This is a genomic window from Acidovorax sp. FG27, from assembly GCF_040365715.1.
Lineage (GTDB): Bacteria > Pseudomonadota > Gammaproteobacteria > Burkholderiales > Burkholderiaceae_C > Paracidovorax.
Map to the genome: position 1 here is coordinate 1 of NZ_BAABVY010000006.1, position 91,417 is coordinate 91,417.

The following is a 91,417-nucleotide window of genomic DNA, read 5'->3' on the forward strand; positions in this document are numbered from 1 at the left end:
GCGCGAAGCCGGGCGACTTGGCGGGGATGGCGATGTAGTCGGTCAGCTGCGGCAGGATTCCTTCGTCCCAGCGCTGGCTGAGTTGCGACAGGGCCTGGTCGGGCTGGAAGGCGGAAGACGGGATGCGGGCGTTCATGGGCGGCTCTTCTTTCGTGCGGTGGGCGGGCGGCGCCGGCGGCCCCGGCAACCGGGTGCGAACAACCGCCGCGCCAGACGGACGATTGTGCTACCGACTCTGCCCCGCGTGCTGGCGCAGGGTGTGCGAAGGCGCTTCGCCGAAGAGGGATTTGTAGTCCTGCGAGAAATGGCCCATGTGGAAGAAGCCCCAGCGCGCGGCCGTGTCCTGCACCGTGTCGCCCGGCGCCGCCATGCCCCTGGAACAGCGCGTGGACACCGGCATGGCCGCCCCCCGACGCCCGGTGGTGGGCGTCCGCCTGATGGCCGAGCGCGCCATGCGCCGACGCCTTGGCAGCCGCGGCGGCGGGCGACGCGAGCGGCCCGTGCACGACCTGGTGCATGCGCCCGAGCGCCGGCCCCAGCACCAGGCACAGAGCCAGCCACCAGAGCGCGGCGCGGGCGCTCATCGGCCGGCACGGAGTGCGTTCTAGACTGCGGGGGCGGGTGGCGGCCATGCCGTGGGGGCGATAGTGATCGGTTCAGTGCGAGAAGGTGGGCGGGTGCGGCGTGGCCGTCACTCCACCTGGCGCGCTTCCACCAAGCGGTAGAAGAGGCCGTACTGATCGTCCTGCAGCGTCTGAAAGCGCCCTTCCACGACCACCGGCTCCAGCGAGTAGCGCACCGGCGTGCGGGCCTTCACTTCGATCATGCTTTCCGGGCCGCCCGGGATGCAGAAGGCGCAGGTGAGCGGCACGGAAGTGAGCAAAAAGTGCTTCTGCCCCGGCTTGGTGTCCATCGGCACCATGAAGCCCTGCACGCGCCGGATCGTCATGTGCATGGCCTTCTGCTCGCTGGTGAACACGGGTTCGATCCGGTCACGCAGGGTTTTCTTCGTGAGGTTCGACAGGCTGGACCACGGCACGACGTCGCTGCGCGGCTGCAGCGGCTTGATCGGGCTCTGCGGGCTGTGGTAGCCGGCGCCCTGCCCGGCCGGCAGGCCGCCCGGCCCCATGGGCGACGAAAGCCCGCCGCCGCCGTCGGCCGGCGCTGGCGGTGGCGCTGCGGCGGGCGCGGCTGCCATGGCTGCCGTGCTGAAGACGGCAGCCAGCGCGGCGCAAGCCAGGGCGTGAAAGCGTGGGGGCAGTGAAGACATTGGCGGAAGGTTCTGGAAGCTGGGATGAGGGAAGCGGTCGAGCGGCCCCGCCCGGGGCCGATTGTCTTGCCTTTCAGTGCGCGTGCTTCATGCCGCAGTATTTGCCGATGGCCAGCGTCTTGCAGGCGGCCTGCAGCTCCTTCATGCACAGGTCATGGCCCTTGCCCGATTCGAGGCACTTGGCGGCGGCTTCGTGCGCGGCGGCCATGGCGCGGTGGCGCTGGATGTCGGCCTGGGTTTCCTTGTCGGAATGGCCCTGGGCGTGGGCCAGCGCGGCCATGGCCATCAGCGGCGCGAGAGCGAGGGTGGTCAAGAGTCGTTGCATCGAAAAGGTCCTTCAGGAGGGGGTTGGGAAACCGGGAATGAAAGCAAGCGGGCCGATCAGGCCGGCCGCGCCAGCAGGTCGGCCACGTCGGTACGGTAGGCGCGCACTACGGGCAGCAGCGCCGCCAGGCCGGCGATGCCCAGGGCCAGGGCCGGCACGGCCCATTCCTGCGGCAGCCAGAGGGCGCCGGTGAGCGGCATGGAGCCTTCGGCGCCCAGCCAATGCCCCGCCAGCCCCGCCAGGGCGTGGCCCAGGGCGAGGCCCAGCAAGGTGGCCAGCAGCGCGAGCCACAGGGCCTCGGCCGCGATCACGCCCGCCACCCGCGTGCGCGGCGCCCCCAGCAGGCGCAGCAGCGCCAGATCGGCCTGTCGCTCGCGCACCGCGTTCCAGCAGGCGATGAACACGCTGAGCCCGGCCACGCCGAGCAGCACGCCGCCCAACGCACGCAGCATGTCGGCCCCCACGCCCAGCAGGCGCACCAGCCGAGTGATCTCGACGGCGGGCACGGCGGCCTGCATCGGGGTGCCGGCGTTGATGGCGCGCGGCAGGGTCACGGCGGCGAGCGGGCTGCGCCAGCGCACCAGGGCCAGCGTGATCTCGCGCTCCTCGCGCAGCACGGCCAGGTCGTCGGGGTCGTCGGCCTGCGCGGACTCGTGCACCTGCCAGACCGATTCGGTCGAGGTCAGCATCAGCCGGTCGAGCACGCAGCCGCACGGCGCCAGCACGCCCGAGACGGTGTAGGGATGGTCGCCATGCGCATGGCCGCCACCGCCCAGGCCGTGGCTGCCGACGAAGCGGCGCCCCAGCAGAGAGCCGCCCTCCGCAGCACCGGCTGCCATCGACCGGGCCACGTCAGCGCCCAGCACCGCCTGCAGGGGCGCCTGCCACAGCGCGCCCTGCTCCAGCGCGGCGCCGTAGTGCGCCGGGTATTGCGGCGTGGTGCCGACGATGCGGAAGCCGCCGAAACTGTCGCCCAGGCTGAGCGGGATCGCCTGCGCCACCAGGGGGTTGCGCTGCAGGGCCTGAAAGTCTGCCAGCGCGATGTTGCCCGGCGGCACGTCGATGTGGAACACGCCCGCCAGGATGAGCTGCAGCGGGCTGCCCTTGGCGCCCACCACCATGTCGATGCCCTGCACGTCGCGCTCGAAGCCCCGGTCGACCTGCGTGCCGACCAGCAACACCAGCGTGACCAGGGCCAGGCCCAGCGCCAGCAGCAGCAGGTTCAAGGCCGCCTGCAGCGGGCGCGACCACAGGTAGCGCCACGACAGGAGAGCGATGGATGCTACTGCTTTCATAGCGCGATGCGCCCGTCCTGCAAGCGCTGCGGGCCTGTTTGGCTCAAGGTGGGAAGGGTGCCGGCAGGTCCGGGCTCGGCAGTCAGCCACAGCGCCTGCGCGCCCTCCAGTGCCGACACCCAGGCGGCCGCCCGTGCGTCGTGGGTGGCCACCACCAGGGTGGCGCCGCAGGCGTCGGCGGTCTCGTGCAGCAGCGCCAGCGCGGCGGCGGCGGAGGCGTCGTCCAGGCTGGCCGTGGGCTCGTCGGCCAGCAGCACGCGGGGTGACAGCAGCACCGCGCGCGCCAGGGCCACCCGCTGGGCCTGGCCGCCGGAGAGCGCGTGCGGCCGACGCCCGGCCAGGCCTTCCAGGCCCAGGCGCTGCAATACCGCGTGGATCACCCGATCGTCCCGTGCCAGGCCGGCAGCCAGGTAGGGCAGCGCCAGGTTGCCCGCCACCGTCAGCGCGTCGCTCAGATGCAGCCGCTGCGGCAAAAAGCCGACGGTGCGGGCGCGCCAGGTGTCGAGGCGCGCACCCGCCAGGCCGTCGAGCGTCGTGCCGGCGACCTGCACCGTTCCGGCGGACGGCCGGCGCAGCCCACCCACCAGCGCCAGCCAGGTCGACTTGCCCGAGCCGGACGGGCCTTGCAGCAGCAGGCGCCCGCCCTGCGGCACCTGCACGTCGGGAAATCGCAACGGGGCCGCGCCCGCATGGGCAAATCCGAGCGACCGGGTGACGATCACGCGCCCTCTCCCAGGTCTGGATGGGCGCAGCCGGCGCACCGGCCATGCACAGCGATGTCCACCGCCATGCCTTCATGGCCGGCCGACGCCAGCGCCTGCAGCATCTGCCGCGTGGCGCGCTGCAGGCTCTCGGCACCCTGGGACAGCGGGAAATGCCGGTGGCAGTCATCGCATTCGAAGCGGGGCATGGGCCCCTCGGTGCCGGCGGGCGGGGCCAGCGCATAGCGTGCGACGCGCTGCGCATCCACCTGCCGGCGCAGCACGCCGGCCGTGGCCAGCCGGTCGAGCAGCCGGTACACCGTGACGCGGTTGGCGGGCACGCCGGCCTGGGCCAGGGCTGATTCCACCTGCGTTTCGGAGAGCGCCTCGCCCGCCCGCTCCGCCACCAGCTGCAGCACGGCGCGGGTGGCCCGCGTGGAACGCAGGCCGGGCGGCAAGGCAGGGGCGGCAACGAGGGGCATCGGGTCTGTCATAACGCAAACGGGTTGCATTATGCGGCACGGGCGACCCTGGCTCCTGCCACGGCCACGCCGCCCGTGGCGGGTTCATTCACACCGGGTCAGGCCGCTTCGGCTTTCAGGTGCTGGGTAAACGTCTTGCGGAACTTCTCCACCTTCGGCCCCACCACGAAGGCGCAGTAGCCCTGGCCGGGGTGGTTGAGGAAATAGTCCTGGTGGTAATCCTCCGCAGGCCAATAGCTTTCGAGCGGCTGCACTTCGGTGACCACCGGCGCGCCGAAGGCCCGGCTCTGGTCGAGCTGCGCCACCATCTCGGTCGCCACGCGCTGGTGCTCGGGGTCGGTGGTGTAGATGCCGCTGCGGTACTGCGTGCCCACGTCGTTGCCCTGGCGGTTGAGCGTCGTCGGGTCGTGCGTGGCGAAGAAGATCTCCAGGATCTGCTGCACGCCGATCACCGCCGGGTCGAAGGTGAGCTTGACCACTTCGGCATGGCCGGTGCGGCCGGTGCAGATCTGCTCATAGGTGGGCGACGGCACTTGGCCGTTGGCATAGCCGCTCTCCACGTCGGTCACGCCGCGCACGCGGTCGAACACGGCTTCCGTGCACCAGAAGCAGCCGCCGCCGAGTGTGATGGTTTGCAGGGTGGTCATCGCTTGGGTTCTCCAGTCGGGGATTGGGAAGGTCCCAGGAATTATGGAAGCCCGCCCGCGTTGACGGTGCGGTAGGGGCTTGCTACATTACTAACCAGTCAGTCAGTAATAAATGAGCCCCTCCGCCCCTCCCTCCCCTCAAGCGACCGAAGATGCGCCGCGCCGTGGCCGCCGCAAGGAGGCGCGCCCGGGCGAGCTGCTCGATGCGGCGCTCGACCTGTTCGTGGAGAAGGGCTTCGCCGCCACCAAGGTGGACGAGGTCGCGGCCCGCGCGGGCGTGTCCAAGGGCACGCTGTTTTTGTACTTCCCCAGCAAGGAAGATCTCTTCAAGGCGGTGGTGCGCGAGAACATCGCCGGCCGCTTCGCCGAATGGGACGTCGAGGTCGAGAGCTTTGCCGGCACCACCAGCGAGCTGGTGCGCTGCTGCCTGCACGACTGGTGGGCCCGCATCGGGTCGACCAAGGCTTCGGGCATCACCAAGCTGATGCTGGGCGAGGCGCAGAACTTCCCGGAAATCGCGCTTTTCTACCGCGAGGAAGTGGTCGAGCCCGGCAACCGGCTGATCCGCCGCATCCTGCAGCGGGGCGTGGAGCGCGGCGAATTCCGCGCCGTTGATCTGGACTACGCGGTGTATCTGGTGCTGGCGCCGCTCGTCTTTCTGACGATGTGGAAGCACTCGCTGGGCGCCTGCGTGCCCGACTCGCCCGACCTCTCGCCCGAGCGCTACATCGACACGCAAGCCGATACCTTGCTGCGAGGCCTTTGCGTGCACGCGGATGAAGCCCCCGCCCCGCCTAGAATCGTGGGTTTGTCCTGATCCACGAGCTTCGGAGTAACCCCATGAACATGCCCCTGAACACGTCCGCCAACATCAGCGACCCGATCGCTCAGGCGCGCTACAACATGATCGAGCAGCAGATCCGCCCCTGGAACGTGCTGGACGTGGACGTGCTGGACCTGCTGGCCGTGGTGCGCCGGGAAGAGTTCGTGCCCGTCGCCCACCACGGCATGGCCTTCATGGACACCGAGATTCCGCTCAACAGCTCGGTGGACGAGGCCCGCCGCCTGGGCCAGTTCATGCTGCCTCCCCGGGTCGAGGCGCGCATGCTGCAGGACCTGCAGGTCAAGCCCACCGACCGCGTGCTCGAGATCGGCACCGGCTCGGGCTATATGGCCGCCCTGCTGGCCGCCCGCGCCCAGCACGTCGTCACGCTGGAGATCGCGCCCGCGCTGGTCGAATTTGCCCAGGAGAACCTGCGCAGCGCCGGCGTGGCCAATGTGGAAGTGCGCCAGGCCGACGGTGCCAACGGCCCGCTGCCCGACGGCCCCTTCGACGTGATCGTGCTGAGCGGGTCGGTCGCCGAGGTGCCGGCCAGCCTGCTGGGCCTGCTGCGCGAGGGCGGCCGCCTGGGTGCCATCGTCGGCAAGGCGCCCATGATGCGCGCCACCATCGTGCGCCGCGCCGGCGACCGTTTCGACACCACCACGCCGTGGGACACGGTCGCGCCCCGCCTGCAACACTTTCCCGAGCCGTCGACCTTCACGTTCTGAGGCACCGAGCCGCCGGGCCCCCTTGCGGTCCCGGCCTTCTTCCCCCTTCCTTTTTCACGCCCTTCCATGATCGACCACGTCCGCCCCGCCCAGTTGACCGACTGGTTCGCCGCCGCGCCCGCCAGCGGCCGCCCCCTGGTGCTGGACGTGCGCGAGCCCTGGGAGCTGCAGACGGCGAGCGTCGTGCCCGACGGCTTCGAGCTGGTGGCCATCCCCATGGGCGCGCTGCCCGACCGCCTGGCCGAGCTGGATGCCACGCGGCCCGTGGCGTGCCTCTGCCACCACGGCATGCGCAGCCTGCGGGTGGCGGCATTTCTGGAACACCAGGGCTTCGAGCGCGTCGCCAACATCAGCGGCGGCATCGACGCCTGGACGCAAGAACGCGACGCGAGCGTGCCGCGCTACTGAAAGCGCTCGCTCGCCCCCTGCTGGCGTGTGCCGCGCCCGGTCGCATCGTGCCGGTGCCGGCGTCTGGTTCCCCCGTCCCGGGGTGTGCTGAAAGAGGAAGGCTGACATGTCGAAGTCGTTGTCGCGGATCATCCCCGTCGCATTGGTCGTGGGCGCTGGCTGGGTCGCCGGCCCTGCTGCGCAGGCGCAGAGCCTGTCCGAGCTGGCCGCCGTGGCGCGCAGCTATGACGCGCCCTGGCTGGCGGCCCGCGCCCAGCTCGACGCCGCGGGCAGCGGCGCCGAGCAGGCCCGCGCCGGCCTGCTGCCCAGCGCCGGGCTGTCGGCCGGCGCCAGTTATGCGCGCACCGAGGTAAGCCGCCCGTCGGTGGACCTGAACGCGCCCACCCAGCAGGCCGGGGTCAGCGCGTCGCAGCCGCTCTATCGCCCGGCCAACCGCATCACCTTCGAGCAGGGCCAGCGCGGCATCGAGATCGCCCGCGCCCAGCTCGACGCCGCCAGCCAGGACCTGCTGGTGCGGGTGAGCCAGGCCTACTTCGACGTGCTGGCGGCGCAGGATACGCTCACCTTCGTGCAGGCGCAAAAGGCCGCCGTCACCGAGCAGCGGGCCTTCGCCCAGCGCAACTTCGAGATCGGCACCGCCACGGTTACCGACTCCCGCGAGGCGCAGGCCCGGTTCGACCTCGTCACCGCGCAGGAAATCGCCGCGCAGAACGATCTGCTCGTCAAACGCCTGGCGCTCGACCAGCTGGTCGGCCGGCCCGGCACGGCGCCCCTGCCGCTCGCCCAGCCCGTGCGGCTGCCGGCCCTGGCGCCCGCCGACGTGAACGAGTGGGTGCGCTCGGCCGAAACGCAGCAGCCGCAGGTGCGGCAGGCGGCCATCGCCCTGGACGTGGCACGGCTGGAAACGCGCAAGGCCGAGACCGGCCACCTGCCCACCATCGACCTGCAGGCAGGCTATGCCGTGGCGCGCAACCCCCGCGGCACCATCACGGCACCGCACCTCAACTCGCGCAGCACCAACGCCACCGTCGGCGTGGCCCTGAACCTGCCGCTCTTCGCCGGCTTCGCGGTGCAGAACCGCGTGCGGGAAACGCTGTCGCTGGAGGAGAAAGCCGCCGCCGACCTGGACAACGCCCGCCGCACGGTCGCGCAGAGCGCCCGCGCCGCCTTCTACGGCGTGCAGTCGGGCCAGGGCCAGGTCGCCGCACTGCAGGCCGCCGAAGCGTCGAGCCAGAGCGCGCTGGAGGCCAACCAGCTCGGCTACCAGGTGGGCGTGCGCATCAACATCGACGTGCTGAACGCCCAGAGCCAGCTCTTCCAGACCCGGCGCGACCTGGCGCAGGCGCGCTACGGCGTGCTGATGGGCGGGCTGCGGCTGCGGCAGGCGGCCGGCCTGCTGACCGAGGCTGACTTGGCTCAAATTGATTTACTGAACAAAAAATAGTTTAACGCAGCAGGTTCAATAAACCGGAATTCTGCTTCATGGCCCATGGCTAGATATCCCACACTACCCCATGTTTCGCATCGATCAAACAACCAATCGAATTATCAAACTGAGCGAGGTGAGTTTCTCTGAGCTTCGTTTTACCGAACGGCACCATCTTCAGGAATGGATTGCGAATCAACCGGACGTGCTGGGAGAGGACCTTCTCATCATACAGAAGGAGTTCGACGGTTTTGACGACACGAAAGAGCGGCTGGATTTGCTGGCGTTGGACAAGGCAGGCCGTCTGGTGATTATCGAGAATAAACTGGACGACTCCGGAAAAGATGTCGTATGGCAGGCGCTGAAATACGCTTCCTATTGCTCCACGCTTTCCAAATCCGGTATCTTGAAAATATTCCAGCTGTATTTGGAAAAAAATGCACCAGAGGCTAGCGCAGAAAAGCTGATCTGTGAATTTCTGGGGAAGGAAACTATCGACGACGTAGTGCTCAACATAGGAAATGAGCAGCGGCTCGTCATGGTGGCTGCCAAATTTCGGAAAGAGGTAACGTCTACCGTGCTTTGGCTCATGAAACATCGAATTTCAGTGACATGTTTCCAAGCCACTCCTTTTCGGGAAGGGGACAACGTTTTCCTGACAGTGAAGCAAGTCATTCCGCTGCCTGAAGCGGAAGAGCTCATGATCGGAATTTCTGAAAAAGAAGACGAGGAACAGTCGGCGGAACTGCGCCAGGCCGCCCGCCACCAGATGCGCACTGAATTTTGGCATGCGGCGTTGGCTGCGCTCAAGGAAGCCAATGTGACGCTGTTCGATAAGGTCAGTCCTGGTCGAGACCACTGGCTCAGCGCGGGTTCCGGAGTTTCAGGCATCGGATATTCGTTGATCTTCAATAGGAACGAGATCCGGGTTGAATTTACTATCGATGTGGGAAGCAAAGAGAGCAACAAGCTGCTCTTCGATGAACTCTTTGCCCGAAAGGCGGAAGTCGAGTTGTCCTTCGGCTCCCAATTGAACTGGCGCCGCATGGACGATAAGAAGGTGTCCATCATTCAGACGGACTCCCCCTGCGATGGCCATGACAGGTCGAACTGGCCCGCGATGGCCCAATGGTTGGCGTGCAATATCGCCAAGTTGGAAAAGGCATTCAGCAAGGAAATACCGTCGCTCAGGAATTCCATCAAGCTGCTTCAAGCCCAGCAAAGCGCTGCAGACCCAAGCACTGCCAATTGACTTGACTCCCTTCCGTCTCGATGAGACTGGCCGAGATCAAAGCTGGTGCACCACCAGCTTGAAATCGCGGTCTTCCTCGAATGCCTTCACCTCGAAGCCCAGGCGGCGCATCAGCTTGAGCATGCTGGGGTTGTTCGCCAGCACCAGGCCGTTGATTTCCGCCAGGCCCCGGTCGCGGGCCACGTCCATGATGCTCAGCATGAGCCGCGAGCCGAGACCGCGCCCGTTGAAGTCGTCGGCCACCACCAGCGCGAATTCGCAGCTGGACTGGTCCGGGTTGGTGACGTAGCGCGACACGCCCACCACGCGCTCCGTCTCGGTCACGTCGCCGGCCGCGTCCACGCTGCGTTCGCGCACCACGGCCACCAGCGCCATCTCGCGGTCGTAGTCGATGAGGGTGAAGCGCGCCAGCATGCTGGCGGGCAGTTCGGCCAGTTGCGAGATGAAGCGGAAGTAGCGGCTCTCGGGCGACATCTCGCGCACCAGTTTCTGCAGCATCTGCGCGTCGTCCGGCCGGATCGGGCGCACCAGGAATTCACCCCCGCCGCGCATGGGCCAGAGCTGCTCGTAGCGCGCCGGGTACGGCAGGATCGCCAGGTGGTGGTAGCTGCTGCCGCCGCCGCTGTCAGCCCGGGCGCTCGCCGACTGCGCGGCGGTGGCCAGCACGATGCGCGCGTCCACCGCGACGGCGCCCTCCTCGTCCGCGATGAGCGGGTTGATGTCCATTTCGCGCAGCTGCGGCAGGGCGCACACCATTTCCGACACGCGCAGCAGGACCTGCTCGAGCGCCTCGCGGTGCACCGCGCTCGCGCCGCGCCATTCGCCCAGCGTTTCCGCCACGCGCGAGCGGTCGATGAGCCGGCGCGCCAGGAACTGGTTGAGCGGGGGCAGTTCCATGGCGCGGTCGTCGATCAGCTCGATCATGGTGCCGCCCGCGCCGAAGGTGATGATCGGGCCGAACGGCTCGTCGGTCACCACGCCGATGCAGATCTCGCGCCCGCGCCGGGCGCGCGCCATGTTCTGCACGGTGACGCCGTTGATGCGGGCATTCGGCTGCAGCCGCGCCACGCGCTGCACCATGTCGGTGTAGGCATCGCGGGCGGCGGTGCCGCTGTGGATGCCCAGCGCCACGCCGCCCACGTCCGACTTGTGGGTCACGTCCGGCGAGTCGATCTTGAGCGCCACCGGAAAGCCCAGCTGCGTGGCGATCATCATCGCCTCGTGGCTGCTGCGCGCGAGGATGGTCTTGGTGACAGGGATGTGGAAGGCCGCCAGCAGCGTCTTCGATTCCATCTCGGTCAGCACGTGGCGGCGCTCGGCCAGCACGCTTTCGATGACTAGGCGCGCACCCTCGATGTCGGGCTTGGCCAGCGTGGTGAGCGGCGTCGGGGTCTGCTGCAGCAGTTGCTGGTTCTGGTAGAACGAGGCGATGTTGCCGAAGGCGCCCACCGCCGCCTCGGGCGTGCGGAAGTTAGGAATCTCGGCCTCGCGCAGCACCTCGCGGGCCGGCACAACGGATTCGTCGCCCATCCAGCAGGCCAGCAGCGGCTTGCCCATGCGGGGGCGGGCCTCCGCCAGCACGGTGGCCACGGCGGCGGCATCGGCCCCCACCTTGGGCGAGAAGATCGCCAGCACGCCATCGACCTGGCGGTCGCGCGTGGCGGCTTCGAGCGCGGCGCGGTAGTGCTCGGGGCCGGCCTCTTCCGACAGATCGATCAGGTCGGCGAGCGATGCCAGCGCGGGCAGCTGCGGCGCCAGGGCCGCTACCGTCTCCGGCGCCAGCCGCGCCAGATCCAGCCGGATCTCGTTCACCCAGTCGGCCGCCAACACGCCCGGCCCGCCGCCGTTGGTGATGATGGCCAGGCGCTTGCCCACCGGCCGGTAGCGCGAGGCCAGGCACTTGGCGGCGGAAAAGAGCTCCACGAACGAGCGCACGCGCACGGCACCGGCGCGGCGCAGGGCCGCGTCGAACACGTCGTCGCTGCCCACGATGGTGCCGCTGTGCGTCTGCGCGGCTTCGTTGCCCGCCGGCTTGCGGCCGGCCTTCAGCACCACCACCGGCTTGGCATTGGCCGCCGAGCGCAGCGCGCTCATGAACCGGCGCGCGCTGGAGATGCCCTCCATGTAGACGACGATGCTCTGCGTGCGCGCATCGTTGGCCAGGAAGTCCAGCACCTGGGCGATGTCCACGTCCGTGTTCGGCCCCAGGGACACCACGGTGGAAAAGCCCACGCCGTTCTTGCGGGCCCAGTCGAGGATGGACGCGGTGAGCGAGCCCGACTGGCAGACCAGCGCCAGCGACCCCTCCCGCGCCAGCGGCCCCGCCGCGCTGGCGTTGAGCTGCAGGTGCGGCCGCTGCAGTCCCAGCGAATTGGGGCCGAGCAGGTGCATGCCCTCGCGCCGGGCGATCTGCTTCATGCGGGCGGCCTGGTCGGCGTCCAGCCCGCTCGAGAGTACCAGCGCGGCGCGGCAGCCGATGCGCCCGGCCACCTCCAGCGCGGCCACGGCATCGGCGGGCGGCAGCGCGATCACCGCCAGGTCGGCGCGGGTCTGCGCCAGGTCGGCCAGCGTGCCGCTGGTGTGGATGTCGAGGAACTGCAGCGTGCCGGCGAAGCGTTGCGCCCGCAGGGCCTGGTGCACGGCGCGGCCGCACGGCGTGAGTGTGTCCGCCGCGTCCACCTGCCCGGCCAGCACGGCGATGGAGGTAGGGGCGAACAGCGGTGTCAGGTAGTGTTTTTCGATCATGGACGGTGCGGCCTGCGGCGGCATGGGGAAGCCGGCTGCCGGCCTCCAGCCCGCATTTTGCGGGAACGGGCGGCTGCGCGGTGGCTGCCGGCTGCCGGCAGCCGGTCAGAGGCTGGCCGGACCCTGCAGGCGTAGCCGCTGCACCACCGCCATGGCGGTGGAGAGCGCCGCGCCCCGGTGCGCCCGGGTGAAGGCCAGGGCCTTGTCCTGCGCGGCCTGCAGGCGCTGCGGGTCATGGACCAGGCGGGTGGCGGTGTCGATGCTTTCCGCCATGTCGGCCACGCGCAGGGCCGCGCCTGCGTCGCAGGCCAGGCGCGCCGCCTCGGCGAAATTGAAGGTGTGCGGGCCGGTGACCACCGGGCAGCCGCAGGCCGCCGCCTCGATGAGGTTCTGCCCGCCCAGCGGCGCGAAGCTGCCCCCCAACAGGGCCGCATGGGCCAGGCCGTAGTAGAGCGCCATCTCGCCCAGCGAGTCGCCTAGCCACACGTCGGCCGTGCCGGGCGATGCCGCCCAGTCGCTGCGGCAGGACACGGTGAGCCCGGCGCTTTCGATCAGTTGCCGCACGTCGGCGAACCGCTGCGGGTGGCGCGGCACCACCAGCCACTGCACGGCGCCATGGTCGAATGCTATACTTTCAGTAGCATCATGCGCAGGTGAATCAAGCGCTGGCGGGCGATTGGCCTTCAAGGCGTCGATCCACATCGCCTCCTCGCCCTCGCGGCTGCTGGCCAGCAGCAGCACCGGCCGCCCGGCCGCGTCGCGCCAGGCGCGGCCCTGTGCCAGCTGGTCCGCGTCGGGCACGGTGTCGAACTTCACGTTGCCGAAGACGCCGTCGACCCGGGCGCCGGCGGCGCGCAGGCGTTCGGCGTCGGCCTCGGTCTGCGCCCAGACCGCCGCCAGTCCCGCATAGGCCGGGCGCGCCAGCCAGGCCCAGCGGCGCGCGCCGGCCAGGGACTTGTCATTGAGCCGGCCGTTGGCGAGCACCAGCGGAATGCCGCGCTGCTGGCAGCCGGCCACCAGGTTGGGCCAGATCTCGGTTTCCATTAGCACGCCGATGGAGGGGCGGAAGGTGTCCAGGAACCGGCCGACGGCACCGGGCGTGTCCCAGGGCTGCCAGACCTGCATGTCGCCCGGGCGCAGCAGCCTGGCGCCCTCGGCCCGGCCGGTCGCGGTGCCGTGCGTGAGCAGCAGGCGCAGATGCGGCAGCAGCGTGCGCAGCTCGGCCAGCAGGATGGCCGCGGCCCGCGTCTCGCCCAGCGAGACGGCGTGCATCCAGATGAGCGGCGCCTCGTCGTCCCGAACGGCGTCGTCCGGCCCGGCGATGCTGTCGATGGCGGGTGGATAGCGGCCGAAGCGCTCCGCCACCGCCTCCAGATAGCCCGGCTCGGTCTCGCCCCGGCGCCGCAGCTTGGAGCGCAGCAAGGGCTGGGCGCACACCATCAGCGCCGAATACAGCGATCGCACCACACGGCTCATCGATGGCGGCTCACGGGCAGCGGGTTCCGGGAAAAGGGGTTTTTAGGGCCGGACGCGGGCCGCTCAGTGCGCCGCGCCGCCCACCTGGGCGCCGGGCTTCACCCGCTCCAGCAGCGCCAGCATCTCGCCCTCGATGCGGTGCATGGCGTCTTCCGTGTGGCCTTCGAAGCGCAGCACCAGCACGGGCGTGGTGTTGCTGGCGCGGATGAGGCCGAAGCCGTCCGGCCAGTCCACGCGCAGGCCGTCGATGGTGTTGGTCTGCGCGGGCGCGGCAAAAGTGGCGGCGGCCAGCGACTGCAGCTCGGCCGTGAGGCGGTGCGGCTCGCCTTCCTCGCAGCTCACGTTCAGCTCGGGCGTCGAATGGCTGGTGGGCAGGCCGTTGAGCACCGCGCCTGGGTCGCTCTCGCGGCTCAGGATCTCCAGCAGGCGGCAGCCGGCATAGGTGCCGTCGTCGAAGCCGAACCAGCGCTCCTTGAAGAAGATGTGCCCGCTCATCTCGCCGCCCAGGGGCGAGTCGAGCTCCTTCATGCGGGCCTTGATGAGCGAGTGGCCGGTCTTGTACATGACGGGCTCGCCGCCCGCTTCGGCGATGGCCGGCGCCAGGCGCTGCGTGCACTTCACGTCGAAGAGGATGTGGCCGCCCGGCACGCGCGAGAGCACGTCGCGGGCGAACAGCATCATCTGGCGGTCGGGGAAGATGTTCTGCCCGTCCTTGGTGACGATGCCCAGCCGGTCGCCGTCGCCGTCGAAGGCGAGGCCCAGTTCGGCGTCGGTGGACTGCAGCCTGGCGATCAGGTCGCGCAGGTTCTCGGGCTTGCTGGGATCGGGGTGGTGGTTGGGGAAGTCGCCATCCACCTCGGAGAAGAGCTCGATCACCTCGCAGCCCAGCGCGCGGAAGATGCCGGGCGCAGAGGCGCCGGCGATGCCGTTGCCGCTGTCGACCACGATCTTCATCGGGCGGGCCAGCTTCACGTCGGAGGTGATGCGCTCGGCATAGTCGGCCAGCACGTCGGCCTGGCGCACGCTGCCGCCGTCCTTCAGCTGCCAGCTTTCCTCTTCCATGGTGCGGCGCAGCGCCTGGATCTCGTCGCCGTAGATGGCGCGGCCGGCCAGCACCATCTTGAAGCCGTTGTAGTCCTTGGGGTTGTGGCTGCCCGTGACCTGGATGCCGCTGCGGCACAGCGTGTGCGCCGCGAAGTACAGCATGGGCGTGGTGACCGCGCCCACGTCGATGACCTCGATGCCCACGTCCACCAGGCCGGCGATCAGCGCGGCCGACAGCGCCGGGCCCGACAGGCGGCCGTCGCGGCCGACGGCGACCACGCTCTGCCCCTCAGCCAGCGCGGCCGTGCCGAACGCACGGCCCAGGCCGCGCGCCACGTCTTCGTTCAGGGTGGTGGGCACGATGCCGCGGATGTCGTAGGCCTTGAAGATGGCGGGCGTCAGTTGCACGGGTGGTTCCTTACGGGTTCTGGTCGGGATCGGATGGCGCGGTGCGGTCGCGCACCGGCGAGCGCAGGGCGCGCGCAGCCAGGTAGGCAGGCGCCCGGGGCGCAGTTGGCGCGGATTGTAGGCGCGGCGCCGTGCCACGCCGGCGCGTCGCCGCGTAGGCCGGCACCGCGAGTTGCGGGCCGGGCCGGGCGCCGGGGCACAGGTCCGGAAACGGCCAGCATGCGCCAGCCCGCCGCCTATGATTTGCCCCATGCCCCGCACCCTGCCCCGTTCCGCCGCCGAGCCGCTCTGCCCGCAGGACGATGCACGGTACCTGGCGCTCGCCGCCCGGGATGCGCGCTTCGACGGCCGCTTCTTCACCGGCGTGACCAGCACCGGCATCTACTGCCGCCCGGTGTGCGGCGTGCGCACGCCCCGGCGCGAGAACTGCCGCTTCTACGACCTGGCCGCCCAGGCCGAGGCAGCGGGCTTTCGCCCCTGCCTGCGCTGCCGGCCCGAGCTGGCGCCGCGCCAGCTCGCCTGGTCCACGCAGGACGCCCCGGCCATCTTGGTGCGCGAGGCGCTGCGGCTGCTGGACGCCGGCAGCCTGTCCGAACCTGCCGAGGGCGGCGGCCTGCGGGCGCTGGCCGCGCGGCTGGGCGTGAGCGACCGCCACCTGCGCCGCGTATTCGAGGCCGCGCTCGGGGTGTCGCCCCTGCAGTACGTGCAGACCTGCCGCCTGCTGGCCGCCAAGCAGTTGCTGACCGATACCGACCTGCCGGTGACCCAGGTGGCGCTGGCGAGCGGCTTCGGCAGCGTACGCCGCTTCAACGCGGCCTTCCAGGGCCACTACGGGCTGAACCCGACCCAGTTGCGCCAGCGCGGCGCGGCCCCGCCGGCCGGCCGTGGGCTGCGGCTGGCCTACCGGCCGCCGCTGGACGTGCCCGCGCTGCTGGGCTTTTTCGCGCAGCGCCGCATTCCCGGGGTGGAGGACGTGTGCCTGGGCGACGCGCCGCAGGCCCTGCGCCGCACCGTGCGCTGGCCCGCCGCCGGCGGCACGGCGCTCACCGGCTGGATCGACGTGAGCTTCGACCCTGCCCGCCCGCAGGCCTCGCTGCAGGTCAGCGAAAGCCTGTACCCGGTGTTGCCGCTGGTGATGGCCCGGGTGCGCGGCATGCTCGATCTGGACGCCGACCCCGAGGCCATCGACGCGGTGCTGGGCGCGGACTTTCCCGGCGCCGCCGGCCTGCGCGTGCCCGGGGCGTTCGACGGCTTCGAGCTGGCCGTTCGGGCCGTGCTCGGCCAGCAGATCACCGTGGCGGCGGCCCGCACGCTGGCCGAGCGGCTGGCAGAGCGCTTCGGCGAGCCGCTCTCCACGCCGTGGGCCGCGCTGTCGCGCCTCTTCCCCGCGCCGGCCACGCTGGCGGCGGCCGAGGGCGACGCGCTGGGCGCGCTGGGCATCGTGCGCCAGCGGCAGGCGGCCATCGTGGCGCTGGCCCGGGCGGTGGAGTCGGGGCAGCTGGCGCTGCACCCAGGCGCCGACGTGGCCGCCACCACGGCCGCCCTCTGCGCCCTGCCCGGCATCGGCGACTGGACGGCGCAGTACATCTCCATGCGCGCGCTGCGCTGGCCCGACGCCTTTCCGGCCGGCGACGTGGCCGTACAGGCCGCGCTGGGCTTGCGCGGCACGCCGCGCCCCGCCCAGGCCGCCGCGGCGGCGGCGGAGCGCTGGCGGCCCTGGCGCGCCTATGCGGCCGTGCGCGCCTGGCACGCGGGGGCCCGGCCGGCGCTGGGCGAATAGCTATCGAAACCATAGCTGCATACGTATATCCATCAAGCGCTGCGGCCCAATTTCATTGAAAGATCGACATGCCATACCCTGCTGACACCGTACAAAGCCGCATCACCACGGCGCTGGGCGACGTGCGCCTGGCCGCTTCGGCCCGGGGCCTCGTCGGCCTGTGGTTCGACGGCCAGCGCCACCAGCCGCTGGCGGCGCTGGACGGGCCCGCCGCCTGGCCGCAGGCGCCCGGCCACCCGGTGCTGGTGGAGGCGGCGCGGCAGTTCTCCGACTACCTCGCGGGGCGGCGCGTGCGCTTCGACCTGCCGCTGGACCTGGGGTCGGGCACGCCGTTCCAGCAGGCCGTGTGGGAGGCGCTCTGCGGCATCGCGCCGGGCGCGACGGTCAGCTACGCGGCGCTCAGCCGCCAGGTCGGCCGGCCGCTGGCAGTGCGGGCGGTGGGCGCGGCGGTGGGCCGCAACCCGGTGAGCGTGATCGTGCCCTGCCACCGGGTGATCGGCTCGGGCGGGGCGCTGACGGGCTACGCCGGCGGGCTGGAGCGCAAGGCCGCGCTGCTGCGGCTGGAAGGCGCGCTGGCCTCGCGCACGGACGCGCTGCCCCTCTTCGCCCCGGCGGCGGCGAAGGCGCTGGCGTGAGCCCGGCCGCCACCGCCGCCCCGCCCCGCTGGGTGGGCGAATTCGTGCTGCTCGCCGCGCTCTGGGGCGCGTCGTTCCTCTTCATGCGGCTGGGCGCGGCGGAGTTCGGGCCGCTGCCCACCGCCGGCCTGCGGGTCGGGCTGGCCACGCTGTTCCTCTGGCCGCTGCTGGTGCGGCGCGGCCAGTGGCCGGCGCTGCGCCGCCACTGGCGGCCGGTGCTGCTGGGCGGCGTCATCAACTCGGCGATCCCGTTCGCGCTCTACGCTTGGGCGGTGATGCACATCACCACGGGGCTCACGTCCATTCTGAATGCGACGGTGCCGCTCTTCGGCGCGCTGGTGGCCTGGGTGTGGCTGGGCGACCGCATCACCCGGCTGCGCTGGCTCGGCCTGGGCCTGGGCTTCGTCGGCGTGGCGCTGCTGGCCTGGCGGGCTCCGGCCGGCGCGGGCTTCAAGACCGCGCACGCCGGCTGGGCGATGGCCGCCTGCCTGCTGGCGTCGCTCTGCTACGCGGTGGCGGCCAGCTTCGCCCGCCGCCACCTGCAGGGCGTGCCGCCGCTGGTCACCGCCACCGGCAGCCAGCTGGGGGCGACGCTCGGGCTCGCGCTGCCCGCGATCTGGTGCTGGCCGGCGCAGATGCCCGGCCCCCGCGCCTGGGCCGCGGTGGTGGCCATCGCCGTGCTGTGCACCGGCATCGCCTACATCCTCTACTTCCGGCTGATCGCCCGGGCGGGGCCCAGCCGGGCGCTGGCGGTGACCTTTCTCGCGCCGGTGTTCGCGCTGCTCTACGGCGCGCTCTTCCTGCACGAAAGCGTCACCCCCTGGATGGTGGGCTGCGGCGTGGTGATCGTCTGCGGCACGGTGCTGTCGACCGGCTTGGTCGGCTCGCGGGCGGGCGGCCAGGCCGCCGGGCGCTGACCCCGCAGCGCGCCAGCCACCCCGGGGAAGCCGCGAGGGCGAGGGCGGCGCGCTGCGCCTACACTCGCGCCCATGCCCGCTGCCCTGCCACTTGCCCTTGCGCCCGCACCCTGGCGCGGCCCACGCCCATCCGGTGGCCGGCGTGGCGGTTGAGTCCCTTTTCATCGGCCTGTTCCATCTGGCGTGGCTCGGCTTCCTGGCCCGGCTGCCGCAGGGCATGCTGCTCGCCCCGCCCCTGCGCGCCCGGCTGGCGATCGGTGCGGCGGGCGGCGCCGTCACCCTGCTGGTGGCGCCCTGGGTGGCCGTGCCCGGGGGCGCGCCGTGGCTGGCCATCTTCCCGACCATGTCCGCCGTGTGCGCGTTTTGCTTCGGCGCGCTGTCGGGCGGCGTGGCGGGCGTGCTGTCGCTGCTGCTGCAGGCCGCCGTGCATGGCGCGGCCGAACTGCCCTGGGCAACCGCCGCCGCGCAGACGGCCGCGGTGCTGGCCCTGGCCTGCGCCTGCCGCTTCGCCCGCGGCAAGCAGGAGTGGCAGGGGCCACAGGGACGGAAGGAGGCGCAGGAGCGCCGGATGTGGCGCGCCCTCGCCCTGCTGTCGCTCGCGCTGCCGCTCGGATTGCTGGGCCTGCACCAGGCGTTCGCGGGCGCGGCCGGGGCGGCGGCGCTGCCTCTGGCCGACTGGCTGGAGGCAGCACCCTGGCGCTACACCCTGGCCGTGCTGGTGCTGGGCGGCGGCGCCGAGCTGCTGCGGCGCCAGGTCCGCACGATGGCGCTGCTGGCCCAGCGCGAAGAGGAGCTGCGCCTGGTGCTGGACGCCTCGGGCGGCGGCCGCTGGCACTGGCAGGTGGATGCGCAGCGCTTCACCTACGACGGCCGGTTCTACCGCCGCTTCGGGCTGCCCGCCCCGGGCACCCCGGGGGTGGATGCCGACCGGGTCTGGCAGGAATGGAACGCCCGCCGCCACCCGGAGGACATGGCCCGCATCGGCCCGCACCTGCACGACGCCATGCTGGGCCGCGAGCAGTGCTACCAGGCCGAATACCGCATGCGCGACGCCGACGGGCGCTGGCGCTGGCTGATCTCGCGCGGCCAGGTGCTGCAGCGCGACGCCGAGGGCCGGGTCGCGAGCCTGGTCGGCATGGACGTGGACGTGACCGAGCAGCGCGAGGTGCAGAACGCGCTGGTCGAATCCGAGGCGCGCTACACCATCGTCTACCAGACCCTGCCCGACCCCGCCGGCATCACCCGGCTGGCGGATGGCTGCTTCATGGACGTGAACGACGCCTTCTGCCGCCTGGCGAACCGGCCGCGCGAGGAGATCCTGGGCAAGACCTCGCTGCAGCTGAACGTCTGGCCGTCGCCCGCCGACCGCGAGGCGCTGCTGCATGCCCTGCAGCTGCAAGGCGAGGTGGTCGGCCAGCCGGTGACGCTGAACGTGCTGGGCCGCTCCGTGCGCGGGCAGATCTCGGCCAGCGCCACGCGGGTGAACGGCGAGCCGAGCATGGTCTTCGTGTTCCACGACATGACCGAGCAGCTGCGCACCCGCGACAAGCTGGTCGCCGCCTATGGCGTGCTGCAGCAGGCCGGGCGCATGGCGCGGCTGGGCGTGTGGGTCAACGCGTATCCCGACCCGGGCGGGCCGCTCTACTGGTCCGAGGTGTGCCATGCCATCCATGGCCTGCCGCCCGGCTCGCCGCTGCCCTCGGCCGGCGACTACCTGCGGCAGTACGTGGCGCCGGCCTGGCGCGAGGTGGTGCGCGAGCAGTTCGAGCGCACCTTCGCCGAGCCCGAGCCCTGGCGGCTGGAGATCGAGATCATGCGGGCCGACGGCCGGCACGCCTGGGTGCGCGTGAGCGCCGAGCCCGAGCTGGAGAGTGGCCGGCTGGTGCGCCTGCGCGGCGTGATCCAGGACATCGACGAAAGCAAGCGCGCGGAGCAGCGGCTGCGCCAGTCGGAGGCGCGCTTCGCGCAGATGTTCCAGGCCATGCCCTACCCCATGGGCCTGACTCGCCGCAGCGACGGCCGCTACGTGGACGTGAACCCGGCCTGGGAACGCGCCGTGGGCTTCAGCCGGGCCGAGGCGCTGGTGAACACCGCCGCGTCGCTGGGCATCTATCCGCCGGCGGTGCGCGAGTCGCTGGTGCGCGCCGCGCTGCCCAGCGGCGAGCTGCTGGGCCACGAGGCGGAGATGACTACCCGCAGCGGCGAGCGGCGCACCGTGCTGCAATCGATGAGCGCGGTGGAATCCGGCGGCGAGGCGTGCTGGCTCTTCGTGCTGGACGACATCACCGAGCGCAAGCAGGCCGAGCAGCAGGTGCGCGAGCGCGAGGCGCTGCTCTCGCTCACCATCTCGGCCGCCGCCCTGAGCCTCTGGGACTGGGACCTGCAGTCGGGCCGGGTGACGGGCGATGCGCGCTGGCGCTCGATGCAGGGCCTGAACGGCGCGGACGGCGCGGACGGCGCGCCGGGCGAGCCGCCGGTGGGCGTGCACTGGACGGCCGGCGTCGCACCCACGCACCTGGACGCCATCGCCGCCGAGCTGCAGCGGCACGCGGCCGAGCCTTCGACCCCGTTCGACGCCACCTGGCAGGTGATGCGCCCGGACGGGCGGGGCCAGTGGGTGCGCAACCTGGGCAACATCGTGCACCGGGACGCGCAGGGCAAGCCGCTGCGCATGGTGGGCGTGGGCATCGACGTGAGCCACCAGCGGGCGCAGCAGGAAACCCTGCAGCGGCTCGCGCACCACGACGCGCTCACCGGCCTGCCCAACCGGGTGCTGCTGGCCGAGCGGCTGCAGGCGGCCATGGCGCGCGCGCGGCAAGGCGGGCAACTGCTGGGCGTGGCCTATCTCGATCTGGACGGATTCAAGCCGGTGAACGACCGGCTGGGCCATGGCGCGGGCGACCGGCTGCTGGTGGTGATGTCGGGGCGCCTCACCCGGTCGCTGCGGCCGGTGGACTGCGTGGCGCGGCTGGGGGGCGACGAATTCGTGATCCTGCTGCCCGGGTTGGGCTCGCGGGCCGAGTGCGAGCAGCTGCTGCAGGCGCTGATGGCCAGCGTCTCCGCCCCTTACACCCTGGACGGCGAGCGGGTGGTGGTGACCGCGAGCATCGGCTACACGCTCTATCCCGACGACGAGGCCGACGCCGACGCCCTGCTGCGCCACGCCGACCAGGCCATGTACCTGGCCAAGCAGGCCGGCCGCAACCGCTTCCACGCCTTCGACACGGCGCACGAGCGGGCGCTGCAGGTGCGGCGCACGCAGACCGCCGAGCTGTCCGAGGCGCTGGCACAGGGGCAGTTCGCGCTGTACCTGCAGCCCAAGGTGGACATGCGCCGGGGCGTGGTGGTGGGCGCCGAGGCGCTCGCCCGGTGGCAGCACCCCGAGCGCGGGCTGCTGGCGCCCGGCGCCTTCCTGCACCTGATCGAGAACACCGAGCTGGAGGCCTGGTTCGGCGAATGGGTGGTGGACAGCGCGCTGCAGCTTATCGCGCAGCTGGGGCGCCAGGGCCTGGCGCTGCCCGTGAGCATCAACGTCTCGGCCCAGCACCTGCAGCACGAAGGCTTTGCCGACTGGATGGAGCACCGCATGGCGCTGCGCCCGGAGGTGCCCGCGCACCGGCTGGAGCTGGAGATCACCGAGAGCGCGGCGCTCTACGACATCGACCACGTGGCCGCCGAGCTCGAGCGCCTGCGCGGGCGGGGCCTGACGGTGTCGCTGGACGACTTCGGCACCGGCTATTCATCGCTGGCCTACCTGCGGCGGCTGCCGCTGGACCACATCAAGCTGGACCGCAGCTTCGTGCACAACATGACCACCGACCCGGGCGACCGCGCCATTGTGCAGGGCGTCATCGGGCTGGGCGCCTCGTTCGGGCACCGCATCATCGCGGAAGGGGTGGAGACGGTGGAGCAAGGCGCGCTGCTGCTCGACCTGGGCTGCGCCTGGGCGCAGGGCTACTGCATCGCCCGGCCCATGCCGCCCGATGCGTTCGCGGCATGGGCGGCGCAGTGGCGGGCGCCCGCGGAGTGGCTGGGCCGCCCGCTGGCCTGAAGCGGCGCGGCGCCCCGCCAAACTTTGGCCCTGAAATGCCTTCGACGCCGATCGAATAAGCGGGTATAGCTATCAAGTTGATAGCAAACGTCCGCGAGCGCCCCGGCATTCAGCCGATGAGATCCTTCACCTGCTGCAGCGCGGCCGGGTCTTCCATGGTGGTCAAGTCGCCCGGATCGCGCCGCTCGGCCACCGCCTGCAGGGCGCGGCGCAGCAGCTTGCCGCTGCGGGTCTTGGGCAGCAGGCCCACGAACAGCACCCGCGCCGGGCGCGCCACGGCGCCGAGCTGCCCGTCCACCTGCTGCATGACCTCGCCCTCCAGCCGGCGGGCGGCGGCGGCATCGCCCAGCAGCGCCGCGTCACGCGGCACGGCGAAGGCCATGGCGACCTGGCCCTTCACCGCGTCGGCCACGCCCACCACCGCCACCTCGGCCACGCCGGGGTGGGCGGCGATGCTTTCCTCGATCTCGCGGGTGCCGAGGCGGTGCCCGGCCACGTTGATGACGTCGTCGGTGCGGCCCAGGATGAAGTAGTAGCCGTCCTCGTCGCGAATGCCCCAGTCGAAGGTGCTGTAGCGCATGGGGCCGGGCAGGCTCTTCCAGTAGGTGTTCACGAAGCGTTCGTCGTCGCGCCAGACGGTCTGCATGCAGCCGGGCGGCAGCGGCCCGTCGATCGCCACCACGCCCTTCTGGTGGGCGCCGGTCAACTCTTCGCCGGTGTGTTCGTCGATCAGCTTCACGTCGTAGCCGTACACCGCCCGGCCCGGGCTGCCCAGGCGCGGGGCCTGGGGCGCCACGCCGGTGGGCAGGGTGAGGATGGGCCAGCCGGTCTCGGTCTGCCAGTAGTTGTCGATGATGGGCACGCCCAGGGCGCCGGCGATCCACTGCGAGGTGGGCGCGTCGAGCGGCTCGCCCGCCAGCCAAAGGCCCTTGAGCGACGACACGTCGTGCCGCGCCAGCAGCGCCGCGTCGTGTTTCTTGAGCACCCGCACGGCCGTGGGGGCCGAGAACATGTGCGTGACCCGGTACTTCTCGACGATGCTCCACCACACGCCCGCGTCGGGCCGCGTGGGCAGGCCCTCGTAGAAGATGGTGGTCATGCCGCCCAGCAGCGGGCCGTAGACGATGTAGCTGTGCCCCACCACCCAGCCGATGTCGCTGGTGGCGAAGAACACCTCGCCCGCCCGCGCGTCGAACAGGTGCCGCATGCTGGCGGCAAGCGCCACGGCATAGCCGCCGGTGTCGCGCTGCACGCCCTTGGGCCGGCCGGTGGTGCCGCTGGTGTAGAGGGTGTAGCTGGGGTGCGTGGCGTCGACCCATTCGCAGGGCACGGAGGCCGCCGCGTGACGCGCCCGCAACTCGGCCCAGGCATGGTCGCGCCCGGGCTCCAGCGCCATGGGCGCCAGGCCCCGGTCGACCAGCAGCACCGCCTGCGGCTTGTGGCGCGCCAGCCGCAGGGCCTCGTCCAGCAGCGGCTTGTACGGGATGACCTTGCCGCCGCGCGAGCCGGCGTCGGCGCTGATGACCGCCACTGGCTCCGCGTCGTCGATGCGCGAGGCGAGGGAGCCGGCCGCGAAGCCGCCGAACACCACGCAATGCAGCGCGCCGATGCGCACGCAGGCCAGCATCGCGAAGGCGGCCTCCGCGATCATCGGCATGTAGATCAGCACCCGGTCGCCGCGCCCCACGCCCAGCGACTGCAGGGCGGCGGCCACGCGCTGCACTTCCTGGTGCAGCTCGGCGTAGCTGTAGCTGCGCTCGGTGCTGGTTTCGGTGGAGATGGCGACCAGCGCCGCCTGCCCGCCCCGGGTGGCCAGGTGCCGGTCGACCGCGTTGTGGCAGAGGTTGGTGGTGCCGCCTGCGAACCAGCGCGCGAACGGCGGGCGGCTGTGGTCGCAGATCTGCGAGGGCGGGTGGTGCCAGTCGATCAGCCGGGCCTGCTCGGCCCAGAAGGCGTCGCGCTCGTCGATGGAGCGGCGGTGGAAGTCGTCGGCGGCTCGGGCGTGGTCCATGGCGGATGTCTCCTGAAGGTCGTTATGGCCTCCATCATTCACCATGCGCTTGCGGCAGGCTGACAAAGCACTGCCGTGGGGGGCGGCGCGGCGCCTTACTTGATGAGCGCCAGCACGTCCTTGAAGGCCTCGTGCTCGCAGCCGCGCAGCCACTCGAAGGCCACCATCTCGGTGGTCACCAGCTCGGCGCCGGCGCCGGCCAGGCGGTCGAACGCGGCGTCGCGGTTGCGCTCGGTGCGCGAGCCGCAGGCGTCGGTCACCACCCAGACCTCGAACTCGTCGTCCAGCAAATCGAGCGCCGTCTGCAGCAGGCAGACGTGCGCTTCGCACCCGGCGATGACGATGCTGCCGCGCGCGTCCGCGCCGCCCTGCGGCTGGGCGGGCTTTTGCAGATGGCGCGGCAGGCTGCGGGCGTTGCCGCCCTGCTGCGGCCGCGCGGGCGGACGCAGCCATTCGCCCAGGCCTTCTTCGGCGGCGCTGAACTGCATCTTGGCCAGGGTGCGGCGGCAGGCTGCGCGCAACGCGGCGTCGTTGGGCCCCAGGCGGGAGGGGTTCTGCTCGGTCCCCCACACGGGCACGTCGAGCGCCTGGGCCACCCGGGCCAGCAGGCGGGCGTTGGCCAGCACCTGCGGGCCTTCGAAAATGGCGGGCATCAGCCGTTCCTGGTAGTCCACCAGGACGAGTTGGGATTCGAGGGCGTCGAGGAGCATGGCGTGTGGGGGTGCGGCGGTTGCAGACAAAATCGGCTGCCGGCGCCGGATGCGCCTGCGCAGGCAGCTATCAATGATATAGCAGCGGCCCCGGTGGGGGGCACGCTTCTCAGAAGGTGTGAATGAATCCGGCGCGCCAGAGCGGGCCGCACAAACGCGTCCCGTCAAGGCGCAAAGCGCAGCCATGGCTCGGGCTATGGCGAGCATTTGCAACGCCGAGGGGGCGTGTTTTTGCGGTGCGAGCGGGCATGGCGGGTTCTTTCACACCTTCTCAGCGCTTCAGGCGCAGCAGCTTGCCCTGCGGGCTGTCGGTGAGCAGGTAGAGCCAGCCGTCGGGCCCCTGGCGCACGTCGCGGATGCGGTCGCCGGCCCGATCCAGCAGGTATTCGTCGCGCGTCACCCGCCCGTCCCCGGCCACCTGCAGGCGGTGCAGCCGGGCGAAGCGCAGCGATCCCACGAAGAGGCTGCCCTTCCACTCGGGGCCGTACCGGTCGCTGGCCAGGAAGGCCATGCCGGACGGCGCGATCGACGGCACCCAGTAGTGCAGCGGCTGCTCCATGCCGGCCTTGGCCGTGCCTTCGCCGATCTTGCCGCCGCCATAGTTCTCGCCGTAGGTGATGACCGGCCAGCCGTAGTTGCGCCCGGCCTGGGCGATGTTGATCTCGTCGCCGCCCTGCGGGCCGTGCTCGTTCACCCAGAGACGGCCGCCCGGGCCCAGGGCCGCGCCCTGCACGTTGCGGTGGCCCCAGCTCCAGATCTCGGGCAGCGCCCCCCGCCCCTGGGCCGGCGGGTTGCCGGGCGCCGCGCCGCCCTCGGGCCGCACATGGACGATCTTGCCGTGGTGGTTGTCCAGCGCCTGCGCGTCGTCCTTGCGCTGGAAGCGGTCGCCCAGGGTGAGGAACAGGTTGCCCTGCCCGTCCTGCACGATGCGGCAACCGAAGTGGGCGGTGCTGCGTACCTTGGGCTGCTGGCTGAAGATGACCTTCACGTCGCCCAGCGCGGTCGCGTCCTCGGCCAGGGTGGCGCTGGCCAGCGCCGTGCTGTTGGCGCCGCCGCCGTCCGCCGCGGGCTCGGAAAAGCAGAAGAACACCCGGCGGTTGCGCTCGAAGTCGGCGTCGGTCACCACGTCCAGCAGGCCGCCCTGCCCGCCCGCCGCGATCGGCGGCAGCCCGCGCAGCGGCGGGCCGATGCGGCCGTCGGCCTCGACCACCCGCAACCGGCCCGGCCGCTCGGTGACCAGGAACCGGCCGCCCGGCAGGAAGGCGACGCCCCAGGGGTTTTCGAGGCCCGTCGCCACCGTCTCGGTGCCGACCGCCGTGCGGGCGGCCTGCGGCGCGCTCGGGGCCGCGGCCTGCGCCGGGGCAGCGAACACGGCACCCGCTGCTATGGCAAAGATAGCAGCGGCGGCCCGGCCGGTGCGCGTGGGGCATGCATTTGGTTGCAAACTCATGGGGTGGCTCCTGACGCGGCATACGAACCGCGATGATCGATGGAGATGCGGGCAAGCCCACCACTTTTCGGCAGCGTTGCAGCCCAAAGCCTTTCACTATCGGCCCGCGACTGCCTATGAAATAAGCAGCGAATGCGCCCGGCGGGCGTAGGACAATCGCCCGCACCGTGGTACTCTCGCAACCCATGTCCCGTTGGCTTTGCTTTTTGTTACTCGTTTGTGCCCAGGCCCATGCCGCCCCCAGCAGCACCCGCTCAGACGAAATCGACCGCATCCTCCAGGAACGCGGGCTCCTCACCCAGCTGCAAGAGGTCCGTCACGACGTGGCCGACCGCACGACCACACTGGTGTCCACCGCCATGGGCTTCCTGGGCGTGCCTTACCGGCGCGGCGGCAGCAATGCCGACACCGGCTTCGACTGCAGCGGCTTCGTGCGCACCATCTTCGAGCAGGCCAAGGGCCTGGCGCTGCCCCGCCGCGCCAACGAACAGGCCGCGGCCACCGAGGTCATCGACAAGAAAGACCTGCAGCCGGGCGACCTGGTGTTTTTCAACACCATGCGTCGGGCGTTCAGCCATGTGGGCATCTACGTGGGTGACGGCAAGTTCATCCACGCGCCCCGCAGCGGCGCCACCGTGCGCGTGGAAGACATGAGCGGCTCTTACTGGCAGCGCCGCTTCAACGGCGCCCGCCGCGTGGCCGCCGAAGACGATCCCATCGAAGCCATCGCCAACGCGCCGGCACCTCGCTGACGCGTCCCACTGCTGCTGCCATCGGCGCAGGCCGGGCCCCTCCCTCATCGGTTCATCGCCCCGGCCCGTCTCACGGACGCGCCGGGGCGATGGCGTTTGCGCGCTTGCCCAACGGGGCGCGAACGCTGACCGCCGGGCGTGCTGGATTGTTGACGTTCTGCCGTGCGGCGCTTTACGCCCGGGCTTCTAGACTGGCCCGGCTGCGGCGGCGCCCGCCCAGGGCCCCGGTCCTCCCAGACAGTCACGCAGGCGCGGTGTCGTCCTGCACGGCGGGGGCCCCGGCCCGCCAACAATCCGGGGGCGACGGGCAGGCCGCCTTCCGGGCCTGCCGCAACCCTTGTTCAACCTCTTCCAGACGCGAAAGCGATTCCCATCATGATGTCTCTCCTCGGCACCCTTTTCATCGGCCTCATCGTCGGCCTGCTGGCCCGCGCCATCAAGCCTGGCGACGACAAGCTCGGCTGGATCATGACCATGCTGCTGGGCGTGGCCGGCGCCTTCCTCGCCACCTACGTGGGCGTGGCGATGGGCTGGTATGCGCAGGGTGAAGCCGCGGGCTGGATCGCCTCCATCGTGGGCGCGATCGTGCTGCTCGTGCTCTACGGCATGATCCGCCGCAAGGCCTGACGTACGAACGGGCGGCGTGCCATGGCTTTGCGCAAGAAGGTTCCGACGGCGCACGAGCTGGCAGGGGGCGACATCCACCTGCAGGCCGCGATCGAGCGCAGCCGCAGCCTGCTGCACCGCCGCGCCCTGCTGGCGGCGGCCGCCGGCACGGTGCCCCTGCCAGGACTGGACTGGGCGGTGGACGCCGCCCTGCTCTCGCGCCTCATTCCGCAGATCAACGAGCAATTCGGGCTGACGCCCGCGCAGATCGACCGCCTGACGCCGCACAAGCGCGAGCAGGTGCAAAAGGCCGTCTCGATGGTCGGCTCGGTGCTGATCGGCAAGCTGGTGACGCGCGAGCTGGTCATGCGGGCCACCCGCCTGATCGGCGTGCGGCTGACCGCCCGGCAGGCGGCCAAGTTCGTTCCGCTGGCCGGCCAGGCCGTGTCGGCGGCGCTGGGCTACGCCACGCTGCGCTTTCTGGGCGAGCAGCACGTGCGCGACTGCATCGAGGTCGTGCGGCAGGCCGGGCTGCCGCTGCCCGCACCCGGCGCCACCCGGGTGCCGGATTGACGCCTTTTGGCGCCACCCAGGCGCCGGATTGACGCCTTTCAGCCTCTGGCGCCCGGCGCGCCTGGGGCCGCACATCAAAAACCATAGCAATCCCGTGCCCCGGGCGCCTGTGCACGGGCGCTTGGGCACAATGGGCGGCCCATGACCGACGATGCCGACGACACTCCCGCGCTGACCGGCATCTTCCGCCCCCGCATGACGCTGATGACCCTGGGCCGGGGCGACGGCCTGCTGGGCCTGCAGCCGCACGGGCGCATGGGGCCCCGCGGCGGCAGCGTGACACTGGCCCGCATCGAATGGACCTACCAAACCGCCCAGGGCCACGCATGGCGCACGCTGGCGCCCACCAGCGTGCTGGGCGGCCGGGCGCCCGCAGAGGTGGAGCTGTTCGACACCGGCGGCCCGGTGGTGCGGCTGCGGCGCGACCCCGGCGCCGAGGCCGACGCGATGGACCGGGTGTGGGACAGCGGCCTCGTGCCGGTGGACCCCGCCAGGCTGCAGTGGCGCCACCGGGCGCTGGGCGATCACCTGGGCCCCGTGTGGACGCTGCCGCAGGAAGCGCACTTCGGCGACTTCTGGGCCGACCAGGTGCCCGCCTTGCGCGCCGACGGCTGGAGCGTGGTGACGCAGCCCGGCTTCGCCCACGAAAGCGTGCCTGTCGAAAAGTGGAAGCTGCTGATCGCGCCGGACACCGGCGAGCTGCTGGGCCGCGAGGTCGATGGCCCGATGGCCGCACGCGAGCGGCCGGTGCAGCGCCTGCATCTGCCCGCCCGCGAAGGCGCGTGGCTGCTGACGCTGGGAGTGGAGATCGACGGCCAGACCCTGGACCTGGCGCCGCTGCTGGCCGACCTGATCCAGCGCGACCCCCGGTGGCTCAAGGCGTCGGAGCTGGCCCTGATCTCGGACGACGCCACCATCCGCCTGCGCGCACCCGGCGGCCGCCGCATCGATGCGCCTGCCGGGCCGCTCAAGGCCATCGTTTCCGCCCTGATCGACCTGCTGACCGACCCCCGCCGCCGTGAACGCCAGGAGGGCGAGCCGCTGCGCCTGGGCGCGTGGGAGGCCCGGCGGCTGGACGCCCTGCGGGCGGCCCTGCAGGGCGGCGCCCAGGGCTGGCAGCTGCAGGGCGATGCCGGGCTGGCCTTGCTGGCCGACCGGCTGAAGGCGGCCGGCACGCCGCAGCCGGTGCCGGCGCCCCAGGGCCTGGCCATCAGCCTGCGGCCCTATCAGCTGGCGGGGCTGGCCTGGCTGCAGTACCTGCGGGCGCAGCATCTGGCGGGCATCCTGGCGGACGACATGGGCCTGGGCAAGACGGCGCAGGCCCTGGCCCACGTGCTGGCCGAAAAGGAGGCCGGCCGGCTGATCGCCCCCGCCCTGGTCGTCATGCCCACCTCGCTGCTCTTCAACTGGCAGGCCGAGGCGGCCCGCATGGCGCCCGGGCTGCGCGTGCTGGTGCTGCACGGGCCCGGCCGGGCGCACGGCCATGCCGCCATGGCGGGGCACGACCTGGTGCTGACCACCTACCCGCTGCTGTGGCGCGATGCCGAACGGCTGGCCGCGCAGCACTTTCATCTGCTGATCCTGGACGAGGCACAGATGGTGAAGAACGCCGCCAGCCGCGGCGCCCGCGCACTGCGCACCCTGCACGCCAGCCACCGCCTGTGCCTGACCGGCACGCCGCTGGAAAACCACCTGGGTGAGCTGTGGGCGCAATTTGATTTTTTGATGCCGGGCTTTCTGGGCGATGCGCGGCAGTTCGCCCAGCGCTGGCGCAAGCCCATCGAGGAGAACGGTGAGACGCTGCGGGCCCAGCTGCTGGCACAGCGGGTGCGCCCTTTCATCCTGCGCCGCCGCAAGCCGGACGTGGCGGCCGAGCTGCCGCCCCGCACCGACATCCTGCAGCGCGTGCGGCTCCAGGGCCACCAGCGCGACCTGTATGAAGCCGTGCGCACGGCGGCCGACCAGCAGGTGCGCCGCGCCCTCGACCGCCAGGGCTGGGCGGGCGCGCAGGTCGCCGTGCTGGACGCGCTGCTCAAGCTGCGCCAGGTGTGCTGCGACCCGCGCCTGGTGCGGGGAGCGAAGCTGCCGCCTGGCATGGAGCACGCCAAGCTGGAGTGGCTGGCGGACACCCTGCCCGCCCTGGTGGCCGAGGGCCGTCGCGTGCTGGTCTTCTCGCAGTTCACCGCCATGCTGGAGCTGGTGGCGGGGTACCTGTCCGACCTGGCGCTGCCGTTCCTGGCGCTCACCGGCCAGACGCCGCCGGGCCAGCGTGCCCAGGTGGTGCACCGGTTCCAGTCGGAGGGCGAAGGCAGCGCGCCGGTGCTGCTGGTCAGCCTGAAGGCCGGCGGCACGGGGCTCAACCTGACGGCCGCCGACACGGTGATCCACATCGACCCCTGGTGGAACCCGGCCGTGGAGGCGCAGGCCACGGCCCGCGCGCACCGCATCGGCCAGGACCAGCCGGTGTTCGTCTACCGCATCGTCGTGGAAGGCAGCATCGAGGAACGTCTGCTGGAGTTGCAGGCCCGCAAGCAGGCACTGGCCGACGCGGTGCTGGGCAGCGACCCGGCCGATGCCGTCAAGTTCAGCGAAGCCGATCTGCAGGCACTGCTGGCTCCGCTGTCGGAGCCTGCCCACGATCCGCTGGCCCTGCCCGAGCCGGGTACAAGGCGCTGGGGTGGCACGGGCCGCCGAACCGGGCACTAGCGCAGCCTCTGCGATAAGCAGCCTTTGGGGTCGGCCCCACGCCGAGGGTGGATCACTGTCTCTGGCGGTGGGGTACCCCGGCGGGCTGGCGACAAAACATTGAGTTACGTGCAGGCAGCAATCCGTTAACGATCCGGCAGCGTAAGACGGTCAGGTTGAGGGCTCTTCCCGCACGGCCGGCAGTGAGGGGTTGCGTTGTCAATCGTTCCCGTCCCGCAAGGGCCATGTCGGCATTTTGGCGCCCCGCGTGCGATGAATGCGCACGTCAGCGCCACACGAAGGAATCAACCATGCTCGGAAACTTTTTGACCCGTCCCCAGGCAGCAGAGGTAATGGCGCGACGCGCAGAACGGCGCAACTTCATGCGCAGGACCAGCGGTTTTGCCGCCGGCGTCGCCGGCGGTGCGCTGGTGGCGGCCTGCGGCGGTGGAGACAACGCCACGGCGCAGGCTGGCGGCCCGTCGGACGAAGACATCCTCAACTTCGCGCTGAATCTCGAGTATCTGGAAGCGCAGTTCTATCTCTATGCGGCCACGGGCGCAGGGCTGGCCGCCAATCAGCAGACAGGCACAGGCCAGCAAGGAGCGGTGACCGGTGGCCGTGCCGTGAATTTCACCGATCCGGTGGTCCGCCAATATGCGAAGGAGATCGCGGGGGACGAACTGGCGCACGTCGCCTTCCTGCGCAAGGCGCTGGGCACCGCTGCCGTGGCCCACCCGGCCATCGACATCAGCGCCTCGCCCACGGGTGCATTTTCGACGGCAGCCCGGGCGGCCGGGCTGATCGGCCCCGGCCAGTCGTTCGACCCGTACGCGAGCGACGAGAACTTCCTGCTGGCTGCCTACCTGTTCGAGGACGTGGGCGTGACGGCCTACAAGGGCGCCTCCCCCTTGGTTCAGAACAAGACCTACCTGGAGGCCGCAGCCGGCATTCTGGCGGCCGAGGCATACCACGCGGGCCTGGTTCGCACGGTGCTTTATTCCAAGGGCGTGCAGGCGCCGGCCCTGCGCACAGCGGCCGATGCGATCTCGAACGCCCGCGACAGCCTGGACAACCTCCAGGACGTGGACCAGGGCATCAGCCCGACCAACGGTGTGTCCAACATCGTGCCGCTGGACGAGAACGGCATTGCCTACAGCCGCTCGCCCGGTGACGTGCTGAACATCGTGTACCTGAACAGCGGCGCGGTCCGCAGCGGCGGCTTCTACCCTGCCGGTGTCAACGGCAGTCTGGTGCTGAGCAGCGCGCTGGCCTGACCGGCGATCCGGCAGCGCGGCCGGCCGGCTGTGTGCGCACCCCTGCGCAGGCAGCCGGCCGCCATGGGTGGTTGTTCTCCCCCTAACAGAAGGTCAATCATGCATCCAGGCAACTTGGGTTCGCTCCCCGGCAGGCCGGCGCGCAGCTTTGCGGTGAGAGGCCGGCGCTGGCTGGGTGGGGCCATCGCGGTGTTCGGTGCCGGGCTGCTGCTGAGCGAGCTGGCGGGAGCGCTTGCAGTGGGTGACCCGCGAATCCGGGGCGCGTTGATGGGCGGCGGCATGGCGGCCTTGGCGACTGCGCTGGGGACGTTGCCGGTGCTGCTGTCGCAACGTTTCTCACAGCGCGCCCACGATGCGATGCTCGGATTCGGAGCGGGCGTCATGCTGGCCGCCTGCGCGTTCTCGCTCATCATCCCCGGCCTGGCCGCCGCCAAAGCCAGCGGGGCCGGCGGTTGGGGCGCAGGGGGCATCGTCGGAATAGGCATTCTGCTGGGAGCCCTGCTGCTGATGATGATCGACCGGATCGTGCCCCACGAGCATTTCGTGAAAGGCCTGGAAGGCCCGGACGCACGTGCCGTCAAGCGTGCCTGGCTGTTCGTGTTCGCCATCGCGCTGCACAACCTGCCCGAGGGTCTGGCGATCGGCGTGGCCTACGGCGGCACGGACGCGGTGTCCGCCCTGGCGCTCACCACGGGCATCTCCATCCAGGATGTGCCTGAAGGCATGGTGGTGGCGCTGGCTTTGCGCAGCGTGGGCTATGGCCGTGGAACTTCTGCGGGCTTGGGCGTGCTGTCGGGCCTGATCGAGCCTGTCGCGGCGGTGGCTGGCGCGGTCCTGGTGGGCGTGTCGGCCGGAGCCCTGCCGTGGGGCCTGGCGGCGGCAGCGGGTGCGATGCTGTATGTCATCAGCCACGAGATCATCCCCGAGTCGCATCGCAAGGGGCATGAAGCCTTCGCCACGGGCGGGCTGATGCTGGGATTCGTGCTGATGATGTTGCTGGATACGGCGCTGGCGTGAGACTGGCTCACCCCCACCGCCCCCTGAAACGTTCCGCGCTTGATTGGCCGTCCACCCAGGGCCGCTGCCCTGCGCAGGCCGGCCCAGCCACAATGCGGGCATGAGTGCACCCGCTCCCTTTGCCGCCCCCTTCACCGCCACCGCCCACGCCGACGGTGCCCGCCGGTTCTGGCTCATGAAAACCGAACCCGCGGAATGTTCCATCGACGACGCCCTGGCGGCGCCGGACCGCACCGTCGCCTGGACGGGCGTGCGCAACTACCAGGCCCGCAACTTCATGCGCGACGGCATGCGGGTGGGCGACGGCGTGCTGTTCTACCACTCCAGCTGCCCGGAGCCCGGCATTGCCGGCCTGGCGCGGGTCGCCTCCGGCGTGCGGCCCGATCCGACCCAGTTCGATGTGGCCTCGCCCTACTACGACCCGAAGTCCCGCCCCGATCAACCGCGCTGGCTGCTGCTGGAAGTGCAGGCCGTGCGCAAGACAAGGCTGGTCAGCTTGGCCGAGCTGAAGGCCTGCCCGGAACTGCGCGACATGCGGATGCTGCAGCGGGGCAACCGGCTGTCGATCACGCCGGTCGAGCCGCTGGAGTGGGACACCATCGTGCAGCGGCTGATGGAGGGCGGCTGAACCGCGCTGGCGCCCTCCCCGTCAAAAATCAGAAGCGGAAGTCGAGGCTCTTGGCGCCCATGCCCACCGTCACCGACTGGCGCTTGGTCTGGCCGGCGGCGCTGGCTTCGACCGCGTACTTGCCGGCGGGCAGGTTCACCAGGCAGATCGGGCCGTTGGCGGTGAAGCGCATGGGCTGGCCGGCGTTGGCGCCTTCGGGCTGTATCGCCACTTGCACGTCCGCCTCGTAGGCGCCGCCGGACGCCGCGAACAGCAGAGACAGGGGGTGGTCCTTCATCGCCGCGCGCATGGCGGTGGATTCGTCGATGCCGATGCCGCCGCAGCTGTACTCCAGCGCCCCATGGCGCTTGGCGGCCGGCATGGCGGAGGACTCGGACGATTTCTGGGCAAAGGCCGGTGCTGCCAGCACGCTGCCGGCGACTGCCAGCAAGGCGGCGGCACGGCGCAGGCGCGGCGAGGTGGACGAAACCAGGGACATGGCGGATTCCTTCGTGGCTATGGAAAGCACGCATGGTGCCTCGCGCCGGCCGCCGCGTCTGTCAGCGTCTGTCAGCCCGGGGCGCCAGTCTCAAGCCCGGGTGCGCGGTAGACCAGCACCTTCAGCGCCCGCTCCGGGTCCACGTCGGCGAACACGGCGGGGTTGTCCACCCGGCCGACGAAGGCCAGCTCGGGTGCCAGTGCCTGCATCTGCTCGCGCAGGAAGGCGGTGGTCAGCTCCGGTGCGTTCAGGCACACCAGGGCGTGGCCACCCGGGGCCAGCAGGTCGGGCAGGCGGCGCATGAGCCGGGCGTAATCCTTGGTGGCGACGAAGCTGCCCTTCTGGTAGCTCGGCGGGTCCACGATCACCAGGCCGTACGGCCCGCCCCGCGTGACCTTGCCCCAGGACGAGAACAGATCGTGCGCCAGGAAGCTGGCGCCCGCCGCCAGGCCGTTGAGCTGGTGGTTCTGCTGGCCGGTGGCGATGGCGCCGTGGCTCATGTCCAGGTTGACCACATGCCGCGCGCCTGCCTGCAGCGCCACCACCGAGAAGGCGCAGGTGTAGGCGAACAGGTTGAGCACCTTCAGCCCAGGGCGCTCGCCGCTGCGGGCGGCGACGTGCTCGCGCACCCACTGCCGCCCTTCGGCCATGTCGAGGAAGAGGCCGTGGTTCTGGCCGCGCAGCACATGCACGCGGTAGCGCGCCCCGCGCTCGGTCACCACGTGCGGCTCGGGGATCTCCCCGGCCATGAGCCGGGTTTCCGCATGGCCCGGGTGCCGGCACTGGAACACCCAGCACAGCGGCTCGCCGGGGGCCAGTTGCTTCCAGCGCGCCTCCAGGGCCGCGCCCACCTCCGCCAAGGCTTGCGGGTCCATCGGCTGGAAGCTGGTCAGCACCACGGCGGGGGGATAGACGTCCAGCGACCAGTGCTCGCAGCCGGGGTGCAGCCCGCCTCGACCATGGAAGATGCGCTGGGCGTCCGCCAGCCGGGGCATGCCGGCGATGGCATCGAGCAAGGGCTGCATGCTTTCAGGCCTTCTCAATCCACCGACGCCCCGGACTGCTTCACGGCCTTGCCCCACTCGATGATCTCGCTGGCGACGAACTGGTCCATGGCTTCTGGCGTGGTGGGCGCGGGCTCGGATCCCCGGTCGCGGATGAATTTCTGCATGTCCGCTCCGTTGAGGATTTCCACCACCTCGTGGTTCAGGCGCTCCACCACCGCCCGGGGCGTGCCTTTGGGCGCCATCAGGCCGAGCCAGCCCACGGCCTCGAAGCCCTTGAACTCCGGCAGGCCGCTTTCCGCGATCGTCGGCACCTGCGGCAACTGGCTGGAGCGCGTGGCCGAGGTCACGGCGAGCGCGACGGCCTTGCCGGCCTGGATATTGGCCAGGCCGGCCGTGACCGAGTCCACCATCAGCGGAACCTGCCCGCCGATGAAATCGGCCTGGGCCGGGCCGCTGCCCTTGTAGGGAATGTGTTCGATCTGGATGCGGGCGCGCGCCTTGACCAGCTCGCCGCCCAGGTGCTGCGTGCCTCCGATGCCGGCGCTCGCGTAGCTCAGCTTGCCGGGCTCGGCCCGCGCCTGCGCCACGAGGTCCGACATGCTGCGGATGCCCGAGCCCGGGTTGGCCAGGAAGACCAGCGGCACCTTGGCGACGAGGCTGATGCCCTGCAGGTCCTTGCGCGGATCGAAGTTCACCTTGCGGTAGAGCGTCTGGTTCACCGCCATGGCGCTGCCGGCCATGACCAGCGTGTAGCCGTCCGGCTTGGAGCGCACCACCTGCTCGGTGCCGATGTTGCTGCCGGCGCCCGCCTTGTTGTCCACCACCAGCGGCTGGCCCAGGCGCGCACCGAGCTTTTCGGCCAGCGCCCGCGCGAAGATGTCCGTGGCCTGCCCCGGCGGGAACGGCACGACGAGAGTGATGGGCTTGTCGGGCCAGGCGGCCGAGGCGGTGCCGGCCAGGGTCAGCAGCACCGCTGCCGCGCAGAATTTCAATCGCATGCGTCATGTCTCCTTGGGGGTTCCGGCCCGACAGCGGCTCCGCCGTGTGGACCTGTGCAGGGCGAGGGGGCGTCGATGATATGACGCGGTGGCAGCGCGGCAGGCCACGGCGGGCGGCAGGCTAACGGCCGCGCACCACGCCCAACTGCAGGCCCACCACGCCGAGGATGCGGTTGAGCGTCTGCACGGTGCCCGGGCTGCGGCCTTGTTCAATGTCCAGCAGCGTCTTCTGCGAGACGCCCGCCACCCGCGCCAGCTCGGCGCTGGTCAGGCGCAGGCCGGCCTTCAGGTGGCGCACGGCTTCGGCCAGCGTCCATTCGGGGTGGGCCAGCACCTCTTCGATGGCCTGGCGCCGAAGAGCGAGCTGCTCGGGCGGGGAAAGGGGCTTGTAGCGCTTGTCCATGGGGAAGGTCTCGCTTGGGCTCGTTCACTCACCCAGCACGGCCATGCGCTCGGCCATGGCGAACAGGCCGCGCTGCAGGTAGGCATGCACGTCAGGTTCCAGGCCCAGGTGCGCGCCCTCTTCTGCCACGTGCGCCAGCGCCGGGGCCATGGCCTGCAGGCCGCGCCGCAGCCCTGCCCTGTCCAGCGCCGGCCCCGCCTGCTCGCACAGCGTGTCCAGCACGCGGCGCCAGTCGGGCTGGCCGTTGTCGTTGCCCTGCCAGCGGATGCGGCGCGCAATGCCGTCGGGGTGCAGATACATGGGGGCGAAATCGAACAGCGGGGTCAGGGCGACACGGCCGTTCCAGTCGCGTTGCACCGCCGTATTGCGGGCATGGTTGTCCTTGTTGCCCAAGGCAATGTTGGCGACGTCACGGCGCAGGTACTCCAGCACCTCGGCCTGCGGGTCGCTGCAGTGCGCGATGAGCTGGCGGCACACCTCGTCGTGCGATGGCAGGCCCTCGAAGCCGCTGTAGCCGGTCAGCGAGGCGATGCTTTCCTGCGCGAGGCGGGTGACGCCGCCGCCTGCCTGCACGCGGCGATCGAAACGCGGAATGAACAACACGCCGCCCGTGCCGCGCGGCTGCCACTGCAAGGGTGCGTGCACGCGCAGGCCGAGCTGCCGGGCGAGCTCCATGTACACCGGTTCGTGGCGCAGGATCTGCGCCAGCCGCTCGTCACTGCCCCGGCTAAACTTCACGATGTAGTGGGCCTGGGCCAGCGCGTCGGGCAGCGTGTGGTCCAGGTACAGCAGCCCGTCCTGCCCACGCGTAAGCAGCAGCTTGGGCCATTCGCCCTGCACGCCGGAGGAGCCCGCCACGAAGAGGCCGTGCGAGGCCAGGTGCTCGCTGAATGCGTCGACCCGCTCCGACACGTCGGCGTCGGAAAAGCCCATCAAGGGCGCGGGCGCGCCGCCGGCAGCGGCCTCCAGTGCGAGGGCCGCCTCCTTCACGCGCAGGTGGCCGATGGGATTGCCGGCGCCGGCCAGCAGCAGCGGCCAGTCGGCCGCATGCTCGGCGGTGGCCGGCAGGCCGAGGTGCCGGAGCAGTTCCAGGCGGCCGAAGCCCTGGGGCAGCATGTCGATCAGGAACACCGGCCAGTGGTCCAGCTCCAGCGGATCGAGCCCCACAGGCCACCGGCAACTGAGCGCATGGGCGTCCTGCTGGCCGAAATGGGTGACCGACCAGTCGGCTTCGTAGCCCGAATAGGTTTTGCTGCGCCAGCCAGCGGACGCATCTCCCCAGAGCGACACGGTGGCGGCGTCGTGCCAGGCGCCTTGCCGGTGGATCTGAACGATGCAGTGGGGTTTCATTACGGTGGATTTTTATACAAACCGTGGCGCTATGCCCAATTAGTTTGTATAGAAAAGTGCCTTTACGCAAGTTGCGGCCCGCTGAGAGCAGACCGCATGGGCAGCCCAGCCGCATGAAAAAGGCCGCGCAGTCCCTGAGGGCTCTGCGCGGCCTGGCTGGCCTGGCTGCGTTGCACGCAGCGCCGGGCTCAACTCACTTCTTCTGCGGCGGGACGTCCGTGCAGGAGCCGTGGGCGATTTCCGCCGCCATGCCGATGCTTTCGCCCAGCGTGGGGTGCGGGTGGATGGTCTTGCCGATGTCCACCGCGTCGGCGCCCATCTCGATCGCCAGGGCGATCTCGCCGATCATGTCGCCGGCGTGGGTGCCCACGATGCCGCCACCCAGGATCTTGCCGTGGCCATGGGCCTCGGGCGAATCGTCGAACAGCAGCTTGGTCACGCCCTCGTCGCGGCCGTTGGCGATGGCACGGCCGGAGGCCGTCCAAGGGAAGAGGCCCTTCTTGACCTTGATGCCCTGGGCCTTGGCCTGGTCTTCGGTCAGGCCCACCCATGCCACTTCGGGGTCGGTATAGGCCACCGATGGGATCACGCGGGCGTTGAAGGCGGCCGAGGCCAGTTCCTTGTTGCCCTGCAACTCGCCCGCGATGACCTCGGCCGCCACGTGCGCTTCATGCACCGCCTTGTGCGCCAGCATGGGCTGGCCCACGATGTCGCCGATGGCGAAGATGTGCGGCACGTTGGTGCGCATCTGCACGTCCACGTCGATGAAGCCACGATCCGTGACGGCGACGCCGGCCTTGTCGGCGGCGATCTTCTTGCCGTTGGGCGTGCGGCCGACGGCCTGCAGCACCAGGTCGTAGACCTGGGGCGCCGGGGCGGTGCCGCCCTCTTCCGCTGCGGCGAACGTCACCTCGATGCCCTCGGGCGTGGCCTTGGCTCCCACCGTCTTGGTCTTGAGCATGATGTTGTCGAAGCGCTTGGCGTTCATCTTCTGCCAGACCTTGACCAGGTCGCGGTCGGCGCCCTGCATCAGGCCGTCCATCATCTCGACCACGTCCAGGCGCGCGCCCAGGGTGGAATACACCGTGCCCATCTCCAGGCCGATGATGCCGCCGCCCAGGATCAGCATGCGCTTGGGCACTTCCTTGAGCGCCAGTGCGCCGGTGGAGTCGACTACGCGGGGATCGTCGGGCATGAAGGGCAGGCGCACGGCCTGGGAGCCGGCGGCGATGATGGCGTTCTTGAAGGCGATGACCTTCTTGGTGCCCGTCTTCTCCTGGCCGGAGCCGGTGGTTTCTTCCACTTCCAGGTGGTGGGCGCCCACGAACGCGCCGTAGCCGCGCACGGTGGTCACCTTGCGCATCTTGGCCATGGCGGCCAGGCCGCCGGTCAGCTTGCCGATGACCTTTTCCTTGTGGCCGCGCAGCGTGTCGATGTCGACCTTCGGCGTGCCGAAGTCGATGCCGGCCGCCTTGAGATGGCTGGCTTCGTCGATCACGGCCGCGACGTGCAGCAGTGCCTTGGATGGGATGCAGCCCACGTTCAGGCACACGCCGCCCAGCGTCGAGTAGCGCTCGACGATGACGACCTTCAGCCCCAGGTCGGCCGCGCGGAAGGCGGCGCTGTAGCCGCCGGGGCCGCCGCCCAGCACCAGCACGTCGCACTCGATGTCGGCGCTGCCGCCGAAACTGGCTGCTTCTATTTTAGGAGCAGCAGGCGCTTGCACGGCGGGCGCTGCGGCCGGTTTTGCCTCGGATGCAGCCGGCGCTGGCGCCTGCGCGGGAGCCGCCGCGGCGCCGGCGTCGGCCGCCTCCAGCGTCAGCACGACGGAGCCTTCGGCGACCTTGTCGCCCACCTTGACCTTCACCTCCTGGACCACGCCGGCATGGCTCGATGGGATTTCCATCGATGCCTTGTCGGATTCGACGGTGATGAGGCTTTGTTCCACCTTGATGGTGTCGCCGGCTTTCACCAGCACTTCGATCACGCCCACTTCGGCGAAGTCGCCGATGTCGGGCACCTTGATGTCGATCACTGCCATGACGGGTTCTCCTTTACAGCACGATGCGGCGGTAGTCCGCCAGCACCTGGCCCAGGAACGCGTTGAAGCGCGCGGCTGCGGCGCCGTCGATCACGCGGTGGTCGTACGACAGCGAGAGCGGCAGCATCAGGCGCGGCACGAACTGCTTGCCGTCCCACACCGGCTTCATCTGGCCCTTGGAGAGGCCCAGGATGGCCACTTCGGGCGCATTGACGATGGGGGTGAAGTGGGTGCCGCCGATGCCGCCCAGGGACGAGATCGAGATGCAGCCGCCCTGCATGTCGGCCGCGCCGAGCTTGCCATCGCGGGCCTTCTTGGCGAGTTCGCCCATCTCCTGGCTGATCTGCATGATGCCCTTCTTATCGGCATCCTTGAGCACCGGAACCACCAGGCCGTTGGGCGTGTCCGCCGCGAAGCCGATGTTGAAGTACTGCTTGTAGACCAGGGTGTCGCCGTCCAGGCTGGTGTTGAACTCGGGGAATTTCTTCAGCGCCGCGACCAGGGCCTTGATGACGAAGGCCAGCATGGTCACCTTCACGCCGGACTTCTCGTTCTCCTTGTTGGTGGAGACGCGGAAGGCTTCCAGCTCGGTGATGTCGGCCTCGTCGTTGTTGGTGACGTGGGGAATCATCACCCAGTTGCGGTGCAGGTTCGCGCCGCTGATCTTCTTGATGCGCGACAGGTCCTTGCGCTCGATGGCGCCGAACTTGGCGAAGTCCACCTTCGGCCAGGGCAGCAGGTCCGTGCCCACGCCCGAGCCACCCCCGCCGCCAGCGGGTGCCTTGGCGGCCTGGGCCTTGGTTTGCACGCTGCCGGCCATCACCTGCTTGGTGAACGCCTGCACGTCGTCCTGCGTGATGCGCCCCTTGGGGCCGGTGCCCTTGAGTTCCTCCAGCGGCACGCCCAATTCGCGGGCGAACTTGCGCACCGAGGGCGAGGCGTGTGGCAGGCCGACCGGCGCAGCGCCAGGGGCGTGCGGCGCGGGTGCTGCGGCGGAGGCCTGCGCTGGCGCGGCAGCGGGTGCCGGTGCAGGAGCCTGCGATTCCGTCTGGGCCTGCGGCGCGGGAGCGGCCGCAGGCTGGGGAGCCGGTGCCGCGGCAGCGGGCGCCGTGCCTTCGAGCACGGCCACGAAGTCGCCCACGTTGACCGTGTCGCCGACCTTGATCCTGAGTTCCTTGACCACGCCGGCGGCGGGCGACGGAATCTCCATCGATGCCTTGTCGGATTCGACGGTGAAGAGCGACTGCTCTTCCTTCACCGTGTCGCCCACCTTGACCAGCATCTCGATGACGGCCACGTCCTTGAAGTCGCCGATGTCGGGCACGCGCACTTCCAGCGGGCCTGCGGCCGCTGCCGGGGCCGGCGCAGCGGCGGGTGCTTCGGATTTGCTAGCAGCCGGCGCTTGCGCGGCGGGCGCTGCGGCGGGTTTCGGCTCTGAAGCCGCGCCGGCGTCGGCCGACTCCAGCACCACGATGACCGAACCCTGCTTGACCTTGTCGCCGATGGCGACCTTGATCTCCTTGACGGTGCCGGCGTGGCTGGACGGAATCTCCATCGATGCCTTGTCCGACTCCACCGTGATCAGCGATTGCTCGGCCTTGACCGTGTCGCCGGGCTTGACCAGCAGCTCGATCACGCCCACTTCGTCGAAATCCCCGATGTCCGGGACCTTGATATCTACCAGTGCCATGTGTTGTCTCCGGTGCGGCTTAGGCGTAGAGGGGATTGATCTTGTCGGCGTTGATGCCGTACTTCTGGATGGCCTCGGCCACCTTGGTCGCGGGCAGCACGCCGTCTTCGGCCAGGCCCTTGAGCGCGGCCACGACGATGTAGTGGCGGTTGATCTCGAAGTGCTCGCGCAGCTTGCTGCGGAAGTCGCTGCGGCCGAAGCCGTCGGTGCCCAGCACCTTGTACGTGCGGCCTTTAGGGACGAACGGACGGATCTGCTCGGCGTAGGCCTTCATGTAGTCGGTGGAGGCGACCACGGGGCCGCTGGTCTTGGCCAGCTGCTCCTCGACGTACGACACGCGGGGTGCGTCGGTCGGGTGCAGCAGGTTCCAGCGCTCGGCTTCCTGGCCGTCGCGGGTCAGCTCGTTGAAGCTCGGGCAGCTCCACACGGAAGCCGCCACGCCCCAGTCCTTCTCGAGCAGCTCCTGGGCGAAGAACGATTCGCGCAGGATGGTGCCGCTGCCCAGCAGCTGCACGGCAGGCGCGTCCTTGGCCAACGCGGGCGCCTGCTTGCACAGGTACATGCCCTTGATGATCTGCTCTTCGGTGCCGGGCTGCAGGCCGGGCATGGCGTAGTTCTCGTTGAGCAGCGTCAGGTAGTAGAAGACGTTTTCCTGGCGCTCGACCATGCGCTTCATGCCGTCGTGCATGATCACCGCCACTTCGTGCGCGAAGGTCGGGTCGTAGCTGATGCAGTTCGGAATGGTGTTGGCCAGGATGTGGCTGTGGCCGTCTTCGTGCTGCAGGCCTTCGCCGTTGAGCGTGGTGCGCCCCGAGGTGCCGCCCAGCAGGAAGCCGCGGGCCTGCATGTCGCCCGCCGCCCAGGCCAGGTCGCCGATGCGCTGGAAGCCGAACATCGAGTAGTACACGTAGAACGGCACCATGATGCGGTTGTTCGTCGAGTACGACGTGGCGGCCGCGATCCAGCTGCTCATGCCGCCGGCTTCGTTGATGCCTTCCTGCAGGATCTGGCCGGCCTTGTCTTCCTTGTAGTACATGACCTGGTCCTTGTCGACCGGGGTGTACTGCTGACCGTGCGGGTTGTAGATGCCGATCTGGCGGAAGAGGCCTTCCATGCCGAAGGTGCGGGCTTCGTCGACCAGGATGGGCACCACGCGCGGCCCCAGGGCCTGGTCGCGCAGCAGTTGCGTCAGGAAGCGCACGTAGGCCTGGGTGGTCGAGATCTCGCGGCCCTCGGGCGTGGGCTCGAGGATGGCCTTGAAGGTCTCGAGTGCCGGCACGGTGAAGCTCTCGTCGGCCTTGGTGCGGCGGTGCGGCAGGTAGCCGCCCAGGGCCTTGCGGCGCTCGTGCAGGTACTTCATCTCCGGCGTGTCGTCGGCCGGCTTGTAGAACGGCAGGTCGGCGATCTGGCTGTCGGGGATCGGGATGTTGAAGCGGTCGCGGAAGGCCTTGATGTCCTCGTCGCCGAGCTTCTTGGTCTGGTGCACGGTGTTCTTGCCTTCACCGATCTTGCCCATGCCGAAGCCCTTGACGGTCTTGACCAGCAGCACGGTGGGCTGGCCCTTGTGCTCGTTGGCGGCGGAGAAGGCCGCATAGACCTTCTGCGCGTCGTGGCCGCCGCGGCGCAGGTTCCAGATCTCGTCATCGCTCATGTGCTCGACCATCTTCAGCGTGCGCGGGTCGCGGCCGAAGAAGTGCTTGCGCACGTAGGCGCCGTCGTTGGCCTTGAACGACTGGTAGTCCCCGTCGTTGCACTCCATCATGATCTTGCGCAGCGCGCCGTCCTTGTCGCGCGCCAGCAGGTCGTCCCAGCCCTTGCCCCACAGCAGCTTGATGACGTTCCAGCCGGAGCCGCGGAATTCGCTCTCCAGCTCCTGGATGATCTTGCCGTTGCCGCGCACCGGGCCGTCCAGGCGCTGCAGGTTGCAATTGATGACGAAGATCAGGTTGTCGAGGTTCTCGCGGGCGGCCAGGCCGATGGCGCCCAGCGATTCGACCTCGTCCATTTCGCCATCGCCGCAGAAGACCCAGACCTTGCGGTTCTCGGTGTTGGCGATGCCGCGGGCGTGGAGGTACTTGAGGAAGCGGGCCTGGTAGATGGCCATCAGCGGGCCCAGGCCCATCGAGACCGTGGGGAACTGCCAGAACTCGGGCATCAGCTTGGGGTGCGGGTAGCTCGAGAGGCCCTTGCCATCGACTTCCTGGCGGAAGTTCAGCAGCTGCTCTTCGGTCAGGCGCCCTTCCAGGTAGGCGCGGGCATAGATGCCGGGCGAGACGTGGCCCTGGATGTACAGCAGGTCCCCGCCGTGGTTTTCGCTCTCGGCATGCCAGAAGTGGTTGAAGCCGGCGCCGAACATGTTGGCCAGCGAGGCGAACGAGCCGATGTGGCCGCCCAGGTCACCGCCTTCGGGCGGGTGGTGGCGGTTGGCCTTGACCACCATGGCCATGGCGTTCCAGCGCATGTAGGCGCGCAGGCGGCCTTCGATTTCCAGGTTACCGGGGCAGCGTGCCTCCTGGCTGGCTTCGAGCGTGTTCACGTAGCCGGTGTTGGCCGAGAACGGCGTGTCGATGCTGCTCTGGCGGGCATGTTCCAGCAGTTGCTCGATCAGGAAGTGGGCGCGTTCGGCGCCCTCCTTGTCGATCACCGCGGTCAGCGCATCCATCCACTCACGGGTTTCCTGCTGGTCGGTATCTGCGGGGGTCGCGACGGCACTGGCCGCCTGCTGTTCGGTCTTTGCTGACATGCCTTGTCTCCTCTGGGATGGTGCGGCGGTGATGAATTGACGGCGCGGAGTTTCGCACAAATCAACCTGATTTCAAATCGTGCTTTTGAATTTCATATTGCGGTATTTTGCTGCGAATGCACATATTTTCTCGTTGTGAAATGCGCCTCTGTCTAAGCGTTTGGGAGCACCGGGCGCACGGCCTGATCGGCGCGGCCTACACTCCCGGACATGGATCCCTCGGCCCTTCACGTCAGCCCCGTCAGCGCCATCAAGACCCCTGCACGGTGGTGGCGCAAATGGTGGCGCAGCCTCTCTCCCACCCGCCAGGACCGGTACGCCGCCGTGGCCCCGCTGGCGGCGGTGATGATGTTCCTCGCGGCCATCGTGGCCGCGTTCTGGTATTTGCGCATGGAGGAGGTCGAACGCGAAAAGGAAGCCCTCAAGCGCGATGTGGAATATGCCCAGCAGCGGGTGCGGCTGAGGCTGCTGGAGCGGCAGGAGCAGATCATGCGCATCGCGCGCGACCTCTCCAACCAGGACATGGAGCGCGCCGATTTCTCCGCCCGGGCGGAGGCGCTGATCAGCCAGTACCCGGAGCTGCAGGTCATCACCTGGGTGGACGAGCGCCGCCGCATCCGCGCCAGCCATTCGGCGCCCACGGTGCCGACCAGCCAGCTGCGCGTGGCGGGGGAGGTGCTGAAGAACGGCGACGCCGCCGACACCTTCAGCCTGGCCCGCGACCTGCAGCAGCCGGTCTATTCGCAGCCGGCCAGCGCCGACGGCGAGAGCGCGCCGCTCCTGCAGCTGCAGGTGCCGCTGGCCGTGCAGGGCAAGTTCACCGGCGTGGTGATGAGCGAATACTCGGTCGACAGCCTGCTGCGCTACGGCACGCCCACCGAGGTGCTGGCGCGCTATGCCGTCACGCTGCTGGACGGCGACGGCAAGGTGCTGGCGGGCACGCCGCTGTCCCCGCGCAGCGCGGGCCTGCTGCCCTGGCCCACCCGCGCCAACGAGTACGAAGTGCCGGTGTCGCCCGTCGGCAATGGGCTGGTGCTGCGGGCGCAGGCCTATCGCACCTCGCTGGGCCTGGTTGGCAGCGGCCTCTTCTGGCTGGTGGGCACGCTGAGCGCCATGACGGCGTGGCTTCTGATCGCCACCTGGCGCCACACCCGCCGCCGCATGCAGGCGCAGCAGGCGCTGGTGGCCGAAACCAACTTCCGGCGGGCGATGGAGAACTCCATCCTGACCGGCATGCGGGCGCTCGACATGCAGGGCCGCATCACCTACGTGAATGCCGCGTTCTGCCAGATGACGGGCTGGAGCGAGGCCGAACTGGTGGGGCAACTGCCGCCCTATGTGTACTGGCCCGAGTCCGACCATGAAGCCCTGCGCGCCAAGCTGCGCGACGAGATGTCGGGCAAGCACTTCGCGGGTGGCTTCCAGGTGCGGGTCAAGCGCCGCAGCGGCACCCTCTTCGATGCGCGGCTCTACGTGTCGCCGCTGATCGACGCGCACGGCGTGCAGACGGGCTGGATGACGTCGATGACTGACATCACCGAGCCCAACCGCGTGCGCGAGCAGCTCTCGGCGTCGCACGAGCGCTTCACCGTCGTGCTGGAGTCGCTCGATGCCTCCGTGTCCGTGGCTCCGCTGGGCAGCGAAGAGCTACTGTTCGCCAACAAGCTCTACCGCCAGTGGTTCGGCTCCCAGACCGCCGGCCACCTGCAGCTGGTGGCGCAGGCCGGCGTGCTGCCGGGCGCCGATCCGCACCACTCCTCGGGCATGGACGACGAGGACGGCCTCATGGGCCTGCCCACCGACCCGCTGACCACCGCCCGTTCGGAGAACGCGGAGATCTACCTGCCCGACCTGGGCAAGTGGCTGGAAGTGCGCTCGCGCTACCTCAACTGGGTGGACGGCCGGCTCGCCCAGATGGTGATCGCCACCGACATCACGCCGCGCCGCCAGGCGGAAGAACAGGCGGCCCGGCAGGCCGAGCGCGCCCAGTCGGTCAGCCGGCTCATCACCATGGGCGAGATGGCGTCCAGCGTGGCCCATGAACTCAACCAGCCGCTCACGGCCATCAGCAACTACTGCAGCGGCATGGTGTCGCGCATCCAGAACGGGCAGATCACCGAGGAGGCGCTGCTGTCTGCGCTGCAGAAGACGGCGCACCAGGCGCAGCGGGCGGGGCAGATCATCCAGCGCATCCGCGCCTTCGTGAAGCGAAGCGAGCCCAACCGGGCGCTGGCCGACGTGCCCGGCATGGTGGGCGAGGCGGTGGAGCTGGCCGACATCGAACTGCGTCGCCACAACGTGCGGCTGTCGCACTACGTGGCCGCCCGCCTGCCCCGCGTGATGGCGGACACCATCCTCATCGAGCAGGTGCTGGTCAACCTGATGAAGAACGGCGCCGAATCCATCGCCCAGGCCGAGCGCCCCCCTTCGCGCCGCAGCGTGGAACTGCGCGTGGTGCCGCGCAACGTCGATGGGCGCGACGTGATCGAGTTTTCGGTGCAGGACACGGGCCGGGGCCTCGCGCCCGAGGTGCTGGAGCATCTGTTCGAAGCCTTCTATTCGACCAAGCAGGAAGGCATGGGCATGGGGCTCAACCTGTGCCGCAGCATCGTCGAATCGCACCAGGGACGGATGCAGGCGGAGAACATCTACAATGGGACGGAGATCACCGGCTGCCGGTTCTCCTTCTGGCTACCGCTCGCCCAGCCTGCGGATGCCACTACGAATTCAATAGCAAACACGCCCAACCCAAGGACGACTGCATGAGCTTGATTCCGAAAAAAGGCACGGTCTACGTCGTGGACGACGATGAAGCCGTCCGCGATTCCTTGCAATGGCTGCTGGAAGGCAAGGACTATCGGGTGCGCTGCTTTGATTCGGCCGAGTCTTTTCTCTCGCGCTACGACCCGCGCGAGGTCGCCTGCCTCATCGTCGACATCCGCATGGGCGGCATGACCGGGCTGGAACTGCAGGACCGCCTGCTCGAGCGCAAGTCGCCCCTGCCGGTCGTCTTCATCACCGGCCACGGCGACGTGCCCATGGCCGTGAACACCATGAAGAAGGGCGCGCTCGACTTCATCCAGAAGCCCTTCAATGAAGAAGAACTCGTCGGCCTGGTCGAACGCATGCTCGACCACGCCCGCGAAGCCTTCGCCGGCTACCAGCAGGCCGCCAGCCGCGACGCCCTGCTCTCCAAGCTGACCAGCCGCGAGGCGCAGGTGCTCGAGCGCATCGTCGCGGGCCGGTTGAATAAGCAGATCGCCGACGACCTGGGCATCAGCATCAAGACTGTGGAGGCGCACCGCGCCAACATCATGGAAAAGCTCGGCGCCAACACCGTGGCCGACCTGCTGAAGATCGCCCTGGGCCAGAGCGCGGCGAAGGTGTGACCCGCAGCATCCTGATTTGCTCACTTTTCGATAGCTGTCAGCGCTTGAAACACGGGCGCTAGACAGCTTTTTTACTTGTCAATTCCTGTTCTACGATGACCGCCCAACTGATCGATGGCAACGCCCTTTCCCGCCAACTGCGCACCGATGTCGCCCAACGTGCCGCCGCGTTGAAGGCTCGCGGCGTGATCCCCGGCCTCGCCGTGGTGCTGGTGGGCGACAACGCCGCCAGCCAGGTCTATGTGCGCAACAAGGTCAAGGCGTGCGAGGACAGCGGGCTGCACTCGGTGCTGGAAAAGTACGACGCCGACATGACGGAAGCCGAGCTGCTGGCGCGGGTGGAGGCGCTGAACGACGATCCGTCCATCCACGGCATCCTGGTGCAGCTGCCGCTGCCCGCGCACATCGACGCGCAGAAGGTGATCGAGGCCATCTCGCCCGCCAAGGACGTGGACGGCTTCCACATCGCCAGCGCCGGCGCGCTGATGACCGGCTCCGCCGGCTTCTGGCCATGCACGCCCTACGGCTGCATGAAGATGCTGGAGTCGATCGGCTACGAGCTGCGCGGCAAGCACGCGGTGGTGATCGGCCGCAGCAACATCGTGGGCAAGCCCATGGCGCTGATGCTGCTGGGGCAGGACGCTACGGTCACCGTGTGCCACTCGCGCACGGCGGACCTGAAGGCCCAGACGCTGCAGGCGGACGTCATCGTCGCCGCGGTGGGGCGGCAGAACGTGCTGACGGCCGACATGGTCAAGCCCGGCGCGGTGGTGATCGACGTCGGCATGAATCGCAACGCCGAGGGCAAGCTCTGCGGCGACGTGGATTTCGCCGGCGTCAAGGACGTGGCTGGCTGGATCACGCCCGTGCCCGGCGGCGTAGGCCCCATGACCATCACCATGCTGCTGGTCAACACGCTGGAGGCCGCCGAACGCGCGGCGGGCGCCGCCGCCTGACCGGCGTCCGCATCGGCGGGGCACATCGCCGTCATTGCAAGGTTTTATCGTCCACTCATTGAAACCGGACTGCCCGGCCGCAAAATGCTTCGCATGAGCAACCCCCTCCTCGACTTCACCGACCTACCCCTCTTCGACCGCATCGCGCCCACCGACGTCGCGCCGGCCATGGACGTGCTGCTGGCACGTGCCGAGGCCGCGCTGGAGACCGTCACCGCGCCGGGCTTTCCGGCCGAGTGGGACGCCATCTCCCGCGTGCTCGACGTGGCGACGGAGGAGCTGGGCCGGTCCTGGGGCGCGGTGAGCCACCTCAACAGCGTGGCCGACACGCCGGAGTTGCGCGCCGCGTACAACGAGGCCCTGCCCCGCGTGACCGAGTTCTGGACGCGCCTGGGCGCCGACGAGCGCCTCTACGCCAAGTACAAGGCGATCGACCCGGCCACGCTCAGCGTGGAGCAGCGCCGGGCCTGGGACAACGCCATCCGCAACTTCGTGCTCTCGGGCGCCGAGTTGCAGGGCGCGGCGAAGGAGCGCTTTGCCCAGATCCAGGAACGCCAGGCCGAGTTGAGCCAGAAGTTCAGCGAGAACGCCCTCGACGCCACCGATGCCTTCGCGTACTACGCCCGGGCGGAGGAGCTGGATGGGGTGCCGGCGGACGTGCAGCACGCAGCGCGTTCAGCAGCCCAGGCGGAAGGAAAGGACGGCTACAAGCTCACGCTGAAGATGCCCTGCTATCTGCCCGTCATGCAGTTCGCGCGCAGCAGCGCTCTGCGCGAGACGCTTTATCGCGCCTACGTGACCCGCGCCTCCGACCAGGCCGCCGGCGATGCCACGCGCTTCGACAACGGCGCGCTGATCCGGGAGATCCTGGCGCTGCGCAGGGAAGAGGCGCAACTGCTGGGCTACGCCAACTTCGGTGAAGTCTCCGTGGTGCCGAAGATGGCCGAGTCGCCCGCGCAGGTGGTGGGCTTCCTGCGCGACTTGGCCGTGCGGGCGCGGCCGTATGCCGAGAAAGACGTGGCCGATCTGCGCGCCTTCGCCGCCGAGCACCTCGGCCTGGACGCGCCCCAGGCCTGGGACTGGCCCTACGTGTCGGAAAAGCTCAAGGAAGCGCGCTATGCCTTCAGTGAGCAGGAGGTCAAGGAATACTTCACCGCGCCCAAGGTGCTGGCCGGCCTCTTCAAGATCATCGAGACCCTGTTCGACGTGGCCATCCGCCGCGATGCGGCGCCCGTCTGGAACCCCGCGGTCGAGTTCTTCCGCATCGAGCGCGCGGGCCAGTTGGTGGGCCAGTTCTACTTGGACCAGCCCGCCCGCGTGGGCAAGCGCGGCGGCGCCTGGATGGACGACGTGCGCGCCCGCTGGCTGCGGCCCGACACCGGCGCGCTGCAGACGCCGGTGGCCCACCTGGTCTGCAACTTCGCCGAGGGCGTGGACGGCAAGCCGCCGCTCCTCACCCACGACGACGTCATCACGCTGTTCCACGAGTTCGGCCACGGCCTGCACCACATGCTGACGCGCGTGAACGAGCGCGATGTCTCCGGCATCAGCGGCGTGGAGTGGGACGCGGTCGAGCTGCCCAGCCAGTTCATGGAAAACTTCTGCTGGGAATGGGACGTGCTCAAGCACATGACCGCGCATGTCGAGACCGGCGAGCCGTTGCCGCGCGCCCTGTTCGACAAGATGATCGCGGCCAAGAACTTCCAGAGCGGCATGGCCACGCTGCGGCAGATCGAGTTCTCGCTGTTCGACATGCTGCTGCACACCGACCACGACCCCGCCGCCGACTTCATGCCCCTGCTGGAGCAGGTGCGGGCGGAAATCGCGGTGCTGCAGCCCCCGGCCTTCAGCCGCACGGCGCACACCTTCAGCCACATCTTCGCGGGCGGCTACGCGGCGGGCTACTACAGCTACAAGTGGGCCGAGGTGCTGAGCGCCGACGCCTATGCGGCTTTCGAGGAATCCGCGGGCGCCGACGGCCTGCCCGATCCCGAGGTGGGGCGCCGCTACCGCGAGGCCATCCTCGAAGCTGGCGGGAGCCGGCCCGCCATGGAATCGTTCAAGGCCTTTCGGGGCCGCGAGCCCAGCCTCGATGCGCTGCTGCGGCACCAGGGCATGAGCGCCGTGGCGGCCTGACCGGCCGGCGCCTCGCCCGAATCGCCGAACCAGGCCGACGCCGCCACGATCCGTCCTCCAGGGAGAATCCACGCATGCATCCTCGAGTCTTTCCCGTCATCGCCGTCTCGCTGGCCATGTGGGCCCTGGCGGGTGGATCGGCGCAGGCGCAGCAGGTCTACCGCTCGGTCGGGCCCGACGGCCGCGTCACGTTCTCCGACCGCTCGCCGACGGATTCGGCCGCGCAGCCCGCCGGGGCGCGGAGCACCACCACGGTGGAGGGCAATGCGCCCCTGCCCTACGAATTGCGCCAGGTCGCGTCCCGCTTTCCCGTCACGCTCTACACCGGCAGCGATTGCGCTCCGTGTGCCAGTGCCCGCAACCTGCTCGTCAGCCGGGGCGTGCCGTTCACGGAACGCACGGTCAATTCGAACGACGACATCGACGCGCTCAAGCGCTTGAGCGGCGCCACCAGCCTGCCCTTCGGCACGATCGGCGGCCAGCAGCTGAGCGGCTTTTCAGACGTGGAGTGGACGCAGTACCTGGACGTCGCGGGCTATCCCAAGCAGTCGCGGCTGCCCGCGGGCTACCGCCAGCCCGCAGCGGCGCCACTGGTGGCGGTGCAGCCTCCGCCACCCGCTCCGCGCGCTGACGCCGCCGCCCCGCCCCGCGCACGTGCCGCCTCTCGCCCGGCAGCGCCGGCACCGGCCAACCGGGCGAGCAACCCCGCCGGCATCGTTTTCTGACCCTGCCACTTAAACACGGGCAGGCCCTGACGCCGCCACCCGACGGGGCGGTGGGCTCTGTCAGGCGGCTTGGCGTCAAAGGGCCGGCGGCACGGCGCTCCCGGCCATCTCAGTACTTCAGGGTCTCGACGCCCTGGGCGGTGCCCAGCAGGCACACATGCGCACGCTGGTGGGCGAAGACGCCGACCGACACCACGCCCGGCCACTGGTTCGCGGCGGTCTCGAAGGCCAGCGGATCCTTGATGGCCAAACCCTTCACGTCAAGGATGTGCTGGCCGTTGTCCGTCACCAGGGGCGCACCGCCATGCATGCGCAAGCTGACATCGCCGCCCTGCGCCTGGAAGCGGCGCTTGATGTGCTCCGCCGCCATCGGGACCACCTCCACAGGCAGCGGAAACGTGCCCAGCACGTCCACCCGCTTGGACGCATCGGCGATGCAGACGAACCGCGTGGCGAGCGCTGCGACGATCTTCTCGCGCGTGAGCGCGGCGCCACCGCCCTTGATCATGTAGCCGCTGCGGTCGATCTCGTCGGCGCCGTCGATGTAGACCGCCAAGGACGTTACGTCGTTGGCATCGAACACCGGAATGCCCAGGTGCTTGAGGCGCTCCGTGCTCGCCACCGAACTGGACACCGCTCCCTTGATCTGTTCTTTCATCGTGGCGAGGGCGTCGATGAACTTGTTGACCGTGGAGCCGGTGCCGACGCCCACGATCTCGCCGGGAACCACGTACTGCAGCGCGGCCTGGCCCACCAGGGTCTTGAGTTCGTCTTGGGTGAAAGAGGCAGGTGTCGTCATGGGAGAGAATCGGAGTGAATTCCGGATTATCTCCATGCCGCTCATTCCCTATTCGATCGCCCGCCCCTTTCTTTTCCGACTCGACGCCGAGGCCGCTCACGATCTGACCATGGACTTGCTGGCACGCGGCCAGCGCACGCCGCTGCAACATGCCTGGAGCGGTCCGCAGGTCGCAGACCCGATCATGCTGGCCGGGCTGGCCTTTCCCAATCGCGTGGGCATGGCAGCGGGGCTGGACAAGAACGCCCGTTGCATCGACGGCCTGGCCGCCATGGGTTTCGGCTTCGTGGAAGTCGGCACGGTCACGCCGAAGCCCCAGCCCGGAAATCCCAAGCCGCGCATGTTCCGGCTGCCCGAGGCGCACGGCTTGATCAACCGGCTGGGCTTCAACAATGAAGGTCTGGATGCGTTCGTGCGCAACGTGCAGCAGGCGCGGTTCCGCGACAAGGCCGGCGCCTCGCCCATGCTGCTGGGGCTCAACATCGGCAAGAACGCCACCACGCCCATCGAGCAGGCGACGAGCGACTATCTGGCATGTCTGGACGGCGTCTACCCGTATGCCGACTACGTGACGGTGAACATCAGCTCGCCCAACACGCAGAACCTGCGCGCCCTGCAGAGCGACGAGGCGCTGGATGCGCTTCTCGGTGCCGTGGCGCATCGGCGCGAGGTGCTTTCAGGCATGCACCGCCGGGCGGATGGCTCCTCACGGCGCGTTCCGGTGTTCGTCAAGATCGCCCCCGATCTGGACGAGGCGCAGGTCGAGGTGATCGCGGCCACCCTGCTCCGCCACGGAATGGATGGTGTCATCGCCACCAATACCACCGTTGCCCGGGATGCCGTACAGGGACTGAAGCACGGCGCCGAAGCCGGCGGTCTGAGCGGTGCCCCGGTTCTGGCGGCCAGCAACCGTGTCATCGCGCAATTGCGCGCAGCGCTGGGGCCGGCCTTCCCCATCATCGGCGTGGGGGGCATCTTGAGCGCGGACGACGCGGTGAGCAAGATTCGCGCAGGCGCCGACGTGGTTCAGATCTATACCGGCCTCATCTATCGGGGGCCGGCCCTGGTCGCCGAGTGCGCGCGAGCCATTCGCGGCGTCCGTTTGAAGGCGTGAGTCGATGCGAACGGGCAACAAAAAAGGGCCGTGAAGCCCTTCTTTGTATAAAGCCTGCTCCACGCATCAACGCCTGAGCTGGTTGACCAGCGGCATCACGACACCGGCCCAGCGCACCAGACGCGATGGCCCCGCAGCGATGGCCACTGCCGCGGCTGCCGCCACGGCCATGGGGTGCATGCGGGCAAACGCCAACAGGCGCACCGCCAGGGGTGCCTCCGGATCGATGGCCTGATGCTCTTCACGCAACGCGACCACCTGGCGGTAGGCCGCGCTGCGGGCGTGAATGCGCTCACGCTGCTGCGCGATACGGTCAAGCACCTTGCGCTGTTCTTCGCTCGGCGCGGGAAGGTTGTCAGAAATGTCCTCAGTGGAAGCCGTGTTCATAGACGCTCCTTGATGACGCGCCAGTCATGGGCCAGTTCGCGGCGGGTCAGCGCGAAGGCGTTGCCCGCTTTCTTGGCCACCGAGATCAGGGCAGCCAGCAAGATGCCCCATGCCAGCAACCACCCGCCGGCCAGCAGCCACGCCACCATCGCCCGCTTGGGAGAATCCCAGAACTGGATGATCACGGCGAGCGACAGCATCGTGAGCGCCACTACGGTGATACCGGCGAGCGCCACTACGAAAACCACCATCATGCCGACACGCCGCTTCTCGTCGGCCCACTCCAGGCAGGCCAACTCAATGCGGTCCTCGGCGGCAATCGCGCCTTCGATGATGTTTGCGCGCCACCGCGCAATCCAGCCTTCGATTCCCAGGAGGGAGATCCAATTCATGCGGTGGGCTCCTGCATCATCGTGCGGTGGTCCTTGGTGCTGCTAGGCGATGGTGCGATCAACGGCGGGCGAGCAGAAAGCCCACCAGCGCGCCAGCGGCCAGCGCCGCGCTGGCGACGCGCCAGGGTTCGTCGTGCGCGTAACGGTCGGCTGCCCGCGCGGCTTCCTTGGCCTGGTACGAGGCGTCCTGTGCGACGCGCACGGCGGAATCGCGTACCGAGTGGATGCCATCGTCCAGGCGCTGGCGCAGGGCCTTGATCTCCGGCACGCTGTCGAGGTCCTTGCTGGAGAGCAGGCCCTTCAAGTCGTTGACGAGCTTGTCGAGTTCACGTTGAGCGTTCGAGACGGTTGCGGAAGCAGAAGACATAACAAACCCTTTCTTGTAGTAGGCGACAAAGGTAACCCGCCGCCCGGCACCAGGCTGTAGGCGGAGGTCCTATCTTAGTTTGCGTTTGCGGGCGGGCCGACCTGCCCGCCGCCGACCGAGACAAATGTTCGAAGTCCGGTGAACTGGCCTCGCTGCAGTAGGGCCGGGGGGTACGCGGGTCAGACAGGTTGTTGACGCGCCAATGCGGCGACGAGATCGCCCAGAGCCAGCGAGCTGGTCAATCCCGGCGATTCGATGCCGAACAGATTGACGAGGCCCCTGATGCCGTGCACCGCAGGCCCCTGGACCATGAAATCCGCGGCAGCCTCGCGAGGGCCGTGGATCTTGGGCCGGATGCCGGCGTAGCCCGGCGCCAGGGCGCCATCGGGCAACGCCGGCCAGTACTTGCGCACCTCGGCATAGAAACGCTCGCCCCTGGCGGGGTCCACCAGCAGTTCGCCCGGGTCCTGGACCCACTCGACGTCGGGGCCGAACTTGGCCTGTCCGCCCATGTCGAGCGTCAAATGCACGCCCAACCCCGCGGCCTCGGGTACGGGATAGACCAGCCGCGAAAAAGGAGCGGCGCCTGCAAGCACGAAATAGCTGCCTTTGGCGTAATGTGCGGTGGGCACGTGGCGCGGATCGAGCCCGGCGCAACGCCCCGCAAGGCCAGGCGCTGCAAGCCCCGCAGCATTGACCACCGTGCTGGCCAGCAACTTCGTCCCGTCCTGCGTCTGCACGACGATTCCGTGGTCGGTCGCCTGCATGGAGAGGACTGCGGATTGCAGGGCGACGATTCCGCTTGCGTTTTCCAGATCGCCCTGCAGCGAGAGCATGAAGGCATGGCTGTCGATGATGCCGGTGCTGGGCGACAGCAGCGCCGCGCAACAGTGCAGTGCGGGTTCGAGCAAGCGGGCCTGCGCTCCATCCAGCCACTCCAGGTCGGCCACCCCATTGGCAGCGGCATGCTGCTGCACCCGGCGCAGTGCGCCTAGCTGGTCTTCGGAGGTCGCCACGACCAGCTTGCCGCAACGGCGATGCGCTACGTGCCGCTGCTCGCAATAGTCATACAGCTGCTGCCGGCCCTGCACGCAAAGCCGCGCCTTCAAGGAGCCGGCCGGGTAGTAGAGCCCGGCATGGATGACTTCGCTATTACGGGAGCTGGTGCCCGTTCCGATGGCACCTGCAGCCTCCAGTACCAGGACCTCCCGCCCCTGCAGTGCGAGCGCGCGGGCCGCAGCCAAGCCCACGACACCGGCTCCGATCACCACGCAGTCGCAACTCTCCATGTGTTCCATCTCCGAAAGAACCGGCAGGCATCGTCGCTGCGGACGGTGAGTGGCGCAAGCCTCGCCGCCACAATGCAAAAAGCCCCTGCAGACTGAACCCGCAAAGGCTTTGATTGGTGGGTGATGCAGGGTTTGAACCTGCGACCCCTGCCGTGTGAAGGCAGTGCTCTACCGCTGAGCTAATCACCCGAAGACTGACTGCCACCAGCCAGTGCTTCGAAACTGGTGGGTGATGCAGGGTTTGAACCTGCGACCCCTGCCGTGTGAAGGCAGTGCTCTACCGCTGAGCTAATCACCCGAATTGTCTTGTCGACAAGCCCACGATTATGGCACAGCTTTTCAGGCCGCCGGCGAAGCTTTCCAGATTGTTTTGCCGCCGCTCGCCTTGTCGATCTGCGCGAGGGTGGCCTGGTGCTCTGCCAGCTCGTCGTCGCTGGCGCGCAGCACCTGCAGCACGATGCGGCTCAGGTCGATGGCCGGAATCTGCACACCGCCCTCGTCGGCCTGGGAATCGTCGGCGATCAGCAGCGCGTCCTGGCCCCGCGTCAGGTTGATGTAGACGTCGGCCAGCAGCTCGGCGTCCAGCAAGGCACCGTGCAGCGTGCGCCCGGAGTTGTCCACCCCGAGCCGGTCGCACAGCGCGTCGAGCGAATTGCGCTTACCCGGATACATCTCCTTGGCCATCGCCAGGGTGTCGGTCACGCTGCCGACGAAGCTGCGGAAGGGCCCCCGGCCTGCCAGCTCCAGCTCCTTGTTCAGGAAGCCGACGTCGAACGCCGCGTTGTGGATGATGATCTCGGCCCCCTGCAGGTACTGCAGGATGTCGTCCACCATGTCATGGAACTTGGGCTTGTCGCGCAGGAATTCGTTACTGATGCCGTGCACCTTCAATGCGTCCTCGTGGCTGTCACGCCCGGGGTTGAAATACAGGTGCAGGTTGTTGCCGGTCAGCTTGCGGTTGAGCAGCTCCACGCAGCCCAGTTCGATGATGCGGTCTCCACCTTCGGCCGAGAGGCCCGTGGTTTCCGTGTCCAGAACGATCTGGCGCGACATCAGTGGTTTTCCTTGGCGTGGTTGATCGTGTACTTGGGGATTTCCACCGTCACGTCGGTCTGCGCCAGGATGGCCTGGCACGACAGGCGGGACTGGGGCTCCAGCCCCCAGGCGCGGTCGAGCAGGTCTTCCTCCGCTTCCTCGGCCTCGTTGAGCGACGCCAGGCCCTCGCGCACGATGACGTGGCAGGTCGTGCACGCGCAGCTCATGTCGCAGGCGTGTTCGATCTTGATGCCATTGTCGAGCAGGGCCTCGCAGATGGAGGTGCCCGCGGGGGCGGAAATCTCGATGCCGGCGGGGCAGTACTCGGCGTGGGGAAGGATCTTGATGACGGGCATGGGTGGGAAGTGGGGACGTTGTGAAGTGGGAACGCGCGCCGTCTGGCAGGGTCGGCCGCGAGTCAGAAGCTCTGCACGTTCTTGCCGGCGAGCGCCTCGCGGATGCCGCGGTTCATGCGCTGGGCCGCGAAGCTTTCCGTGCCCTTGGCCAGCGCCTGCGTGGCGGCTTCCAGCGCGGCCGGGTCGTCCGATGCGGCGTGCAGCGAGCGCAGATTCTGCACAATGGCATCGATCGCGGCGCGCTCGTCCGCCGTCAGCACGTCGCCGTCGGCCGCGAGGGCCGTGTCGGTGGCCATGAGCATCCGCTCGGCGTCCACACGCGCCTCGACCAGGGCCCGGCTGCGCATGTCCTGCTGGGCGGTCGCGAAGCCCTCTTGCAACATGCGGGCGATCTGGTCGTCCGACAGGCCGTAGCTCGGCTTGACGTCGATGCGCGCCTGAACCCCGCTGGTCTGCTCGCGCGCTTCCACGCTGAGCAATCCATCGGCGTCCACGGTGAAGGTCACCCGGATGCGCGCCGCGCCGGCCGCCATGGGCGGAATGCCGCGCAGCTCGAACCGGGCCAGGCTGCGGCAGTCGGCCACCAGGTCGCGCTCGCCCTGCACCACGTGGACGGCCAGCGCCGTCTGCCCGTCCTTGAAGGTGGTGAAGTCCTGCGCCTTGGCCGTCGGGATGGTTTCATTGCGTCCGACGATGCGCTCGACCAGCCCACCCATGGTCTCAATGCCCAGCGACAGGGGAATCACGTCAAGCAGCAGCAGATCGCCATCGGCATTGTTGCCGGCCAACTGGTTGGCCTGGATGGCCGCGCCCAGTGCCACGACTTCGTCGGGGTTGAGATTGGTGAGCGGCTCGCGCCCGAAAAAGTCGGCCACGGCGCGGCGGATCTGCGGCATGCGGGTGGAGCCGCCGACCAGCACGACGCCCTGCACGTCGTCGCGCTCCAACTGCGCGTCGCGCAAGGCGCGGCGCACCGCGGCGATCGACCGGGCGGTGAGCGCTGCGGTGGCCGCATCGAAGTCCTCGCGCCGGACGTCGAAATGCACGCTGGCGCCCGCAATATCTGCGGCGAATGCTATCTTTTCAGTAGCAGTCAATGCCTCTTTGCAGCGGCGGGCGGCCAAGCGCGCCTGGGCCTTGTCCTGGGGCGTGGTGGCTTGCACACCCGCTTGCTGCAAGACCCAATCGGCCAGCGCGGCGTCGTAATCGTCGCCGCCCAGGGCGGAGTCGCCTCCCGTGGCGATCACCTCGAAGACACCCTGGGTCAGCCGCAGGATGGAAATGTCGAACGTGCCGCCACCCAGGTCATAGATGGCGTAGACCCCTTCAGAGGCATTGTCGAGGCCATAAGCGATGGCCGCCGCCGTGGGTTCGTTGATCAGGCGCAGCAGGTTCAGGCCCGCCAGGCGGGCCGCGTCTTTGGTGGCCTGGCGCTGCGCGTCGTCGAAGTACGCGGGCACGGTGATGACCGCCCCGTAGAGATCGTCGTTGAACGTGTCTTCCGCCCGATACCGCAGGGTGGCCAGAATCTCGGCGCTCACCTCCACCGGCGATTTCGTGCCGCCGGCCGTGGCCAGCGCGACCATGCCTTTGCCGGCGGCGTCGTCATTCGGCGCGCCGGCGCCGGGCGCTCCGTCGACGAAGACATACGGCAGCTTCTCTCGGCCGGCGATGTCCTGCACTCCCCGGCCCATGAAGCGCTTGACCGACGCGATCGTGTTCACCGGGTCCTGCGCCTGGGCCTCGGCCGCGTCCCACCCGATCTGCCGCCCGCCGCCCTCCAGGTACCGCACCACCGACGGCAGCAGCACCCGGCCCGCATCATCGGGCAGGCATTCGGCGACGCCATTGCGCACCGAGGCCACCAGCGAATGCGTCGTGCCCAGGTCGATGCCGACGGCGATACGCCGCTGGTGGGGGTCAGGGGATTGGCCGGGTTCGGAGATCTGCAGCAGCGCCATGGAATCTTTGAGTGATGGAGAAAGCAGGCCGACCCGTGGGCCGGCCGGTCGGAGTGGCGGACGGCAGGGCGAACGAATCACCCTGCCCGCCCACGCCGCGCACGGTGGCGCTATTGTCCCAGCGCGTCCCGCCGGGCTTCGACGTCCTGGGCAAAACGCTCGATGAACATGAGGGCTCTCACCTCCTGCGCCGCCGCCGGGTAGTCGGCCTGCTCATCGAGCAGCCGCTCGACCCGGGAGAGCGCTGCCGAGCGGGCGGCGCGCACTTCGTTGGCCAGTGCCTGCAGCGAGGCATCGCCGGCCGCGTCCTCCAGCGACTCGCGCCACTCCATCTGCTGCATCAAAAAGGCAGGCGGCATGGCGGTGTTGTCCTCGGCCCGGATCGAAGCGCCGTGCAGCTCGCACAGATACGACGCCCGGCGCAAGGGATCCTTCAGGCGCTGATACGCCTCGTTGATGCGCACCGACCACTGCATGGCCACCCGCTGCGCCGCGCCGGCCTGGCCCGCGAAGCGGTCGGGATGGGCTTCGCGCTGCAAAGCCTTCCAGCGCGCATCCAGCGCGGCCCGATCCTGCGCGAAGCGGCGCGGCACGTCGAACAATTCGAAATCGTCGGATTGGAGATTCATGGCGTAACGAAAAAACCGCCAGCGCGGCGGGCGTTGGCGGTCGCAGGGGGACGCGGCGGGCAGGCGGTCAGACGCGGAAGCTCTCGCCGCAACCGCATCGGTCGCGCTCGTTGGGGTTGTTGAACCGAAAGCCTTCGTTCAAGCCTTCCCGCACGAAGTCGAGCTCGGTGCCGTCGATGTAGGCGAGGCTCTTGGGATCGATGAGCACCTTCACGCCGTGGTTTTCGAAAACCACGTCTTCCGGCTCCTCGGCATCGACGTATTCCAGCTTGTAGGCCAGCCCCGAGCACCCCGTGGTCTTCACGCCCAGCCGCACGCCCACGCCCTTGCCACGCCGGGCCAGGTAGCGATTCACGTGCCGGGCAGCGGCTTCCGTCAGGGTGATGGCCATGGCGTCAGGCCGCCTGTGCGTCGGCCGCCACCGCCGCGTGCTTGGTCTTGTAGTCCAGCACGGCGGCCTTGATGGCGTCTTCCGCGAGGATCGAGCAGTGCACCTTGACCGGCGGCAGGGCCAGTTCCTGGGCGATCTCGCTGTTCTTGAGCGCAGCCGCTTCGTCCAGCGTCTTGCCCTTGACCCACTCGGTCACCAACGACGACGAGGCGATGGCGGAACCACAGCCGTAGGTCTTGAAGCGGGCGTCCTCGATCACGCCGGTCTGCGGGTTGACCTTGATCTGCAGTTTCATCACGTCACCGCAGGCTGGTGCGCCGACCATGCCGGTGCCCACCGATTCATCACCCTTGTCGAACGAGCCCACGTTGCGGGGGTTCTCGTAATGGTCGATCACTTTGTCTGAATAAGCCATGATGTTGTCCTCTTCGATTCTTCAGTGTGCTGCCCACTGGATGGCGCTGATGTCGATGCCATCCTTGTACATGTCCCACAGCGGGCTCAGCTCGCGCAGCTTGGCCACGTTGTGGCGGATGGTGGAGATGGCGTAGTCGATCTCTTCTTCGGTGGTGAAGCGGCCGATGGTCATGCGCAGGCTGCTGTGCGCCAGCTCGTCGCTGCGACCCAGGGCGCGCAGCACGTAGCTGGGCTCCAGGCTGGCCGACGTGCAGGCCGAGCCGGACGACACCGCCAGGCCCTTGATGCCCATGATGAGCGACTCGCCTTCCACGTAGTTGAAGCTGATGTTCAGGTTATGGGGCACGCGGCGCTCCAGGTCGCCGTTGATGAACACCTGCTCGATGTCCTTGAAGCCGTCGAGCATGCGCTGCTGCAAGGCCACGGCCTTGGCGCGGTCCTGCGCCATTTCTTCGCGGGCGATGCGGAAGGCCTCGCCCATGCCGACGATCTGGTGCGTGGGCAGCGTGCCGGAGCGCATGCCGCGCTCATGGCCGCCGCCATGCATCTGCGCTTCCAGGCGCACGCGCGGCTTGCGGCGCACGTACAGGGCGCCGATGCCCTTCGGGCCATAGGTCTTGTGCGAGGCCAGGCTCATCAGGTCGATGGGCATGGTCGCCATGTCGAGCTCGATCTTGCCCGTGGCCTGCGCCGCGTCGACGTGAAAGATCACACCCTTTTCGCGGCACAGGTTGCCGATGGCGGGAATGTCCTGGATGACGCCGATCTCGTTGTTCACGAACATCACGCTCACCAGGATGGTGTCGGGGCGGATGGCCGCCTTGAGCACCTCGAAGTCGAGCAGGCCGTTTTCCAGCACGTCGAGGTAGGTGACCTCGAAGCCCTGGCGTTCCAGCTCGCGCATCGTGTCGAGCACGGCCTTGTGCTCGGTCTTCACGGTGATGAGGTGCTTGCCCTTGCCCTTGTAGAACTGTGCCGCGCCCTTGAGCGCCAGGTTGTTCGACTCGGTGGCGCCGCTGGTCCAGACGATCTCGCGCGGGTCGGCGCCGATCAGCTCCGCCACCTGGGTGCGGGCCTTCTCCACGGCCTCTTCCGCCTCCCAGCCCCAGGCGTGGCTGCGCGACGCGGGGTTGCCGAAGTGCTCGCGCAACCAGGGAATCATGGCATCGACGACGCGCGGGTCCACCGGCGTGGTGGCGCCGTAGTCGAGATAGATGGGAAAGTGCGGAGTCATGTCCATGGCTGGCTCAATCAAGGATTCGGGCTGGCAAGGTCAGCGGTCGGTCTATGGTGATGGCGGCGGCGGGCGGGGCGGCGCCCTGCCCCCTCGCTCGGGGTTCAGGATTTGGCGAAGGCGTTGCCCAGGGCAAACACCGAGTTGGGCGCGTTCACCCGGATCGGCTTGACCACGGGCGTGGTCGAGATGGCACGGCGCACGACCGGCTTGTCTTCGATCTGCACGCCCTTGGCGAGTTGGTCGTCCACCAGCTTTTGCAGAGTGACGGAGTCGAGAAACTCCACCATGCGCTGGTTCAGCGACGCCCAGAGCTCGTGCGTCATGCAGCGGCCGGCTTCGCCCAGGCAATTTTCCTTGCCGCCGCACTGGGTGGCGTCGATGGGTTCGTCCACCGACACGATGATGTCGGCCACGGTGATGTCGCCCGCCTTGCGGGCCAGCGTATAGCCGCCGCCGGGGCCACGGGTGGATTCCACCAACTCGTGGCGGCGCAGCTTGCCGAACAGCTGCTCCAGATAGGACAGCGAGATCTGCTGGCGCTGGCTGATGGCCGCCAGGGTGACAGGGCCATTGTTCTGGCGCAGGGCCAGATCGATCATGGCGGTAACCGCAAAACGGCCTTTGGTAGTGAGACGCATCGCAAGCTCCTAAAATTCAGGCTTGTCCGTTGTAGAAACGCCGAAGGGTTTTCACTGAAAACCGGCCTTGGCACCGTCTCCGCCCCCTACTCCGACACGGGCACCTGGACCCGCTGGAGCCCCTGGTTCATCCTGGGCTTTATTAGTTGACTCTTTCAGGAGAGTATAGCACAAATCCCTATTGTTTTTGTCGGGTAACAATACCAAGCAGTCATTGGGCCGACCATCTGGTATTGCCGCCGCCTTTTTCGGCGGTATGTTGTAGCTCAGAGGGACACCCGGTCCCCGCCGGAAGCGCCGAACGCCTGGTCCTTGAGCCGGGTCAGCTGGTCCCGCGTGCGGGCTGCCTGCTCGAACTCGAGGTTGCGCGCGTGGTCGAGCATGAGTTTCTCCAGCCGCTTGATCTCGCGCGCCACGTCTTTCTCCGACATGTCCTCCACCTCTGCGCGGCGCATGGACTCCATCTCCAGCCGCTCGGCTTCCTTGCCGGTCTTCTCGCTATAGACGCCGTCGATCAGGTCCCGCACCTGCTTGACGATACTGCGGGGCGTGATGCCCTCGGCTTCGTTGTGTGCGATCTGTTTGGCGCGGCGGCGTTCCGTCTCGTCGATGGCTTTTTTCATCGAATCGGTGATGCGGTCGGCGTACAGGATGGCCATGCCATTCATGTTGCGGGCCGCCCGGCCGATGGTCTGGATCAGGCTGCGCTCGGCGCGCAGGAAGCCTTCCTTGTCGGCGTCCAGGATGGCCACGAGCGAGACTTCCGGAATGTCGAGGCCTTCGCGCAGCAGGTTGATGCCCACCAGCACGTCGAACGCGCCCAGCCGCAGGTCGCGCAAGATCTCCACCCGCTCCACCGTGTCGATGTCGGAGTGCAGATAGCGCACCTTTACGCCGTTGTCGGTCAGGTAGTCAGTCAGCTGCTCGGCCATGCGCTTGGTCAGGGTGGTGATCAGAACGCGCTCGTTCTTCTCGACCCGGATGCGGATCTCCTGCAGCACGTCGTCCACCTGGTGGGTGGCCGGGCGCACCTCGACGATGGGGTCGACCAGGCCGGTGGGCCGCACCAACTGCTCCACCACCTTGCTGGCATGGGTCTTCTCGTACTCCGCCGGCGTGGCGGAGACGAACACCACCTGGCGCATGCGGCGCTCGAACTCGTCGAACTTCAGCGGCCGGTTGTCCAGCGCCGACGGCAGGCGAAAGCCATATTCCACCAGCGTGGTCTTGCGCGCCCGGTCGCCGTTGTACATGGCGCTCAGCTGCCCGATCATCTGGTGGCTCTCGTCCAGGAACATGACCGAATCGGGCGGCAGGTAGTTGGTCAGCGTGGGCGGCGGGTCGCCCGGCTGCGCGCCCGAGAGGTGGCGCGTGTAGTTCTCGATGCCTTTGCAGTGGCCGACCTCGCTCAGCATCTCCAGGTCGAACCGGGTGCGCTGCTCCAGGCGCTGGGCCTCCACCAGCTTGCCTTCGGACACGAACTGCTTGAGGCGGTCCGCCAGCTCCAGCTTGATGCTTTCCACGGCGGCCACCACCTTGTCGCGGGGCGTGACGTAATGGCTGCTGGGGTAGATCGTGAAGCGCGGGATCTTCTGCCGCACGCGCCCGGTGAGCGGATCGAAGAGCGACAGCGACTCCACCTCGTCGTCGAACAGCTCGATGCGGATGGCCAGCTCGCTGTGTTCGGACGGGAACACGTCGATGGTGTCGCCCCGCACGCGGAAGGCGCCGCGCGAGAAATCCTGCTCGTTGCGGGTGTACTGCATGCGGATCAGCCGGCCGATCACGTCGCGCTGGCTCAACTCGTCGCCCACCCGCAGGATGAAGCGCATCTGCGTGTAATCCTCGGGCGCCCCGATGCCGTAGATGGCGCTCACCGTCGCCACGATCACCACGTCGCGCCGCTCCAGCACGCTCTTGGTGGCCGACAGGCGCATCTGCTCGATGTGCTCGTTGATGGCCGAGTCCTTCTCGATGAACAGGTCGCGCTGCGGAACGTAGGCCTCGGGCTGGTAGTAGTCGTAGTAGCTGACAAAGTACTCCACGGCATTCTTGGGGAAGAACTCGCGGAATTCGCTGTAGAGCTGCGCGGCCAGCGTCTTGTTGGGCGCGAACACGATGGCCGGGCGGCCCAGGCGGGCGATCACGTTGGCCATGGTGTAGGTCTTGCCCGAACCCGTCACGCCCAGCAGTGTCTGGAAGACTTCACCGTCTTCCACGCCTTCCACCAGCTGGTCGATGGCCGCGGGCTGGTCGCCCGCCGGCGGGTACGGCTGGAAGAGCTCGAACGGCGAGCCCGGAAAACGCACGAACGTGCCCTCTTGCGAGGACGGCATGGCTTCAATGGGTTTTGGCATGGGATGGCGGAGAGTGGAACCCTTAAACTCGGGCCGACCCGGCAGACTACAACAGCCCCGGGCGTTCGCTTTGACATCCTTTGTCGCTATTGCTCTAGGAAAGAACTCCATGTCTCTCTTCACCGCCGTCGAAATGGCACCACGCGACCCGATCCTGGGTCTGAACGATCAGTTCGCTGCCGACACCAACCCGAACAAGGTCAACCTGGGCGTGGGCGTGTATTTCGACGACAACGGCAAGCTGCCCCTGCTGCAGTGCGTACAGGCAGCCGAAAAGGCCCTGATGGAGAAGCCCACGGCGCGCGGCTACCTGCCCATCGACGGCATCGCCGCCTATGACAACGCCGTGAAGACGCTGGTCTTCGGCGAAGGCAGCGAGCCGCTCACCTCCGGCCGCGTGGCCACCGTGCAGGCCATCGGCGGCACGGGCGGGCTGAAGGTCGGCGCCGACTTCCTGAAGAAGATCAGCCCCGACGCCAAGGTGCTGATCTCCGACCCGAGCTGGGAAAACCACCGCGCCCTCTTCACCAACGCCGGCTTCGCGGTCGACACCTACGCCTACTACGACGCGGCCAAGCGCGGCGTCAACTTCGAAGGCATGCTGGCCAGCCTGAAGGCGGCCGCGCCCGGCACCATCGTCGTGCTGCACGCGTGCTGCCACAACCCCACCGGCTACGACATCACGCCCGAGCAGTGGGACCAGGTCATCGCCACCGTCAAGGCCCAGGGCCTCACGCCTTTCCTCGACATGGCCTACCAGGGCTTCGGCCACGGCATCCAGGAAGACGGCGCCGTGATCCAGAAGTTCGTCGCCGCAGGCCTGAACTTCTTCGTCTCGACGTCGTTCAGCAAGAGCTTCAGCCTGTACGGCGAGCGCGTCGGCGGCCTGTCGGTGCTGTGCAGCGACAAGGAAGAGGCAGCCCGCGTGCTGAGCCAGCTCAAGATCGCCATTCGCACCAACTATTCCAACCCACCCACCCACGGCGGCGCCGTGGTGGCCGCCGTGCTGGGCAACCCTGAATTGCGCGCCCTGTGGGAGAAGGAGCTCGGCGAGATGCGCGTGCGCATCAAGGCCATGCGCCAGAAGCTGGTCGACGGCCTGAAGGCCGCCGGCGTGCAGCAGGACATGTCGTTCATCACTGACCAGATCGGCATGTTCAGCTACTCGGGCCTGTCCAAGGACCAGATGGTGCGCCTGCGCAACGAGTTCGGCGTGTACGGCACCGACACCGGCCGCATGTGCGTGGCCGCGCTCAACAGCAAGAACATCGACTACGTCTGCCAGGCGATCGCCAAGGTGGTGTGACGGCACGCCGCGCCCCATGAAAAAACCGCCCTTGTGGCGGTTTTTTCATGGTCATTTGGGCCTGCAGCGCTTGATCCATCTGCACTAACAGCTATCAATTGGATAGCAAAGCCCTCAATCCAGCGTCGGCTCGCGGTTGGTGTAGCTCGCGTTGCCCAGGCCGGTGCCCACCGTGAGCACGGCCCAGCGCTTCACGTCCTGCGTGAACGGCAGCTCCGACAGGCCCTGGACCACTGCGTCGTTGTGCAGGCAGACCTGCGTGCGGCCACCGCTGATGGTGGGCAGGCGCTCGGCCAGGTCGCGGGGCAGGTGAAAGCGCGTGCTCTCCCAGTTGCCGGGCAGGTTCTGCGTGCCGCCGGCGATGGAGCCGTCCTCGCAGATCAGGCCCGGGCAGGCCACGCCGATGAAGGGCGCCACGCGAATGCCTTTCTTTTCCGCATATTCCAGCAGTTGCTCCAGCATGGCGGCGATGCCCTCGACCAGCTCGTCGCGCTTGGGCTCGTCGCCCGCGTGGCTCCACTTGTCGCGGCGCACCACTTCGGCACGCGACATGTCGGGCGTCTTGTGCAGGTGGGTGAGCACGATGCCGCAGCGGGCGTTGGTGCCGCCGATGTCCACCGCCAGGATGGCGTCGTAGCTCTGCAGCAGCGCCGTCGGCGCCAGATGCACCCAGCCGATCAGGCCGCCCTCGTCGGCGTGGTGGTGCAGCGTGCGCAGCTCCACCGCCACCTTGTCCGCGGCCAGCAGCTCGGCCGCCCGTTCGATGGCGCCCTCGCCCACCTCGCTCTGGTGAAAGCCGCCGCCCACGATCACGCGCTTGACGCCCTTCCAGGTCTTTTCCTTCAGGAACCGCTGCACCACGTGCGACAGCTGCAGGGCGTAGTCTTCCTGCGCGGCGCGAATGGCCGCGGCCGCCGGGCCGTCCTTTTCCAGCAATTCGTCCAGCCGGTGCTTGCCGATGTCCTGCGTGGGCTTGGCGCCCAGCGGGTCCTTGCCCGCCATGTCGGTGAAGACTTCGCGCCAGGCCTGCAGCATCTTGCGGAAGGCGGTGCGGCTGGCGGTGTCGCCGATGAATTGGCCGTCCTCCCGCAGCTCCAGGCTGTAGCCGTCGATGGTGACGGACGGCAGCTCCAGCTCGCCATGCGGCCCCAGGGTCGCCAGCTGGAGCTGGGCGCGCTGCTCGCGCTCGCTGGGTGTGTTCTTCGATCGGTTGTCTTCGGACTCTTCGTGCTTGTCGGCCATGCCATCCCTCTGAGCAAGCCCACATCGGGCCACCCCGGGATCTTGCGGCCGGGCGCGGCTAACGTGCGTCAGCCAAGGCCCTGTCCTGCAGCGATCCGCAAGGTGGACGGGCGCCGGATGCTATGGTTTCAATAGCTGGAGGCCCAGAACGGCCCAGCGCCGCAGGCCTGAAACGCTTCAAACGACCTGCCCTGCACGGCGTGCGGCATGCCAGCGCAGGACCGCCAGACCCACGCCCACTGCCGTGAACACGGCGGCGCCGAACACCCAGCCGGAGAGCGCCCCCACCATGCCGCCCGAGAACAGCGTGCCGATGGTGCAGCCCAGGCCGGTCATGGCGCCCCAGCCCAGCAGCACGCCGCCGCCCAGGCCCCGCGCCGCATCGCGCCACGTCGGCCAGCGGGGCGCGAACTGCCGACTGGCCAGCGCGGCGGCGAACGACCCCGCGACGATGCCAGCCAGCAGCAGGGCATTGGGGGTGAGCCAGGTGGCGGGCACCGCCGTGGCGCAGCCGGCAAAGCCATCCAGCCCGTTCAGCCGCTCCGGGATCCAGCCGTGCCGCTCGGCCGCCGAGCGGGCGGCGCCGCCCAGCGTGGCCGTCACGCCCAATGGCCGCATCCGCACGATCACCAGGGCGCCGATCAGCCCCACGGCCAGCCCGCCCGCCCAGTAGGGCCAGCGCCCGGTCCAGAGACGCCGCCATGCGGCGCCCAGCGAAGGCACCCGCCCGTCCCCGCCGGCCTGCGCGGGCCAGGTCCTGCCGGCAAAGCCGCGCCACAGCCAGGCGGCCAGCAGCGCCAGCACGCCCAGCTGCAGGGCCAGCGCGGCGCCATAGCCCAGATGGGCGGGCAGCCAGACCACCGGCGCATCGGCGATCTGCGCGCTGTAGAGCGGGTTCCACGTCTTGAAGCCGAGTACGAAGCCCAGGGCAGCGCCCACGAGGGCGAACGGCGACACGGCCGAGCCTTCCGCCAGCCGGTACCAATGGGCGCTGATGCACGAACCCGACACCACCATGCCCGCGCCGAAGGCCAGGCCCGCGGCCACCAGCGCTGCGCTGACCGGACCGATGTGCATGTCGGGCGGCAGTTGTCCCGGCACCGGATTCGGCACCCAGCCGCCCAGCACCACGGTGGAGCCTACCGAGCCCACGGCCAGCGCCAGCACGATGGCGAGCAGGCCCCGCGGGTCGCGCCGGTCGAACCAGTCGCGGGCATGGCAGTAAAAGCAGAAACGCGAACGCTGCAGCACCAGGCCCAGCACGGCACCGGCCAGCAGCGCGAAGGCGAGCGTGCGCCCGCCGGCGGCCAGCGCCTGCAGCCGATAGGCCAGCCAGATCACGGCGCCGGCCAGCGCAGCGCCGATCCAGGGAGAAACCAGAGACATGACGCGACCCTTTTTCTTCGATGCCGCGCCCGTCCCTCGACACCAGCGGGGCAGCCAGCCCTCTTCAATCAAAAAAACAGCCCGCGCGAAGCGGGCTGAAAACGGAGACCCCCTACAGAACCACCCCGACCGGGCCGGCCCGCCGCCGCAGCAGCAGCCGGCCGGCGGTCTGATCTACTTCGCCGCCCAGACGGTGCCGGACGGGTTGTTGATGGGGACGCCGACCGCGTTGCCGTACTCGGTCCACGAGCCGTCGTAGTTCTTCACCGAGTAGCCCAGGATCTTGGAGAGCGCGAACCAGGTGTGGCTGGAGCGCTCGCCGACGCGGCAGTAGGTGATGACGGGCTTGCTGCCGTCGATGCCCACGGCCGCATAGAGCTTCTTCAGCTCCTCAGGCGACTTGAACGTGCCGTCTTCCTTCACCGCCTGGCCCCAGGGCACGTTGGCCGCGCCGGGAATGTGCCCCGCCCGGACCGACAGCTCGGGCACGCCGGCCGGCGCGAACACCTTGCCGCTGTATTCATCGGCGGAGCGGATGTCCACCAGCTTCGCGTCGCTTTGACCTTCGGCGGCGGCGACCGCGTCGGCCAGGCGGGCACGCAGCTGGGTGTTCACGGCCTGTACGCGGTAGGTGGTGGCGGCGTATTCGGGCGCCCGGTTGTTGAGCGGCCGGTTCTCGGCCTCCCACTTCTTGCGGCCGCCGTCCAGCAGCTTGACGTTCTTCACGCCGTAGATGTCGAACACCCAGGCGCCCCAGGCCGCGAACCAGTTGTTCGTGTCGCCATACAGCACGACGGTGGTGTCGGGCGCGACCCCGGCCCTGGAGAGCAGCGCCTCGAAGGCTTCCTTGCCCACGATGTCGCGGCGCACCCTGTCGTTCAGGTCGGTGTGCCACGACAGGTTGACCGCGCCGGGCACGTGGCTGCGTTCATAGAGGCCGGGGTTCACACTCACCTCGATCACCCGCACCTTCGGGTTGGCCAGGTTCTGCGCCAGCCATTCGGTGCTGACGAGTACGTTGGGCGCGCCGGACGCCGCGGCGGCGGTGGCCGCCGTGTTGGCGAGCGCGGTGCCGGTCCAGACGAGTGCGGCAACCAGAGTGCCGGTGCGCAGCAGGCCCTTGGCCTGGTGGAATGGTGCCGAATGCCGTGTTGCCGTCATGTGTTGAAACCCTCTCTTAGGTGCGTGAAGGAAAGCGGAACCAGTGAACCGGAGCCGATGCGGCGCCGATGCCTTGCACTGTAGGTAGCCGACCGGCCGGGGCCAACCAAGCAAATCGCGCTTGCTTATGCGCAAACCGAGGACCGCGACCCCGCGTAGGCCGAGGCCGCGAAAGCGCCCCCATGGCGCGGGGCATGGCTGAAGCGCACACGCCGCAGGTAACATCCCGCACCATCCGCAGCCCGGGACAGACTCCCCCATACCGCCATGCTCCAGCACGCCGCCCCTTCGTCCGCCACCCTGCCCCGCACCGCCTGGCGCCTGGGAGCCGTCGCTGCCGCCGCGCTGCTGGCCGCCTGCGGCAGCACGCCGCTGCCGCCCTGGCCGGCGGGCGGGCCACAAGCCGCGCCGCCGCCGCCCACCGCCACCCGCACGGTGCCCCCGCCCCTGGGCACCCAGCGTGCGGAAGTGATCACCACGCCCATTCCGCAAAGCCCGCTGCCGGGCAACGTCACCGACGCGGCCCCGCCGCCACCGCCCGCCGCCGCGCCGGGCGACGAGCCGCTGTCCTACAGCGAGGCGGTGGCGGCGCGCTTTCCGGCGCCGTCCGTGCGCTACGACACCCCGGGACTGGCGGACGGCCGCCGCGCCTTCACCACCAATGCCGAGCTGGCGCAGTGGCTGCGCGGGCTGGCCACCTCGGCGCAGGGCAGCACCCGGGCCGCGCTGCTCGACCTGGGCGCATCGCAGCGCGGCATGCCCCTGCATGCGCTGGTGCTGACCCGTGCCGCTGGAACCGACGTGGCGGCGCTGGAAGCCAGCGGCCGCCCCACCGTGTTGCTGATCGGCCAGCAGCACGGCGACGAGCCCGCCGCCGGCGAGGCCCTGCTGGTGCTGGCCCGCGAGCTTTCGCAAGGCCTGCTGGAACCCCTGCTCGACCGCATCAACGTGATCGTCGTGCCCCGCGCCAACCCCGACGGTGCCGATGCCGGCACCCGCGTGACGGCCAACGGCATCGACATGAACCGCGACCATCTGCTGCTGAACACGCCCGAGGCCCAGGCCCTGGCCCGGCTGGTGCGCAACTACCGCCCGGTGGCCGTGCTGGACGCGCACGAATACACCGTGGTGGGCCGGTTCCTGCAGAAGTTCGGCGGCGTGCAGCGCTACGACGCGCTGCTGCAGCACGCCACCACCGCGAACGTGCCCGAGTTCATCAACAAGGCAGCGCTGGAATGGTTCCACCAGCCGATGGTCGCGGCGCTCACGGCGCAGGGCCTGACCAGCGAGTGGTACTACACCACCTCCACCGACCTGAACGACCGCCGGGTGTCGATGGGCGGCACGCAGCCCGACACCGGCCGCAACGTCAACGGCCTGAAGAACACCGCCAGCCTGCTGGTGGAGACACGCGGCGTGGGCATCGGCCGCACCCACATCCAGCGGCGGGTGCACACCCAGGTGACCGCGCTCACGGCGGCACTGCGCAGCGCCGCGGAGCGGGCGTCCAACCTGGAGCAGGTGCGCTCGTTCGTGGCACGCGACGTGGCGGCCCAGGCCTGCCGCGGGCAGGTGGTGATCGAGGCCGGCCCCAGCGCCACCCAGCGCGACCTGCTGATGATCGACCCGCAGACCGGCGCCGACCGGTCGGTGCGGGTGGACTGGAATTCGGCGCTGGAACTGCGCACGGTGAAGACCCGCGCCCGCCCCTGCGGCTACTGGCTGGCCGGCAGCGCCGCGCCGGCGGTGGAGCGCCTGCGCCTGCTGGGCCTGCAGGTGATGCGGGTAGCCGAGCAGGGCTCGTTGCTGGCCGACGTCTACCAGGAAACCGGCCGCGATACCTCGGCCCGCCAGGACGTGCGCGGCACCGTCGCCGGCAGCGGCGAGATCGTGCGCGTGCAGGTCACCTCGGCGCGCAGCGCCATCGATGTGCCGGCGGGCAGCTTCTACCTGCCGCTGAACCAGCCGCTCGCCAACGTCGCCGTGGCGGCGCTGGAGCCCGACACGCAGAACAGCTACTTCGCCAACGGCGTCATCGGCGGTCTGACGGAAACCGCCCGGGTCATGGCGCCGCCGTCGGTGGTGTTCGAGGAGGACTGAGTCCGCAAGGCTCGCGGCGCCCGGCGGCCGCGAGGCGCTTCGATTTTCATAGCACCCTGCGCAGGATTGGCGGGCGCTGCCTGCCCAAAAGGCTTTGGATCAAGCCCGGTGTTCGTGCAGCCCGCCGGGCGCCGTCGCCGTCGCCTGCGCGTGGCGCTGATCGGCGCAGTCCAGCACGTGGTCGGTCATGGCCACGGCCAAGGCCTCTTCACCCAGGAAGACCTTGCCGACGCCGTCCTGCTCCAGCAGCCGGGCCTCTTCCTCGTTGTGGCTGCGAACGACGGTGGCGATGCCCGGGTTCAGGGTGCGCGCCGTCCCGACGATCTGGCGCACGTTGAGCGTGTCGGGCGTGGCGATCACCAGCATGTGCGCCCGGGCGATGTGCGCCTGGATCAGCACCGAAGGCTCCACCGCATCGCCGTAGACGGCGGCCAGGCCCTGCTCGCGCAGCATTTCGACCAGGTCGCGGTTCTGCTCGGCGACGACGAAGGGAATGTCGCGCGCCGCCAGAGCCGAGGCGATGCGCTGCCCCACCCGGCCATAACCCACCAGCACGACCTGCCGCGCCAGATACCGCTGGTCGGTGCTCATGGGCAATTCCGCCAGCGGATCGTCGCGTTGCTCGAGGCTGCGCGCCCAGGCCGACCTGGCCCGGAGCCATTCCTGCAGCGGCGCGATGGCGCGGAACAGCACCGGATTGACTGCGATGGAGATCAGCGCCCCGGCCAGCACCAGGCTGGCACCTTCCGGCGGCAGCAGGCCCAGCGACGCGCCCAGGCCCACCAGGATGAAGGAGAACTCGCCGATCTGCGCCAGGCTGGCCGACACGGTGAGCGCCGTGTTGAGCGGGTAGCGGAACGCCAGCACCAGGGCCGCCGCCGCCAGGGTCTTGCCGAGGATGATGACCGCCACCACAGCCAGCACCTGCAGCGGCCGATCGAGCAGCACCCAGGGGTTGAACAGCATGCCCACCGACACGAAGAACAGCACGGCGAAGGCGTCGCGCAGCGGCAGCGATTCCTGCGCGGCGCGGTGGCTGAACTCCGACTCCCGCATCACCATGCCGGCAAAGAAGGCGCCCAGCGCGAACGACACGCCGAACAGCGCCGCCGAGCCGAAAGCGATGCTCACGGCGGCGGCCACCACGCACAGCGTGAACAGCTCCCGCGAGCCCGTGCGCGCCACCTGCCACAGAATCCAGGGGAATACCCGTCGCCCCACCACCAGCATCAGCACCACGAAGGCCGCCACCTGCGCCAGCGTGATGCCCACCGTCCGCAGCACGCTGCTCGCGGGCTCGTGCGCTCCCGCCGAGTCCGGCCCGCCGAGCCAGCCGGCCAGCGGCGGCAGCAGCACCAGCACCAGCACCATCGCCAAGTCTTCCACCACCAGCCACCCGACGGCGATGCGACCGGTGTACGAATCCAGGATGCCCTGCGTCTCCAGCGCCCGCAGCAGCACCACCGTGCTGGCGACCGAGAGCGACAGCCCGAACACCAGCGCGCCCCCCAGGCCCCAGCCCCACCAGGTTGCCAGGCCCATGCCCATGAGCGTGGCCACCACCATCTGCACCACCGCGCCGGGCAAGGCGATGCGCCGCACCGCCAGCAGGTCGCCCAGCGAAAAATGCAGGCCGACGCCGAACATCAGCAGCATCACCCCGATCTCGGCCAGCTGGCTCGCCATCTCCTTGTCAGCCACGAAACCCGGCGTGAACGGACCGATCACCACACCCGCCAGCAGATAGCCCACCAGCGCCGGCAACTTCACCCGCGTGGCCACGAAGCCAAGCACCAGCGCCAGACCCAATGCCGCGGCGATGGTGTTGATGAGCGGCAGGCTGGCGTGCATGGGCAATGGGTGTCCGGCTGAGTGGAAAGTGGCCCCTGCGCCCGGGGTGCGGCGGCAGGAGCGTGCGTGTGAACCGTTATAACCGCAACACCACGTCCCACGCAAAAACGGGGCCAGCGCCTCAGCCCTGCCCCGCGGGGGCGGGTATCATTCCCACCCTCGCGCCTGGCCGCGAGCACGGCGCCCCAGGCACTTCACATGAGTGAAGCTGGCTGCCCAGGCGCCCCATCTGCCCGTAGCTCAACTGGATAGAGCAATTGCCTTCTAAGCAATAGGTCGGGGGTTCGAGTCCCTCCGGGCAGGCCAGTGATTTACCGCAGGCATCACCGCCCTACATCACTAGTCACTCACGCAAGTCGCCAGGAGTGAAGCCGAACTCCTCCGCCTGACAGGGACGACGTCCGAGAAACACCACCTGGGCATTCTCCTTGCATCTGCCGCTGTAGTAGCGTGTGACATCGGCGCCGTAGCTCAGTCTTGCTTTGAGAATCCCGTACTCGTCCACCTTCAGCTCGGTGATGCGATAGGGCGTTCCTGCGCCTGCCCAGCCCACCCCATCGGCGCAATATGCGGTCCCGGCCGAGGCAAACGCATCTCCGTTGGAGCGGAGCTCGCCTACCAGCTTGCACACGGTTTGGGCGCCCACTTCAGGGGTGGTGACCTCCTGGATGTGCAGATCCTTGCCTTCCGTCCACATTTCCAGCGCCACTCGATAGCTGCCCATCCAGCTGCTTTCCGACACCCAAGCGGTAAAGCCGCGCTCGATCCTCACGGTGTGGTCTTCATACTGGAAGCGCGAAAACCTCTGCGGCGCCTCGCCCGGCAAGGTGATGGTGCCCGAGGTGGAGGTGTCGAACTCGACCGCCACTGGGCCGACGACCTGGGCCACCTCGCCGCTTCGTGTTGGGCCGCCGAGGGCGGGGCCGTTCTTGAATTCGGTCAGCTCGCCCGAGAACGATTTGCCATTCGTCATGGCTCCGCTGGCCTGCATGAAGGTCGCGCTGCCGTCGGCGCGGTAGCCGAAATAGGTCAGGATGAGCACGCGCCCGCCCTGCCGGTCGATCTGCACTCCACGGCCCGGTTTGCCGTTCAGCTCCGATCCGATGGTCCACATACCCTGTTGTGGAAACAAGGCGAATGCCGGTGCGGCGCCAAGGATGGCGACCGCAGCGATGGCGGCGCGGGTGCGTGTGAGCATGCTGAACTCCAGTGTTGGGGGATAAAGGGGCCGGTCGGCCTGCCAGGGCGCAATAGTCCCACATCGGCACTCGGGCGCCTCCTGCGTTTCGCCCGGCTGCTGAAAACCCTCCTCCACCTGTCCGGCACCAGCGTGCGCCGCTTACCTCTGCGGGTTGTCGGGCACGCTGTGTGCGGCGTTGCCTTCGGACACCGGCAGGTTCGCATGTGCGCTGGCATCGTCGGCCCGCGTGGCCGTGCCGATGGCCGCGCCGCCCAGCGCGCCGGCGATGCCGCCCGCGATGCCACCCACCACCACCCCCACCGGGCCGGCCGCGGCGACGCCGATCGCGGCACCGGTGGCGGCGCCTGCCATGACCCCGCCGCCCATCAGGACGGATTGGGATTCGCGCACCGCTTCGGCCCGCGAGAGCGGGTCCTGGGCCGCTGGCGTCGGGTCCTGCGACGGCACGCCATGTCCGGGATGGGCCTGTTCCAGCAGGTCGGGGTCGGCGGTGGCCGTGGTGATGGGGGTAGTGGCTTCGTTCGGGTTCATCAAAGGCTCCTCGTGATGGGTCGCACCATCGCGGCCGAAGCACCGTTGTAGGCCGCGGGTGCGGCGCCTTCCGGCAAGCCGATGCAAACCCGCTCTGTCGGACAAGGCCCGCACCCCACCATTGTCTTGACCTGGGTCACGATATCGATCGCAACGCATTGGCTTCACGCCGCGCCGCGCATGTCATCGGCACGCAAAAAGGCCCGCGAAGGTTGTCGCCTTCGCAGGCCTGGATCGATGGTTTGCAGCGTGGCGATAAGCCCCTCGCGGGGCCGTCGCCTCTGCAAACGAGGGGTCAGTTCGTGGGGGCCGCCGCTGCCTCGGCCGCCGCCCGCTCGCGCACTGCATCGGCATGCAGCGCCTCGCTCAGCTGGTCCACGGTCAGGGCCCAGGGCGCATCGGCCTTCCATTGTTCGACCAGGAACTGGCGTTGCGCGTCGTTCCAGAAAGGCGCTTCCGCCAGGCCCACGTCGGTCGGCAACTGGTGCTGCTGGATGAAGGCATCGATGGCCTCGGCGCTCTCGTCCAGTCCCAGTTGCAGAAACAGGTTGGTCATGGTGGGGTCGGTGGTGATCATGCTGGGCTCCGAGTTGACATGGTGCCGACAGTAGTGCCGAAAGCGCGAGGGCCACGTCAGACAAAGCAGCCATTGCCCCGTCGATGCAGCGGACGGAAAGAGCCGCAAATGGTGGGACAAGCGGCACACGGCAGCAATCACCCGCAGTTTCAAATTTCGTCAATGCGCCGTGCGCCTGATGGGCTGGCCGTTGCGACGACGCGTCAGTGCGGTCGCGAGGTGGCAGGCGCGTGCTAGGCTGCGGAATCATCCAGTAACAGGAGGCACCATGGCCATCGCAACCACCACCGCAGACCGTCAGGGCGAGCTGCGCGCCGCGCTGCCGCGCATCCAGAGCCTTCTTCGCAGCAACCAGGCCGGCCAGATCGGCGACGACGTCATCGACGAGCTGGTGCATTGTTCCTGGATGGAATGGGATGGCGGCGCGCTGAAACTGACCGCCACCGGCCTGAACATCTGCCGCCAGTCGGTCGTGGAAGCGCAGCAGCGCGCCGCCTGAAGAGGCCGGCGCGGGATGCCGTCAGCCGCGGTGCCCGGCCCGCACGGCGGTACGGCGGGCCGGGGCCGGTTCAGCGGCGGTTTCAGTTGGGCAGCAGCACCTTGTCGATCACGTGGATCACGCCGTTCGACTGGTAGACATCCGGGATGGTCACGGTGGCCGAGCCGCCCTTCTCGTCCGTCAGCATCACCTTGCCGCCGGAAGCCTTGGCCGTCAGCGTGTTGCCCGCCACGGTCTTGATGGACGCCGAGCCCTTGCCGTCGGCGATCATCTTGGAGATCGCCGCGGCATCCCACTTGCCGGCCACCACGTGGTAGGTCAGCACCTTGGTCAGCGCAGCCTTGTTCTCGGGCTTGAGCAGGTTGTCCACCGTACCTGCGGGCAAGGCGGCGAATGCGGCATTGGTGGGGGCGAACACCGTGAACGGCCCCGGGCCCTTCAGCGTCTCAACCAGCCCGGCGGCCTTCACGGCGGCCACCAGCGTGGTGTGGTCCTTCGAATTCACGGCGTTGTCGATGATGTCCTTGGTGGGCAGCATGGGCGCGCCGCCGACGGTGACCTGCGCCAGCGCGGGCAGCGCGGCGGCAGACAGTGCGAGAGACAGGCCGGCAGCGGCGAGGCGGGCAGAGATGCGGGAAGTCATGCGTGTTCTCCTGAAGTGATGGAAACCTGTGCGCCGCCCGACCTCCGGGCGACTGCTGGCTCATACGCCTCGGGGGTCGCGCTGGATTTGCCTGTCCACGCCTCATTCGCACCGCAGCCACTCAATTGGGCGTCGGCCTACACGGCGGCGGCGTGCCCGCCTACAGGATCGAAGTGCCACCGAATCTGGATAGAATGCGCACCGAGCCCTGCGGCCTGCAGGCTCGGCTCCCGGCCCGCCCTGCTGCGCGGCTGGCGATGCGGGTGTAGTTCAATGGTAGAACGGCAGCTTCCCAAGCTTCATACGAGGGTTCGATTCCCTTCACCCGCTCCAGCACCGCCCCGATGACTCGGTGCTCCCCTTCCCCTCTTTTTTCTTGAACGTTGACCCCGTCCGTGGTGGGCTGCTTCGCGGTGCGCTTCAGCCTGCTGTCAGCGCGCCCAGGGGCAGCAAATCACGTTCGCTGCGAAAGCAGCGTTCCTCGCCCGTGACCGGGTCGGTGAACGAAAGACCGCGCGCCAGCAGTTGCAGCGGGCGCGAATAGTCGCCGGGCGGCGGGTCGTTCACTTCCGGATAGAAGGCGTCGCCCCAGATCGGCAGGCCCAGCGCGGCCATGTGCACGCGCAGCTGGTGGCGCCTGCCCGTCACGGGCGCGAGCCGGTAGCGCGCCCAGTCGCCGGCGCGTTCCAGCACCTCCATGTGCGTGCGGGTGTTGGGCGCCCCCGGCACCTCGTGCATGCGAAAGAACTGCGGGCTTTCCTCGATGCGGCTGACGTGTTCCCGGGGAAAGGCGATGCCCGCCCGCCAGGGCGCGTTGGCTTCGTACACTTTGTGCACCGTGCGGTCGCGAAAGAGCGCCTGGTAGGCGCCCCGCGTGGCGCGCTGGGTGGAAAAAAGCACCAGTCCCGCCGTGTCGCGGTCGATGCGATGCACGGGCGACAATTCCGGCAACCCGAGCCGGCGCTTGAGCCGCACGAGCAGTGTGTGGTGCAGGTAGGCACCCGTCGGCACGACGGGCAGGAAGTGCGGCTTGTCGGCCACCACCAGATGTTCGTCCTGGTGGATCACCGCCTCTTCGAACGGGATCGACGGCTCATTCGGCAGGCTGCGGTAGTAATAGATTCGCAAGCCCGGCACGAAGGGCCGGTCGGCGGTGGCGGGAACACCCCACTCATCGACCACCTCGCCCGCCAGCATGCGCCGCTGCCAGTCGGCGCGGCTCACCAGCGGCAGGCGCACCGCCAGAAAGTCCAGCAGGCTGCCGCCACCCTGCGATGGCGTCACCACGCAGCTGGGGCCCACGCCGTCCCGCATGGGCAAAACCTTGGGATCCTTGCGGTTGTACATGCCGCCGATTGTAGGCTGGCGCCCCGTCTCGCCCACTATCGAATGTGTAGCAGGAGATGCCCATGCACCAAGCGCCGCCGGCCGTTATGCCCCGTTTCGAAAAGGCGCGGCTGTCCGGTTGTAGGACAACTGCGGCAAAGCCGGCGCCGCGGGCCGCAAACACCCTTTGGCGCACTAGCATCCGCCCATCGCGCTCCGCGCTCCCTTGATCGGGCCGGCTGGCATGCACCGCACCTCGTCGCCCCGGCGAGCGCCGCACCGCCCGAGCCGCCGCCCCTTGCGCCCATGCCCACTGCTGCATCAGACCCCACGCCGCCCGGCGCCCGCCCCCACCCTGGCAACCGCCGCCCCGCACGCGTGCTGCGCTGGGCGCTAGCCCTCATCGCCGCCCTGGTCGCGCTGGTGGTCGTGGCCCTGATCGTGCTGACGCACTGGGACTGGAACCGCCACCGGCCGTGGGTGAACGCCAAGGTCAGCGAGGCCACGGGCCGGCATTTCGCCATCGAGGGCGATCTCTCGGTGGACTGGCACTGGCCCCAGCCGCTCGAGACCGGCTGGCGGCGCTGGGTGCCCGGGGTGACCGTGCAGGCGCAGCAGCTGGTGATGGACAACCCCGAGGGCTTCGCCCTGGCCGAAGAGCCATCCAAGGGCGACAAGACACTGCCGGCCCTGCCGCGGAAGCCGCAGCCCATGACGGAGCAGCAGGTCGCCGCGGCCGAGGCCGCCAGCAAGCGGCTGCAGGCCGGCGCCCGCGCCGACCGGGCCTCGGCACCCGCCACGGCCGCCAGCGGGGCCGTGTTCCCCACGTCGCCCGACGGCGCCGAGCCGGCGCAGACACCGCAGGCGCGTGCCTCCGACGCGGCCCGCGCGCTGGCGCTGGAGCAGTCCAACGCGCCGACGGCAGAGGCGCCCGAGCGCGGCCCGCAGACCATGGGCACGCTCGCCAGCGCCAGCGCCACCCTGCGGCTCTGGCCGCTGCTGGCGCGCAAGGTCGTGCTCGACACGGTGGTGCTGACCGCGCCCGACATCGCCCTGGGCCGCAAGGCCGACGGCAGCAACAACTGGACGTTCAAGAAGCGGGACGATGCGCAGGACGACGCAGCCAAGTCCGACAACCCCTGGGATCTGAGCGTGGGCCAGCTCATCATCCGGGGCGGCTGGCTGGGCTACGTGGACGGCACGAAAGACCTGGCGCTGCGCGCGCGGGTGGACACCATCGACCCCGCCGCGCAGGGCTCCGCTGCCAGCCCGTACGGCGTGCGCATGGCCTTGCAGGGCCGGTATGGCAAGGCCCGCGTGGAGGCCACGGCCCAGGGCGGCCCAGTGCTGTCGCTGCGCGAGCAGGTCGTCAACTACCCGCTGCAGGTCAAGGCGCGCGCGGGCAGCGTGCAGGCCGAGGCCGAAGGCATCCTGGCCAACCCGGCGGCGTTGTCGGGGCTCGACTTCCAGGTGGCGCTCAAGGCCGCCAGCATGGGCGACCTGTTCGATCTGACCGGCATCGTGCTGCCCAACACGCCGCCCTTCCAGACACGCGGCCACCTGGTGGGCAGCCTGGCGCCGGAGAGCGCGACCTGGGAATACCGCGACTTCAGCGGCACCGTGGGCCAGAGCGACCTGCAGGGCAGCCTGACCTACACCTCGGCCAAGCCCCGCCCGCAGCTCAAAGGCACGATGAAGTCGCGCCAGCTGCGGCTGGCCGACCTGGGCCCGGTGGTGGGCGCGCCCACGGGCGATGGCGGCGAGGAAAAGGGCACGTCCAAGCGTGCCGGCAAGGTGCTGCCCGATGCCGCCTTTGCCACCGACCGCTGGAACGCGATGGACGTGGACCTGACCTTCGCCGGCGAGCGCATCGTGCGCCCCGACAGCCTGCCCATCGACAACCTGAGCGTGCACGCCAAACTGCAGAACGCCGAGCTGACGCTGGAGCCGCTGCGCTTCGGCGTCGCGCAGGGCAAGATCGACTCGCGCGTGGTGCTGGACGCGCGCGACGGACCGCTCAAGACCCAGCTGCGCGGCTCGGTCGAAGGGCTGCGGCTCTCCGCCCTCTTTCCGAAGGTCGAGCTGATGGAAAAGAGCTTCGGCCGGCTCGATGGCGCCGTGGCGCTGTCGGCCACCGGCAATTCGGTGGCTCGCATGCTGGGCAGCAGCTCGGGCGAGGCGCGGCTCTACATCCGCGACGGCACCTTCAGCAAGCAGATGCTGGACCTGGCGGCGCTGAACGTGGGCAGCGTGGTGGTCTCGCGCCTGTTCGGCGAGAACGAGGAGGTGAAGCTGCGCTGCGCCGTGGCCGATTTCTCGGTGCGGGACGGCGTTGCGCAGACGCGGTCGGTGCAGCTCAGCACCGAAGAAGCGCTGGTGGAGGCCGTGGGCACGGTGGACCTGCGCAACGAACGGATGGACCTGCGCATCAAGCCCGAATCGCTGAAGTGGAAGTTCCTCTCGCTGCGCACGCCGCTCTACGTGCGCGGCACCTTCGCCGACCCGAAGGTGGGCCTGGAGGCCGGCCCGCTGCTGCTGCGCGCCGGTGCCGCCGTGGCCGCCGCCGCCGTGGCGCCGGTGGCCCTGGCGCTGGTGCCGATCACCGTGCCGGCGGCCGAGGACGATGCGCGCTGCAACGAACTGCTGGCCCGCGCCAACCAGGCCGTCAAGGCCGGAAAGGCCGGCGCGGCGCCGGCCCCTGCCCCGCGCAAGGCCGCGAGCCGCTAAAGGACCAAAAAAATTCAAGCGAAATATGCCGCTGGCGCCCCTTCCATGAGCGCTGGCAGCTATTGATTCGATAGCAAATCCCGCTGCGGACGCGGGGGTCGGTCAGTGGAAGTCGCGGCTGCCGTCCAGCGCCTGCGCCATGCGGCCCAGCAGATCGGTGAGGTCACGAAAGCGCTGGGCCACCAGATGGCGCACCGCCGTCTGGCTGCCCTCGGGCGTGGTGCTTTGCCAGGTGCCCTCCACCGCCAGCAGGCGCGAGCGCAGCAGCGGTGCGCGCCAGGTTTCCACCAGCGCGGGCCAGACGATGACGTTGACCGAGCCGGTCTCGTCTTCCAGCGTGACGAACATCGTGCCCTTGGCCGAACCCGGCCGCTGGCGCACGGTGACGATGCCGCAGGCGCGCACGCGGTCGCCGCTGCGGGCGCCCTCCTGCAGCTGCAGCGCGGTGCGCAGCCGCCAGCGGTCCAGCCGAGGGCGCAGCAGCGCCAGCGGATGGCGGCGCAGCGTGAAGCCGGTGGCGGCGTAGTCGAACAGGATTTCCTCGCCCTCCTCGGCCTCGGGCAGGTCCAGCGGGGCCTCGTCCACCGGCGCATCGCGCAGGAGCGGCGGCGCGCGCAGCTGCGCGGCAGCGTCCCAGGCCTGCTGGCGGCGGTGGCCCGACAGGGAGTGCAGCGCATCGGCGGCGGCCAGGGTCTGCAGGTGGTGGCGCTCCAGCCGGGCGGCCAGGGCCAGCGCCTGCGTGGAGGCAAAAGGCGGCGCAGAGGCGCCGGCGGCCGACAGGCGGGCATCCACCACCCGCTGGGCCGCGGCCGACTCCAGCCCCGCCACCAACCGCAGGCCCAGCCGCACCGCCGGCTGGGGCAGCGCCACGCCGGGCAGCGGCAGCAGCTCGCCTTCCAGCGTGCTGTCCACCTCGCTGTGCGACACGTCGATGGGCAGCACGCGCACGCCGTGCCGGCGCGCGTCCTGCACCAGCTGCGACGGGCTGTAGAAGCCCATCGGCTGCGAATTCAGCAGCGCGCAGAGGAAGGCCGCCGGCTCGTGCCGCTTGAGCCAGCTGCTGGAATAGGCCAGCTGCGCGAAGCTGTAGGCATGGCTTTCAGGGAAGCCGTATTCGCCGAAGCCGAGGATCTGCTGGAAGATGCGGTCGGCGAATTCGTCGGGATAGCCCCGGTCGTGCATGCCCTGCTTGAGCAGGCCCTCGAACCGGTGCACGCCGCCCTTGCGCCGCCAGGCCGCCATCGAGCGGCGCAGGTCGTCCGCCTGCCCCGCCGTGAAGCCGCCCGCGTCCATGGCGATCTGCATCACCTGCTCCTGGAAGATCGGCACGCCCAGCGTGCGGCCCAGCGCGTCCCGCAGTTTCTCGTATTCGATGGGCAGCGGGCCCTGCTGGCCGGCGGCCACCCAGGCGCGCTGGCGTTCCCGGGCCTGCAGGTAGGGGTGGACCATGCCGCCCTGGATGGGGCCGGGGCGCACGATGGCGACCTCCACCACCAAGTCGTAGAGCGTGCGCGGCTGCAGGCGCGGCAGCATGCTCATCTGGGCGCGGCTCTCGATCTGGAACACGCCCACGGTGTCGGCGCGGCAGATCATCTCGTAGGTGGCGGGGTCTTCGTTGGGAATGTCCCGCAGCTCCCAGCGCTCGCCGCGCAGCGCGGCCCGGCCGTCCAGGCAGCGGCGCAGCGCGCTCAGCATGCCGAGCGCCAGCACGTCCACCTTCAGCATCTGCACGACGTCCAGGTCGTCCTTGTCCCACTGGATGATGGAGCGGTCCTGCATGGCGGCCGGCTCCACCGGCACCAGGCGGGTCAGCGGCCCCTGCGTCAGCACGAAGCCGCCCACGTGCTGGCTCAGGTGGCGCGGGAAGTCGATCAGCTCGCGGGCCAGCTCCAGCCACAGCCCGGTCAGGTGGGCCGGCAGCGGCACGCCGCAGGCAGTGGCCAGCTCCTGCAGGCGCTCCTCGGCGATGGCTTCGTCGAACCAGTGGTGGTCCTTGGCGAAGGCATCGATGAGCGCAGGCGCGATGCCCAGCGCCCGGCCCACGTCGCGCAGCGCGCTGCGGGTGCGGTAGCAGGTGACCACGGCGGTGATGGCGGCCCGGTCGCGTCCGTACTTGGCGTAGATGTACTGGATGACCTGCTCGCGCCGGTCGTGTTCGAAGTCGACGTCGATGTCGGGCGGCTCGCTGCGCTCCTTGCTGATGAAGCGCTCGAAGAGCAGCTGCGAGGTGGCCGGGTCCACCGCCGTGATGCCGAGGTAGTAGCACACCGCCGAATTGGCGGCCGAGCCGCGCCCCTGGCACAGGATGCCCACGCTGCGTGCGAACCGCACGATGTCGTGCACCGTGAGGAAGTACATCTCGTACCCCCGGTCGGCGATCAGGTCCAGCTCCTTGTGGATCTGCGCCGCGATGCGGTCCGGCACGCCCTGCGGAAACCGCGACTGCACGCCCTGCCAGGTGAGCCAGGCCAGCGTCTGCTGCGCGGTCATGCCGGGCAGCACGGTCTCGAGCGGGTAGCGGTAGCGGATCTCGCGCAGATCGAACGTGCAGCGGCTGGCGACCTCCAGCGTGGCGGCCAGCAGCTCGGGCGGGTAGATGCCAGCCAGCCGCACGCGGGGGCGCAGGTAGCGCTCGGCATTGGCCTGCAGCGCGAAGCCGCATTCCGACACCGGCCGGCCCAGCCGCACGGCGGTGATCACGTCCTGCAGGCGCTTGCGGTTGCGCCGGTGCATGTGCACGTCGCCGGCCGCCACCAGCCGCAGGCCGAGCTCCGCGCCGGCGCGCTCCAGCGTGTGCAGCCAGAGGTTGTCGTCGGGCAGCAGGTGCAGCTCCACCGCCAGCCAGGTACTGGCGGGCTGCAGCGGCGCCAGCGCGGCCTGCAGGCAGGCGCGCAGCGCCGGCAGGTCGCCCGCGTCGGTGAAGTGCGCGCGCTGCGGCGCGACCAGCACCTCGCAGCCGCGCAGCAGGTGCAGCGGCGACATCGCGTCGACCCGGTACTGTCCCTTGGGCGCGCCCTGGCGGGCCGCGGTGATGAATTCGCAGAGGTCGCCCCAGCCTCTCAGGTCACGCGCCAGGGCCACCAGCGTGAGCGGGCCGAAGGCGAATTCCGCGCCCAGCAGCAGGCGCAGCCCGTGCCGGGCCGCCGCCACATGCGCCCGCACCACGCCCGCCACCGAGCACTCGTCGGTGATCGCCAGCGCCTCGTAGCCCAGGGCGACGGCCTGCTCCACCAGCTCGTGCGGGTGCGATGCACCGCGCTGGAAGCTGAAGTTGGAGAGGCAGTGCAGCTCCGCGTAGTCGGGTAGTTGGGGCAAGGGAATGGGCCGGTGGGGAGATGCGAGCGGGTGGGCGGGCGCGCCGGGGCCGGCCTATTGTCCGCCGAGGGCCTCTTGCTACGCTTTTGATAGCGGCATGCGCTGGTTCCATGGGCCATTCGAGCTGATTCGGCCTGCAATGCCGATGGATGCTGCGCACCCCGCTATGCATTTCGAAGCACCGGATGGCGGGCCGCGCCCCGGCGAAAAAGCAGGAACTTCGCCGTCACGGGGTTCTCAACCGGGTTGGCCGCCGTGCGCGGCCAACCCCTCGCACGCCTCTCGCGTGCCTCTCGCGTGCCTCTCGCGTGTCCTTTGCGGCACGCGCTTCCATCCTCTCGTTCCAAGGAGTTTTCGCCCCGTGCCTGATTCGACCGCAGCCCTGACCCCTCGCTCCCCGACCGCTCGCGGCGCCCACCTCTCGAGCCTTTTCCTCACACGGGCGCGCACCGCACTGGCCGCAGTGCTCTCGGCCGGGCTGCTGCTCACCGCGGCCGCCACGGCCAGTGCGCAGAGCTTCGTCAGCATCAAGGGCTCGAGCGTCAACGTGCGCGAGACGCCATCCACCCGGTCCGACACGCTGTGGGAGCTGGGCTCGGGCTACCCGTTGCAGGTCGTGCAGCGCAAGGGCTCCTGGCTGCGCGTGCGCGACTACGAATCCACCCTGGGCTGGGTGTATGCGCCGCTCACCGCCAAGACGCCGCACATGGTGGTGACGGGCGCCAGCGCCCAGTTGCGCGCCGGCCCCGGCACGCGCCACAAGGTGGTCGGCAAGCTGCAGCACCTGGAGGTGGTGCGCACCTTGAAGAAGACCGACGGCTGGGCGCACGTGCAGCGCGAGGGCGGCCAGAAGGGCTGGGTCGCTCGGCGGCTGGCCTGGGGGTGGTGAGAACGTGTTGACGACCTCCCAGGGGTCGCGCAGCGGTGTGGGCGGGTGGGGTGCAAGGCGCGGTGCGCAGTGGATAGCACGGCTATCCACAAGCGCCGCAACGCCGCAGACCGCCCGCCCACACCGCTGCCCTTCGGGTTGGAGCGAAATCGGGCCATGGCAACGAGTTTTGAGGCTCCGGCTGCTTGCATGGGCATGAGCCCATGCGGCGCATCCGAAGCATCCACTCATCCCGATTGCGCTCCAACGCGATCCCCTGCGAGATCGTCAACACGTTCTAAGACTATCCCAGCACCCGCTGCGGCACCGGCGCATGGCCATGGTTCAGCGGGCCGTGGCCCTGGCCGGTGCGCACGTCGGCCCCCGCCGCAATCGCGGCGAGGATGTAGGCCCTGGCTGCCCGCACAGCGGCAGCCAGCGGCAGGCCCAGCGCCAGGTGGGCGGCGATGGCCGACGACAGCGTGCAGCCGGTGCCGTGCCCGTTGTGCGTGACGATGCGGGCCGACTGCAGCCGCTCGTGGCCGGTATCCGGCGAGCCGCCCGCGCCGGCCAGCACGTCCACCACCCAGTCGCCGGGCAGGTGGCCGCCCTTGAGCAGCACGGCCCGCGCGCCCAGGGCCAGCAGGTCGCTGGCGGCGGCGTCGAGGTCATCCACCCCGCCGATGCGCCGCTCCAGCAGCCAGCCGGCCTCGTCCAGGTTGGGGGTGACCAGCTCGGCGAGCGGAAACAGCTCGCTCACCAGCGCGCCCACCGTCTCGGCGGCGATCAGGCGGTCGCCGCTGGTGGCGACCATCACTGGGTCGAGCACCACGTGCGGCAGGCCGTGCGTGCGGATGGCATCGGCCACCACGCGCACCACCTCGGGCGAATGCAGCATGCCGATCTTGACGGCGTCGACGCCGATGTCCTCCACCACCGCGTCGATCTGCGCGCGCAGCATCTCGGGCGGAATGCCGTGGATGCCGCGCACGCCCAGCGTGTTCTGGGCGGTGATGGCGGTGATCGCCGTCATGCCGTAGCAGCCGAGCGCGCTGAAGGTCTTCAGGTCGGCCTGGATGCCGGCGCCGCCGCCGCTGTCGGAGCCGGCGATGGAGAGCACGCGGGCATAGCGGCGGCCGCCGGGCGGCGCGGCGGCAGGCGAAGGGTGATCGATGTCGTTCATGGCAAAAATTATCCGGCATGGCGCGCTGCCCGCCGGCCGGGCCGCGCACCCGCGCACGCCTGCTCCAGGTCAACCGCAGGGCTTCGGTCGATGTGCTGTAATTCGCGGCACGGACGAAACAGGGGTGTCCCGCCGACCGGGCCGATGGGCCCGGGGTGCCGGACTGAGAAATACCCTGGGGCCCTTTTGCACCGCCGCCCGGGCGCACCCGGCGCCGCGCGGCAGGTCCCGCCACCCGATCCAGGTCATGCTGGCGTGGGGAGTTTCAACATCGGAACCACCCGTTTTGTCTGCCCCTCCACACAGCCTGGCTGACCGACGACGGACGACGATGTTTCCCCTGCTGCAATCCCCTTCCTCCATCACCGTGCTGGGCGCGGGCCTCATGGGCCGGCTGCTCGCCGTGGCGCTGGCGCGCGAGGGGCACCGCATCGACCTGTACGACGCGGGCGGCCCGGGCGCGGAAGGCTCGGCCGCTCGGGTGGCGGCGGCCATGCTGGCGCCGCTGGCCGAGTCGGCCGTGACCGAACCCGCCGTGGTGCGCATGGGCCAGCACGCCCTGGCCCGCTGGCCCGAACTGCTGGCGCCGCTGGCCGCGCCGGTGTTCTTCCAGCAGAACGGCACGCTGATCCTCTGGCACCGGCAGGACGCCGCCGACGCGGCCCGTCTGCGCGGCACGCTGGAGCGCAACCAGGCGGCCCTGCCCGATCTGCCCGCCATGCAGCCGCTGGACGGCGCTGGCGTGGCCACGCTGGAGCCCGCCGTGGCGCACCGCTTCACCCAGGGCCTCTATCTGCCCGGCGAGGGCCAGCTGGACAACCGCCAGCTGCTGGCCGCGCTGGAGGCGACCCTGGCGGCGCTGCCGGTCACGCTGCACTGGCACAGCCCCCGCTCGCCGCAGGACTTCCGCCCCGGGCAGCCAGGCCAGCCCGACTGGGTGATCGACTGCCGGGGCCTGGGCGCGCGCGGCCAGTGGCCGGCGCTGCGCGGCGTGCGCGGCGAGGTGGTGCGGCTGCACGCCCCCGAGGTGACGCTGCAGCGGCCCACGCGCATAGTGCACCCGCGCTATCCGATCTACATCGCGCCCAAGGAAGACCACCTTTTCGTCATCGGCGCGACCGAGATCGAATCGGACGACCTGTCGCCCGCCAGCGTGCGATCCACGCTGGAGCTGCTGAGCGCGGCCTATGCGGTGCACAGCGGCTTCGCCGAGGCGCGCATCGTCGAGATCGCCACGCAATGCCGCCCCACCCTGCCCGACAACCTGCCCGCCGTGCGCCAGCCGGCCGATCGGGTGCTGGAGGTCAACGGCCTCTACCGCCACGGCTTCATGATCGCCCCGGCGATGCTGGACGTGGTGCTGCAACTGCTGCACACCGGACAATCGCCCCTCGCCTCCCGCTTCGGCCTGGCGCTGCAGCTGCGCACCGCGCAGCAGCCGGCGCCAGCGCCGGCGCCCGTTCCCTGTCCAACGCCATGAACATCTTCATCAACCAGGCCGCCGCCGAGCTGCCCCCGGCCGCCACCGTGTCCGATGCCATCGCCCACGCCGGCGCCCGCCCGCCCTTCGCCGTAGCCGTCAACCTGCAGTTCGTGCCCAAGGGCCGCTACGAGCAGCACGCGCTCGACGAGGGCGACCGGGTCGAGATCATCGCGCCCGTCACCGGCGGCTGAGCCGGCCCGCCCCGTCCCCGCTTCTTCACACGCACTTCCATGTCGCTTCACTCCCCCTCCCCGCCCGCCGACGCCCTGGTGCTCTACGGCCAGACCTTCCAGAGCCGGCTGCTGCTGGGCACGGCGCGCTATCCGTCGCCCGCCGTGCTGGAAGCGGCCGTGCGCCGCGCCCGTCCCGCCATGGTGACCGCCTCGCTGCGTCGCCAGGGCAGCAACGCGGCCGAGACCGGCAGCAGCTTCTGGGAGCTGCTGCGCCAGCTCGACGTGCCGGTGCTGCCCAACACCGCCGGCTGCCACAGCGTGCAGGAGGCGATCACCACCGCCCAGATGGCGCGGGAGGTGTTCGACACGCCCTGGATCAAGCTAGAGCTCATCGGCGACGACTACACGCTGCAGCCCGACACGCTGAACCTGGTGTCGGCCGCCGAGCAGCTCATCCGCGACGGCTTCCAGGTGCTGCCTTACTGCACCGAAGACCTGGTGCTGTGCCAGCGGCTGGTGGACGTGGGCTGCCAGGCCGTCATGCCCTGGGCCGCGCCCATCGGCACCGGCCGCGGCCCCGTCAACCCCTATGCGCTGCAGCTGCTGCGCGAGCGCCTCGACGTGCCCATGCTGGTCGATGCCGGCCTGGGCCTGCCCTCGCACGCCTGCCAGGTCATGGAATGGGGCTACGACGGCGTGCTGCTGAACACCGCCGTCGCCCTGGCCACCGATCCGATCGCCATGGCCGGTGCGTTCGCCGACGCGGTGAGCGCCGGCCGTGCGGCGCGCACCGCGGGCGCCATGACCGCGCAGGACGCGGCCCAGCCCAGCACGCCCGTGCTGGGCACTCCTTTCTGGCACCACGATCATGGCTGAGCACACCACGCCCACCCTCGGCGACGTCGATACGCTGGCGCGGGCCATCCTGGCCCACCATGGCGCGGACTACGCCGACTTTCCGCCGCAGCCGGCGGGCGGCGCGCCGGCCGGGCTGCAAGACCCCGTCGCGCAGGCCGCCTACCAGGCCTGCAGCGCGCTGGGCTTCATCCCGCACGACGCGCACACGCTGGCCCTGGCCTGGGCCGCGCAGACCCGGCGCCTGGGCCGGTTCGACGCCAGCCGCTGGCCCGACGAGCCGGCGGACTTCGGCCTGCAGCCGCGCCCGCACGCCCGGCCGTTCGCGGCCTGCCCGGCCGCGCTCGGTCTGTACGCCGTGCTGCCGGATGCAGAGTGGGTCGGCCGCATGGCGCGCGCCGGCGTGCCCACGGTGCAGTTGCGCTTCAAGTCCGATGACGCAGCGGCCATCGAGCGCGAGGTGCGCGCCGCCGTGCAGGCCGTGCGCGGCACGCCGGCGCTGCTTTTCATCAACGACCACTGGCAACAGGCGATCGACGCAGGGGCCTACGGCGTGCACCTGGGCCAGGAAGACCTGGATGCGCTCGCACCCCATCAACTCGACGCCATTCGCGACGCGGGCCTGCGGCTGGGCGTCAGCACCCACGGCTACGCCGAGATGGTGCGCGCCGACGCCGGCAGCCCCAGCTACGTGGCCATGGGCGCGGTGTTTCCGACCACGCTCAAGAAGATGGCCACGGTGCCGCAAGGGCTGGCGCGTCTGGCGGCCTATGCGCGGCTGATGCGTGGCTATCCACAGGTGGCCATCGGCGGCATCGGCCTGGCGCAGTTTCCGGACGTGCTGGCAACAGGCGTTGGCTCCATCGCCGTGGTGCGGGCGCTGGTGAACGCCGCCGATCCGCAGGCCGCCGCCACGGAGCTGATGCACGCCATGGCCGCCGCCTAGCGGCCTGGGTTGCGGGCGCCGCAGGCGGCGTGGCCACCTGCCACCACCGCCGTGCCCTACTCGGGCTTGCCGCGCTTTTTCTCCAGTTCCTCCAGCTCGAAGCTGACTTCGAACCGGTCGCTGGACGACCCGAAGCCCACCGGGGGCGCGGATGGGTTCGGCAGCGCGACGGGGGCCGTGGGCACTTCGCCGGCGCCGCCGGGCGTGGGCTCCGACAGATCCAGATCGAGGTCGAACGAATCGACCACCAGCCCGGGCGGCGGCGCGGGCGGGCGGCGCGGCGTGGCGGGCATGTCGCCCAAGGGCGCGTCGAACGACAGGTCCGGCAGCATGTCGATGTCAGGCATCGCTGCCATGGCGCCGGCGGCGGCACCGCTGGCGCCAGCGGCCCAGCCGCCGTCCTCGCCCGCCAGCGGCGTCGTGCGGCGGCGGGCCGCCAGCGTGCCGCGGTCCGCGGGCGCGGTGGTCTGCGAGATGGCGAGCAGCAGCAGCAGGTCGTCGAAGGCCGCCAGGTCGAACGGCTCCTCGCACACGGTGCCGTCGGTGAGGAAAACGCAGTTGGCGATGAAGTGGCCCACGTCGGACGTCGGCCAGACGGCTTCGATCCGCGCGAGCGTCTCGGGGTAGTCCAGCAAGG

General features: G+C 69.6%; 78 protein-coding genes, 4 tRNA genes and 1 pseudogene. 34 read left to right on the forward strand and 49 right to left on the reverse strand.

The window, feature by feature from the left end; genetic code table 11:
• Positions 1-226: 226 nt before the first annotated feature.
• Positions 227-370, reverse strand: a complete 144-nt coding sequence (locus tag ABWV53_RS03885) for a helix-turn-helix domain-containing protein (RefSeq protein ID WP_353363303.1) — start codon at positions 368-370, stop codon at positions 227-229.
• Here ABWV53_RS03885 and ABWV53_RS03890 point away from each other — a divergent pair.
• The gene (locus ABWV53_RS03890) at positions 312-608 is read left to right on the forward strand and encodes a hypothetical protein (RefSeq protein WP_353363309.1); all 297 of its coding nucleotides are present in this window, start codon (positions 312-314) and stop codon (positions 606-608) included. The genes ABWV53_RS03885 and ABWV53_RS03890 overlap by 59 nt on opposite strands.
• Positions 609-691: 83 nt before the next feature.
• Here the strand turns inward: ABWV53_RS03890 and ABWV53_RS03895 are convergent, their stop codons facing one another.
• The 6 genes from ABWV53_RS03895 to msrA all read right to left on the reverse strand — a co-directional run bounded on the left by ABWV53_RS03895 (position 692) and on the right by msrA (position 4,720).
• The gene (locus tag ABWV53_RS03895; RefSeq protein WP_353363158.1) at positions 692-1,270 is read right to left on the reverse strand and encodes a hypothetical protein; all 579 of its coding nucleotides are present in this window, start codon (positions 1,268-1,270) and stop codon (positions 692-694) included.
• A gap of 73 nt (positions 1,271-1,343) precedes the next feature.
• Positions 1,344-1,595, reverse strand: coding sequence for a hypothetical protein (locus ABWV53_RS03900; protein WP_353363160.1), 252 nt, complete (start codon positions 1,593-1,595; stop codon positions 1,344-1,346).
• Between the two features lie 56 nt (positions 1,596-1,651).
• The gene (locus tag ABWV53_RS03905; RefSeq protein ID WP_353363162.1) at positions 1,652-2,890 is read right to left on the reverse strand and encodes an FtsX-like permease family protein; all 1,239 of its coding nucleotides are present in this window, start codon (positions 2,888-2,890) and stop codon (positions 1,652-1,654) included.
• Positions 2,887-3,612, reverse strand: coding sequence for an ABC transporter ATP-binding protein (locus ABWV53_RS03910; protein WP_353363164.1), 726 nt, complete (start codon positions 3,610-3,612; stop codon positions 2,887-2,889). The genes ABWV53_RS03905 and ABWV53_RS03910 overlap by 4 nt, the downstream gene beginning before the upstream one ends.
• The gene (locus tag ABWV53_RS03915) at positions 3,609-4,073 is read right to left on the reverse strand and encodes a Fur family transcriptional regulator (RefSeq protein WP_353363166.1); all 465 of its coding nucleotides are present in this window, start codon (positions 4,071-4,073) and stop codon (positions 3,609-3,611) included. Before ABWV53_RS03915 ends, ABWV53_RS03910 begins: the two co-directional genes overlap by 4 nt.
• A 98-nt stretch (positions 4,074-4,171) precedes the next feature.
• Entirely contained in the window at positions 4,172-4,720 is a 549-nt protein-coding gene (gene msrA, locus ABWV53_RS03920; protein ID WP_353363168.1) for a peptide-methionine (S)-S-oxide reductase MsrA, read from the reverse strand.
• 112 nt (positions 4,721-4,832) lie between these two features.
• Between msrA and ABWV53_RS03925 the strand changes: the two genes are divergently transcribed.
• The 5 genes from ABWV53_RS03925 (at position 4,833) to ABWV53_RS03945 (ending at position 9,357) form a co-directional block, all read left to right on the forward strand.
• Positions 4,833-5,537, forward strand: coding sequence for a TetR/AcrR family transcriptional regulator (locus tag ABWV53_RS03925; protein ID WP_353363170.1), 705 nt, complete (start codon positions 4,833-4,835; stop codon positions 5,535-5,537).
• A gap of 23 nt (positions 5,538-5,560) precedes the next feature.
• Positions 5,561-6,271 carry a protein-L-isoaspartate O-methyltransferase family protein gene (locus ABWV53_RS03930; RefSeq protein WP_353363172.1) on the forward strand — a complete coding sequence of 237 codons (711 nt, stop codon included), beginning with the start codon at positions 5,561-5,563 and terminating at the stop codon, positions 6,269-6,271.
• Between the two features lie 66 nt (positions 6,272-6,337).
• Entirely contained in the window at positions 6,338-6,679 is a 342-nt protein-coding gene (locus ABWV53_RS03935; RefSeq protein ID WP_353363174.1) for a rhodanese-like domain-containing protein, read from the forward strand.
• 106 nt (positions 6,680-6,785) lie between these two features.
• Positions 6,786-8,123, forward strand: coding sequence for a TolC family outer membrane protein (locus tag ABWV53_RS03940; RefSeq protein ID WP_353363176.1), 1,338 nt, complete (start codon positions 6,786-6,788; stop codon positions 8,121-8,123).
• Between the two features lie 70 nt (positions 8,124-8,193).
• Positions 8,194-9,357, forward strand: coding sequence for a DUF4268 domain-containing protein (locus ABWV53_RS03945; RefSeq protein WP_353363178.1), 1,164 nt, complete (start codon positions 8,194-8,196; stop codon positions 9,355-9,357).
• 36 nt (positions 9,358-9,393) lie between these two features.
• Here ABWV53_RS03945 and ABWV53_RS03950 read toward each other — a convergent pair whose 3' ends face one another.
• The 3 genes from ABWV53_RS03950 to ABWV53_RS03960 all read right to left on the reverse strand — a co-directional run bounded on the left by ABWV53_RS03950 (position 9,394) and on the right by ABWV53_RS03960 (position 15,030).
• Positions 9,394-12,102, reverse strand: a complete 2,709-nt coding sequence (locus ABWV53_RS03950) for a bifunctional acetate--CoA ligase family protein/GNAT family N-acetyltransferase (protein WP_353363180.1) — start codon at positions 12,100-12,102, stop codon at positions 9,394-9,396.
• 105 nt (positions 12,103-12,207) lie between these two features.
• Positions 12,208-13,578 carry a 3-deoxy-D-manno-octulosonic acid transferase gene (locus tag ABWV53_RS03955; protein WP_353363182.1) on the reverse strand — a complete coding sequence of 457 codons (1,371 nt, stop codon included), beginning with the start codon at positions 13,576-13,578 and terminating at the stop codon, positions 12,208-12,210.
• A 63-nt stretch (positions 13,579-13,641) separates the two neighbouring features.
• Positions 13,642-15,030 carry a phosphomannomutase/phosphoglucomutase gene (locus ABWV53_RS03960; protein WP_353363184.1) on the reverse strand — a complete coding sequence of 463 codons (1,389 nt, stop codon included), beginning with the start codon at positions 15,028-15,030 and terminating at the stop codon, positions 13,642-13,644.
• Positions 15,031-15,280: 250 nt separating this feature from the next.
• On the opposite strand from ABWV53_RS03960, the gene ABWV53_RS03965 reads away from it, so the two are divergent.
• The 4 genes from ABWV53_RS03965 to ABWV53_RS03980 all read left to right on the forward strand — a co-directional run bounded on the left by ABWV53_RS03965 (position 15,281) and on the right by ABWV53_RS03980 (position 22,413).
• Entirely contained in the window at positions 15,281-16,810 is a 1,530-nt protein-coding gene (locus tag ABWV53_RS03965) for a DNA-3-methyladenine glycosylase 2 family protein (protein WP_353363186.1), read from the forward strand.
• Positions 16,811-16,878: 68 nt separating this feature from the next.
• Positions 16,879-17,445, forward strand: coding sequence for a methylated-DNA--[protein]-cysteine S-methyltransferase (locus ABWV53_RS03970; RefSeq protein WP_353363188.1), 567 nt, complete (start codon positions 16,879-16,881; stop codon positions 17,443-17,445).
• Positions 17,442-18,362, forward strand: coding sequence for a DMT family transporter (locus ABWV53_RS03975; RefSeq protein ID WP_353363190.1), 921 nt, complete (start codon positions 17,442-17,444; stop codon positions 18,360-18,362). The genes ABWV53_RS03970 and ABWV53_RS03975 overlap by 4 nt, the downstream gene beginning before the upstream one ends.
• Positions 18,363-18,459: 97 nt before the next feature.
• Positions 18,460-22,413 (forward strand): sensor domain-containing protein, encoded by a 3,954-nt coding sequence (locus ABWV53_RS03980; protein WP_353363192.1) that lies wholly within the window; start codon positions 18,460-18,462, stop codon positions 22,411-22,413.
• A 109-nt stretch (positions 22,414-22,522) separates the two neighbouring features.
• Here ABWV53_RS03980 and ABWV53_RS03985 read toward each other — a convergent pair whose 3' ends face one another.
• The 3 genes from ABWV53_RS03985 to ABWV53_RS03995 all read right to left on the reverse strand — a co-directional run bounded on the left by ABWV53_RS03985 (position 22,523) and on the right by ABWV53_RS03995 (position 26,584).
• Positions 22,523-24,424, reverse strand: coding sequence for a propionate--CoA ligase (locus ABWV53_RS03985; RefSeq protein WP_353363195.1), 1,902 nt, complete (start codon positions 24,422-24,424; stop codon positions 22,523-22,525).
• A 95-nt stretch (positions 24,425-24,519) separates the two neighbouring features.
• On the reverse strand, positions 24,520-25,134 hold the full coding sequence (locus ABWV53_RS03990) for an isochorismatase family protein (protein ID WP_353363197.1): 615 nt from the start codon (positions 25,132-25,134) through the stop codon (positions 24,520-24,522).
• Between the two features lie 271 nt (positions 25,135-25,405).
• Complete coding sequence (locus tag ABWV53_RS03995; protein ID WP_353363199.1) at positions 25,406-26,584, reverse strand: PQQ-dependent sugar dehydrogenase; 1,179 nt, start codon at positions 26,582-26,584, stop codon at positions 25,406-25,408.
• A 185-nt stretch (positions 26,585-26,769) separates the two neighbouring features.
• On the opposite strand from ABWV53_RS03995, the gene ABWV53_RS04000 reads away from it, so the two are divergent.
• The 7 genes from ABWV53_RS04000 (at position 26,770) to ABWV53_RS04030 (ending at position 34,122) form a co-directional block, all read left to right on the forward strand.
• Positions 26,770-27,336, forward strand: a complete 567-nt coding sequence (locus ABWV53_RS04000) for a C40 family peptidase (RefSeq protein ID WP_353363201.1) — start codon at positions 26,770-26,772, stop codon at positions 27,334-27,336.
• Between the two features lie 375 nt (positions 27,337-27,711).
• Positions 27,712-27,963 (forward strand): GlsB/YeaQ/YmgE family stress response membrane protein, encoded by a 252-nt coding sequence (locus tag ABWV53_RS04005; protein WP_353363203.1) that lies wholly within the window; start codon positions 27,712-27,714, stop codon positions 27,961-27,963.
• Between the two features lie 21 nt (positions 27,964-27,984).
• The gene (locus tag ABWV53_RS04010) at positions 27,985-28,515 is read left to right on the forward strand and encodes a hypothetical protein (RefSeq protein WP_353363205.1); all 531 of its coding nucleotides are present in this window, start codon (positions 27,985-27,987) and stop codon (positions 28,513-28,515) included.
• A gap of 141 nt (positions 28,516-28,656) precedes the next feature.
• Complete coding sequence (locus ABWV53_RS04015) at positions 28,657-31,221, forward strand: DEAD/DEAH box helicase (RefSeq protein ID WP_353363207.1); 2,565 nt, start codon at positions 28,657-28,659, stop codon at positions 31,219-31,221.
• Positions 31,222-31,553: 332 nt separating this feature from the next.
• The gene (locus ABWV53_RS04020) at positions 31,554-32,477 is read left to right on the forward strand and encodes a ferritin-like domain-containing protein (protein WP_353363209.1); all 924 of its coding nucleotides are present in this window, start codon (positions 31,554-31,556) and stop codon (positions 32,475-32,477) included.
• A gap of 114 nt (positions 32,478-32,591) precedes the next feature.
• Entirely contained in the window at positions 32,592-33,494 is a 903-nt protein-coding gene (locus ABWV53_RS04025) for a ZIP family metal transporter (RefSeq protein ID WP_353363211.1), read from the forward strand.
• Between the two features lie 100 nt (positions 33,495-33,594).
• Positions 33,595-34,122, forward strand: coding sequence for an EVE domain-containing protein (locus ABWV53_RS04030; RefSeq protein ID WP_353363213.1), 528 nt, complete (start codon positions 33,595-33,597; stop codon positions 34,120-34,122).
• 28 nt (positions 34,123-34,150) lie between these two features.
• On the opposite strand, the gene ABWV53_RS04035 is transcribed toward ABWV53_RS04030, so the two are convergent.
• From ABWV53_RS04035 to aceE, 8 genes are all read right to left on the reverse strand, one after another.
• Entirely contained in the window at positions 34,151-34,600 is a 450-nt protein-coding gene (locus tag ABWV53_RS04035) for a peptidase associated/transthyretin-like domain-containing protein (RefSeq protein ID WP_353363215.1), read from the reverse strand.
• A gap of 71 nt (positions 34,601-34,671) precedes the next feature.
• Positions 34,672-35,625 (reverse strand): class I SAM-dependent methyltransferase, encoded by a 954-nt coding sequence (locus ABWV53_RS04040; protein WP_353363217.1) that lies wholly within the window; start codon positions 35,623-35,625, stop codon positions 34,672-34,674.
• 14 nt (positions 35,626-35,639) lie between these two features.
• The gene (locus ABWV53_RS04045) at positions 35,640-36,605 is read right to left on the reverse strand and encodes a tripartite tricarboxylate transporter substrate binding protein (protein ID WP_353363219.1); all 966 of its coding nucleotides are present in this window, start codon (positions 36,603-36,605) and stop codon (positions 35,640-35,642) included.
• Between the two features lie 121 nt (positions 36,606-36,726).
• A complete protein-coding gene (locus tag ABWV53_RS04050) occupies positions 36,727-37,008 on the reverse strand; it encodes a helix-turn-helix domain-containing protein (RefSeq protein WP_353363221.1) in 282 nt (93 codons plus the stop codon).
• 24 nt (positions 37,009-37,032) lie between these two features.
• Positions 37,033-38,358, reverse strand: a complete 1,326-nt coding sequence (locus ABWV53_RS04055) for a type II toxin-antitoxin system HipA family toxin (protein ID WP_353363223.1) — start codon at positions 38,356-38,358, stop codon at positions 37,033-37,035.
• 193 nt (positions 38,359-38,551) lie between these two features.
• Positions 38,552-40,399 (reverse strand): dihydrolipoyl dehydrogenase, encoded by a 1,848-nt coding sequence (lpdA, locus tag ABWV53_RS04060; RefSeq protein ID WP_353363225.1) that lies wholly within the window; start codon positions 40,397-40,399, stop codon positions 38,552-38,554.
• Positions 40,400-40,412: 13 nt separating this feature from the next.
• A complete protein-coding gene (gene aceF / locus ABWV53_RS04065) occupies positions 40,413-42,089 on the reverse strand; it encodes a dihydrolipoyllysine-residue acetyltransferase (RefSeq protein WP_353363227.1) in 1,677 nt (558 codons plus the stop codon).
• A 19-nt stretch (positions 42,090-42,108) separates the two neighbouring features.
• Positions 42,109-44,832 carry a pyruvate dehydrogenase (acetyl-transferring), homodimeric type gene (gene aceE / locus ABWV53_RS04070; protein ID WP_353363229.1) on the reverse strand — a complete coding sequence of 908 codons (2,724 nt, stop codon included), beginning with the start codon at positions 44,830-44,832 and terminating at the stop codon, positions 42,109-42,111.
• A 210-nt stretch (positions 44,833-45,042) separates the two neighbouring features.
• On the opposite strand from aceE, the gene ABWV53_RS04075 reads away from it, so the two are divergent.
• From ABWV53_RS04075 to ABWV53_RS04095, 5 genes are all read left to right on the forward strand, one after another.
• On the forward strand, positions 45,043-47,598 hold the full coding sequence (locus tag ABWV53_RS04075; protein ID WP_353363231.1) for a PAS domain-containing sensor histidine kinase: 2,556 nt from the start codon (positions 45,043-45,045) through the stop codon (positions 47,596-47,598).
• Positions 47,595-48,221 carry a response regulator transcription factor gene (locus tag ABWV53_RS04080; RefSeq protein ID WP_353363233.1) on the forward strand — a complete coding sequence of 209 codons (627 nt, stop codon included), beginning with the start codon at positions 47,595-47,597 and terminating at the stop codon, positions 48,219-48,221. Before ABWV53_RS04075 ends, ABWV53_RS04080 begins: the two co-directional genes overlap by 4 nt.
• 95 nt (positions 48,222-48,316) lie before the next feature.
• On the forward strand, positions 48,317-49,177 hold the full coding sequence (gene folD / locus ABWV53_RS04085; RefSeq protein WP_353363235.1) for a bifunctional methylenetetrahydrofolate dehydrogenase/methenyltetrahydrofolate cyclohydrolase FolD: 861 nt from the start codon (positions 48,317-48,319) through the stop codon (positions 49,175-49,177).
• Between the two features lie 93 nt (positions 49,178-49,270).
• On the forward strand, positions 49,271-51,313 hold the full coding sequence (locus ABWV53_RS04090; protein WP_353363237.1) for a M3 family metallopeptidase: 2,043 nt from the start codon (positions 49,271-49,273) through the stop codon (positions 51,311-51,313).
• Positions 51,314-51,387: 74 nt separating this feature from the next.
• Positions 51,388-52,038 (forward strand): glutaredoxin domain-containing protein, encoded by a 651-nt coding sequence (locus ABWV53_RS04095; RefSeq protein WP_502903829.1) that lies wholly within the window; start codon positions 51,388-51,390, stop codon positions 52,036-52,038.
• Between the two features lie 109 nt (positions 52,039-52,147).
• On the opposite strand, the gene rpiA is transcribed toward ABWV53_RS04095, so the two are convergent.
• Positions 52,148-52,837: a ribose-5-phosphate isomerase RpiA gene (gene rpiA, locus ABWV53_RS04100; protein ID WP_353363239.1), complete on the reverse strand. Its 690-nt coding sequence runs from the start codon at positions 52,835-52,837 to the stop codon at positions 52,148-52,150.
• Positions 52,838-52,871: 34 nt separating this feature from the next.
• On the opposite strand from rpiA, the gene ABWV53_RS04105 reads away from it, so the two are divergent.
• Complete coding sequence (locus tag ABWV53_RS04105) at positions 52,872-53,951, forward strand: quinone-dependent dihydroorotate dehydrogenase (protein ID WP_353363241.1); 1,080 nt, start codon at positions 52,872-52,874, stop codon at positions 53,949-53,951.
• Positions 53,952-54,017: 66 nt separating this feature from the next.
• On the opposite strand, the gene ABWV53_RS04110 is transcribed toward ABWV53_RS04105, so the two are convergent.
• From ABWV53_RS04110 to uvrB, 15 genes are all read right to left on the reverse strand, one after another.
• Positions 54,018-54,338, reverse strand: coding sequence for a hypothetical protein (locus tag ABWV53_RS04110; protein WP_353363243.1), 321 nt, complete (start codon positions 54,336-54,338; stop codon positions 54,018-54,020).
• Positions 54,335-54,730: a phage holin family protein gene (locus tag ABWV53_RS04115; RefSeq protein ID WP_353363245.1), complete on the reverse strand. Its 396-nt coding sequence runs from the start codon at positions 54,728-54,730 to the stop codon at positions 54,335-54,337. The genes ABWV53_RS04110 and ABWV53_RS04115 overlap by 4 nt, the downstream gene beginning before the upstream one ends.
• A 58-nt stretch (positions 54,731-54,788) precedes the next feature.
• Positions 54,789-55,097, reverse strand: coding sequence for an ElaB/YgaM/YqjD family protein (locus ABWV53_RS04120; protein WP_056664386.1), 309 nt, complete (start codon positions 55,095-55,097; stop codon positions 54,789-54,791).
• Between the two features lie 179 nt (positions 55,098-55,276).
• Entirely contained in the window at positions 55,277-56,386 is a 1,110-nt protein-coding gene (locus tag ABWV53_RS04125) for an NAD(P)/FAD-dependent oxidoreductase (protein ID WP_353363248.1), read from the reverse strand.
• 114 nt (positions 56,387-56,500) lie between these two features.
• A tRNA-Val gene (locus ABWV53_RS04130) sits at positions 56,501-56,575 on the reverse strand.
• 34 nt (positions 56,576-56,609) lie between these two features.
• A tRNA-Val gene (locus ABWV53_RS04135) sits at positions 56,610-56,684 on the reverse strand.
• 41 nt (positions 56,685-56,725) lie between these two features.
• Positions 56,726-57,439, reverse strand: a complete 714-nt coding sequence (gene dnaQ / locus ABWV53_RS04140) for a DNA polymerase III subunit epsilon (RefSeq protein ID WP_353363250.1) — start codon at positions 57,437-57,439, stop codon at positions 56,726-56,728.
• Complete coding sequence (gene fdx, locus ABWV53_RS04145; protein WP_353363252.1) at positions 57,439-57,777, reverse strand: ISC system 2Fe-2S type ferredoxin; 339 nt, start codon at positions 57,775-57,777, stop codon at positions 57,439-57,441. Before fdx ends, dnaQ begins: the two co-directional genes overlap by 1 nt.
• Positions 57,778-57,839: 62 nt before the next feature.
• Positions 57,840-59,738 carry a Fe-S protein assembly chaperone HscA gene (gene hscA / locus ABWV53_RS04150; RefSeq protein ID WP_353363254.1) on the reverse strand — a complete coding sequence of 633 codons (1,899 nt, stop codon included), beginning with the start codon at positions 59,736-59,738 and terminating at the stop codon, positions 57,840-57,842.
• 110 nt (positions 59,739-59,848) lie between these two features.
• Positions 59,849-60,367, reverse strand: a complete 519-nt coding sequence (gene hscB, locus ABWV53_RS04155) for a Fe-S protein assembly co-chaperone HscB (protein ID WP_353363256.1) — start codon at positions 60,365-60,367, stop codon at positions 59,849-59,851.
• A gap of 67 nt (positions 60,368-60,434) precedes the next feature.
• Positions 60,435-60,758, reverse strand: a complete 324-nt coding sequence (gene iscA, locus ABWV53_RS04160; protein WP_353363258.1) for an iron-sulfur cluster assembly protein IscA — start codon at positions 60,756-60,758, stop codon at positions 60,435-60,437.
• 4 nt (positions 60,759-60,762) lie between these two features.
• Positions 60,763-61,173, reverse strand: a complete 411-nt coding sequence (gene iscU, locus ABWV53_RS04165; RefSeq protein ID WP_056664407.1) for a Fe-S cluster assembly scaffold IscU — start codon at positions 61,171-61,173, stop codon at positions 60,763-60,765.
• Between the two features lie 21 nt (positions 61,174-61,194).
• Entirely contained in the window at positions 61,195-62,415 is a 1,221-nt protein-coding gene (locus ABWV53_RS04170) for an IscS subfamily cysteine desulfurase (protein ID WP_353363261.1), read from the reverse strand.
• Positions 62,416-62,513: 98 nt separating this feature from the next.
• The gene (iscR, locus tag ABWV53_RS04175; RefSeq protein ID WP_309830212.1) at positions 62,514-63,050 is read right to left on the reverse strand and encodes a Fe-S cluster assembly transcriptional regulator IscR; all 537 of its coding nucleotides are present in this window, start codon (positions 63,048-63,050) and stop codon (positions 62,514-62,516) included.
• Positions 63,051-63,316: 266 nt separating this feature from the next.
• Entirely contained in the window at positions 63,317-65,407 is a 2,091-nt protein-coding gene (gene uvrB, locus ABWV53_RS04180; RefSeq protein ID WP_353363263.1) for an excinuclease ABC subunit UvrB, read from the reverse strand.
• A 109-nt stretch (positions 65,408-65,516) separates the two neighbouring features.
• Here uvrB and ABWV53_RS04185 point away from each other — a divergent pair, with 109 nt between their 5' ends.
• Positions 65,517-66,713: an amino acid aminotransferase gene (locus ABWV53_RS04185; protein WP_353363265.1), complete on the forward strand. Its 1,197-nt coding sequence runs from the start codon at positions 65,517-65,519 to the stop codon at positions 66,711-66,713.
• A gap of 114 nt (positions 66,714-66,827) precedes the next feature.
• Here ABWV53_RS04185 and ABWV53_RS04190 read toward each other — a convergent pair whose 3' ends face one another.
• From ABWV53_RS04190 to ABWV53_RS04200, 3 genes are all read right to left on the reverse strand, one after another.
• Complete coding sequence (locus ABWV53_RS04190) at positions 66,828-67,955, reverse strand: ROK family protein (protein WP_353363267.1); 1,128 nt, start codon at positions 67,953-67,955, stop codon at positions 66,828-66,830.
• 177 nt (positions 67,956-68,132) lie between these two features.
• Complete coding sequence (locus ABWV53_RS04195; RefSeq protein ID WP_353363269.1) at positions 68,133-69,341, reverse strand: YeeE/YedE family protein; 1,209 nt, start codon at positions 69,339-69,341, stop codon at positions 68,133-68,135.
• A 174-nt stretch (positions 69,342-69,515) separates the two neighbouring features.
• Entirely contained in the window at positions 69,516-70,502 is a 987-nt protein-coding gene (locus tag ABWV53_RS04200; protein WP_353363271.1) for a sulfurtransferase, read from the reverse strand.
• A 267-nt stretch (positions 70,503-70,769) separates the two neighbouring features.
• Here ABWV53_RS04200 and ABWV53_RS04205 point away from each other — a divergent pair, with 267 nt between their 5' ends.
• Entirely contained in the window at positions 70,770-72,602 is a 1,833-nt protein-coding gene (locus tag ABWV53_RS04205) for a M14 family zinc carboxypeptidase (protein WP_353363273.1), read from the forward strand.
• Positions 72,603-72,701: 99 nt separating this feature from the next.
• Here the strand turns inward: ABWV53_RS04205 and ABWV53_RS04210 are convergent, their stop codons facing one another.
• A complete protein-coding gene (locus ABWV53_RS04210) occupies positions 72,702-74,453 on the reverse strand; it encodes a cation:proton antiporter domain-containing protein (RefSeq protein WP_353363275.1) in 1,752 nt (583 codons plus the stop codon).
• A gap of 229 nt (positions 74,454-74,682) precedes the next feature.
• Between ABWV53_RS04210 and ABWV53_RS04215 the strand changes: the two genes are divergently transcribed.
• Positions 74,683-74,759 (forward strand) — tRNA-Arg (locus ABWV53_RS04215).
• Positions 74,760-74,796: 37 nt separating this feature from the next.
• Here ABWV53_RS04215 and ABWV53_RS04220 read toward each other — a convergent pair.
• The 3 genes from ABWV53_RS04220 to ABWV53_RS04230 all read right to left on the reverse strand — a co-directional run bounded on the left by ABWV53_RS04220 (position 74,797) and on the right by ABWV53_RS04230 (position 76,762).
• Entirely contained in the window at positions 74,797-75,651 is an 855-nt protein-coding gene (locus ABWV53_RS04220) for a hypothetical protein (RefSeq protein WP_353363277.1), read from the reverse strand.
• Positions 75,652-75,792: 141 nt separating this feature from the next.
• Positions 75,793-76,185: a bacteriocin gene (locus tag ABWV53_RS04225; RefSeq protein WP_353363279.1), complete on the reverse strand. Its 393-nt coding sequence runs from the start codon at positions 76,183-76,185 to the stop codon at positions 75,793-75,795.
• Positions 76,186-76,480: 295 nt separating this feature from the next.
• Positions 76,481-76,762 carry a DUF2789 domain-containing protein gene (locus tag ABWV53_RS04230; RefSeq protein WP_353363281.1) on the reverse strand — a complete coding sequence of 94 codons (282 nt, stop codon included), beginning with the start codon at positions 76,760-76,762 and terminating at the stop codon, positions 76,481-76,483.
• Positions 76,763-77,030: 268 nt separating this feature from the next.
• On the opposite strand from ABWV53_RS04230, the gene ABWV53_RS04235 reads away from it, so the two are divergent.
• Positions 77,031-77,261: a hypothetical protein gene (locus ABWV53_RS04235; RefSeq protein WP_353363283.1), complete on the forward strand. Its 231-nt coding sequence runs from the start codon at positions 77,031-77,033 to the stop codon at positions 77,259-77,261.
• Between the two features lie 82 nt (positions 77,262-77,343).
• On the opposite strand, the gene ABWV53_RS04240 is transcribed toward ABWV53_RS04235, so the two are convergent.
• Positions 77,344-77,904, reverse strand: a complete 561-nt coding sequence (locus tag ABWV53_RS04240) for a fasciclin domain-containing protein (RefSeq protein WP_353363285.1) — start codon at positions 77,902-77,904, stop codon at positions 77,344-77,346.
• A 259-nt stretch (positions 77,905-78,163) separates the two neighbouring features.
• Here ABWV53_RS04240 and ABWV53_RS04245 point away from each other — a divergent pair.
• Positions 78,164-78,237, forward strand: a tRNA-Gly gene (locus ABWV53_RS04245).
• An 87-nt stretch (positions 78,238-78,324) separates the two neighbouring features.
• Here the strand turns inward: ABWV53_RS04245 and ABWV53_RS04250 are convergent.
• Positions 78,325-79,251 carry a pseudouridine synthase gene (locus ABWV53_RS04250; RefSeq protein ID WP_353363287.1) on the reverse strand — a complete coding sequence of 309 codons (927 nt, stop codon included), beginning with the start codon at positions 79,249-79,251 and terminating at the stop codon, positions 78,325-78,327.
• A gap of 285 nt (positions 79,252-79,536) precedes the next feature.
• Here ABWV53_RS04250 and ABWV53_RS04255 point away from each other — a divergent pair, with 285 nt between their 5' ends.
• Positions 79,537-81,957, forward strand: a complete 2,421-nt coding sequence (locus ABWV53_RS04255; RefSeq protein ID WP_353363289.1) for an AsmA family protein — start codon at positions 79,537-79,539, stop codon at positions 81,955-81,957.
• Between the two features lie 102 nt (positions 81,958-82,059).
• On the opposite strand, the gene ABWV53_RS04260 is transcribed toward ABWV53_RS04255, so the two are convergent.
• Positions 82,060-85,272 (reverse strand): error-prone DNA polymerase, encoded by a 3,213-nt coding sequence (locus tag ABWV53_RS04260; RefSeq protein WP_353363291.1) that lies wholly within the window; start codon positions 85,270-85,272, stop codon positions 82,060-82,062.
• Positions 85,273-85,726: 454 nt separating this feature from the next.
• Here ABWV53_RS04260 and ABWV53_RS04265 point away from each other — a divergent pair, with 454 nt between their 5' ends.
• Positions 85,727-86,161 (forward strand): SH3 domain-containing protein, encoded by a 435-nt coding sequence (locus ABWV53_RS04265; protein WP_353363307.1) that lies wholly within the window; start codon positions 85,727-85,729, stop codon positions 86,159-86,161.
• A 283-nt stretch (positions 86,162-86,444) separates the two neighbouring features.
• On the opposite strand, the gene thiD is transcribed toward ABWV53_RS04265, so the two are convergent.
• A complete protein-coding gene (thiD, locus tag ABWV53_RS04270) occupies positions 86,445-87,323 on the reverse strand; it encodes a bifunctional hydroxymethylpyrimidine kinase/phosphomethylpyrimidine kinase (protein WP_353363293.1) in 879 nt (292 codons plus the stop codon).
• A gap of 331 nt (positions 87,324-87,654) precedes the next feature.
• Between thiD and ABWV53_RS04275 the strand changes: the two genes are divergently transcribed.
• From ABWV53_RS04275 to thiE, 4 genes are read left to right on the forward strand one after another with little or no spacing between them, the layout of a single operon-like run.
• A complete protein-coding gene (locus ABWV53_RS04275; protein ID WP_353363295.1) occupies positions 87,655-88,803 on the forward strand; it encodes an FAD-dependent oxidoreductase in 1,149 nt (382 codons plus the stop codon).
• A complete protein-coding gene (gene thiS / locus ABWV53_RS04280) occupies positions 88,800-88,997 on the forward strand; it encodes a sulfur carrier protein ThiS (protein WP_353363297.1) in 198 nt (65 codons plus the stop codon). Before ABWV53_RS04275 ends, thiS begins: the two co-directional genes overlap by 4 nt.
• Before the next feature lie 39 nt (positions 88,998-89,036).
• Positions 89,037-89,855: a thiazole synthase gene (locus ABWV53_RS04285; RefSeq protein ID WP_353363299.1), complete on the forward strand. Its 819-nt coding sequence runs from the start codon at positions 89,037-89,039 to the stop codon at positions 89,853-89,855.
• Complete coding sequence (thiE, locus tag ABWV53_RS04290) at positions 89,848-90,780, forward strand: thiamine phosphate synthase (RefSeq protein ID WP_353363301.1); 933 nt, start codon at positions 89,848-89,850, stop codon at positions 90,778-90,780. The genes ABWV53_RS04285 and thiE overlap by 8 nt, the downstream gene beginning before the upstream one ends.
• A gap of 56 nt (positions 90,781-90,836) precedes the next feature.
• On the opposite strand, the pseudogene ABWV53_RS04295 reads toward thiE, so the two are convergent.
• A pseudogene (locus ABWV53_RS04295) lies at positions 90,837-91,417 on the reverse strand (hypothetical protein); the annotation flags it as partial.

Bases quoted from the DNA above. Each gene is read 5' to 3' on its own strand.
- ABWV53_RS03890 (WP_353363309.1), top strand. From the start codon at position 312: ATGTGGAAGAAGCCCCAGCGCGCGGCCGTGTCCTGCACCGTGTCGCCC.
- ABWV53_RS03885 (WP_353363303.1), bottom strand. From the start codon at position 370: ATGGCGGCGCCGGGCGACACGGTGCAGGACACGGCCGCGCGCTGGGGC.
- ABWV53_RS03895 (WP_353363158.1), bottom strand. From the start codon at position 1,270: ATGTCTTCACTGCCCCCACGCTTTCACGCCCTGGCTTGCGCCGCGCTG.
- ABWV53_RS03900 (WP_353363160.1), bottom strand. From the start codon at position 1,595: ATGCAACGACTCTTGACCACCCTCGCTCTCGCGCCGCTGATGGCCATG.
- ABWV53_RS03905 (WP_353363162.1), bottom strand. From the start codon at position 2,890: ATGAAAGCAGTAGCATCCATCGCTCTCCTGTCGTGGCGCTACCTGTGG.
- ABWV53_RS03915 (WP_353363166.1), bottom strand. From the start codon at position 4,073: ATGCCCCTCGTTGCCGCCCCTGCCTTGCCGCCCGGCCTGCGTTCCACG.
- msrA (WP_353363168.1), bottom strand. From the start codon at position 4,720: ATGACCACCCTGCAAACCATCACACTCGGCGGCGGCTGCTTCTGGTGC.
- ABWV53_RS03925 (WP_353363170.1), top strand. From the start codon at position 4,833: ATGAGCCCCTCCGCCCCTCCCTCCCCTCAAGCGACCGAAGATGCGCCG.
- ABWV53_RS03930 (WP_353363172.1), top strand. From the start codon at position 5,561: ATGAACATGCCCCTGAACACGTCCGCCAACATCAGCGACCCGATCGCT.
- ABWV53_RS03935 (WP_353363174.1), top strand. From the start codon at position 6,338: ATGATCGACCACGTCCGCCCCGCCCAGTTGACCGACTGGTTCGCCGCC.
- ABWV53_RS03940 (WP_353363176.1), top strand. From the start codon at position 6,786: ATGTCGAAGTCGTTGTCGCGGATCATCCCCGTCGCATTGGTCGTGGGC.
- ABWV53_RS03945 (WP_353363178.1), top strand. From the start codon at position 8,194: ATGTTTCGCATCGATCAAACAACCAATCGAATTATCAAACTGAGCGAG.
- ABWV53_RS03950 (WP_353363180.1), bottom strand. From the start codon at position 12,102: ATGATCGAAAAACACTACCTGACACCGCTGTTCGCCCCTACCTCCATC.
- ABWV53_RS03955 (WP_353363182.1), bottom strand. From the start codon at position 13,578: ATGAGCCGTGTGGTGCGATCGCTGTATTCGGCGCTGATGGTGTGCGCC.
- ABWV53_RS03965 (WP_353363186.1), top strand. From the start codon at position 15,281: ATGCCCCGCACCCTGCCCCGTTCCGCCGCCGAGCCGCTCTGCCCGCAG.
- ABWV53_RS03970 (WP_353363188.1), top strand. From the start codon at position 16,879: ATGCCATACCCTGCTGACACCGTACAAAGCCGCATCACCACGGCGCTG.
- ABWV53_RS03985 (WP_353363195.1), bottom strand. From the start codon at position 24,424: ATGGACCACGCCCGAGCCGCCGACGACTTCCACCGCCGCTCCATCGAC.
- ABWV53_RS03990 (WP_353363197.1), bottom strand. From the start codon at position 25,134: ATGCTCCTCGACGCCCTCGAATCCCAACTCGTCCTGGTGGACTACCAG.
- ABWV53_RS03995 (WP_353363199.1), bottom strand. From the start codon at position 26,584: ATGAGTTTGCAACCAAATGCATGCCCCACGCGCACCGGCCGGGCCGCC.
- ABWV53_RS04000 (WP_353363201.1), top strand. From the start codon at position 26,770: ATGTCCCGTTGGCTTTGCTTTTTGTTACTCGTTTGTGCCCAGGCCCAT.
- ABWV53_RS04005 (WP_353363203.1), top strand. From the start codon at position 27,712: ATGATGTCTCTCCTCGGCACCCTTTTCATCGGCCTCATCGTCGGCCTG.
- ABWV53_RS04010 (WP_353363205.1), top strand. From the start codon at position 27,985: ATGGCTTTGCGCAAGAAGGTTCCGACGGCGCACGAGCTGGCAGGGGGC.
- ABWV53_RS04015 (WP_353363207.1), top strand. From the start codon at position 28,657: ATGACCGACGATGCCGACGACACTCCCGCGCTGACCGGCATCTTCCGC.
- ABWV53_RS04020 (WP_353363209.1), top strand. From the start codon at position 31,554: ATGGCGCGACGCGCAGAACGGCGCAACTTCATGCGCAGGACCAGCGGT.
- ABWV53_RS04030 (WP_353363213.1), top strand. From the start codon at position 33,595: ATGAGTGCACCCGCTCCCTTTGCCGCCCCCTTCACCGCCACCGCCCAC.
- ABWV53_RS04035 (WP_353363215.1), bottom strand. From the start codon at position 34,600: ATGTCCCTGGTTTCGTCCACCTCGCCGCGCCTGCGCCGTGCCGCCGCC.
- ABWV53_RS04040 (WP_353363217.1), bottom strand. From the start codon at position 35,625: ATGCAGCCCTTGCTCGATGCCATCGCCGGCATGCCCCGGCTGGCGGAC.
- ABWV53_RS04045 (WP_353363219.1), bottom strand. From the start codon at position 36,605: ATGCGATTGAAATTCTGCGCGGCAGCGGTGCTGCTGACCCTGGCCGGC.
- ABWV53_RS04050 (WP_353363221.1), bottom strand. From the start codon at position 37,008: ATGGACAAGCGCTACAAGCCCCTTTCCCCGCCCGAGCAGCTCGCTCTT.
- ABWV53_RS04055 (WP_353363223.1), bottom strand. From the start codon at position 38,358: ATGAAACCCCACTGCATCGTTCAGATCCACCGGCAAGGCGCCTGGCAC.
- lpdA (WP_353363225.1), bottom strand. From the start codon at position 40,399: ATGGCAGTGATCGACATCAAGGTGCCCGACATCGGCGACTTCGCCGAA.
- aceF (WP_353363227.1), bottom strand. From the start codon at position 42,089: ATGGCACTGGTAGATATCAAGGTCCCGGACATCGGGGATTTCGACGAA.
- aceE (WP_353363229.1), bottom strand. From the start codon at position 44,832: ATGTCAGCAAAGACCGAACAGCAGGCGGCCAGTGCCGTCGCGACCCCC.
- ABWV53_RS04075 (WP_353363231.1), top strand. From the start codon at position 45,043: ATGGATCCCTCGGCCCTTCACGTCAGCCCCGTCAGCGCCATCAAGACC.
- ABWV53_RS04080 (WP_353363233.1), top strand. From the start codon at position 47,595: ATGAGCTTGATTCCGAAAAAAGGCACGGTCTACGTCGTGGACGACGAT.
- folD (WP_353363235.1), top strand. From the start codon at position 48,317: ATGACCGCCCAACTGATCGATGGCAACGCCCTTTCCCGCCAACTGCGC.
- ABWV53_RS04090 (WP_353363237.1), top strand. From the start codon at position 49,271: ATGAGCAACCCCCTCCTCGACTTCACCGACCTACCCCTCTTCGACCGC.
- ABWV53_RS04095 (WP_502903829.1), top strand. From the start codon at position 51,388: ATGCATCCTCGAGTCTTTCCCGTCATCGCCGTCTCGCTGGCCATGTGG.
- rpiA (WP_353363239.1), bottom strand. From the start codon at position 52,837: ATGACGACACCTGCCTCTTTCACCCAAGACGAACTCAAGACCCTGGTG.
- ABWV53_RS04105 (WP_353363241.1), top strand. From the start codon at position 52,872: ATGCCGCTCATTCCCTATTCGATCGCCCGCCCCTTTCTTTTCCGACTC.
- ABWV53_RS04110 (WP_353363243.1), bottom strand. From the start codon at position 54,338: ATGAACACGGCTTCCACTGAGGACATTTCTGACAACCTTCCCGCGCCG.
- ABWV53_RS04115 (WP_353363245.1), bottom strand. From the start codon at position 54,730: ATGAATTGGATCTCCCTCCTGGGAATCGAAGGCTGGATTGCGCGGTGG.
- ABWV53_RS04120 (WP_056664386.1), bottom strand. From the start codon at position 55,097: ATGTCTTCTGCTTCCGCAACCGTCTCGAACGCTCAACGTGAACTCGAC.
- ABWV53_RS04125 (WP_353363248.1), bottom strand. From the start codon at position 56,386: ATGGAGAGTTGCGACTGCGTGGTGATCGGAGCCGGTGTCGTGGGCTTG.
- dnaQ (WP_353363250.1), bottom strand. From the start codon at position 57,439: ATGTCGCGCCAGATCGTTCTGGACACGGAAACCACGGGCCTCTCGGCC.
- fdx (WP_353363252.1), bottom strand. From the start codon at position 57,777: ATGCCCGTCATCAAGATCCTTCCCCACGCCGAGTACTGCCCCGCCGGC.
- hscA (WP_353363254.1), bottom strand. From the start codon at position 59,738: ATGGCGCTGCTGCAGATCTCCGAACCCGGCCAATCCCCTGACCCCCAC.
- hscB (WP_353363256.1), bottom strand. From the start codon at position 60,367: ATGAATCTCCAATCCGACGATTTCGAATTGTTCGACGTGCCGCGCCGC.
- iscA (WP_353363258.1), bottom strand. From the start codon at position 60,758: ATGGCCATCACCCTGACGGAAGCCGCTGCCCGGCACGTGAATCGCTAC.
- iscU (WP_056664407.1), bottom strand. From the start codon at position 61,173: ATGGCTTATTCAGACAAAGTGATCGACCATTACGAGAACCCCCGCAAC.
- ABWV53_RS04170 (WP_353363261.1), bottom strand. From the start codon at position 62,415: ATGGACATGACTCCGCACTTTCCCATCTATCTCGACTACGGCGCCACC.
- iscR (WP_309830212.1), bottom strand. From the start codon at position 63,050: ATGCGTCTCACTACCAAAGGCCGTTTTGCGGTTACCGCCATGATCGAT.
- uvrB (WP_353363263.1), bottom strand. From the start codon at position 65,407: ATGCCAAAACCCATTGAAGCCATGCCGTCCTCGCAAGAGGGCACGTTC.
- ABWV53_RS04185 (WP_353363265.1), top strand. From the start codon at position 65,517: ATGTCTCTCTTCACCGCCGTCGAAATGGCACCACGCGACCCGATCCTG.
- ABWV53_RS04190 (WP_353363267.1), bottom strand. From the start codon at position 67,955: ATGGCCGACAAGCACGAAGAGTCCGAAGACAACCGATCGAAGAACACA.
- ABWV53_RS04195 (WP_353363269.1), bottom strand. From the start codon at position 69,341: ATGTCTCTGGTTTCTCCCTGGATCGGCGCTGCGCTGGCCGGCGCCGTG.
- ABWV53_RS04200 (WP_353363271.1), bottom strand. From the start codon at position 70,502: ATGACGGCAACACGGCATTCGGCACCATTCCACCAGGCCAAGGGCCTG.
- ABWV53_RS04205 (WP_353363273.1), top strand. From the start codon at position 70,770: ATGCTCCAGCACGCCGCCCCTTCGTCCGCCACCCTGCCCCGCACCGCC.
- ABWV53_RS04210 (WP_353363275.1), bottom strand. From the start codon at position 74,453: ATGCACGCCAGCCTGCCGCTCATCAACACCATCGCCGCGGCATTGGGT.
- ABWV53_RS04220 (WP_353363277.1), bottom strand. From the start codon at position 75,651: ATGCTCACACGCACCCGCGCCGCCATCGCTGCGGTCGCCATCCTTGGC.
- ABWV53_RS04225 (WP_353363279.1), bottom strand. From the start codon at position 76,185: ATGAACCCGAACGAAGCCACTACCCCCATCACCACGGCCACCGCCGAC.
- ABWV53_RS04230 (WP_353363281.1), bottom strand. From the start codon at position 76,762: ATGATCACCACCGACCCCACCATGACCAACCTGTTTCTGCAACTGGGA.
- ABWV53_RS04235 (WP_353363283.1), top strand. From the start codon at position 77,031: ATGGCCATCGCAACCACCACCGCAGACCGTCAGGGCGAGCTGCGCGCC.
- ABWV53_RS04240 (WP_353363285.1), bottom strand. From the start codon at position 77,904: ATGACTTCCCGCATCTCTGCCCGCCTCGCCGCTGCCGGCCTGTCTCTC.
- ABWV53_RS04250 (WP_353363287.1), bottom strand. From the start codon at position 79,251: ATGTACAACCGCAAGGATCCCAAGGTTTTGCCCATGCGGGACGGCGTG.
- ABWV53_RS04255 (WP_353363289.1), top strand. From the start codon at position 79,537: ATGCCCACTGCTGCATCAGACCCCACGCCGCCCGGCGCCCGCCCCCAC.
- thiD (WP_353363293.1), bottom strand. From the start codon at position 87,323: ATGAACGACATCGATCACCCTTCGCCTGCCGCCGCGCCGCCCGGCGGC.
- ABWV53_RS04275 (WP_353363295.1), top strand. From the start codon at position 87,655: ATGTTTCCCCTGCTGCAATCCCCTTCCTCCATCACCGTGCTGGGCGCG.
- thiS (WP_353363297.1), top strand. From the start codon at position 88,800: ATGAACATCTTCATCAACCAGGCCGCCGCCGAGCTGCCCCCGGCCGCC.
- ABWV53_RS04285 (WP_353363299.1), top strand. From the start codon at position 89,037: ATGTCGCTTCACTCCCCCTCCCCGCCCGCCGACGCCCTGGTGCTCTAC.
- thiE (WP_353363301.1), top strand. From the start codon at position 89,848: ATGGCTGAGCACACCACGCCCACCCTCGGCGACGTCGATACGCTGGCG.